This is a genomic window from Pseudoalteromonas sp. NSLLW24 (genome assembly GCF_015864725.1).
Lineage (GTDB): Bacteria > Pseudomonadota > Gammaproteobacteria > Enterobacterales > Alteromonadaceae > Pseudoalteromonas > Pseudoalteromonas arctica.
Window position 1 is genome coordinate 113,463 of the sequence record NZ_JADYWQ010000009.1, and the last position, 85,547, is coordinate 199,009.

Sequence of the window (85,547 nt, forward strand, 5' to 3'; positions counted from 1 at the left end):
AAGCTCTGCGCACGGTACCAACCCTGCATCAGCGCAAATGGCGAGCATGAAAATTGTGGTAGTTAACTGCGACAAAAACGGTAACGTAGACATGGTTGACCTTAAAGCGAAAGCTGAGGAAGTGTCTGAAAACTTATCGTGTATCATGATCACATACCCATCTACGCATGGCGTATACGAAGAAACAATTCGCGAAATTTGTGACATTATTCATGAGCACGGCGGCCAAGTTTACATGGACGGCGCAAACATGAACGCGCAAGTTGGCGTAACAAGCCCAGGCTTTATTGGCTCAGACGTATCGCACTTAAACTTGCATAAAACGTTTTGTATTCCACACGGTGGCGGTGGTCCAGGTGTTGGCCCAATTGGTGTTAAATCGCACCTAGCGCCATTTATGCCAAACCACAGCGTAATTAACGTACCAGGTACTAACATCGGTAACGGTGCGGTATCGGCAGCGCCTTACGGCTCAGCCGCTATTTTACCTATTTCATGGGCTTACATCACCATGATGGGCAGCGAGGGCTTAAAGCAAGCCACTGAAATGGCAATTGTTAATGCTAACTACTTAACGCATGAGCTAAGCAAGCACTTTCCAATTTTATACCGTGGTCGTAACAACCGTGTTGCTCACGAATGTATTGTTGACTTACGCCCGCTTAAAGAGCTATCAGGCATTACTGAAATGGACGTAGCTAAGCGCTTGCAAGATTATGGCTTCCATTCACCAACTATGTCGTTCCCAGTAGCTGGCACACTAATGATTGAGCCAACAGAGTCTGAATCAAAAGGTGAGATTGACCGCTTTATCGAAGCAATGGTGTCAATTAAAGGCGAAATTGAAAAAGTAATCTCTGGCGAATGGTCAATCGAAAACAACCCGCTAGTATTTGCACCGCATACACAAGGCGACGTGTTAGGTAACGAATGGGACCGCGCATACGACCGTTTTTACGCTGCATTCCCAGTGCCTGCAGTAGCTAAAAACAAGTTTTGGCCAACCGTTACACGTATTGATGACGTATACGGCGACCGTAACTTAGTATGTTCATGCCCACCGGTTGAGACTTATCGCGACTAAGAGCACAGACTAATTTTTGAACTTTAATGGATAGTAAGCTCCATTATAGTTTGGGATTTATCAAAATTAAAAAAGCCGTTGCAGCAATGCAACGGCTTTTTTGTATGTGGTGATTCGCCATAAATAATATGGGCGTAGGTTGGAAAGAGTGAAACGAAACGCAACGAATCACAAATATACTTTCTCGCTCAAAAACTAAGAGTATGTGTTATTTATTGTAGGCGTTTAGCTTGCTGACGCGCGGGCGGCAGCCTTAAAGTTATAAATAACATTGTATGCTTGTAGCTTTTAGGCTACATTTGTTCAGCAAGTTGAATAAATTAGAGTAATTATTATGGCGCTACAAACATCAGATTTTAACCCGTTTGACTATATGGAAACACAGCAAGAAATTAATACATTTTTAGAAGAGTGTTTAGCTGATGATGATCCAAATACCTTTATTGAAGCACTTGGCTTATTAGTAAAAAAACATGGCGTGAGTGATATTGCTAAAGCAACTGGGTTAAACCGTGAAAGCTTATATAAAGCAGTTAACGGTAAAACCAAGCCACGTTGGGAAACTATTTTTAAAGTGATGAAAGCACTTAACTTTCGCCTTACAACACAAGTAGCGTAAGCTGGGTAGAGTGAAACGAAACCCAACAAATCGCAAATATACTTACTCGCTTAAAAGCCGAGAGTATGTGTTATTTATTGTAGGCGTTTAGCTTGCTGACGCGCGGGCGGCAGCCCGAATAAGTATTTGAATAGGTGTCTGAGGTTATCGTCACCGATAATGTGAATGCCTTTCGCGCTTTTTAAATATTAGAAACCTTATTCAAGGTTTTTTGCCAGATTGCTGGCGGCAACCAAGGGGCGGCTACCGCCGACCGCCCCTTGGAACCCCTCGGCGCACCCGAGCATCACGCTATTTCCTTCAATGCACAATTGATGTGAACGTAAACGGCGAAGATAGGCCATCCATGGCCTAGTTCCGCCTTATCGCGCATCCATGCGCGACATTACTCATCAATTGCTTATTTTCAGGGCGTGATGACGGGGGAGGGTGTTAAACGTGAGATTAGTGTTTGGTTTTGGAAAGAAACAAGACTTGACCCTCTGTATTTCCTCTAGGCTGGGTAGAGCGAAACGAAACCCAACAATTCACAAATATACTCACTCGCTCAAAAGGCAAGAGTATATGTTATTAGTTGTAGGCGTTTAGCTTGCTGACGCGCGGGCGATAGCCCGAATAAGTATTTAAATAGGTGTTTGTTATCATCACCGATAACGCGAATACGTTGGGCACTTCTAGAAATTAGAAACCTTATTCAAGGTTTTGTCGCGCTGGCGACGGCAGCCAAAGAGGGGCTGCCGCTGCTCCCTCTCTGGACACTCTCAGCGCCACCCGAGCATCACGCTATTTCCTTCAAACCACAATTGGTGCGAACGTAAACGGCGAAGATAGGCCATCCATGGCCTAGTTTCACCTTATTGCGCATCCATGCGCGACATTACTCATCAATTGCTTATTTTCAGAGCGTGATGACGGGGGAGGGTGTTAAACGTGTAATTGGTGTTTGACCTTGGTAAGAAGTAAGTCCGTTTTAACGTACTTCTAAGTAGACATAAAGTGAATTATTTTTTACGTTTTTTACCTGTATTACTTCGATTAATTTTTAAACCTAAAGCATATAAGTATACGTATGCAACTTGATATTTCTTTAACCTTTCATCACTAATTAAAATAAAACCACTATTAATCAACATGTTTAAACCTTTTAGGACTGTTTCTGTTGATGCTTTATTAGGTGTTTGGTAAGATTTTTTAAACTCTTCAAAACTGAATGTTCTTTGGCCTATTTTTTGTATATTTACAAATAAATCTACGCATTCTGGGTACTCTGCCCTATATTCGACAAGCTTATGTTCTGATACCTTTTTAAGTATGCTGGTATTATTTTTAGAGAAAGATGTAAGCAGATGTTTTTTATTTGTACGGTGACTCAAAGCTCTTTCATGTTTTATACTTTCAGACATAAATTTATATATTACTCTTGGAGTAATTAATCCTTGAGCATCAGCAAGGCGGGTCATTATCCATTTATCCATAGATGGTCTATTTCCAGCTAATTTCCGATCAAATATTAGATACATCGCAGCTCTAATTTCATCAATATCATCAAGGACTTCATTTTTGACTGGGTTTTTAGTTTTAACGATACCGGATAGATTAATAGCTTCTAACTCATCCCATGATAAAGCAGAAATAAACGTATTAAGTATCAAAGATAAAATCTCTTTTTCACTCCACTGCAACTCATATTTATTTAAATCTAAGTGTGTTTTATTTTCAATTGATAATGTTGAAAATATATCATTTCGTAGTAATATTTTTGATCTTATTTGACTAAATTTATAAATATTATCCTGCCAGTATGAAACTAAAGCTGTAATAAATATTTGTCGATATTCGGTATCTGAAAAACCAATATCAAGCTCATCGTATACTAATGTAATTGATTTGTCTGATTGATATAGTTCTATATTTATTGACTTTAATCTTTCATCAACAGATATACCTGTCTCTGGAGTATTGAAACTTTCGACTATGTTGTTAATATCATTAAAGTATTTACTTGTTGTCTGTAATTGATTTTCTAGTTGGAATAATGTTAAACATTTCCAAAAGCGTTTGATATCAAGTATTTTGTTTACTGATTTTTGTAAAATTAACGACAAATGATCTTGGGTAAGGTCATTTAGGATAGGTTTTGAAAATCCTGCTATGTATGAATTATTTTTAGTGTTTAGTTTTTTTAAAATAGCTTGATGAGGTTTAGTAAACATTTCAAAAAGGGTTGATTTCCCACTACCTTTAGCACCTAAAATTAAAAATATTTGCTCATTTACAATTTTAGATAAATCTTCTTTCAAATAGAAAAACTTACTATCATCATCATTTTTAAACTGTTCAGTTCCAGTAAGACGGGAGAATACATTTTCGAGCTTTTTAAAAATAGGATCTAAATTTACTTCATCTATGACTTCATCATTTTTTTTAATTAAAGATAATCCATTGTTTTTTAAATTTAATCTATCTCCAATGACATTAATCAAACTGGAAAGGTAAGTATCCTTCTTTGCTTTAGATATTTCGAATTGAGTGGAAACAAAGTTTTTAAAGTCATCTATGTTACTTTCTAACAAAATAGGGTGGAAAGGAATCGGAATTATATGATCTTTTGAAAAGGCCTTAAAATTATCACTTAAATAATTTGAGAGTGCTTTTTCTTTAATACTTCTAACATCTGAGCTAGAAAATCGTATAGTACTATTCATAATAAAATTATTTTCATAATTACCAATAGAATTTAGTACTACGTTTAAGCCATCTTCATTTTGCTCTTCGCTGTTAAAAAACAGCAGATTGGTACCAGATATATCATTCAATACTAATCCATTTGATTCATTGATGCCTGCACGTAAATCTATAAAAATAACGTCTGGTTTTAGAGTGCTGTTAATATGCTTCAGTAATTTTATAAAGCTATTACTATAGTTAGTAGAATTAAAATCAATCTTTGAGATTTTATCAATGTAACTTGTAGTATCACTATTTATACCTGATGGAAAAATGTACAGATTGCCAGAACTGTTACTAACTTCGCTTTGGATAAAATAATCATTTAGTTTGGGTTCATCTTCCATGTTCAAATCAACTAAGTAATCTAAAATCCCTGACTTTCCGTTTCGCTCAGAGCGTTCGAAAAACATACTCGCAATACCAGGAGCTTCAAAGTCACAATCTAATACGGCTACTTTTTTTCCTATCAAATAGTAATAATATGACAAATAAGCAATAGTCGAGCTTCTCCCCATTCCTCCTTTAAATGAATATCCTGCAATTACATTATCAAAGCTTTTAACTGTGGCTTTTCTGTGCCATTTAATATAACTAACATTTCTATGGACTATTTGGTTTTCGTTACAAATAGACTTAATTTCATTAATTAAAAACTCATCTTCGTCTGTTTCAATAATAATTTCTTGAATGTGCTTACTAAAAGACTTTTTCAATTCATTAATTAGGTTCTTATCATTTAGGCTTAGTAATATTACATTTTTACCAATTGTATTGTTTATAATCCTATAGTTGATATCGGGATACTTTTGAATGCACTCTTGTATCTTTTTTATAATATTTAATAATTTCATGATAATACCCCTTGAATTCTAAGTTCTATTAAAGCTGTTTTTAACTGGAGTATCTCTTTCTGAACCCTCTGACAGAAATCCATATCACCCCATATATTGACACTATATCTATGATTAACATCCCAACTTGACTTGTCATCAGCACCATCTTGACCTACAAGTAGGGCTTCTGGGTAAAGAGGATTGCTTTCATGTAATATATCTGCAATTTCAGGATGAACAGATGTAATTCGCTTAAATTTGTTTAAAAATTTAGTTTCACCAACATGGCCATAAAAACGAGTTTCACCATAATTGAGTAATAGCACTTTAATATAAGCTTCTAAAACATACCCAGCTAAATATACACTTCCGTGATTACTGTTATTGCAATCATTAGAAAATAATATTGAAGAGTTAGCTTGCATTCTCATTGCAACATCATAAAACTTCTTTTTATCTACATCCATTTAATATACGAACCATATTATAGACAATAAGCTATTACCATATAGTATATACATTTGAAAAACAAAAAGAAAATTAGTAAATTGTTAAGTGAAAAAGTAAAGAGGAGTAAATCTAGATTTCATAATTTAAGTGGCTAAATTTATAATTCGGAAACCAATGAGGTCAAATTCTGAAGTAAAAAGTTAAAGGAGTCACCCATTAGAAAATTCCGGTCAAGCAGGCAGCTGTGTTTTCTTGATCTTTTTATTCAAAAAACCAAGTGTTTTTATTATTTAAACTCAATGTAAATTTGACTACGCACTGTACCTTATACAACGAGTAATGACGTCGATTGGTGTGAATATGTACCGTGGCTTGAACAAAGAACTCCATATAAATTAGTCCCTTGGCTTGCCCCACAGTCATCGTTTAGTGCCAATATCGACCCAAACAACAAATATCTTGAAATTATACTTTTAATCTCTATTATTACACTTAACAACACCCCTCCCGCTACCCGTAAGCTCAGCGCCCTGCGAGGGGTTAATTATTTCTATAGCATGGTAAAAGGATTTAGCCTTCATGCAGATCCCCAAAGCCCCATAACAACTGTGCAGCAAGTCGACTTTTAGTGGAACCAAAGGCGCCAAATTTTGACTACATATTAAAGGTTTAGATTTATAGTTTGTCGCTCATTGAGTTAATTACTATGTCTTGAACACTGCGTATAGAATATAAAAATGCGTTTACCATGTGATTAACTGTGGGAGAGTTAGTTATAAAAAAGGGCAATATTATTGCCCTTTATTATGCACTTAAACTAGTCGTTATAAACTATAGCGCTACTAAGCTTTGCTCTAGCATTGCCTTTATTTGTTTTACTATTTTAGCTTCTGTTTCAGGTTCGAATTGTTGTATACGTGGGGTATGAATATGCCCTGTAGGTATACTTGAATTAAGCGCATCGCGCAGGCGAATACTTCGGTACGATATTTCGTTAGACAGGTAACCACCGCCGCCGCCATTTACCGCAATACTATTTTTAAGCTCGCCGTACGAACCTGCTTTATAGGTTTTTTCAAGCGTGGTGACTTCGTGATTGTCGATAACTTTATAAGTGCCTTTGGCTTGTTGCATGTAACTTACAGGCAAGCTAAATTTTACAAACTCGTTGCCAGGGAGTGGTCGGCCATTAAGCTTTGGTATTACTGGGCTTGTTTGCGTTCCGCCATACACAATATTGGCATTATCGGGGGCGGTTACACTGCGGCGTTTACCTGGAAAGTGCTCTAAATCAAACTCTGTTCTGCCCATACTTACGGTTACTACCATGTCTACATTATTAAGTGCGTAGTAGGGGGCAAGTAGCGATTCTATTATTCCTTGATCAAAGTCTTCGTAGCGCACAGGCACCATAACGGTGTTTATTTCTGCGCTCACGCCGTTGTAATTAATAACTTGGCCATCGAGTAATAACGCCGCAACACCTGAGGGGTTACTTTGGTTTATATTTCTATCGAGTAAAAATGGGTCAAAGCCTGTAAGTAATATTTTTTTAGTACTGCCTGATGAAAAAGCAAGGTCGGTACGTCCTCTGCTGCCTTCTTCAAGTAAGGTTAGTAAAGTATTTAGTTGAGCCTGCGTAATTGAAAATTTAGGTGACGTTGTGCGTATTACTTTGCTTGAAAGCAGGCGCGCCCAGTAGAGCTCTCGGTCGTCGTAATTGTTGGTTTTTACTATGCGTTGCTTGGCGTTTTCCCACAGTTCAAAGCTAAAGCTTTGCACTAATATTTTTGCACTTTTAAAGTTATTTAATTCTTTAAATTGTTGCTCAAAACTTGATATTTCTGGGGTAAATGCATTTAAAACATTTGGCATTGCTGATTGGGCTTTGTTGATACGCTGTTCTTCAACAGTTAAAGGGTTACTTAAAACAGCGAATGAAGAGGCAATTAAGCTGGTCGCTAATAATACTTTGATCATAATACTCCTAAGATAAAGCTATTGTTTTATGTGTAATTTACTATCCTACTATTGCTAACTTAGGGCAACCAATTAACGTTGAATCGACTGATATTTGCTTTTGCCGTGCATTAGTATTGTTTAACGGCCAATTAGTATCATCGGCTAATAAAAATCCCTGAGTCAAAAATTGATCTTTATAGGTACTACTTTAAGCTCTAATAAAAGTAAAAAGCCGTTACAGCAATGCAACGGCTTTTCATTATAGTTTTATGCGCTTCGGCTACACGAGCGAAAGGCCTTATATCCCTTTAAAACCCTCTATTAATCGTCAGGTCCTTTTAAGGTAAACACTAAATGTTTACGCATATCTTTTAAAATCACGCCCTTTTTAAGCATTGCGCCGCTTAAGCGTTTTTGCCACTTTAATAAGTCAGGCTCTGCGGCCGCTAAGGCTTGCTCGTTTTCAAACTGAAAGCACAGCAGTAGTGTACTTGGAAATAAGTGGTATTCCACATCAAACCAGCATTGCAGCATGCCTGGGAGCTCAGCGCGGCCTTGTTCTTCTAATTTTTCAGCTGTGTTAAGTACAAGTGCTTGCTGCTTTATTTGCACTGCAGAGAGTTTTTTCATTATTAAAATCCAAGTTAGCGGCTAAAAAATGCAGCCGGAATGTGGGCATTATACGCAAGCTTGTAGGCAGGCAACAACTTTGAAAGAGAGTTAATGTTTAATAGAGTGTATCTGCTTAAAATCTAGGAGGCCCTGTTGGAAGGCGCCTTTGGCTTTTTCAACCTACGTAGGTCGGATAAGCGGCGCAGCCGTGCCATCCGACATTTTAAATTTAACCACAGAACCCCGGTTTGGATATTAATATGTTTTTTAGCTCAATAGTTAAGTAACCTTAACTAGGCTTTAGCAAAGTTGCTTGCGACAACTGGGGATTGGTTGTCGCAAGCCGCCTTTAGAGCCTCACCGCATTACGATTAATACTTATAAGAGGTATCAATCGGGTCGGTTTATTTGGATCGGCGCTTATCTAGCACATAACGTACGGCCATTCTTGCAACACCCGCACCAATACCTGAGACCACTGCCCATGTAACGGCCTCTTTGAGATCGGTTTCTTCGCTTGGTCTATCTTTTGGGGCTGGTTCGTTGGTAACCTTTTCCCACGATTTTTGTAAAGTTTTCCTTGTTAACATACCTGCTGATGCAGCGGCCAGACCTATACCTATCGTCGTAATTAGCTGTTTATTACTCATATTACCCTCGATTATTTAGTTGTAGCGTGAGTTATCAATATGTAACTCTTTAAGTAAGAACAGTAGTACCAGCAATTTACATACCGATAGGTTGAGGAGCTTTTAAATTAGGGCGTTTTGTATTTGTGCAAATTAGTCGTTTAAAACCACGCTCACACCACACTTACCACAAGCTAAATAACCAATGTAGAGCGTGCGCAGCTCTGCTCGAAATCTTCTTTTTAGATATTAACCCTGCAATTTAACTTACCTTCTAGCCGGCTTATCGCACTCATTGCTGTACAGATAGTAAACACTCTTGCCCTATGCTTTAATATTAAAAACAAGGGAGGGCGTTATGAGTAAAAATCGATTTTTATTTAATAAATACGTTGCGGTAATGGCTGTGTCGGGCACTTTGGCTGCACCGGTAACTGTGCTTAGTAACGAGCAAGGGCCGCTAGTTGAGCAGCTTTGTGCTAGTTGCCATAGTTTAACTAACCTTGAGCGCAGTGCGGGTTATAGCCAGCAGGACTGGCAAACACTAATAAGCTATATGGTTGATACGGGCGCAGATACCGCGCTTAGTAAAGATATAAGCGCTTATTTAGCTGAGCATTATCCTGTTAATACAAAGCGCGAGTCTAAGGTTGTTGCGGGCGATTTAAAGCTTAGCTTTAAGTACTGGCAAGTGCCTACGCTTGGGCAGCGCGCTCGCGATCCGGTGCAAGGTAAAAACGGACTTATTTGGTGGGTTGGCCAGTGGGGTAATATTTTAGGCAGGTTAGACCCTAAAACCGGCGATATGAAAGAGTACACACTGCCAAGTGATACCTATGCGCACAGTGTGTCGCTTGATAAAAATCAAACTCCTTGGTTTTTAGGTAATAAAAATGGCACGGTTGGATATTTAGATTTAAAAACCGAAAAATTTAAAGTATATAAAATGCCCGATAAAAACGCCCGCGACCCGCATACCGGTGTATTTGATGAAGCCGGCATATTTTGGTTTACCCTCCAACATAGTAATATGATTGGCAAGCTAGACCCTACAACTGGCGATATTAAACTCGCTACTTTACCCACTAAAGGCTCACGGCCATATGGTATTAAGCTTGATTCAAACGGCACGCCATGGGTTTCGTGTAATGGTAGTAACTGTTTGGTTAAAGTTGATAAAAGCTCTATGGAGCTTAGCGAAATTAAACTCCCGGGTGCTAAAACGCATGCAAGGCGACTTGCCATTACGCCTGACAATATGGTTTTTTATGTTAACTCTGGTATGGGTAAACTTGGCCGCTATAATCCTAAAAACGGTAAAATAACGCAGTGGGATAATCCCAGCGGTGAAAACAGCCACCCTTATGCAATTGAATATGCAGATAACGCTATTTGGTTTAACGAATCAGCTAAACGCCCCGAAACCTTAGTAAGGTTCGACCTTAATACCGAAACCATGCAAAGCTGGCAAATTCCGAGCAAAGAGGGTGTTTACTCTGGCTTAATTAGGCATATGCGCATGGGGAATAATGGGCTGATTATTCACCAAACAGCGACTAACCAATTAGTTGAAATTACATGGTCTAAGTAATAATTTTAATTAATATATTTATATTAAAAACGGCATACCGCTTGTTAGTAAGTTTGTTTATGTGGATAGGAGTTTTTTACAAAATTTAGCAATTTTTACTCTAATAATAAGAGTGCTAGTACGGGGTTTTGTTTTATATTGTTGATTTTAAATGATAATTTACTTGGTTTGAGTTTTGCTTGGTAGTAAGTGTATTTTCTTAAATAAATAAAGGAGTTATTATGAGTACCGTTATTACTGGGTTATTCGAAAGTGCATCACAAGCAACACTCGCAATTTATAGATTAGAAGCTTTAGGTATTAATGAAGCTGATATTAGTATTGTAGCCAACGACTCATATGCAAAGGAAGATTTTGCTGTAGACGAAGGTACTAAAGCTGCCGAGGGCGGCATTATAGGCGCGGCTTCAGGTGGTATTCTTGCTGCAATTATTGGCGGATTTACTGCCGTAGGGACTGTAGCAACAGGTGGTACAGGCTTATTAGTTGCCGGTCCATTAGTCGCTGCATTTGCTGCTGGTGGCGCAGGCGCTGCAGTTGGTGGTACTTTAGGTGCCGCAGTTGGTGCGTTTATCCCCGAGCACGAAATTAAGTATTATGAAGATGCCATTGAAAAAGGCTCTATATTAATTGGTATTAAGTACAATAGTGACAACAAAAATGCTATTGAAGAAATACTTAACAATGCAGGCGCAAGTAACGTTTCTACAGCGTAACGTTAGCTAATTAATTAAAAAGGTGAAACTTGGTTTCACCTTTTTTTGTGCTCGCTTTTTAGTGCCAAGCAATAATACTTAATCAATTTGAGGGATTAAATATTACGCTAACTGCGTTAAAAACTTCTGATATAGAACAACTAAATAACGTAATTTTTTGTCATTAAAGGGACCCATATATAAGCGGATTTTTTTAAAACATGCTTTGATTAATAAATACCCCTTATAAATATAACGCGTGAAGAGTCTCTGTAAAAGACTTATTTAGATTGGCGCTTCTTTATTTTATAACGTACGGCCATTCAACCAACACCAACACTCGAGACTACCGCCTAAGTAATAAGGGCCTCTTTAATATCGTCTTTTTCACTTGGATTGTCTTTTTTGGTAGGGACGTTGGTAATCTTTTCTCACGAGCTTTGTAAATATGCCTCGGTTTTTACTTAATCTTTGAGTAAAAGTTAGCTCATTAATTAAATGGCTATTTAGTTAAAGTTATTTTAATCAATAAATTGCGACTAAAAAATACATAAATGTATGTTTGAACATAGGACTGGTATAGACATTGAAACTACTTATTTAATAGTCGCTTAATTTAGCGATATTGTTTTATTAATTTGATACTAAACCAGGAGATGATGATGAATTGTTTGCAGTTTGATTCAAAAACTAAAAGAAGTTTAAACCGCGTTTTAAAACCTGCTTTTGCAATATTATTTACCAGCGTGTTACTACAAAATAGTGCACTGGCTAATGTAAACGTTGAAATGCACCAAGTTACTAAGTCGGGCCAGGGGCAATTACTAGGCACTATTACACTAACAGAAAATGATCATGGCGTTGTTTTTTCACCAAACTTAAAAGGTTTAACGCCGGGGCAACACGGCTTTCATGTTCATCAATTTGCTAGTTGTGAACCCAAGAAAAAAGGCGATAAGGTAGTGCCAGGTGGTGCCGCTGGTGGGCATTTCGATCCAAAAGCTAGCGAGCATCATGATGCTCCTTGGGCTAACGGCCATTTAGGCGATTTACCGGCGTTGTATGTAAATGAAAGTGGCCAAGCTAAATCGCCTGTTTTAGCGCCAAGGCTCACGCTTGAAAAACTTAAACAACATGCAGTGATGATCCACGAAGGAAGTGATAACTATGCAGATGAGCCAAAGCCATTAGGTGGCGGTGGTAGCCGTGTTGCTTGTGGCGTAATTGAGTAAATATAAGGAGAAAGTTATGCCATATAAAAACCGTGATGAATTACCTGAGTCGGTAAAAAGTAACTTACCTAAACATGCTCAAGACATATATCAAGAGGCGTTTAATAGTGCATGGGAAACCTACAAGGACCCAAGCGATAGAAAAAACGACGACGACCGCGAAACCACAGCGCATAAAGTTGCTTGGTCTGCGGTTAAAAATAGCTACAGTAAAAATGACAATGGAAATTGGGTTAAGTCGAGTAACTAGTTTTGATCAAACTAACAACAAGGCTAAAGCATTAAAAAGCCGCCATAGCTGATATAGCGGCTTTTTATATACTCGTTTTATATTTGCGCTGTTTATACAATACTTTGCAGTATGTTTGAGTAAAATTGGTAAGCAAAACCATAAGTACTGCTTTAAACACGAATGTGAGTTTAGTTTAAATTTACGTTATTATTTGTTTGTATTAGCCAAGCCCGAGAACACTTTGAATTATTTAGCTCATCTTTATTTAGCGCAGCCCACAGCCGATTCTCACTTTGGGAACTTATTGGGCGACTTTGGTGGTAAAAGGCATGTAGAGTACTTACCAAATACGGTTAAAAACGGGCTCGATAACCACTATTTAGTCGATAAATTTACCGACTCCCACCGCGCAGTTAAACACGCTAAACAGTACTTTTCACCTGAGCGTAAACGTTTTGCTGGTGTGGCTATTGATGTGGTGTTTGATCATTTTTTAATTGTGCATTGGCAGCGATTTAGCAAGCAACCTTTAAGTGATTTTAAGTACACCAGCTATCAGCTTTTGAATAATCGCATACCTGTTATGCCGCCGCGCATGCAGCATGTTGTAACAAGTATGACTAAAAACGATTGGTTTAAAGAGTACGAAACCGTTGAGGGAATAGGAGTAGCACTTGATAATATTGCTAACCGCATCCGTTTTACTAATAACTTTGCGGGGGCGGCTGATGATATAACGCGTAACTACGACGAATTAGAAGCCGTGTTTTTAGCGTTCTTCCCGGAGCTAATTAAGCATGTAAGTGAGTTTGACCTTGAAAGCACCCCAAAAAATGACATAAAGCGCATTATTTAAAGTTTTCATCAATTGTTAACCTTTTGTGATAATTTAAGGTGAAAAAAACGCTACTCTAATACAAATTAATTTTTGAGTGTTTTTAATGAATCGCAATTACTTGGTTATTGTGAGCTTTGCTGTTTTAGCGGCATTTCAATCTGGTGCTGTATTGGCTTTCGACTTTGACTTAAAGTCGGTACGAACCACTATTTCAAACCCTAACACTAGTCACGCGTTAATATACGACGACTTGGCTGGGAGTAATCAAAAAACACTGTTTTCGTTAGAGCCCATAAACAATCAACGTGTGGGTGTGTTTTTTGATATTAACGACATTGAAATTGGTTATTCAGCCGATATTTTCGAAGATGATGTTGAAACAAAAACACAAGATATACTGCTTTCGTATAGAAAATTTAAAAATTCTAAAATCACATTTAACTATCAAACGCTTGAAGGGCTGCAAAGCACGGCTAGCAATTTAAGCGGCAATCAAACGGATCAAATTTTCTCGCAAAATACACGTTCAACCAAGTTTGAGCTATCTGGCCAACACAACTTCTATACCTTCAATAATAAAGAGTCTTTGTTTGAGCATTTTTTTCTTAATAGGCCAAAGCTAAGCAGCAAATTTGATTTGTCGTTAAGTATTGTTGGCGCGTGGTCTTTTAAGCATGTATCTCTTGAGAATAAAGATAATATTGTGTTTCAGGCTGATTTTTTAAATTCATCTGCACCACAGGTCACTAAGTTAATTTCTAATTCGTATGGGGCGAGTATTGGCTCGCTTTTATCATTTTCGTTACCGCATAATGTTCACGTATTTGCTGAGTACAAAGTAGGTAAGGGAAATATTCGAAATACAGACCCTGGGCTGGGGTTAAAAGATTCGGGCGGTGAAAAAGTTGAAGCATACGGCGGTGGAATTTCTTGGACTTCTGACAATAAAAAACTTATGGTTGTACTACGTGCGTGGGAGCAAACAGGCCGGCATATAGATACTTCTTTTGGTGATTTGTCAGTAATTAAGTTTTTTTAGTATTGAGCACCGAAATAGTGAATTTACCAGGAATACTATGAGTAATAATAACGCAGTACCTCAGGCTTATGTGAAGCAAGAGGAAGGTTATAGAATAAAAGCCTTAAGGTTATACCCTTGGGTATGCGGGCGTTGTGCTCGTGAGTTTGAGTACTCTAATTTGCGTGAGTTAACGGTGCATCATGTTGATCACAACCACAGTAATAATCCTGAAGATGGCAGTAACTGGGAGCTATTGTGTATTTATTGCCACGATAATGAGCACAATAAATACCACGAACATATTATGTATGGCGGGTCGACTACAGAGCGAAAGATAGAGGCTGCAACGCATTCTCCGTTTGCCGATTTAAAAGCGCTGTTAAATAAATCAAAGTAATATTTGAGCCACGTTAATGGTCAAATAAACAGGTTAAAATTTTATAACAGCGATTATTGGTTTAATAGTTATTGCAAAATATAAGCTTTAGCGACTATTTTCCATTCATTATCTAGTTTAGCTAATGTTAGTGCATCGTAAAAGCGGTTAGTAGAGCGAAATAAAACAACAGCTAAACGGTCGTCAACAATGTTCATACTGATAACTTCACCATCGAGGTTTCCACCTGCTGGATTTTTGTTTGATGCCCATTGGTTAAGTACACTGGTCATGTCTTTATACGACTTAATAACTTCTTTACCGTCGTCGTTTTTTACGACGCCAACCATTGTTGCGTGATCTGCTGCAAATGCGCGAAATAAACGCACTTTACTCGCCTCACCCTGACCCTGAAAGTAGTCGTTTACTGCGGCTTTTATCGCTACTTTATCAGAGGCTTGATCAGCCAATGTACTAAACGATAAAAAGGTAACACTTATAATAACTAACAACGATTTCAACATAAAACTCTCTACTGCTAATAATGAACAACGCACTAAATTTAAGGCTGCTGGTGTAAGCTAAAGCAGCCTCACAATATTATATTTAAATGAAACTTTGTTTATTAAAGCTCTTTTGCTGTTTTGTCTTTTATGTCAAACCAGTTTGAGTCGGCTGAATTAATAAAGCCAGGTACGTCTTTTAGCCATTGTTTTTGAACTGATTTATCAAGATTTAAATAAAGTTTGTTATCAACAATTTTGAACGCTTCTGGATCTACGTCAAATTTTTTCTCCATTGATACACCAAACGCACAAAAGCCACCAAATTGTGGTGCGTACTTTTCTGGATTCGCTCTAAATAAGTCGCGGTGCTTAGCTGAGGTGAATTTATAAATGGCATTTTTATGTGTTGCAGTATATTCAGAGCTGCCTGTTACTGCTTTGTTTTGGGTAAAGTAAGCAACGGTATCGTAACCACTAATTGCAATGTCGTTAACGTCGGCATTTGCGTCTATGTCTGCTGCAAAGCTTAGTGAATTTGCAAGGACTGATGCTGCAAAAAAAGCTGATTTAGTCAGTGTCGAAAATTTCATGTGTATCTCCAAAGGGTAATTTAATTAGTGTGTTTGTTTAAAACTCAACTGTACTTTATCGTTATTTTTTGGTTAATATGCGTCTATTAGTCTGTATTTTCATACCAATAATCCAAAGAGGCGTTTATGGACGTACTTTCGAGTGTACTGAGTCATTTTTCACTTAATGCCAATGTGTTTTTTAGTGGGAACATGTGCGGTACGAGTGACTTTAGTGACGATCAAGGTGTTGGGCATTTACATTTATTACGTTCTGGTACGTTAAAAGTGCGCAGTAATAGTGGTTTTGAAGTGGTTTTGTCTACGCCTTCGGTTATTTTTTTTCCTCACTCTACAGGGCACTGTTTATTTTCGGATAAGGGTGACGGTGCTGATTTAGTGTGTGCACAAATTAGCTATCAAAGTGGAGGGCATAGCCCTTTATTGCAGGCGCTGCCTTTTTGCTTAAATTACGAATTAACGGGTGATGGATTATTAGCGCAGAGTGCTTTTTGGATTTTTGAAGAGGCATTTAAAGACGCCAGCGGTAAGCATTTAATTATAGATCGCTTATGCGATGTATTTTTAATTAGTGTGCTTCGTAAAGTACTAGAAGAAGGCACAATTAAAAGCGGGATGATGGCAGGGCTTGCCCATCCTCAGTTGGCTAAGGTATTAATAAAAATACACCAAACCCCAGAACAAAGCTGGTCGCTCAGCACTATGGCTGAGGAATGTGGTATGTCGCGCTCTAAATTTGCCGATACCTTTAAGCGAGTAATTGAGCAAACACCGGCTGACTATTTGGCTGATTGGCGTTTATCGGTTGCTAAAAAGCTTATTTTAAAAAATCAAAATATGGATTTAGTAGCTAATCAGGTTGGGTACGAAAATGGCTCTGCACTTGCCCGTGTATTTAGAAAAAAAACAGGGCAAGCGCCAAAAGAGTGGTTATTGAGTCAGCAGTAAGCTTTATTTTTTGTGTGCTAACTACTATTCGTTTTTAATTAAGTAATTTGAATTGAGCGACCAAAAGTTGTTTTCGAGCTTTTGTAGAGGTCGTTTTTTAGAGCCTGGCGATGCTTTATGTAATATCAAATTAATAAGATCAGAACTTACTGCAGGATCACTATGAAAGTAATCATGACCAATTAAGCTGCCAGATTTAGGCACTTTAATTAGGCTTACGTTACCTACAGAAGTGAATATGTCTTGCTCGTTTATGTTTACATCTTTGGTGTTTAGCCGACCAAAGCTCAAGCTGTTTGTTAGCCACTGTGAAATACCCAATGCGCTATCTTCTTGAGAGGTGTAAATGGTAATTTGTCCAAATGCAGGCCCAAATTGCTCTGCCATTAGCCTTTGTTTAATAATACCAAAATCGAGATCAGGGGCTGCTAAAATTAAGTTTTCAATACGCAGGTCTTCGCGGGGATTTCCGCCACTGGCTCTGTTCTCAATTATAAGCTCTCTAAGTGTTGTGGTTACTACATCGGTGCCACGGCTATGCGCAATAATATGAATGTTTTCTATTTCAGGATTTTTGAAAAGCAGTCGCAAAGTTTCTTTTAAATGAAAAATAGTAAATTGACCAGACTCTTTATCTTCAAAATAGCCGGTTAATCCTGTGGCAGCGGCAGGCCAAGAGTAAACAATAGGTACGCCTTGTCGATTCAAAAAATGCCATATACCGGCAAGGGTAAATACCGATTCGTTAAAGGTATTATTAAAGCCATGCACAAACAAAATAACGTCTTTATTATTACTGTTTTTTAAACGCTGATTAATGTTTTTGTTTAACTGGGTTTCGTGAAAAATTTTGCGTTCTAAAATATCTTCGTCAATTTGGAGTTTATTTTTTACGCGTCTAAATTTATAAGGCGATAAAGGAAAACGACCTAATTCATCTGCTTTTTCCATTACGTAAGTTAAATTAGCGGAGCGATTTTTAAGATTACTTTGCTTTAATAGCTCACTCCACTGCAACGACTTATCGCCAAAATTTACTTTTGCTACACCATACGCAATTGATGGCGAGCGACTTGCGTTATACATAACCCCCTCTTTTTCAGAAATTGCTCGGTCTGTAACGTAGAGCAATTCCATACTTGTAGTATGTAGGTTTTTAGGTACTTGGGCTTCTGAATAAGGCGTACTTATATATAAATTGGGTGTAGGCATTAAAGCTGGGTTTGAAGTACAGGCAGATAGCAAAATAATGAGCAAAGGGGCGAAAATATAGGATTTACCTAGAGGGTGAAAAAGCATGCTTATTCCTTATTTTCGGTTTATAAATTATTTTAAAGAGGTTAAGTATAAAATTAGCATATAAAAAGTAACATATTTATTACCTTTCACACATCACATACTAATTTTATAATGTATTGTTGCGTTAACGAGGATTCAAAATAAAAATACCCGAGCTTATAAGTAGCGAAAGCTGCGGGCATTGTTTTTTTGGGAGGCTTATAAAGCTAAATCTTAATCGCCTCAGTAGGCGTTGTTGATAATCCACTAAAATACTTCATTACCAATTGGCCTTGGTTGTTTTTTTCTATTACTAAGTAATTGTTTGAATTAGGGTAGTAAAAGCTATTTTTAGACATGGTAATAAGTTTTGTTTTATCGCCACCAGTGCGCTTTGAATACAAAACGTCATTTTCAAAAATTAGGCTGCGTAAGGTGTTTTTATCAATACGGTAATCACCCAATACGGGCGCTAATTGCTGCTCTGTTACATCTGCTTTTTTAAACTCGGGGAGTGTAATACCTAGAGTTCTGGCTGTGAGTTTTTCGTTGATAAAAATAGGATTTATGTGGTTTGAATTAGCCAGTACTGCAACATATAGCTTTTGTTCTGGAATATAGCGTGCATGTGCTAAAAAGCCATTTATTCCGCCAGTGTGTTTAATTACGGTGTATTCATTCAAAGGCTTAATAATTAATCCGTAACCATAGGATGAAACGCTGCCGTCGTTTAGTTCAAAAGGGCTGACCATCTTCTCATAACTTGCTTTACTAATAAGCTTGCCAGACGATAACGCACTAAACCAAATGTTTAAGTCAGTTGGAGTAGATATAAGCGCACCTGCGGCATATGGCCAATCCATATTAATGTAGCTGGTGTTGATAAATCCTTGCTCTGTTTGCTCATAGCCAGATGCGCGATGGGCAACAAGTTCTTGCCCTTCGTAGCTGCTCTGAGTCATTCCTAATTTTTTAAATATGTGTTGTTCAATAAAGTCTTTGTAAGACTGGCCACTTGCTACTTCAATTATTTTACCAAGCAGTGAATAACCCGTGTTGGAATAAGCCATTGTTTCGCCGGGTTTAAACACCATTGGGTGTTTGGCAAATCGCGCTAGTGCATCGTCAACGCTTGTGGGTACTTGTATTTCTTTATCAAAGAGATCGTCGTCATCTGTGTAGTTGGCGATGCCTGAGGTGTGGGTTAATAAGTTTTCGATTGTGACGAGGTTGCCCTCTGTTGGGAAGCTTGCAACATACTTATGAATATCATCGGTAACCGCTAGCTTACCTTGCTCTTGCAACATCATAATTGCAGCTGCAGTAAATTGTTTTGAAATAGAACCTAAACGTAAAACGCTTTGCTCATTAAGTGCAATGTTATGTTCAAGGTTGGCAAGCCCGCGCGTTCCTTTAAAAAGTACTTTGCCATTTTTACTTATAATTACCGATACCCCAGGCTCGTTTTCAGCAAGGTTATCGTTAAGAATTTCCTGATACTGCGAGGCTGTCGGATTTGCTTTTACAAGGCAGGGTGTTAATAGCGAGAGGGCTAACAAACAGCTAGCGTAAAATGGCTTAATCATATTCATCCTTTTTAGTTTTTATACCAAACCTGTAGATAGGCTTAGCGATCCCTGTGCTTCATTTAAGCGGTTATTTACTTTAATTTATAAGTATTATTTTTAGTTTATAGCCAGTTAATATTGCACAGCTAAAAAGTAAACTCAACGCTTCGCTTTAGTTACCCATATACATTCAAACTTTTTGTTAAATCAATAAACGCGCATAACCTTGGTGGCATATGCCGCTTAGTTAAATAGTTTAAGTAATTAGGCACTCCTCCCATTTTATATATATTAAGTAGCTACTATGATTTCAGCCGCTTGGATAAAAACAAGGTTGTTACATCAGCTACTTTAATTAGTGACAGTTTATCTGCATGGCTCCATGAAATTTTTGAGCCAACACTTTCACAACAAATAACACCTAGTGGCTTGTTATCAATAAAGTAGATGTAATCAAGCAAGGAGTAAATGTTTGATGGTTCAAAATAAACTTTGGTGAAGTTTTTAGTGATTTCGTGGTTTCTCGCATCTGATGCGTCTAATACTTTATGATCTAAAATATAGTCAAAGTATGCAGGAAAGTCTTCAGCTTTTAAAACTGCATTACTTACTATTTCATTTTTTTCATCAAGGCAAATTAAGCTATTAATGGCAGTATAGTCGTGATTAAATAACCAGAGACTGACTCTGTCGGCATTTGGAATTAACTTTTTTAGCTCATTGCATATCTGTTTTAGCTTACGTTCACTCGTAATGTTTGGGTTACTAACTTTAACTGCTAAATTTTTGAGATTTGAGTTTTTTGGATTATAGACATTGAGCAAGCTATTTAAATGCTCTTTATTAAATGGCTTCGTTAAATAGCCATCCATACCAATATCTAAATAGTGTTCAATATCTTGTTTCATGGTGTTGGCTGTCATGGCAATAATTGGCGTTGTTTTACCTGTTTGTTGCGCTCTAATTATTTTAGTGGCTTGCACTCCATCCATCACTGGCATTTGAATGTCCATAAAAATCAAATCAACATGGTTGGCAAAAAAGTAATCAACGCATTCTTTGCCATTTTCGGTAAATATTACTTTCGCATTATGGGCTTGTAGCATTTTACTTACGACAACTTGATTTACTTTATTGTCTTCGGCAACCAAAATAGTACACCCTTGTAAATCGGTTATTTCTTTATTTGGTTTTAATAATTCATCGAGTTCTGATGTTTCAAAGCTTTGTTGGTAAGTAAATACAGAACCTTTATCTTCTTTACTCGTGAAGTTGATTTTGCCATTCATTAAATCACTTAGCTTGGTGCAAATGGAGAGGCCAAGGCCCGTGCCCCCGTACTTTCTAGATGTAGATGAATCAGCCTGATGAAACTCTTTAAATAAATTTTGCTGTGCAGCTTTACTAATACCAATACCTGTATCGATTATTTCAAATACAATATTTTGCGTGTTGAAGGAGTTCTCTTTTACAGTGACTTTAAACTCTACCTGGCCTTGTTGTGTAAATTTAATCGCATTTGAGCATAAGTTATTTAAAATTTGTGAAATTCTGACAGGATCGCCTTTTAAGGTTGTAGCGATATTTTTATCTATAGATGGAATAAATTTTATTCCTTTATCTGTGGCTTGTTTCATTAGTGGATTAATTACATTGTTAATGACTTCGCTCAGGTTAAAGTTAATATTCTCAATATTTAATTTACCCGCTTCAATTTTTGAAAAGTCTAAAATGTCATTTACAATATTTGATAGTATATTCGCGGAGCTTAAAATACTTTTTAAGGCGTTATCTTTTTCTATATTTGAAGTCTCTGCCAGTCCAAACTCAGCTAAATTTAAAATGCCGTGCAGCGGAGTTCTTAGCTCGTGTGACATATTTGCTAAAAATCGACCTTTTAGAGTGTTAGCTGTATCAGCTTCTTTTTTTAGTTCTTCAAGATTTTTATTATGTATTTGTTGTTGTTTTAATGCAGTGGCCAGCTTTCTGTTGTTTAACCTGAGCTCAAGTTGTGCGATAACTTCTTTGCCAAGTATTTTCAGTGCGTTAATTTGTGTTTGAGTTAGCTTTTTTGGCTGGTCGCTGATAACACATAATGTACCAATTGTGCTGCCACTAGGTGTAACTAGCGGTGTGCCCGCATAAAACCGAATGTTTGGATCGCTGGTTACTAGAGGGTTATCATAAAAACGTTCATCAAGTAGAGCGTTTTGTATTTCAAATACTTGGTCTTGCAGTATTGTATGAGAGCAAAATGCGATATCTCTTTCGGTGGAGTCTACATCGATACCATACTTTGATTTAAACCACTGCCTTTGTGGATCAACTAAGCTTATAAGTGATATGGGGGCTTCACAAATATCAGAAGCAAGTTGAGTTAAATCATCAAATACTTTTTCGGCTTCAGTATCTAATATTTCATACTCATACAGGGCTTTTAATCTAGATTCTTCGTCTACTGGTATTTGTGCTTTTATCATAGTATTGCTCAATATTTATATAGATTCACTATAAGAGTAATTTAGTGATAATGACAACTTTAACATTTAAATCAGGCTAATAAATAGATTCTGTATTTTGTTACTCTCTTATTATTTTTTTGAAGTGTTTTTTATAAAACCAGCGAAAGTAAAAAGGATCTTTCCATACTGAACACTCTCAGTAATTAACATCGGAATTAATAGGGATTAAACCAGTCTATAGTTTTACATCATCTGTAAATTTTGAAACTCAGCAGCTCTGCTGGTGGGCAAATTCTGCAACCTTGTGAATTATAAATTTCTAAAAGCATGTGATGGCTCGAAAAGGCTGATATTTTCCTTGGCATAAGTGATATTCACTAATGAAGTATCACGAAATGCTTACAATTAAATCACGTTTTAACTGTATATTTTACTTAGTTAAAACTTAATTTGAACACCCGCTCAAGTTGTGCTTTAATCATGTCTCAATTATTGAGGAACTTTACATGATTAAATTTTATTTTCACCATACTCCTAACCCAATGAAGGTTGCACTCTTTTTAGAAGAAACAGGCTTACCGTTTGAACTTGTTCCTCTTGATACTTTAAAAGGTGAGCAACATACACCTGAATTTAAAGCAATTAATCCAAACGCTAAGGCGCCAGCAATTGTTGATGGTGAAACTCGTGTGTTCGATTCGAATGCTATTTTAATGTACCTTTCTGAAAAATATGGAAAGCTAGAAGGCAAGGGCGATGACCGCGCTGAAATGCTGTCATGGTTAATGTTTATCGCATCTGGTTTAGGTCCGTATTCAGGGCAAAGTGTACACTTTAGACACATGGCGCCAGAAGGGCTTGATTACGCGGTTAATCGCTATTTACGTGAAGCGCAGCGCCATTACGAAGTACTTGATACTCACCTTGAAGGTCGTGACTTTATTGTGGGTGATACGTATACCATTGCTGATGTATCTGCATGGGGCTGGATTGATAAAGCACCGGTTGTATTAGGTGAAGAGGGCTTAGCACCGTATCCAAATCTTAAGCGTTGGTTTGAAAGCATTGATAGCCGCCCAGCGGTTGCACGTGCACGCGTAATTGGTACTGATGTAGCCTTTAAAAAAGAGTTTGATGAAGACGCTAAAAAAGCGTTTTTCCCTTCAAATTACCCTAAAGTATAAAAAGTACTTAATACTAAACAGCAGATCAGCTAGCTGATCTGCTGTTTAGTATTTCATGGCTGTGTTAGCACCTCTTTATTTTCATCTGCCACGAATAAATTAACTTCCTCTGTGTGCTGGCTTACGCTATTTCTTTTTAGGGCGATATATAGGTCTGAGTGAATATATATACCTTCTTTTCCCGACTTCATTCCTGCAATTTCAAACCACGAAAGTAGTTGGCGTTTTCTACCTGCAAGTTCAAGCCTTATATCGCGCTTTTTAAATATAACATCTAGATCGGCAAGCATTGCCATTACGCTTAAATCTAAGTGAGTAAAGCAGGGCACAGCGTCAATTATTACACAGTGGGTGTCGTCTTTTTGCCTTGCGTATTGCTCAAGTAATCTGCGTTTAAAGTAGCTGGCATTAAAGTAAGTTAAAGGTGAATTAAAGCGATAGATAAACACGCCTTGCACTGCTTTTGCTTTATCTGTGGCGTCTAAACTTCTTACTACACCGTTAACATCTACGCCGAGTATATTGTCGGTTGGGCGCATTACAGTGCGAATAAACTGAAATAACCCCAGTAATACAGCAAGTGTGATCCCTGGTATAACGCCAATAAATAACACCGCAAGTAAGGTGGCTGAGGCGAGATAAAATGCCTGTTTGTCTTTTCGTTTTAGTTGCCAAACAGCTTTTAAATCGAGTAAATGAACAGAGGCAATAATAAGTACAACACCTAGCGCTGCGCTTGGAATAAATTCAAGTGGCGCTGTTAAAAATACGGCTATGACCGCAATAATGGCCGCTGCTATTATTGATACTAACTGCGTTTTACCACCCGTTGCATCGTTAACAGCGGTGCGTGAGTCGGCGCCACTGACTGCAAAACCTTGCGAAAGAGCTGACGCTATATTGGCAATACCTAGCGCTCTAAATTCTTTATCGGCGTCTATGTCGTAGCCATTTTTAGCGGCAAAGCTGCGCGCAGTTAGCATCATACTAACAAAACTCACGATGGCTAAGTTAAGTGCGGGTACCACTAGCTCACGAATAATCCCTAAATCAAAAACAGGGGTATTAAAAACGGGAAGCCCGCCAGTTACGGTACCAATGGTTTTTATATCAAGTTGTTTTAAATCAAAAATCCATACCAAAAGCGCACCAAATGCAATGGCAAACATAGATGCAGGCCACGTGGGTCTTATGCGCTTCATGACAAAGTAAACCGCCAGTGTAAACAAAGCCATTAGTAAGGTGGGAACATGTGTTTGCGCTAGGTATGTGGGTACACCACCTAGGCGTTCAAGTAGGTAACGTTCGTCAAAGGTAAAACCGAATACTTTGGAAAATTGACCAACAATAATAGTGATAGCTACGCCGTTTAGTAATCCCATTAAAATAGGTTTAGATAAAAAGTCGGCTAATACACCTAACTTAAATTTACTGGCTATAAAGCACCAAAAGCCGGTCATAGCGGTCATGGTGACAACAAGTTGCCAATGCTTAAAGCTGTCACCTGCAGCAAGAGGTGTTACTACGGCGGCAATAACGGCGCAGGTAGCAGCATCAGGACCGACTATTAACTGTTTTGAAGTGCCAAAAAGTGCATATAGCATCATTGGCAGTATGCAAGAATATAACCCGACGGCGGCGTTAACACCGGTTAGTTGCGCATAGGCTATGGCAACAGGTAAAGCTACGGCAGCTACCGATAGCGCTGCTCTTACATCATCAGCAAACCATTGTCGCTCGTAGTGCAGCAATGTATCTAAACCCGGCATAAAATTATATAAACGCGACAGCACTTCAACTTTTCCTGTTAATAGTAGTAACGCTTTGATAGTAAATTTAATGTTCAAATAAGTATAGCTAGGTGGGTGTGTTTTTTACGTAATATAAAGCTACTTTTTTATAGACGTAAAAAAGCCTGCATAAAAGCAGGCTTTAGTTTTTAGGGAAAATTAAAATTTAGCGCGAATACCAAAGCTGTAACGGCGATCCGCTTCAGTGTACTTCCAAGCACCACCTAGTTCAGATAGGTAGATTGAAGGCTCACCCGTTAAGTTGGTCGCATTACCTACTAAGGTCACGTTTTCGTTAATATCCCAGCTTGCAGAGAAATCTAACTGGCCTCTGTCGTCACGGTAGTTATTACCGTAAACAGTGCCTTCTGCTGAAATGCTGCCGTCTGAGTTAATATTTTCTACGCGTTTCTCGTTTTCTGTATCTAAGAAACTGTCACGGTAGTTATAAGCGATACGAGTAGAGAACCCTTCGTATTCCCAAAATACTTGTAAGTTGTACGTATTTTTAGAAATATCTAATAATGGGTTGCCGTTTGGTTGTTCGCTGTCTGCATACGTGTAGTTTGCATTAACACCTAAGCCAGAAAATGCACCAGGTAAGCTTGTGAAGAACTGTTGGTAACCAACTTCAAAACCTTGTACTGAGCCGTTTTCACCGTTTACATTTTTAACTGTATCAATACCCGTTAGTCCTGCGTCACGCAAGCCTGCAACATGGTTAAAGCCATCTATATCTACAGGGTAGTCAGTCGCATCTGAGTAAACTAGGTTGTCTTGAGATACACCTGCAACGTCAAGCTGACATACTTGGTTCCACTGAGTTACGTTTTGACCTGTTGAAGTGCTTGATGCTGCTACACAGCTACTTTCGTTACTTAAGAAAGACTCAACATCTTTATAAAATACTGCGAAAGATAGTACGTTACCTTCATCAAAGTAATGCTCTACAGATAAGTCGTATTGCGTTGCACGGTATGGTTCTAAATCAATAGAGCCTTGCGTTGCACCTGTAATGTCGTTATTAACGTCAAATGCAGGGCTTAGCTCGCTAAAGTCAGCGCGGCGCATAACTTTTGCAGCAGCAAAGCGGAATAATGTTTCGTCTGAGTAGTTATACGTAACGTTTAAGCTTGGTAAAAAGTCGCTGTAGTCATTGTCGCCAGTTACTTTTTCGCCATTAAGAAATACGCTTGATTCTAAATCTGTAGTCACATAACGACCACCCACAATCGCAGTGATGTTATCAAAGTCTAAGTACGCTGATATGTACACAGCAGCTGTATCTTCAACTACGTTACGGTATGCGCTTTCTTGGAACTCTTGGTTATCTGAAAGACTACCTGTTGACGCTAGGTTAGTACCTGCAAGTAACTGCTGAAGTTGAGCGTAAGTATTTGCAGGGTTAGATAAACCGTTGTAGCTTAAAAACGTTAGTAGGTCATTTTGTCCTGAATGACCTAATTGGTCAAAAGAGTTGTCGTGGCTAACTGTTGTGAAGCTATTTGAAAAAGCAGCGTTGTAGTCATCAACCCATAAAGTAGCTAATGAACCATCTGAGTCGTTAAATGCATTTTTGTAAATGTCTTTAATTTCTACTTTGTATTGCTCATATTCGTAATCGCGGTTAGTAACACGTACACCTGCTTTTACTTTAGATACCCAGCTTAAGCTGCTGAGAGGTTCAAACATTTCAACGTCAAAACGAATAGCTGTTTCGTCATTGTCTGTTCTTCTATCTTCACTTTTAAACGTACGTAGTGCTAAGTTTTGTGGGTCAGTAAATGCATTTGGATCTGAATGAATGATGCTTGGTAATTTATTACCGTCTTGAGAAAATGCACCATCATATAAATGATTTGTTAGCTGAGTTCCGCCACTTGCTTCAAATGTTGATTTTTCGATTGGGCGAAGTGTAAATTCAGAATCAGGTCTTACGCTTTCTGATGATGCTACTGCAATTTCACCAGAGATTTTTATACTGTCAGTAAGGTTCCACTCTGCACCAAGTGCATTTGAAAACGAGTCAGTTTCACGAAAGTCACTGTATGTTTTAGGGATACCAAATTCGTTTGTTAGCGTGTAATTATTTACGCCGTTAGCATCTTGAGTTGTATTTGCATCTGTTGATAGTGAACCCGCAACACCTAATATAGAGTTACCACTTTGCTCTCCAGAGCGTTTAGTGCCACTTAAATCTAGATACACCATGCCATTACCAGATTGTGGTGCCCACTGAAGTGATAAATTTACAGCAGTACGTTTACGTTGTTCTACATATTGCTCAACACTGTGCTCGTCTCGTACGATAGCGTTGCCACTTGGTGTATTACCTTCTTGGCCATTAATATCAATGTCTTGAGGTTTAACACGGCTAGACGTTTCATCTTGGCGAATTTCACGATCTTGATACGAAAACATAGCAATGGCACCAAAGGTACCCATTTCGTCAAAGTCCCAGTTGTTACCAAGTGAACCACTAAAAATAGGTGCTACTTTTTCTGTTTTATCTGCATATTCACCATCTAATGAAACTGCGCCAGTTAGTTTATCTAACTCTAATGGGCGAACTGTTTTTAAGCTAACTGTTCCGCCTAATGCACCTTCAATCATATCGGCAGTAGGAGACTTAACGACTTCTACTGTTTTTAAGAAACTTGATGGGTAATCTTGTAAGCTAATACCGTCACGAGAGTCGCCAATAGTAGAGCGACCGTTTAATTCAACACGGTTTTGAGGTAAGCCACGAATCGAAACACTGTCACCCACACCAAAATCGGTATTAATAGATACACCAGTAATACGTTGCAGTGCTTCTGCAATATTATTATCAGGTAACTTACCAATGTCTTCAGCAACAATCGCATCTACAATACGTCCGTCAGTACGCTTAAGCATAGCGGCGGCTTTCATACTACCTAGCATGCCTTTTACTTCAATAACTTCAATATCTGCAGCTGCCGTTTCTGAAGCTGCCGGAGCCTCTTGCGCTGCAATAGTAGAAGAAGCCATTAATAAAAGGGCTGCTGCACTGATTGTTGTAGAGCTACTTCTTTTATGTTTATTAATTAATGTTGAAGTAATTTGATTGAGTTTCATGTATCTCTCCCGTTTGGGTACGACTTACGTCATTGTGTGTGTTGTTACTTGGTTTGGTTAACCAATTTAACTGCTGTTTCCCTGTAGCGTGTCATACAGGTGGTATGGTTGAAATTAGTCCAATTCAGCTTTTATTACAACCTTTGTTTACCAAAAATTCACAAGGTGTATTACAAAGTGTTCTTTTATTTTGCTTATATTTAATAAATTTAATGGCTTATGGTGTATTTTTATTTTTTATATTTTGAGTGAATTTTATTGAAGTATGTTTACCAAAGGCGTTTTTTTATATTATTTGTACTATTAAATACACTTTTTAGTGCTGTTTTTAAATTTTATGCCGTACTTTTATACGTATTTAGTTTGTTTTTTAAGTGATGTTAAAATAATGAGATGTTCATTAAAGGTTGGCTATGGCTTATAAATTTGCGAAATAGTAAGGAGTATAAAATCATTCAATTTTATTTTGGTTATTTTTTTTGGTAATACCAATTTTCTATTGTTTTTATATGAATTTTGTATTAGAGCTTACTGATACATATCTATATATGATTATAAATAGAGTGATTTTTGCGCAAAAAAAAGCCCAGCATATTAATGCTGGGCTTTCTTAGATTAAATATATTAGCTTTTTAACTCGCCTGTAGATGATTCTAAATGGGCTCTAATAAACCACTGAAATTGCTCTAGGTCAGCTAGTTGGCTGGTGATCATATCTTCAGACACCGGATCTAATTCAGAAAGAGTCTCAATTGCTTTGCGGTGATCGCCATTAACGCCGTTGTATACTTTATCAAGTGCGGCTAAATGCTCGGTTACTAACCCTTTACCTACTGAGTATTCGTTCCATGTACGACGATCTACAATTGATTTAGGCGTACCAACGGGCACTCCACCAAGAGTCGCAATTCGCTCTGCAATTGTATCTGTCATTTCTCGCACAATGTCTACTTGTGGGTCTATCATTTCGTGTACGCCAATAAAGTTAGGTCCTACTACGTTCCAGTGAATATGCTTTAAAGTAAGCTGTAAATCTATCAATGCAACCATGCGGTTATCGAGCTTTGCTATTGTTTTTTGAGCTGATTCGTCACTCATACCTGGCGCGGTAAATTTAGTTGTTTTGTTTGATTCGTTATTGTTACTCATAATTTCTCCTACTTAAGTAATGTGTTGCTCATATAATATGTTGCGTTATGAGCATGACTTAAACTTAATGAAGCAACTGTTATGCCGTAAGTTGATTGTTTTTAAAAGTGATTTAAAAACATGTGGTTATGTTATTATTTAAGATTTTAGAGGCTGGAGGGGTGATTGAATTTTTGAAAAGCCTGCATACATTTGTAAAATCTGCAGACTTTAATTTAATAACGCTTAAGTGTATTTAAACTTTGGCTATATATTCGTGCGCTTTTAAAACATCGAGCGGCACTATTTCTAATGATTTTTTATTTGTAGCTTCAAGTACCACTGGTGGCGCAACGTTTGCTGAAATAGCATGAAGCCATCTTACCGCACACAAGCACCATTTATCACCGGCTTTTAAACCTTCAAAATCGTAAAGAGGGTTTGGGCTTATTAAGTCGTTACCTTGTGATTTTGAAAATTGTAAAAACTCGTCAGTCATAATTGCACACACACTGTGATTGCCAAGATCTGATTCTGGTACATAACAAAAGCCTTCACGTGTGTAGCCACCATTACCGCAACATAGTTTTAAACGTGTGCCAAGTACATTAAATTGATTCGCCATGAAATACCTTAGTTTGTGGTGTTTAATAAATTTACTCTATCAGGAGTAACTCGCTTGAGATAGCTATAAAACTTAAAAGAGGGAAGGGGGTCTACACAAACTTAAGCCCGCAGCAAAATTGCGGGCTTAGTATTATTTATTTAATACGCAGTGCCATACAATCGCTATGGCCGTTTATGATCATGCTTTTATCAACACGTACGCCACCGCCAGAGTATTTTCCGGCGGCTGTAAAACTACATATTTGTACAAAGTAGTCATCTACTTTAGGCAGTGCAAATAGTTGTTGGTATATTTGGTCTTGCTCGGCAAAGTGCCCCATTGTTTTTTCAATAACTTGCTGCTGTTCATCAACAAGTTGAATATTAGCGCCACAGCGTCCTACTATTGGTTTAACTACATAACCGGTTTGTAATAACTCGTCGTTAAGCTCAAACGCGGTATTAAGTAAATATTTATGATTAGGGAATAAGCTCCACAGTATTGGCAAAATAGCTTTGTTACTTGGAATTAATGTCCACAGCGGTTCAAACACCATCACGTTTTTACGCAGTAATACATCGACTAAGCGTGGCGTTTCACCAGCTTTGAATTGTGGTTCAAAGTTATCACCTAATGATTGGTCGGCTTCGCATTCTTCACGAATTTGATCAAGTGCGGTTTCCCACGACCACGTTTTCCACACGTAACTCAGTTGTGCGCCGTCTTCATCTACTATGTTGCCTGATTCATTCCAGCGAAGTGTGCTTAAGCCAATTACTAACTTACACTCAAAGCCCGCGGCTTCAATGGCTTCTTTCATAAATAATGCGTGGTAATGCTCTTCTGGTTCATCATCTTGCAGAATATGAACAAGACCTTTTACTTCACTTTTACGCCATGCTTTTACGAGATCTTTAAATAAATTTTGGCCTGCATCTACACCTGTTTTAACACCAAAGTGTTTTGCCCATTTACCCTGAACTTTGCCGCTTTCCATGTAACACGATGCCGAATCGCAATTGTATTCGTAAACTTTTAAACCTGCTGCTGTTAAAGCAAAGTCAAACCGACTGGTAATTAATTGGTTTAAGCGGTTATCCCACGATTGGCGAATTTTATTAATCACAACATCGGGTAAATTAAACTTTTTTAATAACTCAGGGTGCTGCAGTACATAGTCGGTTGCATGCATAAATAAGCCATGCAGCTCATTTGTTGCATGCTCAATGCTTTGCTGCGCCGTTTGAGATATCGCAAAGTAATTATGTTGATCCTCAGCTACTGATGTAAGTTTATGGCCTTGCATCATTTCTACGTAGGCAGCTTCATCGTCATTCGCAATATTTAACCATGACTTGTTTGCTTGGCCTGTATCTACTGCTTTATGGGCTTCTATAATAAATAAATCAGTGTTTAGCTCAGACGTTGGCTCAGCATATTCTGTTTCATCAGTTTGTGTCATCCAGCCTAAAATAGTGGCGTCGCTGTAAGAGCACTCAATCCAATAGTCGCCATCTTTGGTTACTTTTGCTTTTAGCTCACGACACCAGCTTTGATCTTTTGGCCATATTTGATGTCCTACATTTTGCTCAGCAAGGCGTATTTTATCTTCGTGCACTTCAACAACGACAGCAACATGGCCTGTTTCTTCAAACTCGCCGCCTTCCTCCCAAATAAGTAAACTACCTACTTGAGGATGATATTTAGCACCATTTTTAAACGCGTTTAGTGGCAATCTGTTTTGGCTATTTACATCGCGCACAGAACGCAGCTCAAAAATATCGTAAGCCATAGCAATATCATCAAAAATATAGCTATGGTTGAGATACATCCATCGACGTGCAAATTCAACGCATTGCCATTTATAGCCCATGTAAATGCCATCAAGGTAACTACGATAGGCGCTACGATTAGGATAAATACTTTCGTCAGCCGTATCATAATCAGATGAGTAAACAGCAACATTACCAGGTGCATAACCTAATAAGGTACCAAAATCACTAGCAGGAGCAGAAGATTTCATAAACAAAGATGTTCAAAATAAAGGTGTGATAATTTGCTGACTATATGAGCGAAACTGCGTTATAGCAAGATATAAAATATGTTTTTACGAAGGGGGATAAGTAAAAAATTACTCATTCATTAAAGAGTGAAAATACGAAAGAGTACTTTTACTAATAGTGTCAGGTTTGGTGCTTTTTTGACTTGTAACTGTTTGAAAGTTATTAATATTTTTGAAGTGATTATTACTGTTTAAATCTCAACTAAAAAATGGAGAAGCTATAGGTAACTTCTCCACTTTTATTATTCATATTTAGTGATTTTTATAATATGTAAAGCAGGTTAACGCGCTGTTAAATCATTTCAGCATCTATATGGCGTATTAGGTTTGATACCCAATTAACATATTGGCGGTGAATCTTTTTGCCGTTGTAGTTTAAGTTAATAGAGTCTTTATAGTTGATTGAGTATGCCGTTTTGTCATACGCAATATCGACAGTTAATTGGTGTGTGCGAATATCCAGTACACCTTTTATTTTACCTTCACTCATAGGCGTACACTTCCAACCAAGCTGAATACATGCCTTTAGAATACCTTTTTCTACGTCAGCTTCGCTGTTGGTAATTGTTGATGTTTGTGGAATAGGGTTTTGTTCAAAGTCTCTTACTGCAACAGATGTTGAACAACCAGCAAGTACAGTAAGTGCTGCCGCTGTAAGTAAAATTGAGTACTTTTTCATAATAATCCTTTGTTTTAATTTCATCCAATTGTGTTGTCTCGCCAATATATGCGCGCTTAGGTGAGATTATCGGTAAATTTATAGATGAGTGCCAGCAGTAATTAGAAAATTTAGAGAGTTAACCGAGATTTATCTCGGGTATTAGCTTTATTTATGAACTAGTTAAAGTTGAATTATTTAAGCTATAGACCAAGGGTTAAAGCAAAATTATGTGTTGAAAGATTTACGTGAGCGATGACATGTTTTGAGGGGAACGCTCTTTTGTTATGTTTTAAATACTCCTATATTCGTACTTTAGTTAATTTTTTGTTAAACTATTGCGCTTGGTATAGTAAAACTAGTTAAAACTAATTAAAAGTTTTTAAAACAGGAAAAACAATGGAAGACATAATAAACAACATTGATATTAATCAATATTTACCCGCTGCAATTACGTGGGCAACCAACATATTACTAGCGATTGCAATTTTGCTTGCGGGCTTATGGTTAGCGGGCAAAGTACGCAATTTAATTATTGGCTTATGCCATAAATACACTCATCTTGATGACACGCTTTTTCGCTTTTTAGGCAGCATGGCTCGATACATCATATTAGCGTTCGTTATTATTGCTGTGTTAAATCGCTTTGGTGTACAAACAGCCTCTATTATTGCTTTGCTAGGTGCTGCGGGACTTGCTATAGGCTTGGCGTTACAAGGTGCAATGTCGAACCTTGCAGCAGGCGTTATGCTACTAGTTTTCAGACCTTATAAAGTGAATGACTTTATTGAGGCAGCAGGGCGTTTTGGTAAAGTAACAGAAGTAGATATGTTTACTACTATTTTACAAACGTTCGATAACCAACAGGTTATTATTCCAAATAGTCAAATTTGGGGCGCGCAAATTATAAACCATTCACATCATCCAATTCGTGGTGTGGATATGCATTTTGGTGTTGCTTACGGTGAAGATACAACGGCTGTACGTAAAGTTATAGATGGCGTACTTGCAGCGCACCCACACATACTAAAAGATCCCGCTCCTTTTGTTGAAGTAGAAACTCTTAACAACAGCTCAGTAGACTTTTTAGTAAGACCTTTTTGTAAGGGCGAGCATTACTTCGATATTCTTTACACGGTGCCAGAGTTAATTAAAAAAGCACTGGATGAAAACAACATCGAAATACCTTTCCCACATCGTAAAGTTATTTTAGTTAACGAAAGCAAAGATTAACTAAATTTAAAACGATTTAAACCTAAGGGCACTTTTAAAGTGCTCTTTTTTTGTGTGAAAAAGTTACATACCTGTGTAACCTTTTCTTTTATAAATCACCTCAAATACTACATTGTTATCTGTACAGCCCTTTTTTACTAGGTTGGATGGCTGGTCTTTATTTTGCATTTGCATAGTCGCTTTTAGCTTTAAAGCTCATAAAAACTATTGACCCATTAAATCAAACTGTATGAAGGACTAAACATGGCTGAATCATTTAAATACTCAGGTAATAAAGGGCATGGCGGTGAATTGCATCAAAAAGCGTCGGATGAACACCCTACTATGACTACCGCGCAGGGCTGCCCTGTAAGTGACGATCAAAACTCATTACGTGCAGGAAAGCGTGGCCCAGGATTATTAGAAGATCATATAATGCGCGAGAAGATCTTTCACTTTGATCATGAACGCATTCCTGAGCGTGTAGTGCACGCTAGAGGCTATGGTGCACACGGATATTTTGAAACTTACGACACGCTTGAAGATTTAACCTGTGCAGATATTTTTCAGCGAAAAGGTGAAAAAACCCCAGTATTTACTCGTTTCTCTACAGTTGCAGGTAATAAAGGGTCTCCAGATTTAGCACGTGATGTACGTGGTTTTGCGGTAAAATTTTATACCCAAGAAGGAAACTGGGATTTAGTGGGTAACAATATACCGGTATTCTTTATTCAAGATGCGATGAAGTTTCCAGACTTAGTTCATTCAGCTAAAGCCGAGCCTGATCGTGGTTTTCCACAAGCGCAAACAGCACATGATAACTTTTGGGATTTTGTGAGCTTATCGCCTGAGTCAATGCACATGGTTATGTGGGCAATGTCTGATAGAGCTATTCCACGCTCTTTACGCTTTATGGAAGGTTTTGGCGTTCATACCTTTAAATTTATTAATGCCAAAGGTGAAGAGAAATTTGTTAAATTTCATTGGAAACCAAAAGGCGGCATGCAATCTGTAGTATGGAACGAAGCACTTAAGCTAAATGGCGCAGACCCTGATTTTCATCGCAGAGATATGTGGGAATCTATTGGTAATGGCGACTTCCCTGAGTGGGAGCTAGGTGTACAGGTGTTTGATCAGCAATTTGCTGATGAATTTGAATTTGATGTTTTTGATGCCACTAAGCTTATACCTGAAGAGCAAGTACCAGTGCAAATTGTTGGCCGTATGGTGCTTGACCGTGTTGTAGACAACTTTTTTGCAGAAACAGAGCAAGTAGCATTTTGTACTCAAAACATTGTACCGGGGCTCGACTTTACACCCGACCCGCTACTGCAAGGTCGTAACTTTTCATACTTAGATACTCAAACTAAGCGTTTAGGTGGTCCTAACTTTACGCACATTCCGGTCAATGCGCCTAAATGTCCAATGCGTCATTTTCAGCAAGATGGCCACATGGCAATGCACAATCCAAAAGGGCGTGTTAATTATGAGCCAAACTCATGGAGCGGCGACGAAAACAACCCGCGCGAATGCCCAGTACATGGCTTTAAAAGCTCAGGCGAGCCTGAAGTAAGCGGCGGTGATAAACTGCGTTATCGCTCAGAAACATTCAGCGATCATTACAGTCAAGCCCGTCAATTTTATTTAAGTCAAACAGAGGTAGAGCAGGCGCATATTCAATCTGCGTACGTGTTTGAGCTGTCTAAAGTTGAGCATTTACCAATACGAGAACGTTTGGTATCGCACTTGTTAAATATTGACGAAACCCTCGCAAATAAAGTTGCCGAAGGACTTGGCTTGCAAGAAATGCCAGACCCAGCTGAAGCTGCTATGCCAACACGTAAAGACTTACCTGTATCTGATGCGTTAAGTATTTTGAAAAATGCGCCCAACACCTTCAAAGGCCGTAAATTAGGTATTTTAGTAAGTGATGGCTTTAATGCAGACATCTTTGAATCGGTTACCAATGCACTTAAAAGTGAAGGCGCAACCTTTGAAATTATTGCCCCACAAGTTGGCGGTGCTAAATGCAGTAAAGGTAAGCACTTTAAAGCTGATCAGGTTATTAATGGTGGTCCATCGGTTTTATACGATGCGGTACTTGTACTCACCACTGAAGAGGGAGCCGAAAAACTAGCTGCCATAGCAGAAGCTAAAGACTTTGTAAGTGATGCGTACGCACATATGAAATACATAGGCTACACAAATGAGGCTAAGCCTTTATTTAAAGCGGCAGGCCTTGATGGAAAAGTAGATAATGGTTGGATAGATTTAGAGGCACATTCAGCCGATAAATTTATAAATACATTACGTAATTTAAGATTCTGGAAACGTTAGTAAGCTCAATAATTAAAAAACCACAGCATGTAATTGTTGTGGTTTTTTTAGCTCACCTAGTTAAGGTATTAGTTCAAGCCAACAATAAAAATTGGATATATTATGAAGCTTAATGGCGCTTGTCACTGTGGCAAAGTGGTATTTACGGTCAACTCAAAACACCCTTATCCTTACAATTTATGTTACTGCTCTGTATGTCGTAAAACCGCAGGGAGCGGCGGGTTTGTTATTAATTTAAACGCGCAATACAGCACGCTTGAGGTTACAGGGCGTGAACACATAACTATTTATCATGCAAAAATAGGCGATAAAATCAGCCCTGCAGAGCGTCATTTTTGTAAGCATTGTAGTGCTAACTTGTGGTTATACGATGCACGTTGGCCTGAGCAAGTTCACCCCTTTGCTGGTGCAATAGATAGTGAGTTACCCATACCGCCAGAGCGCACTCATTTAATGCTTGGTAGTAAAGCAAGTTGGGTAAATGCGCCCATTAATGAAGGTGACAAGCAATTTGAAGAATACCCTGATGAAAGTATTGCTGCTTGGCATAAGCGTTTAAACCTCGAAAAGTAACGCAATTTTTTGTATGAGCTAAGCTTAAATTTAGGGGCAATTAAACGCATATTTAGTAAATTAAATATTAAAAATCACCGCGTAAGTAAAGGAGAATATTATGGCAGTCTCAGCAATACCAAAAGGGTTTCATTCAGTTACACCTTATTTAATTATGAATGACGCACAAAAAGCGATAGATTTTTATTGTGATGCATTTAGTGCTGAACACGTAATGCAAATGCCTTTACCTGATGGTGGAATAGCCCATGCAGAAATAATAATTGGTGATTCGCATATTATGCTTTCAGATATTGGTTCTGAAGAATATTTAAAAAGCCCAAAAGAACTCGGTGGTACAGCGCTAAGCCTTATGCTTTATGTTGAAGATGTTGATACCGTATTTAAAAAAGCAATTGAGCTTGGTGCAACACTAATAAGACCCGTACATGATCAGTTTTATGGTGATAGGACCGGCACACTACAAGACCCATTTGGTCATATATGGATCATTGGTACACACAAAGAAGATGTTAGTGACGAAGAGTTAAATATTCGAATTGGGAATATAACAAATCAAGAGCAAGACGCATAACTAGCATGCTAATTAGATTTATGTACCTTCCTAATTACGTTGACGGCTTTAATGGAAGGCTTGTAGCTTTTGCTTCAGCTTAACTAGGTTTTGCCTTGTTATCGAAACCGTTTTCTTACCTCAAAATAGCTCACTTAATTAAGCGAATTGGTATAAATTACTAGTTAAATTTTAGGCATAAAAAAACCTCAGCCAATAATTAGCTGAGGTTCAAAAAGTGGTACCAGCGGCCGGACTCGAACCGGCACTCCTTTCGGAAGGGGATTTTGAATCCCCCATGTCTACCAATTTCATCACGCTGGCATAATTTTTCTTTAATCTTTTAAGCATAAAAAGATAAAGAAAAACCACTTAAAATAAAAAGGATACTTATATACCTCTTATTCTGTATCCGCATTATACAAACAAAAGAGGGGGCGGCAAGCCTTTTCTTTTATTTACATAAACAACTGGTTGATAATTAATCGTTTATAGTAAAGATACTCAACAGGGAATTTTTTTAAGTCTTCTTGGGCTGATACAAAAAGCGAATGTAAAGCGAATGTTTTGGGTTATGAGTGCTATTAAATTTGTTATGCGATTGAATAAATAAGCAATTGAACTATTGATAATAGTTAATCGTATTACAATAATTATTCCCGCTTTATTCCGATGTTGCGCTTAATTCAGGTATTATTTGTACAACAAGGTTTTTAAGACATTATATATGACTCAATTAAGTGCCAAACAGAACATTCAATCGATTGTTAAAGCAATTAAGGCAGAGGAAGCATCACTTCGTCAAAAGCACCCGTTACTTGCACATCAAAATACCTTAGGGTTAATTATTTTATTGCTATCGCTTAGCGCATTAATTGGTGTTGGTGTTTTATATTATTTAGCCATCATACCTGCTTGGGTATGCATAGTACTTGCGGCTATTGCTGCATCTATTTCCCATGAGTTAGAGCACGACCTTATACATAAACAATATTTTAGTAATCAGCCGTTCATGCATAATTTTATGATGCTAACAGTATGGTTAATGCGGCCAAATACTATTAGCCCATGGTACCGACGTAAAATGCATTTACACCATCACAAAACCTCAGGCACACAACAAGACCTAGAAGAACGCTTGGTGGGTAACGGTATTAAAAATCCATTTTTACGTGCGCTAGTTATTGTAGATGGGTTATTAGGGTTAGTTATTTCTACTAAACGTTTTAGAAAAGAAATTAATGGCTTTAGTTTTTCGAGTGTTTTTAATGCGGGGTTTCCGATAGCGACTGCGTATTTTGCCGTTTTATACAGCGTTATTGTATTTCATACCGTTGATTTATTTATACCACTTTCGCTAAATTCACCTAGTTGGTTGTTAAGTACAATGAGTGTGTTTGAATTTTTAATGGTCGTACTTATTGTGCCCAATATTATTCGCTCAAGTTCACTTAATTTTGTTACCTCAAGCATGCATTACTATGGCGGCGTTGATAATATGCTTGAACAAACACACGTACTAACTAGCCGTTTATTTATGCCGTTTCACTTGTTTTGTTTTAACTTTGGTAAAACGCATACTATCCACCATTTTGTGCCAAATCAGCCGTTTTATTTACGCCAAATGCTAAGTGAAAAAATACTTAAAGTAATGGCGCAACACAACGTGCGCTTTAACGATTTTGACAGCATAAAAAATGCTAACGCATTTAAATAATTACCCCAACATAAGGGGGGGTTCTACATTGCTATTCTTATTTTATAGTTTGAATAGCAATTATGTACCAAGCCTATTACTCGTTAACTTCTTCTATCCACCACCGCGCTTATTAAAACTCACTTTACGTGCGTTGGTTGACTATTCAATGCCATTTTTAAATCAATAAACACAAAAATGGTAGGCTTAATTAGTGCTAAATCTTCAAACTAAAAATAGATAAAACCAGTGAAAAGTAAAGTGGCCCCCCATAGTTGGGCATCTAGCTTAAATGGGATTGATTATTGTAGAGCCTTCAGTAATAGTGGTTATAGAGCGAACTAATTATGTTCTCAATAATACATAAGGGCTCGTGCTCATCAATATTATAAAACCAATAAATATAATAAGGACAAACAGGATGAAAAAATCACTAATTTCAATAGCGCTAGGCTTTGCTGCCCTTAGTGCGCTCAATGCCAATGCAAACATTGATCAGCAAGTTAAAAAGATAGAGCAACAGGTTATTGATTGGCGACGTGATTTTCATCAAAACCCTGAGCTTGGTAATCGCGAAACCCGCACAGCAGGTATCGTAGCTAAGCACTTAAAGTCGCTGGGTATGGAGGTACAAACGGGGATTGCTTATACAGGCGTTGTGGGGTTATTAAAAGGCGCAAAGCCTGGTCCAACAGTAATGCTACGTGCAGATATGGACGCGCTGCCAGTTACTGAAAAAGCCGATGTTGATTTTAAATCAACTAAAACCACTAATTACCGTGGTGTAGATGTAGGCATAATGCATGCTTGTGGGCACGACACGCACGTGGCTATGCTAATGGGCGCTGCACAAGTGCTTGCAAACATGAAAGATGAGCTACACGGTAATATTATGTTTGTATTTCAGCCTGCAGAAGAAGGCGCACCAGAGGGGGAAGAGGGTGGCGCTGAGCTAATGCTTAAAGAAGGCATATTTAAACAATACAAACCAGAAGCTGCTTTTGGGTTACATATAACATCTAGTTTGCACAGCGGTGAAATTGGTTATAGAAGTGGCCCTGCAATGGCCAGTGCAGACCGATTTGAAATAACTGTACATGGCAAGCAGGCACACGGCTCTGCACCGTGGACTGGAGTTGACCCTATTGCTGCTGCCGCGCAAATAGTAACTGGCGTTAATCATATTGTTAGTCGCCAAATTAACATTACCAAAGAGCCTGCTATTGTCTCGTTTGGAAAAATAGCGGGAGGCGTACGCAATAATATTATTCCTGAAGAAGTAGAAATGGTGGGTACAATTCGTAATTTTGATATGGATAATCGTGCACAAATATTTGAAAAAATAAAAACCACAGCCACGCACATTGCTAAATCGTCAGGTGCTACTGCAGAGGTACACATTCACGAAGGTTATCCGGTAACGATTAATAACCCAGAGCTAACCGCGCAAATGTTACCTAGTCTTAAAAAAGCAGCAGGTAATGGAAACGTAGTTGAAATGGGAAAAATAACCGGCGCAGAAGACTTTTCGTTTTACGCATTAGAAGTGCCAAGTGTATTTGTGTTTTTAGGCGGCACACCAAGTGAGCAAGATTTAAATACAGTGGCTAGTAATCACTCACCTTATTTTTATGCCGACGAATCGTCGTTTAAAGTAGGCACTAAGGCGCTTAGCCTGTTAGCTGTTGATTATTTAAACGCACATTAATACCAACTCGCAATAATACATAATCAATTTGAGGGATTAAACCGCACGTTAACTTCGTTAAAAATATCTCATATAGAACAACTAAATAACGAAATTTTTGCCTTGTTATCGACACGGTTTTCTTACCTCAAAATAGACAACTTAATTAAGCGAATTGGTATAAAAATAGCTTAAACACACCACGTTACGCTATTAGCTTAACGTGGTATTGCTGTTTTATTTAAAACATCGGATCATGTTTGTAGCACTTGCTCAACTTTTAAAAATCACTTTCAAAAATTAAAAACCTAACCGAATATACAAATGAACCGGCGAGCAGTTTTTTTATATTTTAAAAATAATGAATCGATATTGCCGGTCTTATATCTCGATTCAATCTTCATAAGCATTAAGGATTTAAATAATGGAAATTACTGGAAGCTGTTACTGTGGTGAAATTAAATACCAAGCAAAGTCTCAAAATAACAACGCACTTGTTTGCCATTGTAGCGATTGCCAACGTATGTCGAGCGGCCCATTTAGAGCAGTTATAATTGCAGAGCTAAATTCGGTAGTATTTACCCAAGGTGAGCCAAAAGAGTTTGTTAAAACAGCGCAAAGCGGTAACAAGCGTGCGCAAGGTTTTTGTGGCACATGTGGTACAACACTTTATGCAACTAACGAAGCTAAAGCTGAACGTGTATATGGCTTGCGTATTGGTGCGGTTGATCAGCGTGAACAGTTTACGCCAACAGCACAAATTTGGGCTAAATCAACATTGAGCTGGTTGAGCGGCTTACACGAAGTACCTGCGTTTGATACAACCCCACAAAACTAGTTAGTTGGAGTTATTAGTAATACTGATCAAAAATCACTTTTTTAGTAAGCGGTTTGAAATTTATTTAACCAAATGACTGTCTACTTATAAGTCAGTCATTTGGAGAATAATATGTGTAGTTCACCTAAAAGCAGCCGAGCAGTTAAAAAAACAGCCATTAGTTTTAATGATGAGCTTACTCAAGAACAGCGTTTACGTTTTGCTGCAAAGGCTAATTTAGCGCAAGAGCGCCGTGAACAGCGCGAAGCGACTAATAAACGCTATGAGCAAAAACACACGAGCAACAAAACTTCGTCTGGTTTATTTTCGTGGTTACAGCAGCTAGTTAGCTGATTTAGCTAAAGTGGTGTTTTTACCACTGCCTAAACCACATAATGCACACAGTACTCCGGCAATAGCACACAGCCATAATGGCGCACTCCAACTGCCTGTTGTAGTGTGTAATGCACCAGCTAGCATAGGACCAATAGCCGCGAGCAAATAACCTACGCTTTGCGACATACCTGAAAGCGACGCTGCTTGTTGCGAATCATCGGTTCGTAAACTAATAAACGACAGCCCTAATATAAAACACGCCCCAGAGCAAAAGCCCAGCATTAGGGTCCAAACAAAAGCAAAGTTAGGCATGTAAAGTAGCCCCAATGCACTGAGTGCACTCAGCATGGCTAAAATAAAGCTAAGCGCGCTTTGATCTTTTAATTTGGCAAGTAACGGAATTAATATTAAACCCGGTAATGCAGTCGCTATTTGAAAAGCCCCATGATAAGCACCTGCTTGCGTGGCACTTTGGCCAGTTTCGATTAATATACTGGGTAACCACGTGATAATTATATAATTTAAGAATGAGTTTAAACCCAGCAGTAGGGTAATTTGCCATGCTAGTAAATAACGCCATACACTTTTTGAAGTGTCAGCGTGTTGAGCAATACTCGCGGGTTTTGTGTGTTTACTTAATTGCGACATCCATATAATAATACTCGCCAGAGTAATAAGAGCTGATGAGCCCAGCGCAAGTTGCCATCCTAATCCGTTTAACTGACTAAGCGGAAATACCAAAGTGGAAAACCCACCCGATACCACGCCCATAGTAAGCACGTAGGCTGAGGTCATTAATGCAACCTTTGCAGGAAAGTCGCGCTTAATTAAACTTGGTAATAATACGTTTGCAATGGCAATACCCACACCAATAATAGCGGTGCCCACAAAAAGCATGGCTGAGGTATTTATTACCCGCGCTGCAACCCCAGCAAGTATAAATAACAAAGCTACAAACAAGGTGCGCTCTAACCCCTGCTTTTTAGCAAGAGTTGCGGCCATTGGCGATACAACCGCAAAGGCAATGAGTGGCAATGTTGTTAAAAACCCAGCTTGCAATGCGCTAAGCCCAAAGTGATTAATAATTTGTTCAAGCACAGGTGCAATACCTGTAAATGTGGCGCGTAAATTTGCGGCAATAAGTAATATGCCAAGCACAAGTAATATGCCAGCAAAGCGTGATTTAGGTGTGTTATTTAACAAAAGGGAAGACCATTAAAGCTAATACTTAATGGGCGCTAGTATAAAGGCTTAGCAAAAACTATAATTTAGAGATAATGACATTAAATAACTAAAAACAGACAAAACTATGTTTGATGCAATTGGTTGGGACGACATTAAAAATTTTGAAACTATGGCGCAGCCCATAATAGCCAAAATAGAGCACGCCCATGCAAGTCACGAAATACCACTACATACCCATCCTAAAGGGCAGTTAATTTTAGCGCTACATGGTTATGTAACGTGTGAAGTGTCAGCCAAAATGTGGATGGTGCCCACGCACAGTGCAATTTGGATCCCAGCACAAAAGGTGCATAGCAATAGGGCGTCTGATAACGCGCAGCTTTGTCATTTATTTATTGATAGTAGTAAAAACGGTATGCCGCTAAATACCTGTACGTTAGCTATTACGCCGTTAGTTAAAGAGCTAATGTGCGAGTTGGCTGCGCATAATCAGCACTATACTTTAAATAGTAAAACAGCACGTTTAGCGCAGGTGTTATTTGATCAACTTATTGAAATGCCAGTACAACCACTCGATTTTGTATTATCTAAAAATGAGGTAATTCAAACTATGAGCGATCAGCTCATAAACAAGCCAAACAATCGAAAAACACTACCACAATGGGCTAAGCAGTTTGCATTAACTGAGCGCACATTAGCGCGGTTAATTAAAAAAGAAACAGGTATGACATTTGGAAAGTGGCGTACGCAATTGCATATAATTACAGCCTTAAAAGCGCTTTCTGATAAGCAAAATGTGCAGCAGGTGTCGGAGTTATTAGGGTATGAATCGGTTAGTGCGTTTATTACTATGTTTAAAAAGGTGATGAAAAAGTCGCCCATGAAATACATGAGCGACTTAAATCAGTTAAATTAGGCTAGCCCTTAAATTAGCTTAGCCCTTAAATAAGCATTACCACGTATAAGTTGCCGAAAGCATGGCGTTACGTGGTTTGCCAGGGAAGTATCTGTCGCCGGTAAAGCTGGTGTAATCGGCGCGTTCCGCATAAGCCTCATTAGTTAAATTAATAATGCGGGCAAGCACTTCAAGGTTATTAGTAACTTGCCACTGAGCGCGCAGGCTTAAAACATCATGCCCTTGGTACTTATTTAAGTTTTCTGGGTCGGTGTAGTAGTTACCAACGCGGTGCCACTGCAAAGCAAATTGCGCGTTGTTTAATGCCTGCCATGTTAAATCGAGATTAGCAATATTACGCGGCGCGGTGTCTATGTCGTTGCCGTTTATATTTAAACCGTTAAGTATTTGGTTGTTAGTATAAGTATGCTTTGCGTGCGTGCCTGCAAAGTTAAGCGCAAGCGACTGCGTTAGCTGGTAGTCAAGCTCAAGCTCAATACCACGATGGCGAGAGCTGCCATTATTTACCGTAAAAAAGTCACTATCGCGGTAAATCGTATTGTGTTTACTCATAGCGTAAACAGACACGCCATAACGTAGCTTTTCGTAAATCCCTTTAATACCTAGTTCTGCGTTATTGGCTATTTCGGCGCTTAAATTTGCAGTGGTTTGCTCGCGTTGTAATTGGTATAGCTCAGCCGCTTGTGGCGCTCTGTAACCGCGAGAAAAGTTTGCATAAAGCGTGTTATTTGTATTGTACTGATAACTAACCCCAAGCTTTGGCGATAGATTACTAAAACTATTTTTCCCACTTTCAGGGCGGCTGTATCGGCAGCCACCAAAGCCGCATTCTGTGCCATCGTCTTTTGTTCTACCTGCTAGCATATTATTGGTGTAGTCGTACTGCATATGCTCGTAGCGCACACCTGCGGTAAGTAACCACTTATTTAATTGCCAATCAAGTGATGCAAAAGGGGCATAAAGCGTGGCGTTTACATCGTAATCGTAATGCTTACCTTGTGGCACTGTAGCAACTAAAAATGCAGAACCTTGAGTGGGCTCATTTTGGCTTTGAGTAAAGTCGGCTTGCGTGTATTCGCCATCAAGCCCTAGGTTTACTTTTACATTACTTTGTAAATTATATTGATAAAGCGATTGTATGCCAAAACCAGTTTGACTGTTTTTTTCAAGCGGTGTGCCGGGTAAAAAGTGCTTAAAAAAGTCCATGCTTTGGTCGCGAAAATATAACGTAGTAGAGAGCACATCATCGTTATTTAATTGCCATGTTGCATTGCTCCACGCTCTAAATGAACGTGCTTTTCTAAATGCGTCTGGGTCAAAGTTTTTTTGCGAGAGGTCTTCGTTTTTATAGCTTTCAAAGCCCGTAATAAATCCCGCAGTTTGCTGATCTAGGTTTGTGTAAGTAAGCCCAGAGGTAAGTAATAAATTATTATTTGAATAGCGATGGCGAATATTAACTTTTTGTTGCTCTACGCTTTCGTCGTCGCGGTAACCGCTATCGTCGGTAACACTTGCGTTAATGCCTATACCGCTGTTGCCGTAATCTTGTCCTGCGCGTAATTTGTAGCGAGTATAGCCGTACGAGCCATAATCTAAACCAACTAAACCACCGCCTTGTGTGGTGTCGGGTGTTATTACATTAATAACACCATGCACAGCGTTTGAGCCATAAAGTGCAGAGCCAGGGCCTTTTAGCACCTCAATGCGCTGCGCCATTTCACTGTGCGCTTCAAATAGCTCGTTTATGTTACAAAACCCAGCTGCTCTCAGTGGTATGCCATCCTCCAAAGTCAATATGCCACCACAAGCGCCTGCGCCCGAAAGCACTTGTGAGCGAAGCGCGGGTAAATACTCTTGGCCATTTCCGCGTTGAATATTAGCACCCGCTACACGTTGCAGAGCTTCTTCAATATGGGTAGGGGCTATGCTATTTAGCTGCGCTTGATTTAGTGTGCTTATTGATAAAGGGAGTGGGGTAGATAGCGCTTCAATACGTGATGCAGTGGTTGTTATGGTTTCTATTGCATCATTATTTTGATTATCGGCAAACGCAGTGTGGCTAAAGGGTAATATCAGCGGCAAAAAATAAGGTTTCATACATTCCTTGAAAGTAATCTATATTGCATTACCTCTATAATATGCGGTTTTAATGTGCTTTTAAACTCGTTGCGTTAAAGCGTACGTAACCTATGTATTTTGTATATGAAAGATAATATAAAGCATGCGGCTGCCGGAAATAATAACGCGAGCACTAAAAAGTACTCAAATAAAATATAACCAACAATCCCACCTAGTAAAAAGCCGCTTATAATGAGTAAAAATATAACGCATTTACGCGTATCAAATTGCTCACCTTTTAGCGCTTTTCCGATCATTAAGCCAAGGTCGGTAAAAATACCGGTTAAATGTGTGGTACGTATAACTGCACCACTGTAATTAGTTGCTAGCGCATTTTGTAGCCCACACGCAGCAGACGTTAAAACAATACCGTAAACGAATGTATTTTTAAGTAAATAAGCACTCGCCAGTAATAACAGTCCTTCAATAAAAAGCAAAGTGTCGTAATGACGACCAAGTTTTAATGAGCCACCAGAGAGCAAAAAGCCCGACAGCGCAGAGCCCAACATAAAGCTGATAATTATTGAAAGTAGCAATAAGGCAGTGCTGGGGTTAGTTATTACTTTAATACCAAGTAAAGTAACAGAGCCAGATACATGCGAAATAGCCTGATGCTCAAATCCTAATAAGCCTACAGCGTTTATTACGCCCGCTATAAATGCGAGCGTAAACGCGCCATATTCAACCCATTTTGGTAGTTTTGTAAACATTGGTTATCTCTTAACGTGTGCAGTGTTAATTATTGAGTTTGTGCTTTAAAACGTTTTATTTGCTCATCAACTAATTTTGTATCAATTACGCCACGCTTAAAAGCAATGTAAGTAGGAAACGTAAACTCATTTAATTGCCGAGCATAAATGTTTTTATATTCTTTTGAGTACCACAAACCTGCTTGATAGTTAGTTATTGCGTATTCAACACGTTTTTTTTCTAGTAGCTCAAAAGTGTCTTTAGTTGAAAGTGAGCGAAGTAGATTATTCTCATCAAGGCTGTACTTTTTAGCAATAACCTCAGGCAAAGCAACGCCGCGCAGCATCGCTATTGGGGTATTTGATAAATCGTCAGTGAGCAGTTTATCTTTGTTTAAAGTAAATAAACCATACTTAGTAGTGTGCAAAGGCACGCTTGTAAAATCTAAATACTTTGCACGTTCCTCTGTATTGGCCAAAGAGAAATAGCAGTCGTAGTAACCCAGCGCCATTTCTTTTTTAACGCGCGCCCATGGCAGATGAATTACGTCAATTTTAAGATTTAAATTACGCTCAATAAACGTTAAATATTCAATATCTAAACCCGTGAACGTATCGCTTTTCTCATCAAATATAGTAAAAGGCGGGTAGTGGGTTGTTACGCAGCGCAGGGTTTTACTTGGCGCTGCAAGTAATAACGAAGGTAAAGTTAAAGCTAAAAACAGGAATATTGCGCGCATAAATATAAATTCGATATCTTTTAAAGTACATAACTTGAACGCCAATTATACAGTTACTGAGTTTAATTGCATTGATCTAAGTATTTTTACCTAGCGTATAAGTTAAATTTTGTGAGATATACCATGTTTAACGCAGAACAGCAGTCACGCATTATCGAAATGGCGTGGGAAGATAGAACCCCCTACGAGGCTATAGAGCAGCTATACGGATTAAAGTATCCGCAGCTGGTGGTTTTTATGCGAGACAATGTTTCAAAAGGCAGTTTTAAAGTTTGGCGTAAGCGCCATGCAGGTCGTAAAACAAAACATTTAAAATTACGCGATCCCGCTATTATGCGAAGCCACTGTAAAACACAATATAAACAACGTTAAATAGGTGTTAGTTGTTTCATATGATGTTCATCCGTGTTTGTTAACCTTTAGCTATTAATTATGCTAGAGATTATTTATGAAAGCACCTATATACACAGCACTAATAGCATTGGCTTTATGTTCAATAAGCGCAGACGCAAAACCGCATAAAGATAAGCATGGTCATAAACACGGCCATAAAAAGCATCATTCACATAAGCATAACGACAATGACTACCTTTCTAAAAAAGAGGCAAAGCAGCTAATCCGCGCAGGTTGGACGCCACCAGGGCTAAGTAAAAGCTATCATCGAGGCGACTTTTTAGAACGCGATTTATACAAAAGAGGTAGAGTGATTGAACGCTCTAGAGATAATGGTACAGTGAGTATAGAAATAGACCGTACAGTTATCCATATGGTGCACGATACTCGAGAAATACTTTCAATTCTAAGTCGCTAAATTAACTTTATAAGGATATTAAAATGCTCATTGCGCTGGCTATAATTATTGGCTTTTTTTTACTGGTTACCTTATTACCTATGTCGTACAGCCAGCATTACTTAGTGCGTAGCTGCGATTTTGTGCGCTTACAGGTTTTTTATATTGCCAGTTTTGTAGCCGTTACTTCGTTGTTTTTATTATGGCAAAGTAGCGCAATAGGCTATGTATTTATAGCCTTAACCTCATTACTTATAATGATTTTACAAGGTAAATGGATTTACCCGTATACGTGGCTTGCTAAAAAAGAAGTGCAAAGCGCACCTAAGCACATCGACCATAGCATTCGAATTATGTCGGCAAATGTACTTATGTCGAACCATAAAAGTGAGAAGTTAATTAGTCTTGTTGATGAGCATCAACCCGACCTACTTATTACGCTTGAGAGCGATAGCTGGTGGGAAAATAAATTATCAGTCATTAAAAAAAATTACCCGTATTACATAGAATGCCCTAAAGACAATCGTTATGGCATGCACTTATACAGCAAGTTTAAAATACTCGATGCACAAATATGTGAGCTTATAGAAGAAGATATTCCCTCAATTCATATTTTGTTTGAAAACGATGAAGGCCTACAAATGCAAGGGCACTTTATTCACCCAGCACCACCAAGCCCGACAGAGGAAGACTCATCACGTCCGCGCGACTCAGAGCTAATAATGGTGGCTAAAGCACTTAAAAACCCTACACGACCTACCATAGTTGCCGGAGATTTAAACGACGTAGCGTGGTCGCGCAGCACCCGTTTGTTTATGCAAATAAGTGGCTTTTTAGACCCTCGAAAAGGCCGTGGTTTTTATAATACCTTTCATGCAGGCTACTTTTTTATGCGTTGGCCGCTCGATCATTTATTTCACAGCGAAGGCTTTAAAGTAAAGCGTATTAAGCGCTTAGCTAAATATGGCTCAGATCACTTTGCGCTACTCACTGAGCTTTCTTACGAAAACGCTAATCAGCAGTCATTAGAAACTAAATCGGCGCAGCACAAGCAAGAAGAAATCCAAGAGCTCGCAATGAGTAAAGCCGATAAGCGAAAGGTGCCGAGGTTTGATTAGTAACGTTAGATATAGCGGTATTTATATAAAGCATTGAGTTATTAATAGCTGAAGCCTGACTTGTGTTGAATTGTTACTGTGTTATTTGGTTTATACTTTATTTTTAATATATATACTTGTTTTCTTAGAAGTAAAGAGTGGTAAAGCTCTCAAAATAAGCGCTGGCAATTAACTTACCTTGTTTGTACTTTTTAGTCATTGAGAATAGCGTTAATACGTTCAAAACGTTGGATGTTCGATTATATGTTTGAGTTTTTTCGGCTTACTTTATTGGTTTTAGGTGCTATTCCTTTACTTGTATACCCATTTGCAGTTATCGCTAGTCTTATGGGCTTAGGAAGTAAGCCTAGTATTAATATTCCATTGTTTAATAGAATCATGAATAAATTTTTTCTATGGGGCGTTTTAATATATCCCATGGTGTTTTTTGGATGCTATTGGCTTAGCGATAATTTTATAGAATATGACCTTATATTGGCTTCTCTGCCCATGTTTTTTTTACTATTACTCTGGGGCAGTTTTCACTTTATGGATGCTCCAGCAAAATACGAAACGTAAAATGGGCACAAAGTTTATTGAAGTTGAAAAATATAAATCAGATAAACGAATTAACTCGATTATTATGCAATTTAGTTTATTCACTAAGCGTTCGATAGCTTTTCTAATACTAGGGCTTGAGAAAAAGCGCTTTGAGTACCTAGCTAAATATTACCTAATCATTCTCCATTCCTCATCAAACTTTCTCGTAAAATACCAAGAGCCAGCTGTAAGTAACGCTAGTAAGCGAAAAATAGTAATTGATGTAACACATCATGTAGGTTAGTTAGGTTTAAATGCTAGACAGTCCTCTCATGCACTTTGAGGGTTCCGAAATCTAATACATCCTTATGAGCAAATGGCTAGTAAAATGTACCCTGATGCAGATACATGTGATATTTCTTGGTTAGTTGTTCAGGCCGCAGTAAATGATTTAGCAAAGACATTAAAAACGACTGAACACTTGGTGGGTATGAGAGTTTACGATTAAACATAAAATTAGACCACGATATTTGTTCAACATTAAAGGCTACTTTTTAGCTTTTAGCTCCTCATATTCACATTAAAAGCGCGATGTAAAATCGCACCTACGAATATATCCAAAACTCGGTACTATCTCTTAAAATTTGGTACTGTCTCTTACTAAAAACTAAGTATTGTTTCCTGAAAACTACTTTCTAAAAGTCATAAAAAAGCCTAAAAGCGGTTACCCACTTTTAGGCTTAATAATTTTTGTATTTTAAACACGTATTAAAAATCTGTATTTAAAACACTTATTTCATTTATGCAGCTAAATTAGCTGGCGATCATAATGCTTTTAACATTAACAAATTCGCGCATACCAAAACCGCCGTGTTCTCTGCCGTAGCCACTGCCTTTAACGCCACCAAATGGTAGGTTAGGTTGTGCTAAACCGTAGCCGTTAATATTGATCATGCCGGTGTCGAAGTACTTTTTGGCAAGCTCAATGGCTTTTTTCTCATCTTTTGAGAAAATACCACCGCCTAAACCGTAGCGAGAATCGTTGGCGATGCGCATAGCATCGTCGTTATCTTTCGCTTTAATAAGCGAAGCGACAGGGCCAAATAATTCGTCATCGTAGGCCGGCATGCCAGGTGATAGGTTATCAAGTAGCGTTGGTGGGTAGTAGTAACCTGTTTGCGATGGTATTTCGCCACCCGTTACTATGTTTGCACCTGCTTTAACTGATTCCATTACTTGGTCGTGAATGCCGTCGCGTAAATCTTCACGAGCCATTGGGCCTAAGTCTGTGCCATCTGCCATTGGGTCGCCCATTTTCATGGCTTCGAACTGCTCTTTAATTTGTGCTTTAAAGTCATCGTAAAGTGACTCAACAACAACATAACGTTTAGCTGAAACACACGTTTCGCCGTTATTGATCATGCGACCTGTTACACAGGTTTTAACTGCAAGCTCTAAATCAGCGTCATCAAGTACTAAGTATGCATCGTTGCTACCCAGTTCTAACACTGTTTTTTTAGCGTGTTTACCCGCTTCTGCAGCTACTTTTTTACCTGTGGCATCACTACCCGTAAAGGTTACGCCGCTAATTGCTTTGTGCGCAATGAGTGAGCTGGCGGTTTTACCGTCGATGAGTAAGTTGCTGAAACAGTACTCTGGGAAACCGGCTTGTTTAAATAGCTCTTCAATTTTTTCAGCCATGCCAAATACGTTACCAGCATGTTTTAATACGGTTGTGTTACCCGCCATTATGTTGGCAGCACTGTAGCGAATTACCTGATAAAGCGGGAAGTTCCACGGTTGAATACCTAACAGTACACCTGTTGGTTGGTAGCTGATAATTGCACGGCCGCCGTCCATATCACGTTCTTCGTCAGCAAGTACTTGTGGGCCTTGTTCGGCTGTGTAACGACAAATAGCTGCACATAGTTCAACTTCTTGAAAGCCTTGCTCGTATACTTTACCCATTTCTTCGGTCATGAGTTTTGCAATAGATTCTTTTTGCTCTTCGAAAAGTGAGGCTAACTTATTAAGATATCTCGCACGTTCAGTGAACGACGTTAAGCGCCATTTTAAGTATGTTTCGTGAGATTTTTCGATTACCTGTTCAGCTTCTTTTTGAGAAAGTAGCGTATAGGTTTCAATGGTTTGCTCAGTTGCCGGATTAATCGTTTTAACTGTGTTACTCATTTCTATCTCCTTACAAATTAATTATCTATAAGGGTGCAAAACAAAAGCCAATATCAAAAAAGCAGCATTAATTAAATTTAAGTCATTGAAATGTAGGGTTTATTTCTTGTTTTTATTCTGCTAATAACTTTTTACTACTGTAAATATATTATCCAAGGCAGTAAAAAGTTCTGATTTATGCAAAAGTTACAAGGGTGATTGCTCATTTTTATTTAACTTATAGAAGTTCTTTAGCAATACGTTTTAATAGGTAGGTTTCTCGTAAAATGGAGAGTCCTTGTTTTTCACTATTAGCAAGTGTGCGCTCGTTATGTGCAATTGCGTCGTTAATATCAACCCATTTAGCGGTCATGCCATTTTGCTGCTCATAATGCTCTAACTGTGCTTTGCCAAACTCGTCGGCAATATTACATACAAAGCAATACGATTTAATATGAATAATATCAAAGTCGTCTTTATACCAAGGGCGATATTCTTCATAGAGTCCAAAGGCTTTAACAACACTTATTTTTTGTGCACCGGTTTCCTCGCTTAGTTCACGCATCAAGCCTTGCTCAATACTTTCGTCTTCATCTATTCCACCACCAGGTAAACTGTAGTCTTCATAGCGGTTTGTATACATTAAAAGTATTTTATTATTTTTAATAACAATGGCGCGAGCCGTTAAACGGGTAAATTGACTGCCTTGGTCAATATTAATACCTGAATGTATTAAGGTTTTTAATTGCTGCATTTCGTCTCCTTTTTTAGGTTTTTAATGATAACAGTTGCTACCATTCTATAAATAGAAACGATTTTAATTATTTTTCGTAATTTGTGATCGTTTTTTTTAAGCATACGTAAATATTAGGTTGGTAAAATAGATAGTATTGGATTACTTAACTATTTAAGTAATTAGATTCTAGGTGCGCCTTTAAATTAATATTTAGGATGCGTAGAATAAGAAAAAAAGCATAGGGATTTATCATGTTAGACATACTTTTAGTAGACGATGACGTCGAGTTTAGTGACGTTGTATGCCACATAGTCGAATTCCTCGGCCACAATATAAGCACCGCCACCAGTTTAAAAGAAGCACATCAATGGTTTGAAAATAATACCTTTGACCATGTGCTGCTTGATTTTATGTTACCTGATGGTAGCGGTTTGCACTTACTTGATCACCTAAAAACGATTGGGCAATCTCCAAAAATTACACTTATATCGGGTCATCCTTCAGTTAAAGGCATTTTAGCTGAGATGTGTGAGCCAAATGTAGGGCATTTATTAAAGCCATTACAACGCGAAGATTTAGAACTGGTTTTAAATGGCCCTAAAAAAGCAGTTAAAAAAGCAAAGTCGGGCGGTATAACGCGTCACTTTGGTGGTTTAATTGGCGAATCAGAAGTAATGCACAAGCTTTACAATATGATTGAACGCGTTGCTAAAACAAATGCCAATGTAATGTTGATGGGTGAAAGTGGTGCAGGTAAAGAAGTTGTAGCTCAGGCTATTCATAACGCAAGCCAGTGCGAAGGCCCGTTAGTGGCGAGCAACTGTGGTGCGCTTTCAAAAGAATTAATAGGTAGTGAATTATTTGGCCATGAAAAAGGCGCCTTTACCGGCGCTATAGCCCGCAAAGAAGGGGTATTTGAGCAATCAAATAACGGTACTTTGTTTTTAGATGAAGTGACCGAAATGCCAATTGATATGCAGCCAAATTTACTGCGAGTGCTTGAAACTAAAAAAGTAACACGCGTAGGTGGTAACAGAGAAATACCAACCAATTGTCGTGTTATTTCAGCCACTAACCGCTCGCTTACTGATTTAGCGCAAAATAATATTATTCGTGAAGATATTTACTTTAGGTTGGCTGTTTTTCCTATTGATATACCGCCACTTCGCGATAGAAAAGAAGATATTCCTTTATTAGCTAAAGCATTTTTAGATCAACTTAATGATGAAAACGGTACCCCATTTAGTTGGACGCCAACGCAGCTCAAAGAACTGCAAAGCTATGAATGGCCCGGTAATGTGCGAGAGCTTCGCCACGCTATACACCGTGCATTTATTATGAGCGATCCGCAAACCAGCGACATTACTCTACCTGATAGCTTAGAGTCGCCTTTTTCGCGCGTTAATAACCAAGCGGCCGAAAAGCCAGTATCAGCAGGACAAACCATTGAAGAAGTTGAAAAAGAACTTATTCATGCAACGCTTGATAAGGTGCAAGGTAATAAAACGCTTGCTGCACAAATGCTGGGTATTAGCACCAAAACACTTTATAACCGCCTTAATGCATATGGCGGTATTGGCGAATATAAATAGATTTGAGGAAGGGCATGACATCCGATAACCAAACAGAGCAACTAAACAAATTAGTACACGATGCAAGAGCGCCGCTTAATCGTATATCGATGAATGCAGAGCTTATTAAGTTGGTACTTGAAAACGATATGCCAAAAGAAAAAGCGCTAGATGCACTTGATAAAATTATTAACAATTGCCAACAGTGTAGTGAAAGTTTACAAAAAATAACTGACTCTCAATAAATAGTAAGTGTTGTACAAACTCTAATTCGGGAAGCTAAATGAGCAAGCAAAAACAGCAAGGTAAAGCGAATGTTACTTGGGCAGCTTTTATAGTTGTTGTGTTAAGTATTATTGTAGGTAACGCAGTTTTAGCATTGAATACGATTCAAGGTTTAACGCAAACCCAAAAGAGTTTAGATAACACTAATATGCTGACAGCGGCAATTGAGCAACTGCATTTATCAATAGTGCAGGCTGAGTCTGGTCAGCGCGGTTATTTATTAACAGAAGAGACTGACTATTTAACGCCTTATTACGATGCTATTGGACAAATTGAAGCTCAAACAGATCATGTTAAGTCACTACACTCTGAGATTGACGGCCAAGCTGAGCGTATTGCTCAGTTGTTAGTACTAGTTGATAGCAAAATTAAAGAGCTGAAGCAAACTGTAAACCTAGCATTGGATGACAAAGAGCGACGTGCAATTTATGTGTTAAATACACATAAAGGTCGGGAGCTTTATAAGCAAATTAGAGAGTATGTTAATGAAATTCAAGACCGTGAATTACTCTTTAAAGTGAGCCATTTTTCAAAGTTAGCGCAAATTAAGAATGAAGCTAAAATCACGTTTGCTATTACAGCAATCACAAGCTTATTACTTATTATTGGTATGTTTGTAATGACACGTCTTAATTTAAGAAATGCAGCTAAGTATCGTTTTGAGCTTGAAAAACAAAACGAGACTTTAGCAACTAAAGTGTCTGAGCGTACGCAAGAATTAACGTTGTATTCTGACGAACTGAGCCGAAGTAACCGAGAGCTTGAAGAGTTTGCTTTTGTAGCGAGCCATGATTTACAAGAACCGCTTAGAAAAATTCAAGCCTTTAGTGACCGCCTCGAAACCATGTTTAAAGATGAGCTTGGTGAAAAAGGGATTGATTACATTGGCCGCATGAAAAATGCAGCGCAACGCATGTCTAACTTAATTAATGATCTATTAGAGTTCTCGCGTATTACTACGCGCGGCAAAGACTTCGATGATACAAATTTAAACGAAGTAGTAACCGATATATTAAGTGATTTAGAAATTGCGATAAAAGAGTCAGATGCACAAATTGATGTAGAAGACTTACCGGTTATTCAGGCTGATAAAAGCCAAATGCAGCAGCTGTTTTTGAACTTGTTGTCGAACGCTGTAAAATTTAGGCGCCCAGGTGTAAGTCCACATATAAAAATCAGCTACCAAGATAAAGATATTTTTAGTGAGGATCATAATACCAATTTGAGCTTTCAAGTTATTACTATAGAAGATAACGGTATTGGTTTTTCACAGGACTATGCCGATAAAATATTTGTACCGTTTCAACGTTTGCACGGTCGCTCACAATATAAAGGCACAGGTATTGGCCTTTCTGTATGTAGGCGTATTGTGGAACGTCATGGCGGAACAATTACAGCAAAAAGTAAAGACGGTGAAGGTGCAACCTTCATTATAAAACTACCTGTGGAAGCTGCGCTTTTCACATTGCAAGGAGAGGCTTAAATGCCCTATTCAAAAGTAAAACCTATTACTATTTTAATGGCAGACGATGATGAAGATGATCGTTTGTTAACACAAGATGCCCTTGCCGAAAGCCGTGTACTTAACGAGCTTCATTTTGTTGAAGATGGCGTTGAGTTACTTGAATATTTAGAACGTAAAGGTAAGTTTGAAGACAAAACAGTGTCGCCGCGACCAGGATTGATATTACTTGATTTAAACATGCCAAGAATGGATGGTCGTGAAGCACTTGAAGCTATAAAAGCAAACCCTAATTTAAAGGGAATTCCGGTTGTTATTTTAACTACGTCTAAGCAAGAAGAAGACATGGTTAAAGGGTATAACTTAGGTGCCGCATCTTATATTACAAAGCCTGTGACGTTTGATGGTTTAGTTGATTTGATGAAAACGCTAGGAAAATACTGGGTAGAGTTTGTAGAGCTACCGACAACATTTAACGATTAATGGAGATTGTATGTTAGATAAAGTGACTCAGTTGCTGCTTGTAGAAGATGATGAAGATGATTACATACTCACCTGCGACTATCTGGACCAATTGGATTCACACACGTTTAACATTCAATGGATAAGTTCCCCAGAGCAGGCAATTGCAACGCTTAGTAAAAACGAGCATGACATTTGCCTGCTTGATTACCGCTTGGGTGCATCTAATGGTTTAGATGTATTAAAAGAAGCGATTGCTAATGGCTTTAGCGGCCCCATAATTATGCTTACCGGGCAGTCAAACGATGAGTTAGACTCGGCAGCGCTTGATGCCGGTGCAGTAGATTATTTAATAAAAACAGAAATGAGTTCGAGCCGCTTTGCGCGCGCTATTCGTTATGCACTTGCTCGTAAAGATGTTGAAGGTGAGCGAGTAGAGCGTTTAAAGGCCGAAGCTGAAAATCGCTCAAAAGACCGCTTTTTAGCTCATTTAAGCCACGAATTACGTACTCCTCTATCGTCTATTTTAGGTTACACCGAACTATTAATGCAGAGCGACTTTAGTCAGCAAGCAGAAAATGAATTGGGTGTTATTTATCGAAACGGTAAACATTTATTGAGCCTGTTAAACGATGTGCTCGACTTATCTAAAATAGCAGCCGATAAACTGGAACTTACCCTAAGCGAAGTTAACCTTGATAGCATGCTTGCCGATGTATACACGCTAATGCGCGTATCGGTGCTAGATAAGGGCCTTACGCTGCGCTTTGAATCTCATCAGCCATTACCTTTGGTTGCACGACTGGATGCAACAAGAGTTCGCCAAATTTTAATAAATCTAATAAACAATGCGGTTAAATTTACCGATAAAGGCGAAATTGTTGTTAATGCGTGGACGCAGTGGGTTGATGATCGTGAAATGCTATTTTTTAGCATTAAAGACTCAGGCATGGGCATTGCCCCTGAAAAACAAGAACTCATATTCAAGCCATTTGAACAAATAGCTGATGTAGAATCACGCTCTGTAGGTGGCGCAGGCTTAGGCTTGGCAATATGTGCTGAATTGTTAGCACGTATGCACGGTGATATTAGTTTGCATTCTGAAATTGGTAAAGGCTCTACGTTTACTATTTCGGTTTACCCAGGTGATATTAGCGAAGTAGAACGACAGGTACTTAATTTTAGCAGTGCGCCGCAACTACAAAGTAAATCGGCTCCATGTAAAGTGCATGGGCGAGTATTAGTAGTTGATGATTTACGTGATTTACGCATGCTAGTCGGTCATATGATCAGTACCTGTGGTGCGCGCGTCGATTATGCCGAACATGGCCAACAAGCGCTTGAAAAAGTGCGTATTGCAGATGCGTATAAAGCGCCTTACGACATTATTTTTATTGATATTCATATGCCTGTAATGGGCGGCAAGGAAGCTACCATAGAGCTTAGAAAAATGGGTTACAAAGGCCCAATAATCGCGCTCACTGCCGCTACTATGAAAGGCATACATGAGGAGCTTGCTGCACTTGGCTTTAACGATGTAATACCAAAACCTGTTGATAGCGCGGCTTTATATCAATGTTTGCAAGATTATTTGGTAGCGCCAGAGCATGCACCGCAAGCTAAAGATATAAATTGTAGTAAGGGCTTAACCGAGAAAAAGCAGCGCTTTTTACTTGTTGAAGACGATCACGATGCAGCGCAAATTACGCAGCTACTTTTAGAAAGTCTAGGCGTTGAAACCGTCATTGCGTCTAGCTGCGCACAATGTTTGCAAATACTTAATCACGACCAGCAATTTAATAAGGTATTGTTAGACATGCATTTACCTGATGGGCGTGGCATTGATTTAGGCCAGCAAGTTAATGAGCGATATCCAGAGCTACGCTTGGTGATTGTAAGTGGCGCAGAGCCAGATCCTAAAGAAATAAAAGATTTAAATATTGACCGAGTTTTACTTAAACCTATTAATTTGAGCTTACTTGAAACGCTTATTAGCTAGGGCCTGTTTATCTTTCGAGGTTAAATTTGCAGCAGTATGTTTGGTATTTAGGCAAGGCAGAGCCTGTGTAGTGTGGTTATTACCCATAAATAGGCGATAACGTAGCACAAATGCCAAACACGCGCTGCCCGAAGGGTTCTGCCCAGGGGCTATATACTCTTTGTTGCCTACATGGATTTAGGTAAGGGGCGTGAGCAGGACGCGGAAGCTTTGCTCGGTTTTTACTTATTCTTACAGGGATGTAAGTCAGTAGAATAACGCAGGAGCAGTTACCGAGCCACTAGGTTACAAATCTCGCGCCGCGATTAAATAGCCCCTAGATTGAACAAATTTTAATCCTGAAAGGTCAACAGGTCCAATAACTGAGACATTATTTATATGCATTCAATAAAGTTAGTATCTGAAGAATTAACACCATCAAAAGTAGTGTGTGTTGGCCGTAACTATACCGCACACATTGCAGAGCTAAATAACGAAACGCCAGACAAAATGGTATTATTTAACAAACCAAATAGTGCAATTACTAATACGTTATTTGCGGCTCATAACGGCGATACGCTGCATTATGAAACCGAGCTATGTTTTGTAGTTAAAAATAAAAAATTTGTAGGGGTTGGACTCGGCCTTGATTTAACTAAGCGTACTGTGCAAAGTAAATTAAAAAATAAAGGACTTCCATGGGAGCGCGCAAAAGCGTTCGACGGCTCTGTTATTTTAACTGATTTTGTAGCGCTAACAGAGACAATGAAGCACTTTACTTTTGAACTTAAAATTAATAATGAAGTAATTCAGCGAGGCGATACTCATTTTATGCTGCATAATCCGGACTCAATTTTACAAGAAATTAGTGAATTTATGAGCTTAGAAGATGGTGATGTAGTAATGGCAGGCACACCGTCGGGCGTAGGCGAGGTAACACCTAAAAGTATTTTTGCTGTGGCACTTTATGCTAATGATCAGTGCTTGCTTGAGCATCAGTGGCAAGTAAGTAAAAATTAATAACTTGCTGTTGGTAGTGTTTATCAAAGTCGGCAAAGGTAGTTTTAAGCCAATTATGCTGACTTTGTTGATACTCAGGCGATTGTAGTACATTATTTTTTAGCGCGCGGTTAATTTTTTTAAGCGCTTGCTGTGCAAAATTATTAGGTGCGTTAGCCGCACAACCTATTGCTCCTCGTATAAATTGAATGTCATTTTCTGCAATTGGTACACTCTCTATATTCGTATATTCTCCTTGTTTATTAAAGTAATCGGCCATAAACGGGTAATCAATTGAGTAGTCTAAAAAGCCGTGACTCAAGCGTGCTATAACAGCCTGACTTTCATTTTCGCTACTCCAACTTAACGACGACTCTTTATCTCGTTTTGTATTTTCAATAATTGTATTAATTTTAGTTGTAAATTTACGTGCAGCAGCTTGCCCGTATACGTATTGCGGGTCGGTTAATAAATTAATAAGGTGAATAGGCGAGCCGTGCTTTTCTTCTAATTTGGGCTTTAGCTCTTTAGTCGTGATAATTGAAAATGGGGGATATACCGTTGTTGGATTTGAGTAGTTAAGTAGTTGGTTATTATGTTTTTTATAAATAACACACGGGAAGCATACGTTTTTTCCTTCACTTAAATATTTATTTATACGCTGCTGAGGGACAATTAAGCGGGTATGTTTTACATCTGTTATGGTTTTAATGAGTTGCTCGGTTAGGTTGTCGCAAATACCGCCTTGTGGTGCACTTTCGCTTTTAGCTATATGAAAAGGGGGCGTGTAACTTTGCAGCCAAATAATTTCTTCTAGAGGCTGTAATTTTTGTTCAACAGCATGCGCGTTAAATACAATTAATAGACAAAATGCATAGTATCCGTTTCTCAGCATTGATAAGTGTTCGTTGAATTAAGAAAACTTAATTAAAGTATAGTGTTGGTTGTAGTAGGGTCAAATATTTTAGTTAAAAGCAGCCTTGTTCAAGGCTGCTTTTAACTGGTACATGCTTAATAAGGCATAGGATAGTTTTTAAATATAGTGTTAATTTCACTAAGAATTTCGTCGCTTAACGTGATGTTAAATGCATCAATATCTTCTTTTAATTGGGCTATGTTTGTTGCACCAATAATTGAAGAGGTTACGCCATCTACTTGGTTACACCATGCGAGTGCTAGTTGTGCTGGAGTAATATTGTTTGCATGAGCCAGATCAACATACTGCTTAGTGGCTTGCTCTGCATTGGGTGTATCTCTAAAAATACCGTTGCGCTGCATGAAGGTCCAACGAGATCCTTCTGGGCGAGCACCGTTTAGGTATTTACCCGTTAATAAACCAGCTGCTAAAGGCGACCACGGTAAGTAGGCAATATCTTCGTGTACACATTGTTCTATTAAATACGGCCAGTCTTTAGCGTGCGCTAAGCTAAACTCATTTTGAATAGATACCATACGCGGTAAGTTATGCTCTTTGGCCAAACTTAAAAACTGGCTTATACCCCATGGCGTATCGTCAGATAAACCGCAGTGCTTAATTTTACCTGCTTTAACACATTCATTAAGGCCTTCTAGAATATCAAGCATACTAGCTTGTTGCTCTTGTGTATTTACGTCGGTAAATTTAAGAGTGCCGGGCCATTGTCTGCCAAAGTGAGGGGTAGAGCGGTTTGGCCAATGTAGTTGATATAAATCAATGTAGTCTGTTTGAAGTCGCTTAAGTGAATCGTCTACGGCTTCTATTACTGTTTGGCGAGTAATATTGCCACCATCACGTACCCACGATAATCCATTGCCTGCAATTTTTGTAGCTAGTACCACTTCGCTGCGCTTTTGCTGATTACGCGATAGCCAATTGCCAATAATTTCCTCGGTTTTACCATAGGTCTCTGGCGAAGGAGGCACAGCATACATTTCGGCTGTATCAATAAAGTTTACGCCTTGCTCGAGCGCGTAGGCTATTTGTTCATCAGCATCGCTTTGAGTATTTTGTTTACCCCAAGTCATACTGCCTAAACATACTCTTGAAACGTTAATACCACTGCTGCCAAGTGGGCTGTATTGCATGAGAATTCCTTATTGCTCGTCTTGAGAGTAGCTAACTAACGCCGATAAAAGAGGCTCTGCAATGAGGGCTTTTTGGCCTGTTTCAAAATCAAACATAACCACTTTTGAAGTGCCTGTTGTTGTTATAGCGTTTTGTGCGTGACTAAATACGGTGTAATTCATAACAAATCGGTCTGTTTTTATATCAGAAATAGTAACACCGACTGTAAGCGTATCTGGGAATGTAACTGGGCGTTTATAACGAATGTTATTTTCGCTTATTACCGGGCCCACGCCATTAGGGCTTATTGTATCGAACAGATTTATTTTATTTAAGAAGTCGATTCGGGCTATTTCAAAGTAACGTAAATACACTACATTATTTACGTGTTGTAGTGCATCCATATCAGCCCACGCTACGGTGATGTCGGTATGGATAGGGTGCTGATCTTTAAACGTTTGCATTATTTATTGGCCCTTAATTTTAAAGTACTTAGATTATCAACATGGGGTTACGAGCTCAAGGTAATTAATGGCATGTTTTTTTATAAGATGATTGTACCTATTTAATTTTAGGTCTACAGTTAAATTACACAGACAAACACAAAAACACACAGAGGTAGAAATATGCAGAACATAATTAACTGGTCCTTAGCTTGTTTGGTTTTTATAGCCTCTTTTACCTGTTACGCAATGGGTAACGAATCAGGCGCTATTATTTTGATGTTAGCGGGGTTTTTTTTCGAGGTTATGTTTTGGTTGCGCGGTTATAAAGAGCAAGAAGGTAATAAGCGCTTTTTTTAATCGCTAACTAGGGCCTGTTGACCTTTCAGGATTAAAATTTGTTCAATCTAGGGGCTATTTAATCGCGGCGCGAGGTTTGTGACCTAGTGGGCTAAGTAAAAACCGAGCAACAAAGAGTAAATTGCCCCTAGGCAGAACCCTTCGGGCAGCGTATGTTTGGCATTTGTGCTACGTTATCGCCTATTTATGGGGAATAACCACACTACATAGGCTCTGCCTTGCCTAAATACCAAACATACTGCTGCAAATTCAACCTCGAAAGATAAACAGGCCCTAGGCTTGCTTATCACATTTGATTCTATAATAATGACTGTATAAATAACCAGTTATTGTTGTGGTGATGAAGAAGTTTATTCACATAGACATGGATTGCTTTTATGCAGCAGTAGAAATGCGAGATAATCCAAAACTTGCATGTGTACCGCTTGCTATTGGAGGCAATAGCCGACGAGGCGTGCTCTCAACCGCTAACTATATAGCTAGAGAATATGGCGTGCGATCGGCTATGTCGAACTATCATGCTAAACAATTATGCCCCGATTTAGTTATTGTCCCAGGGCGCATGGCTGTATACAAAGAAGCTTCAAATCAAATACGTGAAGTATTTAGCCGCTACACAGATTTAGTTGAACCTCTTTCTTTAGACGAAGCCTACCTAGATGTAACAGACAGCACCGCTTGTAAAGGCAGTGCCACACTTATTGCACAGCAAATAAGAGCCGATATTTACAATGCCACCGGGCTCACTGCATCAGCAGGCATTGCACCGATTAAATTTATTGCCAAAATAGCCAGCGACGAAAAAAAACCGAATGGTCAATTTGTCGTTTTGCCTCATGAGGTCGATGATTTTTTAGCGCAATTACCGCTGGGGAAAATTCCGGGGGTGGGTAAAGTAACGCTCGAAAAGCTAAATTTAAAAGGCTTATATACCGGCAAGGATGTACGTGAAAAAGGCGTTAACTGGATGCAGCAACATGTGGGTAATTTTGGTGTGTCGCTTTATCAAAAATGTGCAGGTGAATATGTTGGTAAAGTATCAACAGATCGCATCAGAAAGTCGCTGAGTGTTGAGCATACCTACGAATACAACAAAACAAGTTTGCAAGAGTGCTTAGATGAGCTGCCAAAATTGTTAGACGAATTAGTTTTAAGGCTTAATAAACAGCAATTACAAAACCGTATTAATAAGCTGAGTGTTAAAGTGAAGTTTGCAAATTTTGTAGTGACCTCAGCCGATCAGGCATACCACGAGCTAAACACAGAAATATTTATTCAACTTCTTACTAAGGCCTATCAACGAGGGCTACAACAACCTGTAAGATTACTTGGCATAGGCGTTGGCATTAAAAGCGAGCCAGAACAAAACTTCCAACTGAGTATTCTCGATTAAGCTGTAAAGCCTGTAACCCCAAGTTGCCATTTATTGGCAAGTTGTATAATTAGCCCATCGCACCTTGCTGGTCTTCAATATTTAAATCGACGATAATGAGGGCTTATGTTTTCTAACAGGACTTTATTTATGGCATACCCTCAAGCGGTTAGTGCAAGCCTTGAATGCACATCTCATGATGCGCTTATTATTATTAGTGATGACTTTTCTCTATTACCAAATAACTCATTACGTGATGCTATTTTAGACCAAGCAAAAGTTGATTCTCGTATTGGTAAACAAGTTACTTTATTAGTGATTGAAAATAAACGCGTTGTACTTGCGCCAACGGGTCCGTTAAATAGAGATTACGACGACGTGCGTCGTTATTTTGATGCTGCTAAATTAGCAATTAACGAAGCAAAAGCGTCGGGTAGTGTTAACCCTGCATTATTTTTACCAAATTTAAATGGCGATAGCCGTTATCAGCATGCTTTAGAAGTTGCTTATTTAGGCGCTTGCCAAGCCTTATGGCAGCCATTAGAAGCGCGTGAATATCACGGTGAAAGTATTGAACCTATTACTCAAATTGGTTTAGTTGGCGCAAGCGAGCAAACAATCAAAGCTGTTAATGCAATTGCTGCAGGCCAATATGCCGCGCGTGACTTGTGTGGCACCGAACCTGAGCGTATGGCTCCACCACGTTTTGCTGATTACTGCGTTGATTTATTTAAAGGCTCAAGCATTGCAGTTGACGTAATTGATGATATTGCAGCTATTGATAAAAACTACCCAATGCTAAGCACTGTTGCTCGTGCATCGTATGCAGTTGAGCGCCATCACCCACGTGTTGTTAAGCTTGAATATGTACCAGAGGGCGAAATTACTCGTACACTTATGTTTGTAGGTAAGGGTCTTGTATACGATACAGGCGGTGCAGATTTAAAAGTAGGTGGTCATATGGCAGGCATGAGTCGCGATAAAGGTGGCGCAGCTTCTGTTGCGGGCTTTATGAAAGCCGTTGCGGATTATCAGCCTAAAGGCGTTAAAGTAGTATCGTACTTGGCTGTTGTTCGTAACTCTATTGGCTCGGATTGTTTTGTGCCAGATGAAATTATTACTAGCCGCGAAGGTATCCGTGTACGCATTGGTAATACCGATGCAGAAGGGCGCTTAGCAATGGGCGACCTGCTTAGCGAAATGAAAGATTTAGCTAAAGGCGAAATAAACCCAACGTTGTTTACTGTTGCTACATTAACGGGTCACGCGGCACGTGCAATGGGTCCTTACGGTGCGTATGTTGAAAACGGTCCAGCTCGTAGCGCTGGTGTTTCACGTCAAATAGCTGACCTTGGAGATTTGTGGGCCGATGGCGCAGAAGTATCGCGCTCTCGCCGTGAAGATTACGACTTTATTAAACCACGCACGCTAGCAGACGATGTACTCTCTAGTAATAATGCGGCATCTGCAGTTACTGCTCGTGGACATCAGTTCCCTATGGCGTTTATGGCTATTGTTGGTGGGCTTGATAAGCACGGTAACGACTCTGCACAACCTTTGCCTTATGTGCATATGGACATTGCAGGAAGCGGTGTTGAAGGCGGTGATTGGCAGCATGGCAAGCCAACGGCTGCATCAGTAACGAGCTTGTTTGCACGTTACTGTTTGTAAGCTAAAAACTTACATGCAATAAAAAAGCCCTGTTAATTCAGGGCTTTTTGCATTTTATGAGAACGGTATCGATTAATCTAATTTAAAACGATTAACTACGCTCGAAAGCTCTTGGCTACTTTGTTTAAGATTATCACTGGCATCGGTAAGCTGTTTAGTATTATTTAATGATTGCTCAGTTGATTGAGATAGCTCATTAATACGCAAATTAACCTCGTCGGCAGCTTGAGTTTGTTGCTCTGTGGCGCGAGCTATTTGGCTGTTCATTTCGGTAATAATTGAAACAAGTCGTTCTATTTCATTAAGTGAAGTATTGGCTGATGACGCCTGATCTACGGTAGAAACTGAAAGTGCTTGGCTTGATTTAACTGCTTCTACTGCTGCTTTTGCACCTTCTTGAAGTTTAGTGATCATGGTTTGAATTTCGTCGGTACTTTGCCCTGTACGACTGGCTAGTGTTCTTACTTCATCTGCAACAACAGCAAATCCTCGGCCATGCTCTCCTGCGCGAGCAGCCTCAATGGCAGCATTTAATGCCAGTAAGTTTGTTTGCTCCGAGATGCTTCTTATTACATCAAGTACAGAGCCTATATTATGGCTCTCGTTGGCTAAATCTTCTGTTACACGGCTGACTGTTTCTATGTTGCTTGAGAGTGTTTCTATTGCTGTAATTGTTTGCGCAACCACATTTTTACCCGTTGATGCGTTTTGTGCTGCATCCTTAGCTGCTTGCTCTGCGGCTTCGGCGTTACGGCTTACATCATGTATTTGGTGAGTCATTTGCTCCATGGCAGCTGCAACTTGGGTTGAGCTGTCGTTTTGAAGCTCAATAAACGAGTGGCTTGTTCTACTTGAATCATCAACTGTATGCGCATGCTCGCTTACATCGTTTGCACTTTGTGATACATGAACAAGAGACTCTCGCATTTTTAAAACAAATAAATTAAATGAGTGTGATAGTTCAGATATTTCATCGTTACCGGATTCATTTAATGTACGAGTTAAATCGCCTTCGCCTTGTGAAATGTCTTTCATCATATCGGCTGCTAAACGAGTAGGTATTAAAATGCTCTTGCCTATAAAGTAACTAAGTAAAATAACAGCAATAATCATAATTGTTGCACTGACGACTATAAGATTTCGTTGCTCGCTAAATGCTTCGTCAATTGAATCAAGATAAACACCTGAGCCAATAATCCATTGCCATTGATTAAAACCTTTAACAAATGCGATTTTTTCAACTGGTTTTTCTTTACCTGGTTTTGGCCATTTATAAGGAATAAATCCTTCGCCAGAGCGTTTAACTATATTAACCATATCAACAAACAATGCTTTGCCGTCAGGGTCTTTATTATTGGTTAAATCTTTTCCTTCAAGCGCAGGTTTTATAGGATGCATAACCATTTTTGGCTGGTAATTGTTAATCCAAAAGTAATTGGTTTTGTCGTAGCGCAGAGCTCTTATTGCATTAAGTGCTTGCGATTGAGCTTGTTGTTGAGTGAGAGTATTATTTTGCTCAAGGTCATAAAAGTGCTCGATTATACTGTACGCAGTTTCTACTACATTTTGTGTTTTAAGGTACTGCTCGTTTTTAAGAGAGCTATATTGGTGAGTTAGGCTGGCTACACTAAGCGCTATAAGCCCAAATACAACAATAGCTATGAGCAGCGAGAAACGTTGGAATATACTAAAACTACGTAGACTAGGCATACATTTATCCTCAAAAAGTGTGCGCTTTAGCGCATAGAATAAGCGTAGCTAAAAAAAGAGTTTAATCTAGGCTTAACGCCCATTAATGCAAAAAAAAGGCTGATTTATCAATCAGCCTTTAGTCTGTTATTACTTTACTTGCTTATTTAACATCAAAATGACGATTAAAGAAGTTTGTAATTGTTTGATGTAAGTGTGTTTGCACTTGTTTACCACGTAGGCTGTGCTTAGAGCCTGGGTAGGTCATCATTTCAAACTGTTTTTCGTTATCTTGCAGTTGTTTAAACAATTTAGTTGAATGAGTAAACAGCACGTTGTCGTCAGCCATTCCATGGTAAATCATTAATGGGCCTTTTAAGCCATCAGCATATGGAAATACTGCGCTGTCTTCATACCCTTTAGCATTCGTATCAGGGTGACCTAAATAACGCTCTGTGTAATGCGTATCGTATAGAGCCCAATCGGTTACAGGAGCACCCGATACGCCGGCTTGAAAGTAATCGCCTGCTTTAAACATAGTCATAAGTGCCATGTAGCCGCCGTAGCTGTGGCCATAAACACCGATGCGTTGTGGGTCTACGTAATCAAGTGTACGTAAAAACTCTACGCCTTTAATTTGATCGGCAACTTCAACCACGCCTAGGTTTTTATAAATAGCATCTTCAAACTTTTTACCACGGTTGTACGAACCACGGTTATCTAGTTGAAAAATTACGTAACCTTGTTGCGCCATGTACTGAAAGTACAAGTTTTTACTGCGCCAGCTATTCGTCACTCGTTGAGCATGCGGGCCGCCGTATACGTTAACAATAACAGGGTGCTTTTTGCCATCACTAATGTTGCTAGGCTTAAATAAACGGTAATGCATAACTTGGCCATCTTCGGCTTTAATTGTGCCGTATTCTGGTTTTGTTAAGTCGCTTAAATAAGGAGTAAGCGGATGGTTACTATCAAGCTTATTTTCTTCAAGCCATGTAATAAATTCGCCGTTTACTTTACGAAGCGCTGCTGAGTTTGGTTTATTATCAGACGAGCTATTATCGATAAAGGTTTTGCTGTCTTTTGCTAGCACAACATTATGGTACTGACCTTTTTCGGTGATACGTTTGGCATCGCCTTTTTTAAATAAAGGCGCGCTGTATAAATGGCTTTCAAGCGGTGTATCTTTTCGACCGGCAAAGTAAACAATGCCTTTTTTCTCATCAATACCTTTTAAGCTATCAACAGCCCAATCACCAGAGGTGATTTGACGAACAAGTTGACCGTTTGTGCGATACAGATATAAGTGTTTAAAACCGTCGCGCTCAGATGCCCATACAAAATGTTTTTTGTCTTTTAAAAACTCAAGATCAAAATGTAAGTTAATCCACGTTTCGCTGTTTTCGATTAATGCTACTTTTTGGACTTTAGTTTCGCTGTTATAAAAACGAAGCTCTAATTTATGTTGCGAGCGATTTTGCCATTGGTAAGACAGTGTATTGCCGTCTTTTAGCCACTTAGCACGCGCGATATAAATGTCTTCATCTTTACCTAAATCAATCCAATCTACTTTTTGATCATTTAGCTTAACCACACCGAGTTGAATTTTTACGTTATCAGTACCTGTAAACGGGTAGCGTTGGTTAAATAATTTAACTTCATCAGCGTAAATTTCGTTACGGATAGCTTCTTTTACTGGAGTTTCGTCAACGCGGGTATAAGCAATTTTAGTTTCATCACCTGACCACCAGTAACCCGTCATGCGGCTCATTTCTTCTTGAGCTACAAATTCGGCCATGCCGTTTTTAATTACGCCGCCGCCATCTTTACTAAGCTGAATTTCTTTACCTGATTCAAGCTCTAAAGCGAATAGGTTTTGCTCTCGAATAAACGATACGTAGTTACCTTTAGGTGAAAAGCGTGCATCGGTTTCAAATGTTTCAGTGTCGGTTAGTTTTTTACTTTTAGCAGAGGCTAAATCGTAATAGTAAAGGTCGCCGTTAAGTGGGAATAAAAGTGCTTTACCGTCTTTAGACCATTTGTATTCTAATATGCCTTTACCAAAAATACGTTGGCGTTCGCGGCGTGCTTTTTCTTCATCAGATAGGTTTTCTGGGCCTGAAAATAACTTTGCCGAATCAACTAGCACACGGTTGGTGTTATCTTTTAGATTGTATTCCCATAAATCGTAACGGTTGTAGTCATCGCTTTTGCCTTGTAAATAAGTTACACGGCTGCCGTCAGGCGAAAATTTAAGTTGTACAGGTGATTTACCTGAAAGGCTCGGATCGTCAAAAATACGCTCCAACGATAAAGGTTTTGCTTGAACACTAATAGCGCCAACCATTAATGGAAGGGCTAGTGAGAGGTGTTTTATTTTTTTTAGCACAAGGTTGCCTTAGCTTATTATAAATATTGCTTTGATGGTAAAGCCAAGCGTGTGCAACTGCAACTAAATGCTATAAAGTGGCGATTATTAAAGACAAAGTAGGACATAACAATGACTAACCCTGAATTTAAACTAGCGCCAGAACTTAAACGCGACTGTATAGAGCTTGCCGATTGGCCACTGTGTAAAGTACTTTTATTGAACGACAGCCAATATCCGTGGTTTGTATTAGTGCCTAGGCAGGCTAACTTAAAAGAGATAATTGATTTATCTGAGGATGATCAAATTGTGTATTTAAAAGAGTCAGCCAAGCTAAGTAAATTATTAATGGATGTGTTTAGCCCTGATAAGTTAAACATAGCGGCTTTGGGTAATATGGTGCCGCAATTACATATTCACCATATTGCACGCTTTACTACTGATGCTGCATGGCCTGCGCCAATTTGGGGTAAGTATCCAGTTGTGCCGTATTCAGATGTACAAATTACAGCGTTAAAAAAAGCGCTGCAGTTTTAAGCTGCAACGCTTTTTTAGGGTTTAGTTAAGTTTAACTAAAACTACTTAAGCCCTAGTACTTCTTTACCCTGTTTAAACGTTACATCTACAGGGATATTTGCTTTACTTAGTTTTTCTAAGTCTTCAGCAAGTTCTTCTTTTATATCGCCATGCGTTGCAATTAGTTGATCTACTTTTTCGTAATCGCCATCACCTTGTAAGGTTAAAATTAAGCGAGAAAGCTTGGCCATTGCAATGCTCATTTTTTCCATATTAACGCGGTACAGGCCTTCTTCATTTTTAGAAAAAGCGCCTTCTTGAGCAAAAAAGTTAAAGCGAATCATATTTGCTTTACCATGCGCACTTGATGCTCCAAAACGAACTGAGCGGAATATACCCGCCATGAAGGTCGTGTAATAATCTTCAATAGTTCCTTCTGTAATTTCGCCCTTTTTAAGTAATTGCTCAATCATGTACAAACCTAAAATATCGGCTTTACCTTCTTCAAGCGCACTCGCGTGCTCTTGTAATGATTGACGAACAGTACCTTTACCAGTAATTGTATTTTTAATACCTAAACCATGCGCTACTTCATGGAACATCGTATTGGCAAAAAAGGCATCAAAAGTAATGTGTTTACGCTGCTCAGGTACAATTAACTGCTCTGAAATTGGCACTAAAATTTTATCAAACTTAGCGCGCATCGCATTTTTAAGTTGCAGGCGACGAGTCCCTTTTTCTAGCTGTACTTGCTCATCGTTTGGTAAGTTAATTGCAATTGTTTTACTCCCCGCGTTTGAATGCCCAGCGTAGTAAACAACATCATATGCATTTAGGTCGGCGTCAGAGCCTGGTACTTCTTGTTTGTACTTAGCATCAACGGGTAAGCCTTTTTGAAGCTCCGGTAAAAATGCGGCAAACTTAGCTAAGCGTTCGCTCCATTTTAAATCTTTAATAAGTACGTAAGATTCATAAGCTGCGCGGTAACCAAATAATTGATCTTCATAAGTTTCAATTGGACCAATAACCACATCTACCGGGTTATTTTTCATGTCCATCCAAGCAAAGTCAGATACTTGGAAGTCATCCTTTTGTAGAGCATCAGCACGCAAGTTTAGATAGTTAGCAAACTCTTTATCGTCAGCAAGTTTACTTGCTTGACGTAAAAGGTCAGCGGCTTTTGCAAGCTCATTAGCGTATTCTTTTGAATATGGCACGCTGTAAAGCTTACCTTGCTCATCACGCTTAATTACAGAGTAAAGGCCTGTTTTGTCCTCAACATCTGCATTGTTTAACTCTTCTTTGGTTATATCGGCAGGGTAAAACTGTGCGCCAAGAGGTTTTTCTTTATAGCTGGATAAAAACGCTTCATCGCCATTTAAACGATCCCATGGACCGTAGTTAATATCGGCAAATTTACGTACTTTGTCGTCGTTTAGTTTTGCTAAAAAAGCGTCTTTATTTTCGCCAAAAGATTGTTTCCAAAATAACTCGTCCATTATTTTTGAAGCATCAATAAGCTTTGCAACCATTGCTCGTTGGTTATCGCTTAAGTGCGATAAATCACTTTGTAAGCTAAAGTCGGTGTAAATATCTAAACGTTGGTTATTTGCATTAATAAGCTCAGGGCCTGATTGTGCACTGCTTTTTTGAGCAAGCTCTGTGGCTGTGTTGTCGGTAGAAGACGGCGCTTGTTCAGAACATGCGCTAAGAAAAACAACACCAGAGAGCATAATTGCTTGGCTAATTTTATTTAAGATCATTATATTGCCTGTTAAAAAGTAAGTTTAATAATTTGTACTGCTTTAGTTAAAATATTAAGTATGTACAAACGCTTCCTTATTGTGAGTGCATTAAAGCAAAACTAAATAGTAAATAGCAAGTATTTGGCGTTGTAAGGCAAGCATGAGCGATAAAGCATTATAAATAAAAATAAACTTCTATAATTTTCTTAACTTTATCGGTAAGTTAGACAATACTAATTATATTACTAATACGAAAATTAACTGCCTGAGTTTGCAGTTACTTTACAGGCTGAACACAAAAGGACGGCAGCTTTATGTCTACAGAAAACGCTTTATTAACGATTCTAGTCGATAGAATAAATAACGATACGTTGGTTTTACCAACGCTACCTGAAGTAGCGATTAAGGTTCGCCAAGCTGCAGATAACCCTGATGTGAATTTAATGCAAATGTCAGATGTAATCTCACAAGACCCAGCGCTTTCAGCTCGTATGATAAAAGTAGCTAATAGTGCGATTATGGGACGTTCTGTAAAAGTATCTAATTTACAACAAGCAGTGACTCGCATTGGGTTGCGCCAAATTAAAAATATTGCAACGGCTATGGCTATGGAGCAATTATTTGTATCAAACAATGAGCTAATTAAAGGCTACATGGGCAAGGCTTGGCAAAAAACATTAACCGTTGCTAGCCATTCAATAACACTCATGGAGTTTTACTTAAAAAACAATAAACACACTTCATTAAATCGTGATTCAATTACATTAGCTGCGCTTGTTTATAATATTGGTGTATTACCAATTTTAACAGAAGCTGAGCGCCACCCTGAAGTGTTTGCCAACCCAAGCTTTTTAGCGCACGCAATTCAAAAGCTGAGTGGGAAAATTGGCTCGTCGATTATGCAAGCGTGGGAATTTCCTAAAGAGTTTGTTGATGTAGCTCTAAGCTGGGCAGATCCAAGTTACAAACCTGATAAAGTTAGTTACGTAGACTTTATTCGAGTAGGCGCTATTTTAGAGGGAACATTACAGGTTTCTGATAAGTCAGCAGCGCTGCAAACGTACATAGATAAAGGTGTAATACCGTCTATGCAATTATTCACAAGTGATGAATACAACGATATGCTAAAAGATGTGAAAAACATGTTTAGCTAAAAGTGCCTTCCTACACAACCAAAAAGGGTTAACTTGCGTTAACCCTTTTTTAGTTTTATTTTTCGGTGGTATTTTCTGTTTTAGTTTTTTCGTACCGTTTTATTCCTGCTACCCATGTTTGCAGCACGTTTGTTTTGTATATCTCGTCAACAGGCACTTTAAAGTAGTCTTTATCAATTAAAATAAAGTCGGCCCATTTACCTTTTTCTAAACTACCCACCTTAAATTCTTGATGAGCTGCATAGGCGCCACCAAGAGTAAATGCACGTAATGCATCTTCGCGGCTTAGTACTTCACTTGCGCGCCAGCCGTTTTCCGGTAGTTTGTTATGATCCATGCGTGTAATGGCTGAATACAAACCATCAAATGGATTTGCAAGCTCTACAGGGTAATCAGAGCCTGCCGCAACCACCGAACCTTGCTGTAAAAATGTTTGCCAAGCATAGGCACCGCTTAATTGTTTTTCAGTTAAGCGTTGCTCTGCCATATGCATATCAGAAGTGGCATGTACTGGCTGCATTGAAGGGATTATTTTTAACGCTTTAAAGCGAGGGATATCCTCAGGCGTTACAATTTGTGCGTGCTCTATTCGGTTACGTAGTAATATACCGCCCGTTTTTTTAAACACATTTTGATAAGCATCAAGTACTACTTTATTTGCTTTATCGCCAATTGCGTGGGTATTTGCGCTAAAGCCGCTTTTAAAGCTTTGTGTAAAGAGTGCTTCGAGTTTTTCTTGTGTTTCAAGCATTAAACCATGGTGACCAGGTCTGTCTGCGTATTCTTCAATCAGAGCGGCTCCGCGAGAGCCAAGTGCGCCATCGGCGTAAACTTTAACACTGCGAATTTCCATAAAGTCATTTTTGTCGTGGTATCGGCCTGCCTTTAACATTGTATCTAAATCAGGGCTTGCACCACTTAACATTGCCACAATGCGTAGCGGTAAATTACCAAGGTCGCCGCGCTCTTTGTAAACCTCCCATGTGGCTTTATCAATACCTGCATCGTGAGTAGAGGTAATGCCTAAACTTAATAAATGCTTACCTGCTGCATCTAGTGAGTCACTTATATCTTGCTTTGAAGGGGCTGGCATATGCTGGGTAATTAGCGATTCTGCTTTATCTACAAAAATACCTGTAGGATTGCCAAATTCGTCTTTAATTATTTCACCGCCTTCAGGCGCTTTTGTTTGGGCGGTAATCCCAGCAAGTTCGAGCGCTTTTGAATTAACCCAAATGGCGTGACTATCAACCCGCGAAAGAACCACAGGTTGATCGCTCACTACTTTGTCTAAATCTTTAGCTGTAGGAAAGCGTGTATCAGCCCAAAGCTCTTGGTTCCAACCTCGCCCAATAATCCAACCTTGTTTGTTATCGGCAAATACTTTTAGTTTATTTGTTACTTCATCAACCGATATTGCGCCGCGTACGTCAAGTTGCGATAAATTATCTCCAAGGCCAATAACGTGCCCATGAGCATCAATTAAGCCAGGTAATAAGGTATTACCGTGCGCGTCAATTAGCTTGGCATCTGGGTAGCTATCTTTAAGTGTTTCGCTACCGAGCTTAACTACCTTGCCATTTTTAATAACGAGGGTAGAAAACTGCTGTACTTCACCTTTGTATAAAGGGGTATAACCATTGGCGTTATAAATTACTTTTGTTTGTGCGAGAGTGTAACTAGAACTAGCGCAAAGGCTGGCTAGTATGAGTGGTTTGATTATTTTTTTGAGTGGCATAGTTACTTAATTTTTATTGTTAATTTACTTACATTAACAAACTTGATTTTATAATACCAATGAATTGATAGACCTCATTTTAAGGCTTTTCTCTATATTAACTGTTTACAAAATAGGTAATTGATGTGATTATTTAGTATGTAAAATAATCAATAAAGCATAAGGAAACGCTATGAAAGCCCTCTATTTATTACTCCCCTTGAGCATGATACTGACAGCCTGTAGCTCAACGTCTGATAAACAAGTAAGCGATGAAATGCTGAGTATTATTGATTTATCGAGTCCTGAACTGCGAAGTAAGGCAGGTGAGTATTGGGATGTTGTTAAAAGAGTAGAGCCGCGATATCCGATAGAAGCTGCAAAAAGAAGTATTTCAGGTTGTGTTGAGCTTGCTACGTTAATTAATTCACAAGGTGAAGCCCAAGGGTATAAGGTTATCTCGTCTTACCCTGAGGGTGTGTTTGATAATAATGCGGCAGCTGCTGTGGGTTTATGGCGCTGGAAAGCGACAACTGAAAATATGAGTAAGCAATCTATTCTAACTTATCTCAAAATGGATTTTATGGTGAGCCCAAAACCTACTGATGCAGAGTATTTGGCGCATTGTTCTAAAGATAAAGCCTGAACGTAATTAATAAATATAATAAGCTAGGTGTTTTTTTACCTAGCTATAAAACTACTTACTTGCATATAAGCCATATTCATTTAATGCTAACTTACCGTCTTTATCACTGTCGTAGCTTGAAAACCGTGACCACAAAGCCGGGTCTATAGCGGTTTCTGAACGTGATAAAAAACCGTCTTTATTTCTGTCTAGCTTTTTAAATTGCTTTGCAATGTCGTTACTTGCAGCAAAACTAAATGCGCTAAAAATACTAAACGCCAGCAGCGTTATATAGCTAATACTTTTCATACAAATCACTTAGTAAAGGTTGTTAGTTAGATAACTTTTAAATTCGACTAGCGAAATTTGGTTATCTTGGTTTTTGTCCCATTTTACAAAGGTGTTTAAAAGTTGTGGTTGGGGATCAAGTTCATCGTGTGTTAAATAGCCACTTTTGTCGCTATCTAGGTGATCAAAGCGTTGCTTTACATCAAGTGCCGCGGCATCAAAACTTAATAGCATTAAAATGCTTATAACAAGGGAAAGTATCTTCATGGTCTTCCTTCCAAAAGATGTATTAAAAGTTCGTGGCTAAAATAAAGTAAAAAGGAAAAAAGCACTTGCCGTAATTTAACTCCCAACATTAAATCCTTTTACACACTCCCTCAGGGATTATGGCAAATGCTTTTAAATTCAGTTTACTTGTAACAAGCTTAAGTAAAGCTTAATCAGTAATTACTCATTAAGGCTTAAAGCTTTCAAATTCTTTTTTTGAGACTTTTTCATCACCGTCTTCATCTAAGTCGGCAAATTGTCTCATTACTTCTTTGTCTTCCTTTGCTTCTACAATTGATATTTGTCCATCCATATCTTTATCTAAATGGGCAAAGCGCACGTTTGTTGGCGATGCAATTACGGTGGCACTAATTGCTAAAAACATTAATGAAAAAGCGGCTATAAGTTGTTTCATAATCACGTTCCTTATTAAATGAGTTTATTGAATAAATTTTTTGAATTCATCTAGCGACAATTGCCCATCTTGATTAGTATCAATTTGTAAAAAATTTTCGTGTAGAACGGCATCTTCACCTGCTTCGGCTTCACTTAATGTGCCGTTACTGTCTTTATCAAGCTCGTTAAAAGTCGCGTGAACGTCCATTGCGTGTGCGTTAGCGCCTAAAAAGCCTAAAGCCAGTAATGATGAAATTACTAAAATGCGTTTGTTCATAATTATTTCCTTATTGATTAAAGTTATTACTCCTACTACAAAAATGATGCCAAAAATAATTATTGTTAATTTTCAAGTATTTATATTTTCAACTTAAAGGGGGTGAGAAGTTTTTACGGGATTTATTGTAATTTTTGTGTGCCTTTTGCAACACTATGTAGTGAGATTAAAGGTAGGGTTTAAAAATCAATGGTTTACGTTGTCTCTATTTGGCGACACATTGTTTTTGTAGCGCTGGCTGTTAATCGTATTAAATATAATTGCTGGTTCAGCTAGTGTATAAGGTAAGCACTTAATAATAGAACGCTTAACTTAAAAGGACTAAACTAAATGCCAGCAACCATAGCTAAAAAATACCATGCAATGCTTAACTGGCGGCCTAATTTAATTGGGCAATTTGCAATGAGTATGCTGCTTTCGTTACTCCCGCTTTCTATAGTGGTGATTGTATTTTTAAATGCGCTTAACAAGCAATTAGCAGTGACTCAAAGTATCGTGAGTAACAACTACCAAGTTACCAAATCGTTTAATACTCTAAAACAAGAACTCAACAGCCTTGAGCGCGCCACTAGGCAAAACTGGGTATTAAAAAGCGAATCGTTAGATAAGCTCATTGTCGATAAATGGCAATCATCCCTGCAAAGTATTGATGAACTTAAATTTGTTAACACGGATAAAGATTACACCCACCAATGGCAACGCTTATATGTCACCTTACAAACAGCGCATGTAGAGCTTGTTGAGCAAAAACAACAGCAAGCGGAGCTATTTGTGCCAGTGAGCGATTTAGTTGCTGAGCTTACTTTATGGTTACGTGATAAAAATGAAGCGCAAATTACCAATAACCAAAATGAGCTTACAAGCCTACAAACTTCATTTATAAACTGGCTGGTGGCACTTATTCCGCTTACTTTAATTGTTGGTGGTGGTTTTTTATGGCGTATAAGTGGGCGACTAAAAGGGTTAACTACGGTTATTGATAAGCTAGGGCAGGGGCATTGGCAGCAAAAAATATCTGTGAAAGGCTCCGCTGAGCTAGTTGAGCTAGGAGAAAAACTCCAATGGGTGCAAGAGCAACTTCACATGCTTGAGCAGCAAAAAGATACCTTTTTACGCCATGTTACCCATGAGCTGAAAACGCCGCTTGCTTCAATGGTCGAAGGCACTGATTTACTAACTGATGAAATAGTAGGCCCAATTACTGCTGAGCAAAAAGCAGTGCTTGAGCTTATTAGCCAATCTATGGTGCGCCTTCGTACAATGATTGACAGCCTGCTGAGTTATAATGCGATTCGCACCAGTAAAGACAGCCTAAGCGAAGTTGAGTTTAGCTATCTTATTAATAAAATTAATAGCCATTTTGAACATCGCTTAAGTGCGCGTCAGCAAGCTCTGCAATGGCAAAATAACTTACCTAATAAACAGCTTGCTTTACCTAGTGAGCTTATTGAGATGATTTTAATTCAGCTTATTTCAAATGGCTTAAAATTTTCACAAGATAAGCAAAGCGTTACTATTAATTTAGCACTTGAGCAAAACCAACTTTGCATTGGTGTGCTTGATAAAGGGTGCGGTATTAAAGAGCAAGAAAAAACTCAAATTTTCAGCGCATTTTATCAAGGTAAACACAGTAAAAATGTTACGCTGCAAGGCAGTGGGCTTGGCTTAACTATTGTGAAAGAATCTGTTGAACAGCTAAGAGGTACACTTACTGTTGAGCATAACGAGCCGCATGGTTGCCGGTTTTCAATTAAAATTCCCATAACAAAAAATCTAGGAGTTAATTAACATGCGCTTGCGTTTAATCGCTATTTTATGTGTGCTCAGTAGTAGCATGGTTATATCAGGTTGTGAAATTAATAATGGGCAAGAAGAGCGTGTGTCAATTACACCTGCACCTGTGGTCGATACCAAAATAACGAACGACAAAAACAGTAAACCTAGTCCAAAACCCAGACCAAAAATTGAACCAAGCTATCCGCCTGCAGAGCAAGTTATTGCATGGCACGCTAATCAGTGTGGCGGATTTAAATTGGTGCCAAAAAAAGATATTTTTACAGGTGAAAACGATCTTAAACGTTTTTTTAAATTTATGTGCTTAAACATAAATGATGATCCAAATACGGTAATGACTAAGTTGCTAAAACTCGATTTAGCTTACTTTTGGCCAGATGATATAAAGCAATATTTATGGCTTCAAAAGCAGCAAGTGACTATGCAAATAAATGCCAAAAAAGAGCAGCAAGCACTTAACAATAAAATGCAAGAAACCCTCTCATCGTTAGCAACTATTGAGCAGCAGCTTTTACTACGAGAAGAAACTAAGGAGCAGTAACTATGGCAGCAACTAAAGTGCAAGGTGCAAAAGTATTACTCGTTGACGACGACGCTAGCTTATTAAAACTGCTCGCTATTCGTATCGAATCAAAAGGATACGAAGTAACGACCTGTGAAAGCGGCTTAACCGCATTACAAATACTTAAAAGCCAAGTGTTTGACGCCGTAATAACCGACCTACGTATGGATGAAATGGATGGCATGGCACTGCATCGTCAGCTGCAAAGCCGCTACCCTGCATTACCTGTCATTATGATGACAGCGCATGGCTCAATTCCTGATGCCGTAGAGGCAACTAAGCAGGGCATTTTTGCATTTATAACTAAACCTGTAGATAAAGATGAGCTATTTGACAGCCTTGCTAAAGCGATAGAAATACATGGTGTTAATGCAGATGAAGCAGCACCTAAAAGTAATATAGTTACGCGCAGTGGTGCAATGCTGCACTTGTTAGAGCAAGTAAAACTACTTGGGCCAACGCAAGTTAATGTATTGATTTCGGGGGCTAGTGGTACAGGTAAAGAGCTACTCGCACAAGCGATTCATCAGCATAGTCATGTAAGCGGTGGCCCTTTCGTTGCAATTAACTGCGGCGCTGTACCAGGGGAGCTTTTAGAGTCTGAATTATTTGGTCATAAAAAAGGCTCTTTTACGGGCGCAATTAAAGATCACCAAGGCTTGTTTCAACAAGCTGAGGGCGGCACGCTATTTTTAGACGAGATAGGCGATATGCCACTTAACTTGCAGGTTAAGTTACTGCGCGTATTACAAGAAAAAACAATTCGCCCCGTAGGCTTTCAAGAAGAAATAGCGATTGATGTACGTATTGTATCGGCAACACATAAAAATCTTCCTGAAGCTATTTTAAACCAGCAATTTAGAGAAGATTTATACTATCGCTTAAACGTAGTTAATTTAAAATTACCGCCACTGTGTGAGCGCCGCGAAGATATAAGCTTATTAGCACAGCACTTTAGTGCAAGCATTGCTAAGCGCATGAAGCAAACTGAAAAACACTTTGCCAGCGATGCTATGCATGCGCTTGTGCGTTACGACTGGCCAGGTAATATCCGCCAATTACAAAACGTAGTAGAGCAGGTTGTAGCATTAACGCCAAGCGATGTTATTTCAGAGCACTTAGTGTTAGCTGCGCTAAATAGTAATGAAACAAACGTAGAACCATTATCACTAAACGACGCTAAAAAAGAGTTTGAGCGCGACTATGTGATTAACACTTTAAAAATGGCAGGTGGTAACGTAGCCGAAGGCGCTAAGCTTGCCAAGCGCAATCGCTCAGATTTTTATAAGTTGATTAAAAAGCATAATATTGATGTTGATAATTTAGGTTAAGGAAAAGCATGCAGTTATTTATGGTGTATTTAGGTGGCCGGATTCAAGGTTGCCACATTGAAATGCATGATATTCGTTTTGTTGTAGGGCAAAACATTGAGCAAACTTATTCAAAGTTAAAAAGCCAATGGGTAGGCGACAGAAGTAGTGTTCACATGGATAGCTACATGGCAATTAATCATATAGATGGTTTTAAAATAGAAGTAGTCGATAGCTATGTGGAGCAAAATAAACAACTCTATTTTGTAAATTTAGGCGCTTACAGAAGTGATTCTATGGCTGAGCAACACGACTTTGCACTGTATGTTGCAAGCAGTAGCCATGAAGCTAAAGAGCGAGCTAAAAACGATTTGCTAGCAGGGCTTAGCCATATTCATAAAGATGATTTACATGACGTAGACGATTGCTTTGCGATTGATTTACTCGACAGCCAGCTAAACATTAAGCTCACGCCCAGCGGTATATCGCAGCCTATAAAGCCAGACTGGTTTGGCTATCACATACTTTAAATTATAATAAGTAGCTAAAACTAAGCAGGATTAAGAGTCCTGCTCGTTTTGTTCATCCTTTTCGCTTTTAGCCGCCATTTTAAACGCCACAATAACCAATCCAAACATAGCAAACGGCAGTGCTGCTAACATGTATTCAACCACATTACTGTCTTGAAAATTTGCTTGTAGTAAAAAGTGACCCGCCACACACATTAAAATAACCACTAATAAAATGGGTAGTAACATAAGTTCTTTTTTTGATGAATGGTTTTTCATTAATTGTGAGGCTATAGCTGAAAAGAATGCGCCATTGTAATGAGCTTACTTAAGCTTGGCAAACACCGCAGAATTTTTTAATTAATGTTATGATTAGTATCAAACAATTTTATTAATGTTTATGGGAATAAAGTGAAAAGTAACTTAAAAAAAGTTTACCTCGTTGGTGGTGCAGTGCGCGACAAACTGCTAAATATAAAATCAAAAGATAACGACTATGTAGTGATTGGTGAAACGCCAGACACAATGCAGTCGCTCGGTTTTGTACCAATAGGTAGCGACTTTCCGGTTTACTTGCACCCAAAAACAAAAGAAGAATATGCACTTGGGCGCACAGAGCGTAAAAGCGGCAAAGGCTATACTGGCTTTGTGGTTGATGCCAGCCCAACAGTGACGCTAGAAGAAGATTTAGCAAGGCGTGATTTAACCATAAATTCAATGGCGCTTGATGAACACGGTAATATTATTGACCCGTTTAATGGCCAAACTGACTTACAAAATAAAACACTGCGCCACACCACTGAGGCATTTGTAGAAGACCCTGTTCGAGTACTGCGTATTGCCCGTTTTTTAGCGCGCTATGGCAGTGATTGGCGTATTCACCCAAGTACGTATGCATTAATGCGCGAGCTTAAAAATAAAGGTGAGCTAAATCATTTAGTACCTGAGCGCGTGTGGCTTGAAACCGAAAAAGCACTGGGTGAAAAGCACCCTGAGCTTTATTTTGAAGCATTGCAAGGTTTGGGGGTTTTTCCAGAGCTTGAGCGCATGGTTAATGTACCGCAACCAGCAAACCATCATCCTGAAGGGGATGTATTTGTGCATACTATGCTGGTACTTAGGCGTGCAGCGGATTTGAATTTTAACTTGGAAACTCGTTTTGCTGCACTAACCCATGATTTTGGAAAAGCGCTTAGTTTTAAAAAATATGGAAACCTACGTGGACACGAACGCGAAGGTGTTGCAGTTATTGAGGCGTTTTGTGAGCGCTTAAAAGTGCCTAACCGTTTTCGCGATGTTGGCGTACTCACCAGTGATAATCATACCCTTTGCCACACGATTGATCAGTTAAGGCCGCAAACCATTCACAAGCTAATAGTGACTAACTTAAATGCGTTGGTACACCCAGAACGTTTTATAGCGTTTACCCAAGCATGCCAATGCGATGCACAAGGGCGTGGTGAAACACTTGTTGATAAGCCATACCCGCAAGCAGCTAAGCTGCGAGCAATTCATACTGAACTGCAAAAAATGGATAAGAAACTGGTAGTGCAAAATGCACTTAAAAATGGCAAAAAAGGCCCTGAAATAGGCGAAGAAGTAAAACTTGCAGAAATAAACTGCATTAAAGCATTTTTAGAACATGAGAAGTCCCAAGCGTAATAAAATTAGACTAAGTAGTGCGATACGCCTTGGTTTTTAGTCGCGTCGTGCTTTCTTAGCTCTTTGTAGTTTGTACTTTTTGGTTTTACATTTTCAGACTCAGGTTTTTTAGAGGGCCTGTATAAGTCAAAAATAAAGTCTAGTTCTTCACGCTCTAGTGATGGTTTCATGAGTATTCCTTCAATTTAATACTTTAATATGATGTAGGGTATGGTCATTCGACTGAATTAAAAGTGAATAGTTACATTTGAAGTTGTACTAAATTGTAACCGGCAGGTTTTGAGGGATGAGAGGGGTTTATTTGTTAATTTATATGGAGTTAAGGTAAATTAAAATAACTCTTTTTAACTAAAAATATACAGCTGAATTTAATTTATTACGTACTTACTATTTGCATATAATGCTGTGGCTATAAATATAACGGTACGAATATAACGGTATAAATACAGCCTTAACCATTAACTAACGGCAGTGTTACGGTAAACACTACACCATCACCTTGTTCGTTGTTTTGCGCTGTTACACTGCCTTTATGGTAGTCGCACACCAGCCTTACAATATAAAGACCTAACCCCAAATGTGGCTGTTGCTGCATTTGCTGGCTACGTACCGACACCATAGAGTCAAAAATATGCTCAGTTAATCCTTCGGGTAACGCGGGGCCTGTATTACGCACTGTTAATGTTGCTTTATTTTCGCTCTGCTTAAGGCCTACATTAATAGCCGTATTGGCTTCACTAAACTCCAGCGCGTTATTAATAAGTTTATCAAGCAGCTGAGCTATAAACTCCGGTGCACCTTGCATAGGTAATTTGTTTTGGCATACATCAAGCGTAAATAACTGGTTTGGGTAAGTAAGCTGATAGCCTTGCATGCAACCATTTATTACTTTTTGTAAATCAAAAGGCTCAGGCTCGTTGCTTTGAATACTCTGTTCAAGGCGAGTGGCTTCGCTCATGGTAGTTATTATTTTACCTAAGCGTTCAACGCCTTCGCTGGCGCGGTCGAGGTATTTTTGACTCAGCTCGTTCTGTGGCAAGCTTTGTAAGTTTTCGAGTGATGAGCGCACTACGGCAACCGGCGTGCGCAGTTCATGCGACAACCGCGACGACATATTTTCTAAGTAATCGGTATAGCCGCCAAGTCGGCTTACAATGTTTGAAAAACTACGAGACAGATCGCCAATTTCATCGTTAGCATCGCTGTAATTAATACTGCCGGTAACACGCCCTTGTGCATCAATTGCTTGTTCAGCTGTATCGCGCAGCCGCCTAATTCGGTTCGATATACGTGAGGCAAAAAAGAATAAAGTCACAGTACCAATTAGCATCACAGCTAAAATAACGTTAAACAGTTTTTCGAGTGACTTATTACGCAGCGTACGTACGCCGTTTGTGGTTTCCTCTGCTATTACTGCGCCAATTACTTGGTCTTGGATCCAAATAGGGTAAGCGGCCGATAAAATAACGGCTTTGCTGTCGGGGGTTAAGCGCCAAGACGATGCTGGTTGTCCTTTTAATGCTTTCGCTAAATGTGTGCCCTGCATAGAAGCTACATCGTGCAGGGTATCTAAAAACTCATTTTCGGGACGCGTTAAAATTTTATAGTAAATTGGGTGTAAGTAATTTTGCTCAAAGCGCTGCCACCAAGTTTCAGGTGCTTGGTTAGCAAGTCCATCAGCCCAAACGCCATCTGCATTTTGAATAGTACCCGACTGCGCAAGTACGCGATGATGGTTATCGACCACCCAAATGCGGCTACCACTGTGGCCCATGCCTTTTAAAATACGGCTAATTTCTGGAGAAGGGACTAATACAGAGCCTAAATCGTTTGGGTTATTTAAGTTTGAGGTCGACATTATTTTAGGCTCTAACAATGCCTCTTTACTATCAATGTCAACAATGGCAAAGCCAAGTTTGTTGCCCAGCATGTTAATAGGAAAGCGCAGCTCTACGTTATATCCTGATTTGGTACTTTCAAAATAGCCCTGAATTTTTGTAAAAGGGGCTTTGGTATTTGCATCAAACGCATTAACCCAACCATCTTGGCGCGGCGCAATAATGTAAGTATTAAACTGACCGTCTGGCGTTTTTAGGCCAATTTGTAAATAATCGTTATTGGTAATACTTAAGCTATTTTTAGCGCGATAAATAAGGGTATTGTCGGTGACTTTAAATACGGCGTATAAGTAGTTATCAAATTTTCCCACCATATGATCAAACGATAAGTCACTGGCTTGATGTTTGTTATCTGTTTTTTGTAAGTAGCGTTTGTCGTAATGCCAAAATAACAGCTGGTAGCTGCCCCAATCGTTAAGTTTACCGTCGAGCTGAATAGGGTTTTTAAGATTATAAGCGTATAAATCGCGGCCTTTTACTACTTGGTCTAAAAAGTTGGTTTGCTCGTCAAATAATGCGGGGCGCTCATGTAATGCGGTAGCAAGTGCTCGAGTGGTGCCTACGAGAGTTTTTTCTTGGCCTTGGCGTAAAAACTTTTCCATTTCCCATACGTACTCGTAGCCAAGCCACGGTAGCAAAAACAAAAAACATGAAAGTAATATAAATTTACTGCGCAGACCAAATCGTAGCATTAGTGTTGTTCCCACCGATAGCCCATGCCATACACTGTATCTATGCAATCAAAGGAGCTGTCGAGTGCTATAAACTTTTTACGAATACGTTTTACGTGTGAAGTAATGGTGCTGTCGTCTACATAAATTTTTGCATCGCTCATTAATTCGTTACGGCTTTTAACATGGCCTGGTCGCTGGGCGAGTGAATGCAGCATCCAAAATTCGGTTACGGTTAAATCAACTAATTGTTGTTGCCAAAAAACCTGCATACGTTGCGTGTCGAGTGTTAACTGCCCGCGTGTTATGAGTGCATTTGCATCAGCGGGTTGTTCAAGTGCTTCCATTCGGCGAAATAGCGCACCAATACGTGCAGCCAAGTGAGCCAAGCTTATGTCTTTTGTATGGATAATAAACCCATAAATTAATTAATACTTTAACCAAGTTCGGGTAATGTGAGGCCCAAGCTTTGGCTGC

77 protein-coding genes, 1 tRNA gene and 1 pseudogene (1 of these 79 only partly in view) are annotated in these 85,547 nt (G+C 38.8%); 41 read left to right on the forward strand and 38 right to left on the reverse strand.

The genetic code is table 11. The annotated features are described in order from the left end of the window. Both gcvP and I6E72_RS11420 read left to right on the forward strand, forming a co-directional pair. Positions 1 to 1,084 carry the end of an aminomethyl-transferring glycine dehydrogenase gene (gene gcvP, locus I6E72_RS11415; RefSeq protein WP_197112347.1) on the forward strand. The gene continues 1,808 nt to the left of window position 1, outside the view, so the window shows 1,084 of its 2,892 coding nt (coding positions 1,809–2,892); the start codon falls outside the window, past its left edge; it ends in the stop codon at positions 1,082 to 1,084. A gap of 334 nt (positions 1,085 to 1,418) precedes the next feature. Further along, complete coding sequence (locus I6E72_RS11420; protein WP_007579952.1) at positions 1,419 to 1,703, forward strand: addiction module antidote protein; 285 nt, start codon at positions 1,419 to 1,421, stop codon at positions 1,701 to 1,703. A 1,001-nt stretch (positions 1,704 to 2,704) separates the two neighbouring features. Here I6E72_RS11420 and I6E72_RS11425 read toward each other — a convergent pair. The 5 genes from I6E72_RS11425 to I6E72_RS11445 all read right to left on the reverse strand — a co-directional run bounded on the left by I6E72_RS11425 (position 2,705) and on the right by I6E72_RS11445 (position 8,940). Further along, positions 2,705 to 5,284 carry a P-loop ATPase, Sll1717 family gene (locus I6E72_RS11425; RefSeq protein WP_197112349.1) on the reverse strand — a complete coding sequence of 860 codons (2,580 nt, stop codon included), beginning with the start codon at positions 5,282 to 5,284 and terminating at the stop codon, positions 2,705 to 2,707. After that, a complete protein-coding gene (locus tag I6E72_RS11430; protein WP_197112351.1) occupies positions 5,281 to 5,733 on the reverse strand; it encodes a hypothetical protein in 453 nt (150 codons plus the stop codon). Before I6E72_RS11430 ends, I6E72_RS11425 begins: the two co-directional genes overlap by 4 nt. 814 nt (positions 5,734 to 6,547) lie before the next feature. Beyond that, positions 6,548 to 7,696, reverse strand: coding sequence for a hypothetical protein (locus tag I6E72_RS11435; RefSeq protein WP_197112353.1), 1,149 nt, complete (start codon positions 7,694 to 7,696; stop codon positions 6,548 to 6,550). Positions 7,697 to 7,999: 303 nt separating this feature from the next. Next, a complete protein-coding gene (locus I6E72_RS11440) occupies positions 8,000 to 8,308 on the reverse strand; it encodes a hypothetical protein (protein ID WP_007579961.1) in 309 nt (102 codons plus the stop codon). A gap of 386 nt (positions 8,309 to 8,694) precedes the next feature. Next, the gene (locus I6E72_RS11445) at positions 8,695 to 8,940 is read right to left on the reverse strand and encodes a DUF4235 domain-containing protein (RefSeq protein ID WP_002958040.1); all 246 of its coding nucleotides are present in this window, start codon (positions 8,938 to 8,940) and stop codon (positions 8,695 to 8,697) included. 337 nt (positions 8,941 to 9,277) lie between these two features. Here I6E72_RS11445 and I6E72_RS11450 point away from each other — a divergent pair, with 337 nt between their 5' ends. The 7 genes from I6E72_RS11450 (at position 9,278) to I6E72_RS11480 (ending at position 14,925) form a co-directional block, all read left to right on the forward strand. After that, a complete protein-coding gene (locus I6E72_RS11450) occupies positions 9,278 to 10,510 on the forward strand; it encodes a Vgb family protein (protein ID WP_197112355.1) in 1,233 nt (410 codons plus the stop codon). A 221-nt stretch (positions 10,511 to 10,731) separates the two neighbouring features. Then, complete coding sequence (locus I6E72_RS11455) at positions 10,732 to 11,226, forward strand: hypothetical protein (RefSeq protein ID WP_197112356.1); 495 nt, start codon at positions 10,732 to 10,734, stop codon at positions 11,224 to 11,226. A 641-nt stretch (positions 11,227 to 11,867) separates the two neighbouring features. Then, complete coding sequence (sodC, locus tag I6E72_RS11460) at positions 11,868 to 12,437, forward strand: superoxide dismutase family protein (RefSeq protein WP_197112357.1); 570 nt, start codon at positions 11,868 to 11,870, stop codon at positions 12,435 to 12,437. Between the two features lie 16 nt (positions 12,438 to 12,453). Then, positions 12,454 to 12,687 carry a ChaB family protein gene (locus tag I6E72_RS11465; RefSeq protein ID WP_197112358.1) on the forward strand — a complete coding sequence of 78 codons (234 nt, stop codon included), beginning with the start codon at positions 12,454 to 12,456 and terminating at the stop codon, positions 12,685 to 12,687. A 223-nt stretch (positions 12,688 to 12,910) separates the two neighbouring features. Continuing rightward, positions 12,911 to 13,525 carry an acyl carrier protein phosphodiesterase gene (locus I6E72_RS11470; RefSeq protein ID WP_024590241.1) on the forward strand — a complete coding sequence of 205 codons (615 nt, stop codon included), beginning with the start codon at positions 12,911 to 12,913 and terminating at the stop codon, positions 13,523 to 13,525. Between the two features lie 85 nt (positions 13,526 to 13,610). Then, complete coding sequence (locus I6E72_RS11475; protein ID WP_197112359.1) at positions 13,611 to 14,546, forward strand: hypothetical protein; 936 nt, start codon at positions 13,611 to 13,613, stop codon at positions 14,544 to 14,546. Between the two features lie 37 nt (positions 14,547 to 14,583). Next, entirely contained in the window at positions 14,584 to 14,925 is a 342-nt protein-coding gene (locus tag I6E72_RS11480; RefSeq protein WP_197112360.1) for a YajD family HNH nuclease, read from the forward strand. A 68-nt stretch (positions 14,926 to 14,993) separates the two neighbouring features. Here I6E72_RS11480 and I6E72_RS11485 read toward each other — a convergent pair whose 3' ends face one another. Both I6E72_RS11485 and I6E72_RS11490 read right to left on the reverse strand, forming a co-directional pair. Then, a complete protein-coding gene (locus tag I6E72_RS11485) occupies positions 14,994 to 15,428 on the reverse strand; it encodes a nuclear transport factor 2 family protein (RefSeq protein ID WP_165734604.1) in 435 nt (144 codons plus the stop codon). A 101-nt stretch (positions 15,429 to 15,529) separates the two neighbouring features. Continuing rightward, positions 15,530 to 16,000 carry a YHS domain-containing (seleno)protein gene (locus I6E72_RS11490; protein WP_197112361.1) on the reverse strand — a complete coding sequence of 157 codons (471 nt, stop codon included), beginning with the start codon at positions 15,998 to 16,000 and terminating at the stop codon, positions 15,530 to 15,532. A gap of 126 nt (positions 16,001 to 16,126) precedes the next feature. Here I6E72_RS11490 and I6E72_RS11495 point away from each other — a divergent pair, with 126 nt between their 5' ends. Beyond that, a complete protein-coding gene (locus I6E72_RS11495; RefSeq protein WP_197101235.1) occupies positions 16,127 to 16,948 on the forward strand; it encodes an AraC family transcriptional regulator in 822 nt (273 codons plus the stop codon). A 24-nt stretch (positions 16,949 to 16,972) separates the two neighbouring features. Here I6E72_RS11495 and I6E72_RS11500 read toward each other — a convergent pair whose 3' ends face one another. From I6E72_RS11500 to I6E72_RS11510, 3 genes are all read right to left on the reverse strand, one after another. After that, a complete protein-coding gene (locus I6E72_RS11500) occupies positions 16,973 to 18,247 on the reverse strand; it encodes an alpha/beta hydrolase (RefSeq protein WP_197112363.1) in 1,275 nt (424 codons plus the stop codon). A 206-nt stretch (positions 18,248 to 18,453) separates the two neighbouring features. Continuing rightward, a complete protein-coding gene (locus tag I6E72_RS11505) occupies positions 18,454 to 19,812 on the reverse strand; it encodes a serine hydrolase domain-containing protein (RefSeq protein WP_197112365.1) in 1,359 nt (452 codons plus the stop codon). Positions 19,813 to 20,096: 284 nt separating this feature from the next. After that, positions 20,097 to 22,274, reverse strand: a complete 2,178-nt coding sequence (locus tag I6E72_RS11510) for a GAF domain-containing hybrid sensor histidine kinase/response regulator (RefSeq protein ID WP_197112367.1) — start codon at positions 22,272 to 22,274, stop codon at positions 20,097 to 20,099. A 488-nt stretch (positions 22,275 to 22,762) separates the two neighbouring features. Here I6E72_RS11510 and I6E72_RS11515 point away from each other — a divergent pair, with 488 nt between their 5' ends. After that, positions 22,763 to 23,440 (forward strand): glutathione S-transferase family protein, encoded by a 678-nt coding sequence (locus I6E72_RS11515; RefSeq protein ID WP_007581448.1) that lies wholly within the window; start codon positions 22,763 to 22,765, stop codon positions 23,438 to 23,440. A 53-nt stretch (positions 23,441 to 23,493) separates the two neighbouring features. Here I6E72_RS11515 and I6E72_RS11520 read toward each other — a convergent pair whose 3' ends face one another. The 6 genes from I6E72_RS11520 to I6E72_RS11545 all read right to left on the reverse strand — a co-directional run bounded on the left by I6E72_RS11520 (position 23,494) and on the right by I6E72_RS11545 (position 32,805). Then, on the reverse strand, positions 23,494 to 25,233 hold the full coding sequence (locus I6E72_RS11520; protein WP_165734680.1) for a SulP family inorganic anion transporter: 1,740 nt from the start codon (positions 25,231 to 25,233) through the stop codon (positions 23,494 to 23,496). 156 nt (positions 25,234 to 25,389) lie between these two features. Then, positions 25,390 to 28,329, reverse strand: a complete 2,940-nt coding sequence (locus I6E72_RS11525; RefSeq protein ID WP_169059817.1) for a TonB-dependent receptor — start codon at positions 28,327 to 28,329, stop codon at positions 25,390 to 25,392. Between the two features lie 624 nt (positions 28,330 to 28,953). Then, a complete protein-coding gene (dps, locus tag I6E72_RS11530) occupies positions 28,954 to 29,478 on the reverse strand; it encodes a DNA starvation/stationary phase protection protein Dps (RefSeq protein ID WP_197112369.1) in 525 nt (174 codons plus the stop codon). Between the two features lie 235 nt (positions 29,479 to 29,713). Next, complete coding sequence (locus I6E72_RS11535) at positions 29,714 to 30,082, reverse strand: DUF2237 family protein (RefSeq protein WP_007581464.1); 369 nt, start codon at positions 30,080 to 30,082, stop codon at positions 29,714 to 29,716. A 136-nt stretch (positions 30,083 to 30,218) separates the two neighbouring features. Continuing rightward, positions 30,219 to 32,087 (reverse strand): bifunctional glutathionylspermidine amidase/synthase, encoded by a 1,869-nt coding sequence (gss, locus tag I6E72_RS11540; protein ID WP_197112371.1) that lies wholly within the window; start codon positions 32,085 to 32,087, stop codon positions 30,219 to 30,221. 331 nt (positions 32,088 to 32,418) lie between these two features. After that, positions 32,419 to 32,805, reverse strand: a complete 387-nt coding sequence (locus I6E72_RS11545; RefSeq protein ID WP_007581468.1) for a hypothetical protein — start codon at positions 32,803 to 32,805, stop codon at positions 32,419 to 32,421. Positions 32,806 to 33,183: 378 nt separating this feature from the next. Between I6E72_RS11545 and I6E72_RS11550 the strand changes: the two genes are divergently transcribed. From I6E72_RS11550 to I6E72_RS11565, 4 genes are all read left to right on the forward strand, one after another. After that, positions 33,184 to 34,017 carry a mechanosensitive ion channel family protein gene (locus I6E72_RS11550; protein WP_007581470.1) on the forward strand — a complete coding sequence of 278 codons (834 nt, stop codon included), beginning with the start codon at positions 33,184 to 33,186 and terminating at the stop codon, positions 34,015 to 34,017. Between the two features lie 243 nt (positions 34,018 to 34,260). After that, positions 34,261 to 36,333: a catalase gene (locus I6E72_RS11555; RefSeq protein ID WP_197112373.1), complete on the forward strand. Its 2,073-nt coding sequence runs from the start codon at positions 34,261 to 34,263 to the stop codon at positions 36,331 to 36,333. A gap of 102 nt (positions 36,334 to 36,435) precedes the next feature. Continuing rightward, entirely contained in the window at positions 36,436 to 36,906 is a 471-nt protein-coding gene (locus I6E72_RS11560; protein WP_197112375.1) for a GFA family protein, read from the forward strand. 100 nt (positions 36,907 to 37,006) lie between these two features. Next, complete coding sequence (locus tag I6E72_RS11565; RefSeq protein WP_197112377.1) at positions 37,007 to 37,480, forward strand: VOC family protein; 474 nt, start codon at positions 37,007 to 37,009, stop codon at positions 37,478 to 37,480. Positions 37,481 to 37,698: 218 nt separating this feature from the next. Here I6E72_RS11565 and I6E72_RS11570 read toward each other — a convergent pair. Then, positions 37,699 to 37,783: transfer RNA gene (locus tag I6E72_RS11570), tRNA-Leu, on the reverse strand. A gap of 403 nt (positions 37,784 to 38,186) precedes the next feature. Between I6E72_RS11570 and I6E72_RS11575 the strand changes: the two genes are divergently transcribed. The 4 genes from I6E72_RS11575 to I6E72_RS11590 all read left to right on the forward strand — a co-directional run bounded on the left by I6E72_RS11575 (position 38,187) and on the right by I6E72_RS11590 (position 42,013). Then, positions 38,187 to 39,176 carry a fatty acid desaturase gene (locus I6E72_RS11575; RefSeq protein ID WP_197112379.1) on the forward strand — a complete coding sequence of 330 codons (990 nt, stop codon included), beginning with the start codon at positions 38,187 to 38,189 and terminating at the stop codon, positions 39,174 to 39,176. Positions 39,177 to 39,576: 400 nt separating this feature from the next. Further along, positions 39,577 to 40,863 (forward strand): amidohydrolase, encoded by a 1,287-nt coding sequence (locus I6E72_RS11580; protein ID WP_197112381.1) that lies wholly within the window; start codon positions 39,577 to 39,579, stop codon positions 40,861 to 40,863. A gap of 403 nt (positions 40,864 to 41,266) precedes the next feature. Then, positions 41,267 to 41,680 carry a GFA family protein gene (locus I6E72_RS11585; protein WP_197112383.1) on the forward strand — a complete coding sequence of 138 codons (414 nt, stop codon included), beginning with the start codon at positions 41,267 to 41,269 and terminating at the stop codon, positions 41,678 to 41,680. Positions 41,681 to 41,791: 111 nt separating this feature from the next. Then, positions 41,792 to 42,013, forward strand: coding sequence for a hypothetical protein (locus tag I6E72_RS11590; protein WP_007581505.1), 222 nt, complete (start codon positions 41,792 to 41,794; stop codon positions 42,011 to 42,013). Here I6E72_RS11590 and I6E72_RS11595 read toward each other — a convergent pair. After that, positions 42,002 to 43,198, reverse strand: a complete 1,197-nt coding sequence (locus I6E72_RS11595) for an MFS transporter (RefSeq protein WP_197112385.1) — start codon at positions 43,196 to 43,198, stop codon at positions 42,002 to 42,004. The two genes, I6E72_RS11590 and I6E72_RS11595, sit on opposite strands and share 12 nt — an antisense overlap. Before the next feature lie 106 nt (positions 43,199 to 43,304). Between I6E72_RS11595 and I6E72_RS11600 the strand changes: the two genes are divergently transcribed. Continuing rightward, positions 43,305 to 44,096, forward strand: coding sequence for an AraC family transcriptional regulator (locus I6E72_RS11600; RefSeq protein WP_121953945.1), 792 nt, complete (start codon positions 43,305 to 43,307; stop codon positions 44,094 to 44,096). Between the two features lie 36 nt (positions 44,097 to 44,132). Here the strand turns inward: I6E72_RS11600 and I6E72_RS11605 are convergent, their stop codons facing one another. From I6E72_RS11605 to I6E72_RS11615, 3 genes are all read right to left on the reverse strand, one after another. Further along, positions 44,133 to 46,193 (reverse strand): TonB-dependent receptor, encoded by a 2,061-nt coding sequence (locus I6E72_RS11605; RefSeq protein WP_165734591.1) that lies wholly within the window; start codon positions 46,191 to 46,193, stop codon positions 44,133 to 44,135. Positions 46,194 to 46,267: 74 nt separating this feature from the next. Then, positions 46,268 to 46,924 (reverse strand): YoaK family protein, encoded by a 657-nt coding sequence (locus tag I6E72_RS11610; RefSeq protein WP_121953943.1) that lies wholly within the window; start codon positions 46,922 to 46,924, stop codon positions 46,268 to 46,270. Between the two features lie 29 nt (positions 46,925 to 46,953). Continuing rightward, entirely contained in the window at positions 46,954 to 47,643 is a 690-nt protein-coding gene (locus I6E72_RS11615; RefSeq protein WP_010553124.1) for a substrate-binding periplasmic protein, read from the reverse strand. 123 nt (positions 47,644 to 47,766) lie between these two features. Here I6E72_RS11615 and I6E72_RS11620 point away from each other — a divergent pair, with 123 nt between their 5' ends. From I6E72_RS11620 to I6E72_RS19855, 5 genes are all read left to right on the forward strand, one after another. After that, entirely contained in the window at positions 47,767 to 48,015 is a 249-nt protein-coding gene (locus tag I6E72_RS11620; protein WP_007581511.1) for a TIGR03643 family protein, read from the forward strand. 76 nt (positions 48,016 to 48,091) lie between these two features. Then, complete coding sequence (locus tag I6E72_RS11625) at positions 48,092 to 48,454, forward strand: hypothetical protein (protein WP_121953942.1); 363 nt, start codon at positions 48,092 to 48,094, stop codon at positions 48,452 to 48,454. 23 nt (positions 48,455 to 48,477) lie between these two features. Next, positions 48,478 to 49,551, forward strand: a complete 1,074-nt coding sequence (locus tag I6E72_RS11630) for an endonuclease/exonuclease/phosphatase family protein (protein ID WP_121953941.1) — start codon at positions 48,478 to 48,480, stop codon at positions 49,549 to 49,551. Positions 49,552 to 49,794: 243 nt separating this feature from the next. After that, a complete protein-coding gene (locus I6E72_RS11635; RefSeq protein WP_231609134.1) occupies positions 49,795 to 50,109 on the forward strand; it encodes a hypothetical protein in 315 nt (104 codons plus the stop codon). 337 nt (positions 50,110 to 50,446) lie between these two features. Beyond that, a complete protein-coding gene (locus tag I6E72_RS19855; protein ID WP_257983178.1) occupies positions 50,447 to 50,578 on the forward strand; it encodes a hypothetical protein in 132 nt (43 codons plus the stop codon). A gap of 305 nt (positions 50,579 to 50,883) precedes the next feature. On the opposite strand, the gene I6E72_RS11640 is transcribed toward I6E72_RS19855, so the two are convergent. Then, positions 50,884 to 52,260 carry an NAD-dependent succinate-semialdehyde dehydrogenase gene (locus tag I6E72_RS11640; protein WP_197112387.1) on the reverse strand — a complete coding sequence of 459 codons (1,377 nt, stop codon included), beginning with the start codon at positions 52,258 to 52,260 and terminating at the stop codon, positions 50,884 to 50,886. Between the two features lie 217 nt (positions 52,261 to 52,477). Beyond that, positions 52,478 to 52,993: an NUDIX hydrolase gene (locus I6E72_RS11645; protein ID WP_197112389.1), complete on the reverse strand. Its 516-nt coding sequence runs from the start codon at positions 52,991 to 52,993 to the stop codon at positions 52,478 to 52,480. Between the two features lie 233 nt (positions 52,994 to 53,226). On the opposite strand from I6E72_RS11645, the gene I6E72_RS11650 reads away from it, so the two are divergent. From I6E72_RS11650 to I6E72_RS11675, 6 genes are all read left to right on the forward strand, one after another. Next, positions 53,227 to 54,567, forward strand: coding sequence for a sigma-54-dependent transcriptional regulator (locus tag I6E72_RS11650; RefSeq protein ID WP_197112391.1), 1,341 nt, complete (start codon positions 53,227 to 53,229; stop codon positions 54,565 to 54,567). Positions 54,568 to 54,581: 14 nt separating this feature from the next. Beyond that, positions 54,582 to 54,791: a histidine kinase dimerization/phospho-acceptor domain-containing protein gene (locus I6E72_RS11655; protein ID WP_007581523.1), complete on the forward strand. Its 210-nt coding sequence runs from the start codon at positions 54,582 to 54,584 to the stop codon at positions 54,789 to 54,791. 38 nt (positions 54,792 to 54,829) lie between these two features. Then, positions 54,830 to 56,314: a sensor histidine kinase gene (locus tag I6E72_RS11660; protein WP_010553132.1), complete on the forward strand. Its 1,485-nt coding sequence runs from the start codon at positions 54,830 to 54,832 to the stop codon at positions 56,312 to 56,314. Next, positions 56,315 to 56,776: a response regulator gene (locus I6E72_RS11665; protein WP_007581526.1), complete on the forward strand. Its 462-nt coding sequence runs from the start codon at positions 56,315 to 56,317 to the stop codon at positions 56,774 to 56,776. It begins immediately after the preceding gene. Between the two features lie 10 nt (positions 56,777 to 56,786). Beyond that, entirely contained in the window at positions 56,787 to 58,754 is a 1,968-nt protein-coding gene (locus I6E72_RS11670; protein ID WP_010553133.1) for a response regulator, read from the forward strand. Between the two features lie 378 nt (positions 58,755 to 59,132). Next, positions 59,133 to 59,753, forward strand: a complete 621-nt coding sequence (locus tag I6E72_RS11675) for a fumarylacetoacetate hydrolase family protein (protein ID WP_197112393.1) — start codon at positions 59,133 to 59,135, stop codon at positions 59,751 to 59,753. Here the strand turns inward: I6E72_RS11675 and I6E72_RS11680 are convergent. From I6E72_RS11680 to I6E72_RS11690, 3 genes are all read right to left on the reverse strand, one after another. Further along, entirely contained in the window at positions 59,704 to 60,627 is a 924-nt protein-coding gene (locus I6E72_RS11680; RefSeq protein ID WP_197112395.1) for an ABC transporter substrate-binding protein, read from the reverse strand. The two genes, I6E72_RS11675 and I6E72_RS11680, sit on opposite strands and share 50 nt — an antisense overlap. A 116-nt stretch (positions 60,628 to 60,743) precedes the next feature. Beyond that, on the reverse strand, positions 60,744 to 61,796 hold the full coding sequence (locus tag I6E72_RS11685) for an aldo/keto reductase (protein ID WP_197112397.1): 1,053 nt from the start codon (positions 61,794 to 61,796) through the stop codon (positions 60,744 to 60,746). 9 nt (positions 61,797 to 61,805) lie between these two features. Then, positions 61,806 to 62,240 carry an acyl-CoA thioesterase gene (locus I6E72_RS11690; protein WP_010553137.1) on the reverse strand — a complete coding sequence of 145 codons (435 nt, stop codon included), beginning with the start codon at positions 62,238 to 62,240 and terminating at the stop codon, positions 61,806 to 61,808. 679 nt (positions 62,241 to 62,919) lie between these two features. On the opposite strand from I6E72_RS11690, the gene dinB reads away from it, so the two are divergent. Next, entirely contained in the window at positions 62,920 to 63,972 is a 1,053-nt protein-coding gene (dinB, locus tag I6E72_RS11695; RefSeq protein ID WP_024590076.1) for a DNA polymerase IV, read from the forward strand. A gap of 129 nt (positions 63,973 to 64,101) precedes the next feature. Further along, positions 64,102 to 65,622, forward strand: coding sequence for a M17 family metallopeptidase (locus tag I6E72_RS11700; protein WP_197112398.1), 1,521 nt, complete (start codon positions 64,102 to 64,104; stop codon positions 65,620 to 65,622). Between the two features lie 72 nt (positions 65,623 to 65,694). Here the strand turns inward: I6E72_RS11700 and I6E72_RS11705 are convergent, their stop codons facing one another. Both I6E72_RS11705 and I6E72_RS11710 read right to left on the reverse strand, forming a co-directional pair. Beyond that, positions 65,695 to 67,332 (reverse strand): methyl-accepting chemotaxis protein, encoded by a 1,638-nt coding sequence (locus I6E72_RS11705; RefSeq protein WP_007581540.1) that lies wholly within the window; start codon positions 67,330 to 67,332, stop codon positions 65,695 to 65,697. A gap of 142 nt (positions 67,333 to 67,474) precedes the next feature. Further along, entirely contained in the window at positions 67,475 to 69,700 is a 2,226-nt protein-coding gene (locus I6E72_RS11710) for a S9 family peptidase (RefSeq protein WP_197112399.1), read from the reverse strand. Between the two features lie 111 nt (positions 69,701 to 69,811). Here I6E72_RS11710 and I6E72_RS11715 point away from each other — a divergent pair, with 111 nt between their 5' ends. After that, a complete protein-coding gene (locus tag I6E72_RS11715; RefSeq protein WP_197112400.1) occupies positions 69,812 to 70,216 on the forward strand; it encodes an HIT domain-containing protein in 405 nt (134 codons plus the stop codon). A 41-nt stretch (positions 70,217 to 70,257) separates the two neighbouring features. Here the strand turns inward: I6E72_RS11715 and I6E72_RS11720 are convergent, their stop codons facing one another. Next, positions 70,258 to 71,958: a dipeptidyl-peptidase 3 family protein gene (locus I6E72_RS11720; RefSeq protein WP_165721083.1), complete on the reverse strand. Its 1,701-nt coding sequence runs from the start codon at positions 71,956 to 71,958 to the stop codon at positions 70,258 to 70,260. A gap of 296 nt (positions 71,959 to 72,254) precedes the next feature. Here I6E72_RS11720 and I6E72_RS11725 point away from each other — a divergent pair, with 296 nt between their 5' ends. After that, the gene (locus I6E72_RS11725) at positions 72,255 to 73,094 is read left to right on the forward strand and encodes an HDOD domain-containing protein (protein ID WP_024590070.1); all 840 of its coding nucleotides are present in this window, start codon (positions 72,255 to 72,257) and stop codon (positions 73,092 to 73,094) included. Positions 73,095 to 73,149: 55 nt separating this feature from the next. Here I6E72_RS11725 and I6E72_RS11730 read toward each other — a convergent pair whose 3' ends face one another. After that, positions 73,150 to 74,832, reverse strand: coding sequence for an amidohydrolase (locus I6E72_RS11730; RefSeq protein ID WP_197112401.1), 1,683 nt, complete (start codon positions 74,830 to 74,832; stop codon positions 73,150 to 73,152). A gap of 172 nt (positions 74,833 to 75,004) precedes the next feature. Here I6E72_RS11730 and I6E72_RS11735 point away from each other — a divergent pair, with 172 nt between their 5' ends. Continuing rightward, on the forward strand, positions 75,005 to 75,457 hold the full coding sequence (locus tag I6E72_RS11735) for an energy transducer TonB (RefSeq protein ID WP_165721081.1): 453 nt from the start codon (positions 75,005 to 75,007) through the stop codon (positions 75,455 to 75,457). A 51-nt stretch (positions 75,458 to 75,508) separates the two neighbouring features. Here the strand turns inward: I6E72_RS11735 and I6E72_RS11740 are convergent, their stop codons facing one another. The 4 genes from I6E72_RS11740 to I6E72_RS11755 all read right to left on the reverse strand — a co-directional run bounded on the left by I6E72_RS11740 (position 75,509) and on the right by I6E72_RS11755 (position 76,664). Beyond that, positions 75,509 to 75,745, reverse strand: a complete 237-nt coding sequence (locus I6E72_RS11740) for a calcium-binding protein (RefSeq protein WP_007581557.1) — start codon at positions 75,743 to 75,745, stop codon at positions 75,509 to 75,511. Positions 75,746 to 75,754: 9 nt separating this feature from the next. Beyond that, entirely contained in the window at positions 75,755 to 75,991 is a 237-nt protein-coding gene (locus tag I6E72_RS11745) for a hypothetical protein (protein ID WP_007581558.1), read from the reverse strand. Between the two features lie 187 nt (positions 75,992 to 76,178). Continuing rightward, entirely contained in the window at positions 76,179 to 76,406 is a 228-nt protein-coding gene (locus I6E72_RS11750) for a hypothetical protein (RefSeq protein ID WP_007581559.1), read from the reverse strand. A 24-nt stretch (positions 76,407 to 76,430) separates the two neighbouring features. Next, positions 76,431 to 76,664 (reverse strand): cag pathogenicity island protein Cag25, encoded by a 234-nt coding sequence (locus I6E72_RS11755; protein ID WP_007581561.1) that lies wholly within the window; start codon positions 76,662 to 76,664, stop codon positions 76,431 to 76,433. A 330-nt stretch (positions 76,665 to 76,994) separates the two neighbouring features. Between I6E72_RS11755 and I6E72_RS11760 the strand changes: the two genes are divergently transcribed. The 4 genes from I6E72_RS11760 to I6E72_RS11775 are packed head-to-tail and all read left to right on the forward strand — an operon-like array spanning position 76,995 to position 80,860. Then, positions 76,995 to 78,452, forward strand: coding sequence for a sensor histidine kinase (locus tag I6E72_RS11760; protein ID WP_101217525.1), 1,458 nt, complete (start codon positions 76,995 to 76,997; stop codon positions 78,450 to 78,452). Position 78,453: 1 nt separating this feature from the next. Continuing rightward, a complete protein-coding gene (locus I6E72_RS11765; protein WP_024607489.1) occupies positions 78,454 to 78,999 on the forward strand; it encodes a hypothetical protein in 546 nt (181 codons plus the stop codon). A 2-nt stretch (positions 79,000 to 79,001) separates the two neighbouring features. Then, on the forward strand, positions 79,002 to 80,351 hold the full coding sequence (locus tag I6E72_RS11770) for a sigma 54-interacting transcriptional regulator (protein ID WP_010553151.1): 1,350 nt from the start codon (positions 79,002 to 79,004) through the stop codon (positions 80,349 to 80,351). A gap of 8 nt (positions 80,352 to 80,359) precedes the next feature. Beyond that, positions 80,360 to 80,860 (forward strand): DUF1543 domain-containing protein, encoded by a 501-nt coding sequence (locus I6E72_RS11775; RefSeq protein ID WP_024593292.1) that lies wholly within the window; start codon positions 80,360 to 80,362, stop codon positions 80,858 to 80,860. Between the two features lie 30 nt (positions 80,861 to 80,890). Here the strand turns inward: I6E72_RS11775 and I6E72_RS11780 are convergent, their stop codons facing one another. After that, positions 80,891 to 81,118 carry a hypothetical protein gene (locus I6E72_RS11780; RefSeq protein ID WP_007581571.1) on the reverse strand — a complete coding sequence of 76 codons (228 nt, stop codon included), beginning with the start codon at positions 81,116 to 81,118 and terminating at the stop codon, positions 80,891 to 80,893. 132 nt (positions 81,119 to 81,250) lie between these two features. Between I6E72_RS11780 and I6E72_RS11785 the strand changes: the two genes are divergently transcribed. Then, positions 81,251 to 82,501 carry a multifunctional CCA addition/repair protein gene (locus I6E72_RS11785; protein WP_024593291.1) on the forward strand — a complete coding sequence of 417 codons (1,251 nt, stop codon included), beginning with the start codon at positions 81,251 to 81,253 and terminating at the stop codon, positions 82,499 to 82,501. A 5-nt stretch (positions 82,502 to 82,506) separates the two neighbouring features. Here I6E72_RS11785 and I6E72_RS11790 read toward each other — a convergent pair whose 3' ends face one another. From I6E72_RS11790 to I6E72_RS11800, 3 genes and pseudogenes are all read right to left on the reverse strand, one after another. After that, positions 82,507 to 82,671 (reverse strand): hypothetical protein, encoded by a 165-nt coding sequence (locus I6E72_RS11790; protein WP_007581574.1) that lies wholly within the window; start codon positions 82,669 to 82,671, stop codon positions 82,507 to 82,509. A 281-nt stretch (positions 82,672 to 82,952) separates the two neighbouring features. Continuing rightward, the gene (gene pdsS / locus I6E72_RS11795) at positions 82,953 to 85,091 is read right to left on the reverse strand and encodes a proteobacterial dedicated sortase system histidine kinase (protein WP_197112402.1); all 2,139 of its coding nucleotides are present in this window, start codon (positions 85,089 to 85,091) and stop codon (positions 82,953 to 82,955) included. After that, positions 85,091 to 85,474 (reverse strand): annotated as a pseudogene (locus I6E72_RS11800) (winged helix-turn-helix domain-containing protein); the annotation flags it as partial. The pseudogene I6E72_RS11800 and the gene pdsS, both read right to left, overlap by 1 nt. Positions 85,475 to 85,547 lie beyond the last annotated feature (73 nt).

Bases quoted from the DNA above. Each gene is read 5' to 3' on its own strand.
- I6E72_RS11420 (WP_007579952.1), top strand. From the start codon at position 1,419: ATGGCGCTACAAACATCAGATTTTAACCCGTTTGACTATATGGAAACA.
- I6E72_RS11425 (WP_197112349.1), bottom strand. From the start codon at position 5,284: ATGAAATTATTAAATATTATAAAAAAGATACAAGAGTGCATTCAAAAG.
- I6E72_RS11430 (WP_197112351.1), bottom strand. From the start codon at position 5,733: ATGGATGTAGATAAAAAGAAGTTTTATGATGTTGCAATGAGAATGCAA.
- I6E72_RS11435 (WP_197112353.1), bottom strand. From the start codon at position 7,696: ATGATCAAAGTATTATTAGCGACCAGCTTAATTGCCTCTTCATTCGCT.
- I6E72_RS11440 (WP_007579961.1), bottom strand. From the start codon at position 8,308: ATGAAAAAACTCTCTGCAGTGCAAATAAAGCAGCAAGCACTTGTACTT.
- I6E72_RS11445 (WP_002958040.1), bottom strand. From the start codon at position 8,940: ATGAGTAATAAACAGCTAATTACGACGATAGGTATAGGTCTGGCCGCT.
- I6E72_RS11450 (WP_197112355.1), top strand. From the start codon at position 9,278: ATGAGTAAAAATCGATTTTTATTTAATAAATACGTTGCGGTAATGGCT.
- I6E72_RS11455 (WP_197112356.1), top strand. From the start codon at position 10,732: ATGAGTACCGTTATTACTGGGTTATTCGAAAGTGCATCACAAGCAACA.
- sodC (WP_197112357.1), top strand. From the start codon at position 11,868: ATGAATTGTTTGCAGTTTGATTCAAAAACTAAAAGAAGTTTAAACCGC.
- I6E72_RS11465 (WP_197112358.1), top strand. From the start codon at position 12,454: ATGCCATATAAAAACCGTGATGAATTACCTGAGTCGGTAAAAAGTAAC.
- I6E72_RS11475 (WP_197112359.1), top strand. From the start codon at position 13,611: ATGAATCGCAATTACTTGGTTATTGTGAGCTTTGCTGTTTTAGCGGCA.
- I6E72_RS11480 (WP_197112360.1), top strand. From the start codon at position 14,584: ATGAGTAATAATAACGCAGTACCTCAGGCTTATGTGAAGCAAGAGGAA.
- I6E72_RS11485 (WP_165734604.1), bottom strand. From the start codon at position 15,428: ATGTTGAAATCGTTGTTAGTTATTATAAGTGTTACCTTTTTATCGTTT.
- I6E72_RS11490 (WP_197112361.1), bottom strand. From the start codon at position 16,000: ATGAAATTTTCGACACTGACTAAATCAGCTTTTTTTGCAGCATCAGTC.
- I6E72_RS11495 (WP_197101235.1), top strand. From the start codon at position 16,127: ATGGACGTACTTTCGAGTGTACTGAGTCATTTTTCACTTAATGCCAAT.
- I6E72_RS11500 (WP_197112363.1), bottom strand. From the start codon at position 18,247: ATGCTTTTTCACCCTCTAGGTAAATCCTATATTTTCGCCCCTTTGCTC.
- I6E72_RS11505 (WP_197112365.1), bottom strand. From the start codon at position 19,812: ATGATTAAGCCATTTTACGCTAGCTGTTTGTTAGCCCTCTCGCTATTA.
- I6E72_RS11510 (WP_197112367.1), bottom strand. From the start codon at position 22,274: ATGATAAAAGCACAAATACCAGTAGACGAAGAATCTAGATTAAAAGCC.
- I6E72_RS11515 (WP_007581448.1), top strand. From the start codon at position 22,763: ATGATTAAATTTTATTTTCACCATACTCCTAACCCAATGAAGGTTGCA.
- I6E72_RS11525 (WP_169059817.1), bottom strand. From the start codon at position 28,329: ATGAAACTCAATCAAATTACTTCAACATTAATTAATAAACATAAAAGA.
- dps (WP_197112369.1), bottom strand. From the start codon at position 29,478: ATGAGTAACAATAACGAATCAAACAAAACAACTAAATTTACCGCGCCA.
- I6E72_RS11535 (WP_007581464.1), bottom strand. From the start codon at position 30,082: ATGGCGAATCAATTTAATGTACTTGGCACACGTTTAAAACTATGTTGC.
- gss (WP_197112371.1), bottom strand. From the start codon at position 32,087: ATGAAATCTTCTGCTCCTGCTAGTGATTTTGGTACCTTATTAGGTTAT.
- I6E72_RS11545 (WP_007581468.1), bottom strand. From the start codon at position 32,805: ATGAAAAAGTACTCAATTTTACTTACAGCGGCAGCACTTACTGTACTT.
- I6E72_RS11550 (WP_007581470.1), top strand. From the start codon at position 33,184: ATGGAAGACATAATAAACAACATTGATATTAATCAATATTTACCCGCT.
- I6E72_RS11555 (WP_197112373.1), top strand. From the start codon at position 34,261: ATGGCTGAATCATTTAAATACTCAGGTAATAAAGGGCATGGCGGTGAA.
- I6E72_RS11560 (WP_197112375.1), top strand. From the start codon at position 36,436: ATGAAGCTTAATGGCGCTTGTCACTGTGGCAAAGTGGTATTTACGGTC.
- I6E72_RS11565 (WP_197112377.1), top strand. From the start codon at position 37,007: ATGGCAGTCTCAGCAATACCAAAAGGGTTTCATTCAGTTACACCTTAT.
- I6E72_RS11575 (WP_197112379.1), top strand. From the start codon at position 38,187: ATGACTCAATTAAGTGCCAAACAGAACATTCAATCGATTGTTAAAGCA.
- I6E72_RS11580 (WP_197112381.1), top strand. From the start codon at position 39,577: ATGAAAAAATCACTAATTTCAATAGCGCTAGGCTTTGCTGCCCTTAGT.
- I6E72_RS11585 (WP_197112383.1), top strand. From the start codon at position 41,267: ATGGAAATTACTGGAAGCTGTTACTGTGGTGAAATTAAATACCAAGCA.
- I6E72_RS11590 (WP_007581505.1), top strand. From the start codon at position 41,792: ATGTGTAGTTCACCTAAAAGCAGCCGAGCAGTTAAAAAAACAGCCATT.
- I6E72_RS11600 (WP_121953945.1), top strand. From the start codon at position 43,305: ATGTTTGATGCAATTGGTTGGGACGACATTAAAAATTTTGAAACTATG.
- I6E72_RS11605 (WP_165734591.1), bottom strand. From the start codon at position 46,193: ATGAAACCTTATTTTTTGCCGCTGATATTACCCTTTAGCCACACTGCG.
- I6E72_RS11610 (WP_121953943.1), bottom strand. From the start codon at position 46,924: ATGTTTACAAAACTACCAAAATGGGTTGAATATGGCGCGTTTACGCTC.
- I6E72_RS11615 (WP_010553124.1), bottom strand. From the start codon at position 47,643: ATGCGCGCAATATTCCTGTTTTTAGCTTTAACTTTACCTTCGTTATTA.
- I6E72_RS11620 (WP_007581511.1), top strand. From the start codon at position 47,767: ATGTTTAACGCAGAACAGCAGTCACGCATTATCGAAATGGCGTGGGAA.
- I6E72_RS11625 (WP_121953942.1), top strand. From the start codon at position 48,092: ATGAAAGCACCTATATACACAGCACTAATAGCATTGGCTTTATGTTCA.
- I6E72_RS11630 (WP_121953941.1), top strand. From the start codon at position 48,478: ATGCTCATTGCGCTGGCTATAATTATTGGCTTTTTTTTACTGGTTACC.
- I6E72_RS11635 (WP_231609134.1), top strand. From the start codon at position 49,795: ATGTTTGAGTTTTTTCGGCTTACTTTATTGGTTTTAGGTGCTATTCCT.
- I6E72_RS19855 (WP_257983178.1), top strand. From the start codon at position 50,447: ATGGCTAGTAAAATGTACCCTGATGCAGATACATGTGATATTTCTTGG.
- I6E72_RS11640 (WP_197112387.1), bottom strand. From the start codon at position 52,260: ATGAGTAACACAGTTAAAACGATTAATCCGGCAACTGAGCAAACCATT.
- I6E72_RS11645 (WP_197112389.1), bottom strand. From the start codon at position 52,993: ATGCAGCAATTAAAAACCTTAATACATTCAGGTATTAATATTGACCAA.
- I6E72_RS11650 (WP_197112391.1), top strand. From the start codon at position 53,227: ATGTTAGACATACTTTTAGTAGACGATGACGTCGAGTTTAGTGACGTT.
- I6E72_RS11655 (WP_007581523.1), top strand. From the start codon at position 54,582: ATGACATCCGATAACCAAACAGAGCAACTAAACAAATTAGTACACGAT.
- I6E72_RS11660 (WP_010553132.1), top strand. From the start codon at position 54,830: ATGAGCAAGCAAAAACAGCAAGGTAAAGCGAATGTTACTTGGGCAGCT.
- I6E72_RS11665 (WP_007581526.1), top strand. From the start codon at position 56,315: ATGCCCTATTCAAAAGTAAAACCTATTACTATTTTAATGGCAGACGAT.
- I6E72_RS11670 (WP_010553133.1), top strand. From the start codon at position 56,787: ATGTTAGATAAAGTGACTCAGTTGCTGCTTGTAGAAGATGATGAAGAT.
- I6E72_RS11675 (WP_197112393.1), top strand. From the start codon at position 59,133: ATGCATTCAATAAAGTTAGTATCTGAAGAATTAACACCATCAAAAGTA.
- I6E72_RS11680 (WP_197112395.1), bottom strand. From the start codon at position 60,627: ATGCTGAGAAACGGATACTATGCATTTTGTCTATTAATTGTATTTAAC.
- I6E72_RS11685 (WP_197112397.1), bottom strand. From the start codon at position 61,796: ATGCAATACAGCCCACTTGGCAGCAGTGGTATTAACGTTTCAAGAGTA.
- I6E72_RS11690 (WP_010553137.1), bottom strand. From the start codon at position 62,240: ATGCAAACGTTTAAAGATCAGCACCCTATCCATACCGACATCACCGTA.
- dinB (WP_024590076.1), top strand. From the start codon at position 62,920: ATGAAGAAGTTTATTCACATAGACATGGATTGCTTTTATGCAGCAGTA.
- I6E72_RS11700 (WP_197112398.1), top strand. From the start codon at position 64,102: ATGGCATACCCTCAAGCGGTTAGTGCAAGCCTTGAATGCACATCTCAT.
- I6E72_RS11705 (WP_007581540.1), bottom strand. From the start codon at position 67,332: ATGCCTAGTCTACGTAGTTTTAGTATATTCCAACGTTTCTCGCTGCTC.
- I6E72_RS11715 (WP_197112400.1), top strand. From the start codon at position 69,812: ATGACTAACCCTGAATTTAAACTAGCGCCAGAACTTAAACGCGACTGT.
- I6E72_RS11720 (WP_165721083.1), bottom strand. From the start codon at position 71,958: ATGATCTTAAATAAAATTAGCCAAGCAATTATGCTCTCTGGTGTTGTT.
- I6E72_RS11725 (WP_024590070.1), top strand. From the start codon at position 72,255: ATGTCTACAGAAAACGCTTTATTAACGATTCTAGTCGATAGAATAAAT.
- I6E72_RS11730 (WP_197112401.1), bottom strand. From the start codon at position 74,832: ATGCCACTCAAAAAAATAATCAAACCACTCATACTAGCCAGCCTTTGC.
- I6E72_RS11735 (WP_165721081.1), top strand. From the start codon at position 75,005: ATGAAAGCCCTCTATTTATTACTCCCCTTGAGCATGATACTGACAGCC.
- I6E72_RS11740 (WP_007581557.1), bottom strand. From the start codon at position 75,745: ATGAAAAGTATTAGCTATATAACGCTGCTGGCGTTTAGTATTTTTAGC.
- I6E72_RS11745 (WP_007581558.1), bottom strand. From the start codon at position 75,991: ATGAAGATACTTTCCCTTGTTATAAGCATTTTAATGCTATTAAGTTTT.
- I6E72_RS11750 (WP_007581559.1), bottom strand. From the start codon at position 76,406: ATGAAACAACTTATAGCCGCTTTTTCATTAATGTTTTTAGCAATTAGT.
- I6E72_RS11755 (WP_007581561.1), bottom strand. From the start codon at position 76,664: ATGAACAAACGCATTTTAGTAATTTCATCATTACTGGCTTTAGGCTTT.
- I6E72_RS11760 (WP_101217525.1), top strand. From the start codon at position 76,995: ATGCCAGCAACCATAGCTAAAAAATACCATGCAATGCTTAACTGGCGG.
- I6E72_RS11765 (WP_024607489.1), top strand. From the start codon at position 78,454: ATGCGCTTGCGTTTAATCGCTATTTTATGTGTGCTCAGTAGTAGCATG.
- I6E72_RS11770 (WP_010553151.1), top strand. From the start codon at position 79,002: ATGGCAGCAACTAAAGTGCAAGGTGCAAAAGTATTACTCGTTGACGAC.
- I6E72_RS11775 (WP_024593292.1), top strand. From the start codon at position 80,360: ATGCAGTTATTTATGGTGTATTTAGGTGGCCGGATTCAAGGTTGCCAC.
- I6E72_RS11780 (WP_007581571.1), bottom strand. From the start codon at position 81,118: ATGAAAAACCATTCATCAAAAAAAGAACTTATGTTACTACCCATTTTA.
- I6E72_RS11790 (WP_007581574.1), bottom strand. From the start codon at position 82,671: ATGAAACCATCACTAGAGCGTGAAGAACTAGACTTTATTTTTGACTTA.
- pdsS (WP_197112402.1), bottom strand. From the start codon at position 85,091: ATGCTACGATTTGGTCTGCGCAGTAAATTTATATTACTTTCATGTTTT.